The organism is Kluyvera sp. Awk 3, from assembly GCF_028069715.1.
GTDB lineage: Bacteria > Pseudomonadota > Gammaproteobacteria > Enterobacterales > Enterobacteriaceae > Kluyvera > Kluyvera georgiana_A.
On the sequence record NZ_JANEWH010000002.1, the window covers coordinates 1 to 94,166 of the forward strand.

The following is a 94,166-nucleotide window of genomic DNA, read 5'->3' on the forward strand; positions in this document are numbered from 1 at the left end:
GTTATTAAATTGCTGTTGTTTTACGCAACATGCTGAGTATATTGTAATCGATAGTTGATGAAAATTTGGTTTCGTAGAAAGGCCTTTTTCTGGGAGTAGTGCGGATGCTGTTGAATGGCCCGCATTCTGTAAGCAATTATATTGTAATTATTTACCTTGTGAATTAAGGTCGCCGCAACGGAGTAACAACTGGTATCTCCTGCGTTGGTTTATGCGGTCCACGACAGGTTGTTACCTGAAAGTCATTAACCATAATAAGGAGTTTAGGATGAAAGTCGCAGTCCTTGGTGCCGCCGGCGGTATTGGCCAGGCGCTTGCCCTACTACTAAAGACCCAACTGCCTTCAGGTTCAGAACTCTCTCTCTATGATATTGCCCCCGTCACGCCAGGTGTGGCGGTCGATCTCAGCCATATTCCGACGGATGTTAAAATCAAAGGCTTCTCCGGTGAAGACGCTACACCTGCGCTGGAAGGGGCTGATGTGGTCCTGATTTCTGCCGGCGTGGCGCGTAAGCCCGGTATGGATCGCTCCGATCTGTTTAACGTTAACGCCGGGATTGTCAAAAACCTGGTGCAACAAATCGCCAAAACCGCCCCGAAAGCCTGTATTGGTATTATCACCAACCCGGTGAATACCACAGTGGCCATTGCCGCTGAAGTGCTGAAAAAGGCGGGCGTGTATGACAAGAACAAACTGTTCGGCGTGACCACGCTGGATATCATCCGCTCCAACACTTTCGTGGCGGAGCTAAAAGGTAAAAGCGCCAGCGAAGTTGAAGTGCCGGTGATAGGCGGCCACTCTGGCGTGACCATTCTGCCTTTATTATCGCAAATCTCCGGCGTGAGCTTCTCCGATCAGGAAGTGAACGACCTGACCAAACGCATCCAGAACGCGGGCACCGAAGTGGTGGAAGCGAAGGCGGGTGGCGGCTCGGCTACGCTCTCCATGGGCCAGGCGGCGGCGCGTTTCGGCCTGTCTCTGGTTCGCGCCCTGCAGGGCGAGAAGGGCGTGGTTGAATGCGCCTATGTCGAAGGAGACGGCCAGTACGCGCGCTTCTTCTCGCAGCCGCTGCTGTTAGGTAAAAACGGGATTGAAGAACGTCAGTCGATTGGCAAACTGAGCGCTTACGAACAGCAGGCGCTGGAAGGTATGCTTGAGACGCTGAGAAAAGATATTCAGCTGGGTGAAGATTTCATCAATAAATAAGGCGTGACGCCTTAGACGTGACAAAGGGGCCAATGGCCCCTTTGCTTTTTCTGCTGCTTAGCCCGACGCCGGATATTCCTGAATGGTGACCTGCATGGTCAGTTTCTTATCATCACGCATCACGACCACCGGAATGACCGATCCCGGACGAATCTCGGCGACCTGGTCCATGGTTTCCAGCGCGGAAATCGCCGGTTTACCGTTGACCGAAATAATCACGTCGTTGTTCTGAATACCCGCCTGTGCCGCCGGGCCATCCGGGGCTATCTCATTGACGACAATCCCCTGAATTTGATCGATACCGCCGCCCTGTGAATGCAGCGGGGCAATTTCTCGTCCGCTGATGCCGATAAAGCCGCGAATCACGCGTCCGTCACGAATCAGCTTATCCATAATTTTGGTTGCCAGCTGGAACGGAATGGCGAAACTCAGCCCCTCCGGGGTTTCACCGTCGTTACTCTTATCGAAAGAGAGGGTGTTAATGCCCATCAGCTCACCCAGCGAGTTGACCAGCGCGCCGCCGGAGTTACCGTGGTTGATAGAGGCATCGGTCTGCAGAAAGTTCTGTCGACCACTTGGGTTGAGGCCGATACGACCGGTCGCGCTGATAATCCCCTGGGTAATGGTCTGCCCGAGGTTGTACGGGTTGCCGATGGCCAGCACTACGTCACCGATGTGCGGTGTGCGCTTCGGGTTAATGGGGATGACCGGCAGGCCGCCGGTGGCGTTGATCTTCAGCACCGCCAGATCGGTCAGGCTATCGGAGCCGACCAGCAGGGCTTCAAACACGCGACCATCCTGGAGGGCGACGATGATCTGATCGGCATCGTTGATCACATGTTTGTTGGTAATAATGTAGCCGCGCTCGTCCATGATCACCCCGGATCCGAGCGTTTTGATTTCCAGCTGATTATTGGTGTTGCTGTTCAGACTGCGGTTATAGACGTTCACCACCGCAGGGGCAGCGCGGCGCACCGCCGTGTTATAGCTGGCGGGGGCTTCATCTGTACTGCTAAAGCGCTCGGTGGATAACGGATTCCACTGACGCAACGAAGGGACGGTGACAATGAGTATGCCGCCAACCAGTAAACCAAGTGCAACCGAACGTAAGAGCTTTACAAGCATGATACAGGCATCGTTGATGAGGAAACTGGACGAAGCATACCACGAGAAAAACCGGACATACATTCCAGGCTATGCCCGGTTTTTCGTGGATTAGCGCAGAAGCAGGTAAATACTTTCATTACCGCGTATGACATTCAGCGCGATAACCGCCGGTTTCGCTTCCAGCACTTTGCGCAGTTCGGCAATCGACTGTGTCGGCTGGCGGTTGATACCGATGATGACGTCATCTTTATGCAGGCCGATTTGCGCGGCAGGGCTACCTTTTTCCACGCCAGAAATGACAACCCCTTTAGTGCCGCTTTTCGCCTGGCCATCGCTGAGCGATGCCCCTTCCAGCGCCGGGATAATCAGCTGTGCGCTGGCGGTTGATGAGGCGCTCTTATCCAGCGTCACCTCTACTTCCAGCGGTTTACCGTCGCGGAGCAGGCCCAATTTGACCTTCGAACCCGGTTCCGTGGTGGCGATGCGGGAACGCAACTCGGCGAAACTGTTCAGCGGCTTGCCGTTCAGGCTGGTAATCACGTCGCCGGATTTAATTCCCGCTTTTGCTGAACCGGAGCCAGGCAGCACTTCGCTAACGAATGCCCCGCGCTGCACATCGAGATTAAACGCTTTGGCGATGTCGGCGGTCATCTCCATACCGCGGATGCCGAGCAGGCCGCGTTTGATCTCACCGAACTGAATCAGCTGTTGAGCGAGGGTCTGTGCCATGTTGCTGGGGATAGCAAAGCCGATACCGACGCTGCCGCCACCGGGAGCCAGAATGGCGGTGTTAATACCGATCAGCTCGCCGTTCAGGTTCAGCAGCGCGCCGCCGGAGTTGCCGCGGTTGATAGCCGCATCGGTCTGAATGAAGTTCTCCAGCCCTTCCAGATTGAGGCCGCTACGGCCCAGCGCCGAGACGATACCGGATGTGACGGTCTGCCCCAGGCCGAACGGGTTCCCGACGGCCACGGCGAAGTCGCCCACGCGCAGTTTGTCGGAATCGGCGATGGCGATTTGCGTCAAATGGCTGGCTTTCTGGATTTGTAACAGCGCAATGTCGCTCTGGTCGTCGCTGCCGATAAGCTTCGCTTCAAACTCACGGCCATCGTTCAACTGAACGCTGATTTTCTGCGCGTCGCTGATGACGTGATTGTTGGTTAGCACGTAGCCTTTAATGGCATCAATAATGACGCCGGAGCCCAGACCTTCAAACTGCTGGGTGGGCTCATTGGCCGTGTTGCCGCCATCGTCGCCAAAGAACTTTTTGAGCTCGTCTGGCACCTGCTGATTCACGGGGGCCGTTCCTTCTACCTGAACGCTCACCACCGCAGGCAGCACTTTCTCCAGCATCGGCGCGAGGCTAGGCAGCGCGCCCTGGCCTGGAACCTGTGTCGGCAGCGACGCGAACGCCGGCGCTGGAGCGGCGAGGGATAACCCAACGCTTAACGCCAACGCACTTAACAGTAAAGTTGATTTATTCATTGATGCTGGCCCTCATGACCCTTGATGCAAGAACACGACTTCCCGAAAAGACTGATGTTATTGAAGTAAATATAGACGGCGTAGGCAGAAGAGGACGGGCGCATGCCATGCGCCCGTAAAATATTTGTGGAATGCAGATTAATCGCGTTTTGCACCGCTACGCAGCAGACCGGATGCGCCGTCGGAGTAGTCGCGCGGCATCTGTACCGGCGCCTGATCGTTTCCGGCTTCGGACTCGGCCAGACGGTTGCGGAACGGGTTGGCTTCCGCAGACATGCCCGGCAGCAGATTGCTGGAGCTTTTCGCCATGTGCTGGTAGATCTGGCGATAGTCATCGGCCATGTTATCGAGCAGCTCGGCGCTGCGGGCGAAATGGCTGACCAGCTCTTCGCGGTACTCTTCCAGCTCGGCTTTGTTTTTCTCCAGCTCGTACTGCAACGCCTGCTGCTGGCGTAATTTACGATTACCAAAACGCATGGCTACGGCACCGATGATGATACCGACAACTAACCCAATTAGCGCGTATTCCCAGGTCATGAACATCTCCCATTGTTTTGTTGTTCCGTAGGGTATTGGCGGCTTCGGCAACTCCATACCAGCGCCCGATAGTGCCACTATAACCGCTAATCCTGTAGAAGTGGAATCCTGACGCATCATCGCGTAGTGTAGAACGGACTTTTTTTAGTCAATCGTGAAGTAAGACATACCGGTTTTCAAAGGAATAACAATTAGATCATGCAAAGCCAGTCCCCCACATCGCGCTACCTTCAGGCCCTCGAGGAGGGCAGCCATCAACCTGACGATGTTCAGCGCGAGGCGGTAAACCGTCTCGATACCATTTACCAGGAACTCCAGCATAAAACGCCCGTCTCCGCCCCTGTCGGTGGCCTGCGCGCGCGTTTTGGCAAACTGCTCGGCAAGAAAGAGCCTGACGCGCCGAGCGCCGTACGTGGCCTGTATATGTGGGGCGGCGTGGGGCGAGGGAAAACCTGGCTGATGGATATGTTCTATCAAAGCCTACCGGGCGAGCGGAAGCAGCGCCTGCACTTCCACCGCTTTATGTTACGCGTGCATGAAGAACTGGCCGCGCTCCAGGGGCACACTGACCCGCTGGAAATTGTGGCCGAACGCTTTAAAGCCGAGACCGACGTGCTGTGTTTTGATGAATTTTTTGTTTCCGATATTACCGATGCCATGCTCCTTGGCGGCCTGATGAAGGCGCTGTTCGCGCGCGGTATTACGCTGGTCGCGACCTCCAACATTCCGCCGGATGAACTGTATCGTAATGGGCTACAGCGTGCGCGCTTCCTGCCGGCGATCGAGGCGATTAAAGAGCACTGCGATATCATGAATGTCGACGCGGGCATCGACTATCGTCTACGCACGCTGACGCAGGCGCACCTGTGGCTTTCGCCGCTCAACGCAGAGACCCGCCAGCAGATGAACAAACTGTGGCTGGCACTGGCGGGGACGCCGCAGATGAACCAGACCACGCTGGAGATTAATCATCGTCCGCTGCCGACTCTTGGCGTAGAAAACCAGACGCTGGCGGTCTCCTTTAATACCCTGTGTGTCGACGCACGCAGCCAGCACGACTACATTGCGCTGTCGCGTCTGTTCCACACCGTGATGTTGTTTGACGTGTCTGTGATGACGCCATTGCTTGAGAGCGAAGCGCGCCGTTTTATCGCGCTGGTGGACGAATTCTACGAACGCCATGTGAAGCTGGTGGTGAGCGCCGAAGTCGAGTTGTACAACATCTATCAGGGGGAGCGACTGAAATTTGAGTTCCAGCGCTGCCTGTCGCGTTTGCAGGAGATGCAGAGCGAAGAGTATCTGAAGCGTGCGCATATGCCTTAACGCTACCCTCTCCCCGTGGGAGAGGGGCTGGGGGTGAGGGCATCAGGCTGTGCATCCCCAAACCCTGAAAAACCCGCAGCAAATCACATAAAGGGGTCGACCTTTGACCCCGACTTCTCTATAATCTTGCGACCCCACGTTACAAGAGAGTTTTTTTCCCAAAACTTTCTCTGCGCCGGCATAGGCTATTCGAAGGGGTAGGTTTGCTGGACAATGTCGTGTGAACCTCAACTGACTAAACGTTTGGGTGTTCACCAACGTGTAACTTATTTATTTGGGTAAGCTTTTAATGAAAACTTTTACAGCTAAACCAGAAACCGTAAAACGCGACTGGTATGTTGTTGACGCGACCGGTAAAACTCTGGGCCGTCTGGCTTCCGAACTGGCTCTGCGCCTGCGCGGTAAGCACAAAGCGGAATACACTCCGCACGTAGATACCGGTGATTACATCATCGTTCTGAACGCTGACAAAGTTGCTGTAACCGGCAACAAGCGTACTGACAAAGTGTACTATCACCACACCGGCCACATCGGTGGTATCAAAGAAGCGACCTTTGAAGAGATGATTGCTCGCCGTCCTGAGCGTGTGATTGAAATCGCGGTTAAAGGCATGCTGCCAAAAGGCCCGCTGGGTCGTGCTATGTTCCGTAAACTGAAAGTTTACGCTGGCAACGAGCACAACCACGCGGCACAGCAACCGCAAGTTCTTGACATCTAATCGGGATTATAGGCAATGGCTGAAAATCAATACTACGGCACTGGTCGCCGCAAAAGTTCCGCAGCTCGCGTTTTCATCAAACCGGGCAACGGCAAAATCGTTATCAACCAACGTTCTCTGGAACAGTACTTCGGTCGTGAAACTGCTCGCATGGTAGTTCGTCAGCCGCTGGAACTGGTCGACATGGTTGAGAAACTGGATCTGTACATCACTGTTAAAGGTGGTGGTATCTCTGGTCAGGCTGGTGCGATCCGTCACGGTATCACCCGCGCTCTGATGGAGTACGACGAATCCCTGCGTGGCGAACTGCGTAAAGCTGGCTTCGTTACTCGTGATGCTCGTCAGGTTGAACGTAAGAAAGTCGGCCTGCGTAAAGCACGTCGTCGTCCGCAGTTCTCCAAACGTTAATTGCTTTCTGCTTCGGCAGACAACAATTTGCGAAAAAACCCGCTTCGGCGGGTTTTTTTATGCCTGCAAGACGGGGCTGCCGCGCTCTTTTTCCGCTTTTCAGGAATCCCCTCACCACAAGTCGTTCAAAATCTGGTAGACTATCTTCCAATTTTCTGCCCAAATGCGCGCGATTGTTCATTTTTTGTTTAGTTTGTGAACGAGAATGTCGTTTAGCGTGTAGCTGAGGCTTGTCATCTGGCTAGCCGCCGTTGTGGCTGGTAGCAGTAAAAATTCTGAATATACCTGGAGGTTTTCATGGCTGTCGCTGCCAACAAACGTTCGGTAATGACGCTGTTTTCTGGTCCTACTGACATCTATAGCCATCAGGTCCGCATTGTGCTGGCTGAGAAGGGTGTCAGCTTTGAGATAGAGCACGTGGAAAAGGACAATCCACCGCAGGATCTGATTGACCTCAACCCGAATCAAAGCGTTCCGACACTCGTAGATCGTGAGCTGACGCTGTGGGAATCACGCATCATTATGGAATACCTTGATGAGCGTTTCCCGCATCCGCCGCTGATGCCGGTTTACCCGGTTGCACGTGGTGAAAGCCGCCTGTACATGCACCGTATCGAGAAAGACTGGTACTCACTGATGAACACCGTGATGACCGGTTCCGCCGCGCAGGCTGACGCCGCGCGTAAACAGCTGCGTGAAGAGCTGCTGGCGATCGCGCCGGTCTTCACCCAGAAGCCGTTCTTCCTGAGCGATGAATTCAGCATTGTCGACTGCTACCTGGCGCCGCTGCTGTGGCGTCTGCCGGTAATGGGCATTGAGCTGAGCGGTGCTGGCGCGAAAGAGCTGAAAGGCTATATGACGCGCGTCTTCGAACGTGACTCTTTCCTCGCCTCCTTAACGGAAGCCGAGCGCGAAATGCGCCTTGGCCGGGGTTAATTGAATGGAAGTTTCGCAACTTTCTCCGCGCCGCCCGTACCTGCTGCGTGCATTCTATGAGTGGCTGCTGGACAACCAGCTGACGCCGCACCTGGTGGTAGATGTCATGCTGCCGGGCGTGAATGTGCCGATGGAATACGCGCGTGACGGGCAGATCGTGTTGAACATCGCGCCGCGTGCGGTGGGGAATCTTGAGCTGGCCAACGATGAAGTGCGCTTCAATGCGCGCTTTGGCGGCGTGCCGCGTCAGGTTTCCGTTCCGCTGGCTGCCGTGCTGGCGATCTACGCCCGTGAGAACGGTGCCGGAACCATGTTTGAGCCAGAAGCCGCATACGATGAAAATGTTGAAGGCTTCAACGACGGCGAAGACGTGGATAACGGCGCAAGCGAGACCGTGATGTCGGTGATTGATGGCAATAAGCCGGATAGCGACGACGGAGACGATCCCGACGATACGCCACCACCGCCTCGCGGCGGGCGTCCGGCGCTTCGCGTTGTGAAATAGAAAACAGGCCCATACGGGCCTGTTTTGTTATGGCTATCGTTTAAACGTCACTTTTTCTGGCATGTTGAGGTGAAGCGTCGTCTGGCTTGGCACCGTTTCGGCAATCACCCGACCATGGCGGATAGAGTAGCGGGCTGGCGTCTGGCGACGTACAGCATCAAAACCATTTTCCGCAGGGAGAATCACCAGATTGGCGCTATTACCGATCTCAAGGCCATAATCCTGCAGATGCAACGTTTTCGCGCTGTGGGTCGTTATCAGGTTCAGCCCATCATTAATCTGCCCGTATCCCATCAGCTGGCACACGTGTAATCCCATATGCAGCACCTGCAGCATATTCGCGGTACCCAGTGGATACCACGGATCGAAGACGTCGTCATGACCGAAGCAGACGTTGATATCCGCCTCCAGCATCTCTTTGACGCGCGTGACGCCGCGGCGTTTCGGATAGGTGTCAAAACGTCCTTGCAGGTGAATGTTCACCAGCGGATTGGCGACAAAGTTAATGCCGGACATCTTTAACAGGCGGAAAAGGCGGGAAGCGTACGCACCGTTATAGGAGTGCATTGCCGTCGTGTGGCTGGCAGTCACGCGAGCCCCCATCTCATCACGGTGCGCCAGCGCCGCGACGGTTTCAACGAAGCGTGATTGCTCATCGTCAATTTCATCGCAGTGTACGTCGATGAGTCTGTCGTATTTTTGCGCCAGGGCGAAAATTTTATGCAGCGATTCAACGCCATATTCACGGGTAAATTCAAAGTGGGGAATGGCGCCAATGACGTCGGCGCCCAAACGTACAGCTTCTTCTAACAGCACCTCACCGTTGGGATAAGAAAGAATGCCTTCTTGCGGGAACGCGACGATTTGCAGCTCTACCCACGGCGCGACTTCTTGCTTCACTTCCAGCATGGCTTTCAGCGCCGTCAACGTGGGGTCGGAGACGTCAACGTGAGTACGAACGTACTGGATACCGTTGGCCATCTGCCACTTCAGGGTTTGCATGGCCCGCGCTTTTACATCTTCGTGAGTGAGCATCGCCTTGCGTTCGGCCCAGCGTTCAATACCTTCAAACAGCGTGCCTGACTGGTTCCAGTTTGGTTCGCCAGCGGTTTGCGTGGTGTCCAGATGGATGTGCGGTTCAACAAACGGAGGGATTGCCAGACCACCTTCAATATCCAGCACATTGCCCTGTGGCGCCGACGCCGTTTCCTGAGGCTCAAAACGGCTAAAGCGCCCATTTTCAATGGTGATTTGCCACAATCCTTCACGCCCCTGCAAGCGGGCCTGACGAAGGGTAATATTATTATTCTGCATGGCTAACCTCCGAGGATTTAGCAAGGCTACGATTAAAGAGTGGATTCAGCAGGATATAGCTGAATACGCCGCCGAGGACGGCGTTGACCGGGACAATTCCGGGAATATAGTGACCCGCAGCGATACCCAGTGCAACGGACAGAATGGCCACCCAGTTCACGGTAATAAATTGCGCTTTGTTGAAGTCGGCATATTTGCGGTGGTTCAACAGATAGTCGGCGATGATCACGCCCCCAATGGGGGGAATCGCCGCCGACAGAAAGGTCAGCCAGCCGACAAAGTTATTGTAAAGCCACAGTGCGCACAGCGTCCCAATAATACCGTTCGCCACCGACAGCGTGCGGCTGGAAAGACCGGTAATGTTGGCAAAGCCCAGACCAGATGCGTACAGCGCATTGTCATTGGTGGTCCAGATATTCAGGCCGAGTACCACAATCGCCGGCAGCAGCAGGCCCTGGGCTATCATCACGTCAGAAATATCCGCTTGCCCGACAGCGGCAGCGCCCGCCGCCCCAAAGATAAACATCAATGAGTTACCGAGGAAAAACGCCACCATCGCAATCAGCACCGCCCCTTTGGCGTTGCGGCCAAAGCGAACGAAGTCGGCGGTTAAGGTACCGGCGCTGACAAACGAGCCGACAACCAGCGCGAGTGCGGTGGAGAAATTGAGCGGCGTCTGCGGCACAATCGTTTTTAAGTGGTCTAAACCGCCAACGTCGCTCACCGCCAGCCAGACCGAGTAGTTGCCCAGAATGACAATCGCAGGCACGGCGATAATCGAGAGAATAGTCAGTGCCGAGATACCGAAGAAGATGGTCAGGGTCATCAACAGCCCGGAAACCGCAATCAGGATATTGACGTCAATGCCCGTTGCTTTGCCCACCGGGATGGCAAACATAGCCACGCCGACGCCAAACCAGCCTACCTGCGTGCCGCCGAGCAGCATGGAAGGAAGCCATGAGCCTTTTACGCCAAAGGAGTAACGAGCAAGAAGGTGGGTAGAGAGTCCGGTTTTTGCGCCGATGAAACCAAGAAATGCGGTGTAGATACCGAGGAGGAGGTTACCGAAGAAAACTGCAAGGAAGAAATCATGATAGGAAAGACCGGTACCGAGTGTTCCTCCGGTCCACATACTGGCGGAAAAAAACGTTAACCCCAACATCACAAACGTGAGTGGAACTACGCCTTTCCGCGCCGCCAGAGGGACGGGCCCCTGGCTATAATTGTTGTCCTGCGACACAATGCCTCCATGAATTTTGCCCAAAAAATCCGCCGCATAATATACAGTTCTCAGAATAAAGCAAACGTTTCCGCGTGATTTTTTGTTGGTTATTATTCATGGGGGTGATGATTTCGCCGCTTTCCCTCGGTTTACAGTCAATCCACTCCTGTGGGTTGAGGTGCCAACATGGCTTGTGAACGAATGAGTTCGTCAGCAAGTAGTCGTTCGTCAGGCAACTGCACTTTGTACTCGCTCGCCATGATGGTATTCGGCAGGCCAGTCAGCGCGTAATGCGCTTCCCCCGCGCCTTTTCCCGCGCACAGAATCAACCCAACGGGCGGGTTTTCTCCCGGCATTGTCCAGTGCTCTTTGGCATAGTTCAGGTACATATTCATCTGCCCGGCATCCGCATAACCGAATTTGCCTACCTTCAGGTCAACGAGCAACAGGCAGCGCAAGCGGCGATGGAAGAACAGCAGATCGACGCGGAACCAGCTATCGTCTATGCGTAATCGGCGTTGGCGGCCAACAAAAGCAAAATCGTCACCGAGCTCCAGCATAAAGTCCATCAGGTGGCTGAGCAGGGCATCTTCGAGATCCGACTCTGAATACGCGTCCTTCAGGTTAAGAAACTCCAGAATGAACGGGTCGCGTATGGCTTGCTCCGGAAAAACGTTGGGTTCGGCGGGTGCTGGTTGCTGCAACATGGCGGATTTGTCGTGTGACAGCAGCGTTCGTTCGTAAAATTGAGTGGCGATTTGCCGATCGAGCTGCCGCACGGACCAGCCGTTACGTAGCGTCTCTTTCTCGTAAAAAGTGCGGGCATCGGAATTTTTTACCGAAAGTAAACGCACGTAAGCTGACCAGGGAAGTGGAAAAATTTTTGCAAGTTGTACCAGACGTGAAGATTCTGCAGACACTGTCTGCGGAATTTCAATACTCTGAAAACATAGATAAAATGTTCTCATTTGCCACAAATTCCGGGTGGAAAAACCACGCTTATAGCGCAGGCTTAAATCTGCGGATAACCGCTCAATAAGCTGAATACCATAAGCCGCCCGTGCTTCGCCGCCCTGTTCAAACTCGACAATTCTCCTGCCGATTTCCCAGTAGGTTGCCGTCATTAAAGCGTTAATGCTACGGACAGTCTCAGTGTGGGCTGTATCTACTAATTGAATAATACCGTCATGGATTTGCTGATAATCGTCAGCGTGTTGTGGTGGTGTAGGCGTAGTCATGTCATCCCTGGCGCGAGAGTTGCGAAATAAAAAGATATCGCTACCAATACGCTTCGGGCATAGCCCGGTCAATCCAGGAGAGGTGTATTACATTGCGTTGCAGCAGTAATTGCGAGCGGCTTTCGAAGAATGAATCTGCATGTATTTAGCAGAAAAATATTGGCTCCCCATCCATCAGCGTGAAGCTGGGGCAGGGGAGCCAGCAGGAATTACACTTCCAGGTAGTTCATGATCCCGTCAGCCGCTTTACGACCTTCGGCAATCGCCGTTACCACCAGATCCGAACCGCGCACGATGTCGCCACCGGCAAAGATTTTCGGGTTGCTGGTCTGGAAGGCGTTGTCGCTGCCTTCCGGGGCAATGATGCGGCCCTGAGAGTCCAGCTCGACGCTGTGCTTCGCCAGCCATTCCATGCTGTGCGGACGGAAACCGAACGCCATCACCACCGCGTCGGCAGGAACCACATGCTCGGAACCGGCGACGATTTCCGCGCGACGGCGGCCTTTGGCATCTGGCTGACCCATCTCGGTACGCGCCATTTTCACGCCGCAGACTTTGCCGTTGGCATTCACTTCTACGCCCAGCGGCTGCACGTTGAACTGGAATTCCACGCCTTCTTCGCGCGCGTTTTTCACTTCGCGTTTGGAACCCGGCATGTTCTCTTCATCACGACGGTAGGCACAGGTAACATGCGTTGCGCCCTGACGAATGGAGGTGCGTACGCAGTCCATCGCGGTGTCGCCGCCGCCCAGTACCACCACGCGTTTGCCTTCCATGCTGACGTACGGTTCTTCAGTCGTTTCGCCGAAGCCCATGATCTGCTTGGTGTTGGCAATCAGGAACGGCAGGGCGTCGAATACGCCGGAAGCGTCTTCGTTCTCCAGCCCGCCGCGCATTGACTGATAGGTGCCCACGCCGAGGAACACGGCATCGTAATCTTTCAGCAGGTCGTCGAGCTGTACGTCACGGCCCACTTCGACGTTGAGTTTGAATTCAATGCCCATGCCGGTGAAGATCTCACGGCGGCGGGTCATGACTTCTTTCTCCAGCTTGAAGGCCGGGATACCGAAGGTCAGCAGACCACCGATTTCCGGGTGACGGTCGAAGACCACCGCCTTCACGCCGTTGCGAGTCAGCACATCGGCGCACGCCAGGCCCGCCGGGCCCGCGCCGATGATGGCGACTTTCTTGCCGGTTTGCTTCACGCCGGTGAGGTCCGGACGCCAGCCCATCTCGAATGCTTTATCGTTGATATAGCGTTCAATGTTGCCGATGGTCACGGCGCCAAACTCATCGTTCAGCGTACAGGAGCCTTCACACAGGCGATCCTGCGGGCACACACGGCCACAGACTTCCGGCAGGGTGTTGGTCTGGTGTGAAAGTTCCGCCGCTTCGAAAATACGCCCCTCATTCGCCAGCTTCAGCCAGTTCGGGATGTAGTTATGTACCGGACATTTCCACTCGCAGTACGGGTTGCCGCAGGACAGGCAGCGATCTGCCTGCGCTTTGGCCTGGCCTTCGGAAAACGGCTCGTAGATCTCGATAAACTCGATCTTGCGGATCTTCAGCGGTTTCTTCGGCGGATCAACGCGCTGCAGGTCGATAAATTGATAAACGTTCTGACTCATGATGACCTCTTACTGCGCCTGCACGCGCAGCTCGGCTGCGCTACGACTACGGTGACCCAACAGCGCTTTCACATCGCTGGATTTCGGCTTAACCAGAGCAAACTTCGCGGAATAAGACGGCCAGTGCGCCAGAATCTCTTCACCGCGGGAGGAGCCGGTCAGCTGTACGTGTTCGGTGATCAATCCACGCAGATGTTCTTCGTGAATCGCCAGCGAGTCGACGTCCAGCACTTCTACCAGTTCCGGGTTCACACGCTTACGGAAATCACCGTCTTCATCCAGCACATAGGCGAAGCCGCCCGTCATACCGGCGCCGAAGTTCACGCCCGTTTTACCCAGCACGCAGACGATACCGCCGGTCATATATTCACAGCCGTTGTCGCCGATGCCTTCCACCACGGTAATCGCCCCGGAGTTACGCACGCCGAAACGTTCACCCGCGCGGCCCGCGGCGTACAGACGACCACCGGTCGCGCCGTACAGGCAGGTGTTGCCGATGATGCTGGCTTCATGGCTGCGGAAGGATGAACCCACCGGCGGACGAATCGCCAGCAGACCGCCCGCCATGCCTTTACCGACGTAGTCGTTGGCATCGCCGGTCAGGTACAGCTCAACGCCGCCGGCGTTCCACACGCCGAAGCTCTGGCCCGCGGTACCGTTGAAGTGCGCTTTGATCGGATCCGCCGCCAGCCCCTGGTCGCCGTGCGTCTGGGCAATGTAGCCAGACAGCGATGCGCCAACAGAACGGTCGGTGTTGCGGATATCAAACCAGAAGGTTTTGCTCTGGCGCTCATCAACAAACGGTTTTGCCTGCTGCAACAGCTGCGCGTTCAACACGCCGTTATCAAACGGTGGATTGTTCTCGGTGCAGTACAGCGCTTTGCCAGGATGCGGCTCCGCGGTTTCCAGCAGACGAGACAGCTCCAGCTTCTGCTGCTTGGCGGTGAAGCCATCCAGCTCTTTGAGCAGGTCGGTACGGCCAATCAGGTCAACGAGGCGGGTGACGCCCAGTTCAGCCATCAGCTCGCGGACTTCACGGGCAATAAATTCAAAGTAGTTAGTTACTTTGAACGGCAGGCCGTGATAGTGGTTCTTACGCAGTTTCTCATCCTGAGTCGCAACACCGGTTGCGCAGTTGTTCAGGTGGCAAATACGCAGGTATTTACAGCCCAGCGCGACCATTGGCCCGGTACCGAAGCCGAAGCTTTCCGCGCCGAGGATCGCCGCTTTAATGATGTCGACGCCCGTTTTCAGGCCGCCGTCCACCTGCAGACGAATCTTGTGACGCAGGCCGTTAGCGACCAGCGCCTGCTGCGTTTCGACCAGACCCAGCTCCCACGGACAGCCGGCGTATTTCACCGAAGACAGCGGGCTTGCGCCTGTGCCGCCGTCGTAGCCGGCGATGGTGATGAGGTCTGCATAGGCTTTTGCCACGCCGGTAGCGATGGTGCCGACGCCCGGTTCGGAAACCAGCTTCACGGAGATCATCGCTTTCGGGTTGACCTGTTTGAGGTCGAAAATCAGCTGCGCTAAGTCCTCGATAGAGTAAATATCGTGGTGCGGCGGCGGAGAAATCAGCGTCACGCCCGGTACGGAATAACGCAGTTTGGCAATGTACGGGGTGACTTTATCACCCGGCAATTGACCACCTTCGCCCGGTTTCGCGCCCTGAGCGACTTTAATCTGAATGACGTCGGCATTGACCAGGTACGCTGGGGTGACGCCAAAGCGACCGGAGGCCACCTGCTTGATGCGCGACACTTTGTTGGTGCCGTAACGCGCCGGGTCTTCGCCGCCTTCGCCGGAGTTCGAGTTGCCGCCGATGCTGTTCATCGCTTCGGCCAGCGCTTCGTGTGCTTCCGGGCTCAGTGCGCCGATAGACATCGCTGCGGTATCGAAACGTTTGAACAGGTCGCTCGCGGGCTCTACATCGGCCAGGTTGACGGTCTCGCCGTTTGGCGTGATGGCCAGCAGGTCGCGCAGCGTCGCGGCAGGGCGGTTGTTGACCAGCTCTGCATAGGCTTTGTAATCGCTGTATTCGCCGCTCTGTACTGCCTGTTGCAGGGTGCGTACCACGTCCGGGTTGTAGGCATGGTATTCGCCGCCGTGAACGTATTTCAGCAGGCCGCCCTGTTCCAGCGGTTTACGCGCCAGCCAGGCACGCTTCGACAGGTTCAGCAGATCCTGCTGGAAGTCGTCGAACGACGCGCCGCCGATGCGGCTAACCACGCCCTGGAAGCAGTTTTCGACCACGTCATCGTGCAGACCGACCGCTTCAAACAGCTTAGAGCAACGATAGGAAGCAACGGTCGAGATGCCCATTTTGGACATGATCTTATACAGACCTTTGTTGATGCCGTTACGGTAGTTCAGCATCACCGTGCGGTAGTCTTTCTCGATAGCATGGGTATCGATCAGACGACCCAGAGTTTCATAGGCCAGGTACGGATAGATTGCCGTGGCGCCAAAGCCGAGCAGTACCGCAAAGTGGTGCGGGTCGCGGGCGCTGGCGGTTTCCACGATGATGTTCGCGTCGCAGCGCAGGCTCTTATCCACCAGGCGAGCCTGGATTGCGCCCACCGCCATTGGCGCCGGTACCGGCAGACGATTTTTGGCGATGTTACGGTCGGACAGCACCAGCAGGACGGTACCGCTGCGCACCATCTCTTCGGCCTTGTCGCACAGGGCTTTCACCGTGGCTTCGAGGCTGGTTTCCGTCACATCGAAGGTGATGTCCAGCGTGTCGGCGCGGTAATGATCCTCTTTCATCGTGGTGAGCTGATTGAAATCGGAGTACAGCAGAATCGGCGATTTGAAGCTCAGACGGTGCGCCTGGCCTTCCGCTTCGCAGAAGACGTTCATCTCACGACCAATGCTGGTTGCCAGCGACATCACGTGCGCTTCACGCAGCGGATCGATTGGCGGGTTGGTTACCTGCGCAAACTGCTGGCGGAAGTAGTCGTAAATAATACGCGGCTGGCTGGAGAGCACGGCGAACGGGGTATCGTCACCCATCGAGCCGACGGCTTCCTGACCGTTTTCGCCGAGTACGCGAATCACGGAATCCAGCTCTTCAGCGCTGTAGTTAAACTGTTTCTGGTAGCTGGCAAGGGTATCGTCGTCCAGCTCACGGCTGCCCACCTGATCGTCGGCCAGATCTTCAAACGGCACCAGACGGCGAACGTTTTTCTCCATCCACTCTTTGTACGGATGGCGGCTTTTCAGATCGTTGTCGGTTTCGGCAGAGTGCAGAATGCGGCCGCTGCGGGTGTCGATAACCATCAGCTCGCCTGGACCGACGCGGCCTTTTTCCACCACTTCGTCAGGCTGGTAGTCCCAGATCCCGACTTCAGAGGCGCAGGTGATGAGTTTGTCTTTGGTAATGACGTAGCGCGCCGGGCGCAGGCCGTTACGGTCGAGGTTACAGGCGGCGTAGCGACCATCAGACATGACGATCCCTGCCGGGCCGTCCCACGGCTCCATGTGCATGGAGTTAAAGTCGAAGAACGAACGCAGGTCCGGATCCATATCCGGGTTGTTCTGCCAGGCCGGTGGTACCAGCAGACGCATGGCGCGGATGATGTCCATCCCGCCCGCCAGCAGCAGCTCAAGCATGTTATCCATGGAGCTGGAGTCGGAGCCGGTTTCGTTGACGAACGGCGCGGCGTCGTGCAGGTCAGGGATCAGCGGCGTCTGGAACTTATAGGTACGCGCGCGCGCCCACTGACGGTTACCGGTGATGGTGTTGATTTCGCCGTTGTGCGCCAGGTAGCGGAACGGCTGTGCCAGCGGCCAGCGCGGCACGGTGTTGGTGGAGAAGCGCTGGTGGAACAGGCAGATGGCCGATTCCAGACGCAGGTCCGCGAGGTCCAGGTAGAAGCGCGGCAGATCCGCCGGCATACACAGACCTTTATAAATGTTCACCAGATTGGACAGGCTACAAACGTAGAAGTCTTTATCTTGCAGGAGGCGCTTTTCGATGCGGCGGCGGGCGATAAACAGGCGGCGTTCCATATCGCGTGGGCGCCAGCCCGCAGGGGCGTTAACGAAAATTTGCTCTATACGAGGCAGAGAGGAGAGGGCGATTTCACCGAGTACACCTTCGTTGGTGGGCACATCGCGCCAGCCAACAATAGACAGGGTTTCACGCTGCAGTTCTTCTTCTACAACATGGCGGGCGGCAGCGGCCAGTTCAGGATCCTTATTCAGGAACAGCATCCCAACGGCATAGTTTTTGGCTAAGCGCCAGCCACGTTCTTCAGCAACGATGCGGAAGAAACGGTCAGGTTTTTGCAGCAGCAAGCCACAACCGTCGCCGGTTTTACCGTCGGCGAGGATCGCACCGCGGTGCTGCATACGGGCCAGTGCGTGTATCGCGGTACGCACTACCTTGTGGCTAGGTTCGCCTTCTATGTGGGCGATCAGGCCGAAACCACAGTTATCCCTCTCAAGGGATTTATCGTACAACATATCAGTGAACCTCCCCAGGCTCTACGGGACGCCCCCTTAATCGATTGCGCGCAAGGCACAGCAAGAGCATGGCGACGGGGTATGGCATTCTTTGCCTACCTCGCATTCGCCCTCTTTTATCCTTTTCGCGTAGGTCACACAAGTTTGAGGACTTGCTTAAGAGGGAATCTCAATTACTGCATAAATATGATGAGCAGGCTGCTCATCCAGAAAGCTTCCAGCGGATTCCCAACTTATCGGGAATCCGTACATAGGTCAAATGGCAATCTTATTTATCCAAAAATGTGCTATTTGACAATTAAGTTTATGAAATATAAGAAAAATACAACTATTTTTCGGGCGGCTGAACAACGGGGAAGGGCATTGTGAGTGTGATCTGTCTCACTATATGAAAGCGCTGTTTTAATCTACATAAGCTGTTTTAATGATGAAAACCAGCATTTAATTCTGGTGTTAAGGCTGTGGGTATAGGATCCCTCTGTTTTTCAACAGACGCTGGATTATTGCAAATAGCGGCGCTGACATAAGCAAAAATAATCACTCAGGTGGTGAATGAAATTGCAGTAATTTTGATTGATTATGCAATGAAGCAATAGGTCTACATGGCGATTGATCCAGGTCATCGCCGATCGAGACTAAAAGTGGCAGGCTTGGCCCCTTTCTTCAGGCCGGTCTATCAGATTATGCAGTTACAAAAATTAGTCAATATGTTTGGTGGGGATCTTACGCGTCGTTACGGCGAAAAGGTCCATAAACTGACGCTGCATGGTGGATTCAGCTGCCCAAACCGCGACGGCACTATCGGCCGCGGCGGCTGCACGTTCTGTAATGTCGCCTCGTTTGCCGATGAAGCGCAACAGCATAAGTCGATTGCCGACCAGCTGGCGCACCAGGCAAATCTGGTGAATCGCGCCAAACGCTATCTGGCCTATTTTCAGGCCTATACCAGCACCTTTGCCGAAGTGCAGGTGCTGCGCTCGATGTACCAGCAGGCGGTGAGTCAGGCCAATATCGTCGGTCTGTGCGTCGGCACGCGCCCGGACTGCGTGCCGGAGGCGGTGCTTGATTTGCTGAGCGAGTATAAAGATCAGGGCTATGAAGTGTGGCTGGAACTGGGGCTGCAAACCGCGCACGATAAAACGCTGCACCGAATTAACCGCGGCCACGACTTTGCCTGTTATCAAAATACCACGCGGCTGGCGCGCGAGCGCGGGTTGAAGGTGTGCAGTCACCTGATTGTCGGCCTGCCGGGGGAAGGGCAAAGCGAGTGTCTGGAGACGCTCGAGCGGGTTGTGGAGACTGGCGTCGACGGCATCAAGTTACACCCGCTGCATATCGTGACGGGCAGCATTATGGCAAAAGCCTGGGAAGCCGGTCGTCTGAACGGTATCGAGCTGGATGAGTACACGGTGACCGCTGGTGAGATGATCCGCCATACGCCGCCGGAGGTGATTTACCATCGTATCTCCGCCAGCGCCCGTCGCCCGACGCTTCTGGCGCCGTTATGGTGTGAAAATCGCTGGACCGGGATGGTTGAACTGGATAAATACCTCAACGAACACGGTGTACAGGGCTCGGCGTTGGGCGCACCGTGGGTGCAGCCATAGCGCATATCGCCACCTGGTCCTCTGTATACATTGCCGGATGGCGGCATCGCCTTATCCGGCCTACAACCGCAATGTAGCCCGGCCAAGCGAAGCGCCGCCGGGAATGGCTCCGTGACCCAATTAGCAGATAATCCCCGCATTTTTCGCACAACCTACCGCGCCGCGCTCAGAATTGGGTATTATTGAGCGATGATGTCGTTAAGGAACTCCTCATGAAGCAAATCCGTATGCTGGCGCAGTATTACGTCGACCTGATGATGAAGCTGGGTCTGGTACGTTTCTCCCTGCTGCTGGCACTCGCGCTGGTGGTGTTGGCGATTGTGGTACAGATGGCGGTCACCATGGTGCTGCACGGCCAGGTGGAAAGTATCGACGTGATTCGCTCGATCTTCTTCGGCCTGCTGATCACCCCCTGGGCGGTCTATTTTCTGTCTGTGGTGGTCGAACAGCTTGAGGAGTCGCGACAGCGCCTGTCCCGGCTGGTAGAAAAGCTGGAAGAGATGCGTGAGCGTGACCTCAAGCTCAACGTTCAGCTTAAAGACAACATTTCACAACTTAATCAGGAAATTAGCGATCGCGAAAAAGCCGAGGCCGAGCGCCTGGCGACGCTGGAGCAGTTGCGCGTTGAGGTGCAGGAGCGTGAGGAAACGCAGATTCGCCTTGAACAGCAGTCCTCCTTCCTGCGTTCTTTCCTCGATGCTTCGCCGGATCTGGTTTTCTATCGCAATGAAGATAAAGAGTTTTCCGGCTGTAACCGGGCGATGGAGCTGCTGACTGGCAAGAGTGAAAAGCAGCTGATTCACCTGCATCCGGAAGATGTCTATACCCCCGAAGCGGCAGCAAAGGTTATTGAAACCGATGAGAAAGTTTTCCGTCACAACGTCTCGCTGACCTACGAGCAGTGGCTCGATTATCCGGACGGGCGCAAAGCGTGCTTCGAAATCCGTAAAGTGCCTTACTACGATCGCGTGGGTAAACGCCATGGCCTGATGGGCTTTGGTCGCGATATTACCGAACGCAAGCGCTATCAGGATGCGCTGGAGCGCGCCAGCCGCGACAAAACCACCTTTATCTCGACTATCAGCCACGAACTGCGTACCCCGCTCAACGGCATTGTTGGCCTCAGCCGCATTCTGCTCGACACCAACCTGACGTCGGAGCAGGAAAAATATCTGAAAACGATCCACGTTTCGGCGGTAACGCTGGGCAATATCTTCAACGATATTATCGACATGGATAAAATGGAGCGCCGTAAAGTTCAGCTGGATAACCAGGAAGTCGATTTTACCGGCTTCCTTGCCGATCTCGAAAACCTGTCCGGTTTGCAGGCGCAGCAAAAAGGGCTGCGTTTTGTGATGGAGCCGACGCTGCCTTTGCCGCATAAAGTGATTACCGACGGTACCCGTCTGCGACAGATTCTGTGGAACCTGATCAGCAACGCCGTTAAATTCACTCAGGAGGGGAGCGTGGTCGTGCGCGTGCGCTACGATGCTGGCGATATGCTGCACTTTGAAGTGGAAGACTCCGGTATCGGTATCCCTCAGGAAGAGCAGGACAAAATCTTCGCCATGTATTATCAGGTGAAAGACAGTGAGGGCGGCAAGCCCGCCACCGGCACTGGCATTGGCCTTGCCGTGTCGAAACGTCTGGCGAAAAGTATGGGTGGCGATATTGAGGTTTCCAGTCAACCTGGACACGGTTCGACCTTCATCCTGACAGCACACGCCCCGGCGGTGGCTGAGGAAGTGGAAGACGCGTTTGACGAAGATGATATGCCGTTGCCGGCGCTGCACGTGCTGCTGGTGGAAGATATTGAGTTAAACGTGATCGTCGCGCGCTCGGTGCTGGAAAAACTGGGCAACAGCGTTGATGTCGCGATGACCGGTAAGGCCGCGCTCGAGATGTTCACCCCCGGCGAGTATGACCTGGTGCTGTTGGATATTCAGCTGCCGGATATGACCGGTCTGGACATCGCCCGCGAGCTAACGCGCAAATACCATGCCGATGATCTGCCGCCGCTGGTGGCGCTGACGGCGAACGTTCTGAAGGACAAAAAAGAGTATCTGGACGCCGGTATGGACGACGTACTGAGTAAACCGCTCTCGGTTCCGGCGTTGACGGCGATGATCAAGAAGTTCTGGGATACCACTGCAGACGAAGAGGAGAGTACCGTGAGCCAGAGTGATAACGACAAGTCGCAGCAGTTGCTCGATATTGCGATGCTGGAGCAGTACATCGAACTGGTTGGGCCGAAGCTGATCACCGATGGCCTGGCCGTATTCGAGAAGATGATGCCGGGCTATCTGGCGGTACTGGAATCGAACCTGACCGCTCGCGACCAAAAGGGCATTGTCGAAGAAGGCCATAAAATCAAAGGCGCTGCTGGTTCCGTCGGGCTACGTCATCTCCAACAGCTGGGGCAGCAGATTCAATCCCCGGATCTGCCGGCGTGGTGGGATAACGTTGGTGAATGGGTCGAAGAAATGAAATCTGAATGGCAGCACGACGTCGCGGTGCTGAAAGCGTGGGTTGCCAGTACAGGAAAAAAATGACCCCGGCTTGACCGGGGTGCGCGAATACTGCGCCAACACCAGGGAACTGGTGGTTGCGTCAGATGATTGACATGATTTTGATTTTTTTGACACAACCTGAAATACGATTGCACGCTCAATAAGATAGCAAAACTTAAAATGTTTGTTACGTGAATCAGTAAAATGTGTGAAGCGTAACGAATTAATCAGAAATATTAATCAGCGTCAGAGAGTTAGCGAGAACAAGATGGCTTTGAGGAGTATAGCCAGGCTTAAACGTCTGGCCTGGCGGCTGTTGCTGATGCTGGCGCTATTCTGGGGCGGCGGTATTGCAGTGTTCAGTATTTTGCCGGTGCCATTCTCCGCAGTGATGATTGAGCGCCAGGTGAGTGCCTGGTTAACGGGGGATTTCGGCTACGTAGCCCATTCTGACTGGGTCAACATGGATGAGATTTCACCGTGGATGGGGCTGGCGGTCATTGCCGCCGAAGATCAAAAATTCCCTGACCACTGGGGTTTTGATGTGTCGGCAATTGAAAAGGCGCTGGCGCACAACGAACGTAACGAAAACCGCATTCGCGGTGCCTCGACGCTGTCGCAGCAGACGGCGAAAAATCTGTTCCTGTGGGATGGGCGTAGCTGGGTGCGTAAGGGGCTGGAAGCAGGCCTGACTCTGGGTATGGAGACAGTGTGGAGTAAGAAACGTATTTTGACCGTCTACCTGAATATCGCTGAATTTGGCGACGGTATTTTCGGCGTGGAAGCCGCGTCGCAGCGCTATTTCCACAAGCCGGCCAGCAAGCTGACCATGGCGGAAGCCGCGCTGCTGGCCGCGGTGCTGCCTAACCCGATCCGCTTTAAAGCCAATGCCCCATCCGGGTATGTGCGTAGCCGTCAGGCGTGGATTTTACGTCAGATGCGCCAGCTCGGCGGGGAGGGGTTTATGCGGGATAATAAACTGTATTAACCGTTGGCCTGATAAGCATCGCGCCATCAGGCACAGCACCGTGGTATTGCCGGATGGCGGCGTAAACGTCTTATCCGGCCTACAGACTTTGCGTTTGTCGCCGGGCGCCGACTAGTCTTCGTCAAACCCGGCGTTAAACAGCGCAATCACCGCCGCGAGCGCCTCTTCTTCCTGCGGACCGGTGGCTTCCACTTCAATCTGACGGCCCTTGGCAGAGTCCAGCATCAGCAGTGCGATTACGCTATTGGCTTCCGCTTCGGTGCCTTCATCATTGCGCAGCAGCACTTCCGCATCGTAATGCTGCATCAGTTCAAACAGCTTCATCGCCGGGCGCGCATGCATGCCCAGCTTGTTGGTGATTTCCACGGTCTGCTTTACGGTCATGATTTGCGTTTTTCCAGCGTCCGATGACGAGATTGCACGTTCTTACCGCGCGAGCGGAAGTAGTCAGCCAGCTGTTCGGCAACATAGACCGAACGGTGCTTACCGCCGGTACAGCCAATCGCAACCGTCAGATAGCTACGGTTGTTGGTTTCCAGCATAGGTAACCATAGCTCAAGATAGCTGCGGGTCTGGTAAATAAAGTTGTGAACTTCCGTGTGCCTGTCGAGGAACGCGGCAACCGGTTTATCGAGGCCGGTCATTGGGCGCAGTTTCGGATCCCAGTGCGGGTTTGGCAGGAAGCGCACGTCAAAGACGTAATCGGCATCGATAGGAATACCGTGCTTGAAGCCGAAGGATTCGAACACCATCGTTAGCTCACGCTCGCGTTTGCCCAGCAGACGGGTGCGCAGCATTTCTGCCAGCTCGTGAACAGACATCTCGGAGGTGTCGACAATCAGGTCGGCGCGAGAGCGCAGCGGCTCCAGCAGGTTGCTCTCTTCATCAATCGCGCTTTCCAGCGACAGGTTCTTGCTGGAGAGCGGGTGCAGGCGGCGAGTGTCGCTGTAGCGGCGAATCAGCGTGTTGCGGTCGGCGTCGAGGAACAGCAGCTGCGGGGAAAAGTTCTCCGGCAGGTTTTCCATTGCCCGTTCGAAGATTTCCGGGGTTTCAGGCATGTTACGCACGTCGATGCTCACGGCCGCCGAGATTTCACGGTCGGCCAGCGTCTTTGCCAGCTCCGGTAGCAACACCACCGGCAGGTTATCAACGCAGTAGAAGCCCATATCTTCCAGCGCCCTCAGGGCCACTGATTTTCCCGAGCCAGAGCGGCCGCTGACGATCATCAGTACCATGTACCGTTTCTCCTCAGTACGATGTGATGTCCATTACGCATCATCGTGGGTTTCCGTATCGGTGATGATTTGATACAGCTCTTCGTCGCTCTGCGCGGCGCGCAAGCGGCGGCAAATGGTTTTATCTGCCAGACGTTTTGCCACCAGGGAAAGCGTATGCAGATGGGTTTTAGTCTGGTCAGCCGGCACCAGCAGCGCAAAGAGTAAATCGACTGGCTGGTTGTCGATAGCGTCGAAGGCGATTGGCGTTTCGAGTTGCACGAACACACCGACCGCACGCAGCGTATCTTCTTCGAGCTTGCCGTGAGGAATGGCGATGCCGTTGCCGATGCCGGTACTGCCCATTTTTTCACGGGTCAGAATGGCTTCGAACACCACCTGCGGCGGCAGGCTAAGCTGTTTCGCCGCCAGCTCGCTGATGATTTCCAGCGCACGTTTTTTACTCTGACAGTGCACAGCACTGCGGGTACATTCCTGGTTAAGGACATTGCTCAGTTGTAGAGCCGAATCGTTATTTGTCATAATTTCACCTAAGCATCGCCCGATATGCAGGCATATCGGGCGATCGCTCGGACAATCAATGTTGTTTTAGTTTATCTTTGTGCTTGGTTAACTGTCTCGCCAGTTTATCGATCAAACCGTCGATGGCGGCATACATATCCTGCCCTTCCGCGCTGGCATGAAGTTCGCCGCCGTTCACGTGCAATGTCGCATCCGAGATGTGCGTCAGTTTCTCCACCTTTAACACAATATGGACCTGATTGATCCTCTCGAAATACTGCTCCAGCTTGCTGAATTTCGTGGTCACGAATTCGCGCATCGGCTCGGTGATCTCGACGTTGTGTCCAGTGATGTTGAGCTGCATAGTGTCTTCCTTATCAGTTGTGTCAGACCAGTTGTTTACGCTGGTTAGACGGCGGAATGGATAAAGACTCTCGGTACTTTGCAACGGTGCGCCTTGCCACCATGATACCCTGTTCAGAGAGCATGGTGGTCAGCTTACTGTCGCTCAGTGGTTTCGCGGGATTCTCCGCGGCAATCAATTTCTTAACCAGCGCCCGAATGGCCGTGGACGAGGCTTCGCCGCCGCCCTCGGTGCTGACGTGGCTGGAGAAGAAATATTTAAGCTCGAAAATGCCCCGTGGGCTATGCAAATACTTCTGCGTGGTAACACGCGAAATGGTGGACTCGTGCATCTCGACGGTCTGGGCGATGTCAGCCAGCACCATCGGTTTCATGTACTCTTCGCCAAGGTCGAAAAAAGCCTGCTGTTGCTCGACGATGCAGCGGCTGACGCGCAGCAGCGTATCGTTGCGGCTCTCAAGACTCTTGATCAGCCATTTTGCCTCTTGCAGGTTGCTGCGAATAAACTGGCTGTCGGCGTCGTTGCGAGCGTTGTTGCACATGCCCGCGTAATGCTGGTTAATCTGCAGACGCGGAATGCTGTCGGCGTTCAGCTCGACCACCCAGCGATCGTTGACCTTGCGCACCAGTACGTCTGGAATCACATACTCCGGTTCACCGGTTTGGATCGATTGGCCCGGGCGCGGATCCAGCGATTGGATCAGATCGACCGCTTCTTTCAGTACGTCTTCTTTCAGGCGGGTGACCCGCATCAGCGAGCGGAAATCGTGGTTAGCGAGCAGATCGAGATGATCGCTGATAATCAGGCGCGCTTCATCCAGACGCGGCGTGTCTGCTGAAAATTGTGACAGCTGGATCAGCAGACAATCGCGGAGATCTTTGGCGGCTACGCCGACCGGATCGAAGCGCTGGATGCGTTTAAGTACCGCTTCCACTTCGTCCAGGCCAATTTCGTCGTCGCCGATGCTTTCGCGGATATCTTCGACGGTGACGGTGAGGTAGCCGGTGTCATCCACCGCGTCGACGATCGACGTGGCGATCGCCCGGTCGGTATCGGTAAACGGCGTTAACTCTACCTGCCACATCAGGTAATCCTGAAGTGACTGGGTGGTTTCACCCTGATAAACCGGCAGTTCGTCGTCCTGATAGTCCGCCCCGGTACCGGAAGGGGTTCCGGCGGTGTAGATTTCGTCCCAGCTGGCGTCAAGCGGCAGCTCTTCGGGCATGTCCGGCTTTTCCAGCGCGTCTACGCTGTCCAGCGTTTCGTTATCGACGGTTTCCTGAGTCTCTACTTCATCGTGAAGATCGGTTTGCTCGAGCAGGGGATTGCTCTCCAGCGCCTGCTGGAGTTCCTGCTGAAGTTCCAGCGTAGACAATTGCAACAGACGAATGGCCTGCTGTAACTGGGGCGTCATGGCAAGCTGTTGGCTGAGCCTTAATTGCAAACCTTGCTTCATGTTCAGAACGAATATCTCCCGCTAACGTCGATAACCACTACCCTATCAGAGTCTGAAGTCTTCCCCAAGATACACGCGTTTAACATGTTCGTCTTCCAGGATCTCCTGAGGTGTCCCATGGGCAATCAGATGCCCCTGGCTGACGATGTAAGCGCGTTCGCACACTGCCAGCGTTTCACGGACATTATGGTCGGTAATCAGTACGCCGAGGCCACTGTCGCGCAGGTGTTCGATGATGCGTTTGATGTCGATAACGGAGATCGGGTCAACGCCGGCAAACGGTTCATCCAGCAGGATAAACTTCGGGTTTGCCGCCAGCGCGCGGGCGATTTCAACGCGGCGGCGTTCACCACCGGAAAGCGCCTGGCCCAGACTGTCGCGCAGATGTTCGATGTGGAACTCTTCCATCAGCTCTTTGGCGCGGTCTTCTCGCTGCTCATTACTGAGATCGTCGCGGATCTGCAGCACCGCCATCAGGTTATCGTAGACGCTCAGACGACGGAAAATCGACGCTTCCTGCGGCAGATAGCCGATACCGCGGCGGGCACGAGCGTGCAGCGGCAGCAGGCTGATGTCTTCGTCATCAATGATGATATTGCCCGCATCGCGCGGCACGATGCCGACCACCATGTAGAAGGTGGTGGTTTTACCCGCGCCGTTCGGCCCAAGCAGGCCCACAATCTCACCGGAGTTGACGGTCAGACTGACATCTTCCACGACGCGGCGGCCTTTGTAGGCCTTCGCCAGATTTTTTGCAGTTAATGTCGCCATAACGAATTAGTTACTCTTCTTCTGTGCCGGAGCCTGGTCCTTGGATTTGTCCTGTAGCTGGGACGGAACCAGAACGGTGGTGACGCGTTTGCCTTTGTCGCTAAACGCCTGCATTTTCTGCTCTTTCACCAGGTAGGTGATTTTGTCGCCCTTGATGTTGCTGTCCAGCTGTTCAAGGTAAGCATTGCCGGTCAGCACCACGAAATCATTTGCCAGCTCATAGTGCATCTTCGACGCGCGACCTTTCACCGGCTTACCGTTGTCCTGCATCTGGTAGAACGTGGCCGGGTTGCCGTAGCCGTCGATCACTTCTTTACCCTGCTGGTTTGCCGGGCGGGTGACGACCACTTTGTCGGCGTTGATTTTGATGCTGCCCTGGGTCACGACGACGTTACCGGTGAAGGTCACGACGTTGCCCTGCATATCCAACGACTGCTGATCGGATTCAATATGAATCGGCTGATTGGTATCGCCGGTTAAGGCCATTGCCGGCAGGCTGGCGGCCAGCAGAGAAGCGACGAGCGCCAGCTTAAGGCTGAGTTTGTTTGTTCTGGATTTCATAAGAAGTTCTAACCTTTTCAATCAGCTCGGCGTTCTTGCTGCGTAAATTGCCGCGCATTTTCAGGCCGCTGGAATTAAATGTTGTTCCGTATAACGTCACCAGATCGTCAGAGGAAACGTCCTGAGTTATCAGGTTCACCTGGGCATTATCCGTCGTAATCTTACGCAGTTGTGCGTCTTCTGTCAGCGCGTTGATTTCAACGTGCCCATAGAGATACAGCATGCGGTCGCTGGTCAGCTTGGCTTTATCGGCTTTAATCGACCAGGTTGGCACCTTCGCGGCATCAAAAGTCGTCAATACGGGGTGAGTAAACCACGACAGACCCTGATCGGAAAAATACTCCACGTGCTCGGCGATTAACCGATAGCTGAGCGCGCCTTCCGGGCTGTACACCACCGTATCGGTATGTTCGCTTTTATAGGTTGGATCGCCAGTGTTTACCGCGATCGGGCCGCTGTCGTCTTTGTCGGCGAGATTCAGGCCGATGAGGACAAGTGCGACCAGCGATAGCAGAATGATAACCCAACGTCTGGTTTTACTCATATGGATTGCCCTTTGGCTTCGTCGAGCTTCCCTTGCGCCAGCAGCAGCAGGTCGCAGACTTCGCGTACCGCACCGCGTCCGCCCGCAATGCGCGTGACGTAATCGGCGCGCGGCAGCAGCAGCGGGTGCGCATCCGCCACCGCGACGCTCAGGCCGATCTCTGCCATCACCGGCCAGTCGATCAGGTCATCGCCCACGTAGGCGACTTCTTCCGGCTGTAGGCTCAGCTTCGCCAGCAGTTCACGATAGGCGATAAGTTTATCCGACTGTCCCTGGTAGAGATGCGTGATACCCAGCGTAGCGCAGCGATCTTCTAACAGTTTAGCTTTTCGCCCGGTAATAATCGCTACTTCGATACCAGAGGTGAGGGCGCAGCGCACGCCGTAGCCGTCGCGCACGTTAAAGGCCTTTAGCTCTTCACCGTTGTTGCCCATATAAATCAGGCCGTCGGACAGCACCCCGTCGACGTCGAGGATCAACAGGCGGATTTTCTCCGCCTTCGCGATAAATTGTGGACTCACCGGCCCGTAACAGGTGGCGACCGATGCGACAGCGTTACTCATTCTTTATATCCTTGATTACACTACGCCTGCGCGCAGTAGGTCGTGCATATGTATCACACCTAGCAGATGGTCGCCATCAGCAACCAGCACACAGGTGATATGGCGTGATTGCATCAGGTTCAGCGCGTCGACCGCCAGCGTGCCTGGACGAATGCGAATCCCGCCCGGCGTCATCACGTCGGCGATGCCGAGGCTACGCAGATCGGCGCCGTTGTCGAAGATGCGTCGTAGGTCACCGTCGGTGAAGATCCCTTTAATCTGCATATTGTCATCGCAGATGGCCGTCATCCCGAGATTTTTACGGGTAATTTCCAGCAGTGCGTCGCGCAGGGAGGCATCCTCGCTGACGTGCGGGATTTCATCGCCGGTATGCATAATATCGTTAACGCGCAGCAGAAGCTTGCGACCCAGTGCGCCACCGGGGTGCGACAGGGCAAAGTCTTCGGCGGTAAAGCCGCGGGCTTTCAGCAGCGCGACGGCCAGCGCATCGCCCATAACCAGCGCCGCGGTGGTGCTGGAGGTCGGCGCCAGCCCAAGCGGGCAGGCTTCGCGCGGGACTTTCACGCACAGATGAATATCCGCCGCGCGGCCCATGCTGCTGTCCGGGCGGCTGGTCATGCAGATCAGCGGCACGCGCAGGCGCTTGAGTACCGGGATCAGCGCCAGAATTTCGTTAGACTCGCCGGAGTTAGAGAGCGCGATGACTACATCCTGCGGTGTCACCATGCCTAAATCGCCGTGCGCCGCTTCGCCGGGATGGACGAAGAAGGAAGAGGTGCCGGTGCTGGCAAAGGTGGCCGCCATTTTACGTCCGATATGCCCGGATTTGCCCATCCCCATCACGACGACTTTGCCGCCGCAGTAGAAGATCTTCTCGCAGGCGTTGCTGAAATCCTGATTAATGTATTGATCGAGCTGCTCCAGCCCTTCCCGTTCAATCTCCAGAACTTCTCTTCCCGCCTGCTGGAAGTCGAAATTTGGCTGCAAATCTATTTGCGACATAGTGTTATCCCGATTCATTCGATGAAGAGCGGCGTTGCCCAATAGAGCAGCGCCAGCCACGCAACAAACCCGCCGATTAACAGTAAGCCAGCACCGCGGCCTATCTGGCGACGACGCCAGCACAGGAGGGCGAAGACCACGCTCACCAATACCATTACGCCATAGTCCCGGGTAAACGCGAGCGGGTTAAATGTACCCGGCGCGAGAAGGGCGGGAATACCCAGAACGATAGCGATATTAAAGAAATTCGAGCCGATGATGTTGCCGACCGCAATATCATTTTCGCCTTTACGCACGCCGGCGATGGCGGTCGCCAGCTCCGGCAGACTGGTGCCGAGCGCGATAATCGTCAGGCCGATGGTCAGCTCACTCATGGCGAAATAGTTCGCCAGCACCGTGGCGTTATCAATCACCATACGGGTCGCCATCGGCATAATAATCAGCGCCACGCCCAGCCATAAACAGGCGACAGGCAGCGAGCCATCGCGCGGCAGTTCGGCCAACTGCTCCTGGGTGAATTTATCGTTACCCTGGCGTTCGGCCAGACGCGCTATCTTAATGATAAACAGCAGCCACAAGGCTGCCAGGATAATCAGGAAGACGCCGTCCATGAACGAGAGCTCGCCATCATACAATACATACCCGGCCAGCAGGCTAACGACCAACATTAGCGGTATTTCGCGGCGCAGGATATCAGAATGCACGGTAAATGGGTGGAACAGTGCGGTCAGGCCGAGGATCAGCAATATATTGACGATGTTAGACCCGATGGCGGTGCCGACGGCGACGTCTACCTGACCATGAAGGGAGGCGGCGGCGGAGACGATAATTTCCGGCAGCGAGGTGCCGATGCTGACTACGGTCATGCCAATAATCAGCGGTGGAACTCCCAGGGCACGGCATAAAATAGAGGCGGAGTACACGAGGCGATCGGCGCTGTAGACCACCAGAAGTAAACCAATAATTAACAGAGCCGTGGCTAAGAGCATCTAAAGTCCTTTATTCGGGTATAATCGTCGGTCCGCACGTCTGGACGTAACGAATTCCTAATTTTGACTTTATGCGCAGGAAAAGTAAAACAAATGCCAGATTTCGTTAACTCGTGCGGTTAGGATTCTGTAAGAATGCGCAATTAAGCAGGAAATGATTCCTCTTAAGGACCTGGAAAGGTAAGCCTATGAGCCAAAAACTCGAGAATTTGGTCGATATGCACGACGTCACGTTTACCCGTGGCAGTCGGGTCATCTTCGACAAGATCTCGCTGTCGGTGCCGCGCGGGAAAATTACCGCGATTATGGGACCGTCGGGGATTGGCAAGACCACGCTGCTACGCCTGATTGGCGGGCAAATCCCCCCGGATAGCGGAGAGATCCTCTTTGATGGCGAGAACGTGCCGCAAATGTCGCGCTCTCGTCTGTATACCGTGCGTAAGCGGATGAGCATGCTGTTCCAGTCTGGCGCGCTGTTTACCGACATGAACGTGTTTGACAATGTGGCGTACCCGATTCGCGAGCATACCCGGCTTCCCGCGCCGTTGCTGAAAAGCACGGTGATGATGAAGCTGGAAGCCGTTGGCTTACGCGGCGCCGCTAAATTGATGCCGTCCGAGCTTTCTGGTGGGATGGCAAGACGCGCCGCGCTGGCGAGGGCGATTGCCCTTGAACCGGATCTGATCATGTTCGACGAACCCTTCGTCGGCCAGGATCCGATCACCATGGGCGTGCTGGTGAAGCTGATTTCCGAACTCAACAGCGCATTGGGTGTCACCTGTATTGTGGTTTCCCACGACGTACCGGAAGTGCTGAGCATTGCCGATTTCGCCTATATTATGGCGGACCGCAAAATCATCGCTCACGGTAGCGCAACGTCGTTGCAGGAAAACGACGATCCGCGAGTGCGTCAGTTCCTCGACGGTATTGCCGACGGCCCGGTGCCGTTCCGTTACCCTGCGGGCGATTATCGCCGCGACCTCATCGGCACAGGGAGATAATCGACTCATGTTGTTAAATGCACTGGCAGCGCTTGGACATCGCGGGATTAAGACCATCGCGACGTTTGGGCGAGCTGGGTTAATGTTATTCAATGCCGTTGTCGGCAAGCCGGAATTTCGTAAGCATGCGCCTTTACTGGTGCGTCAGCTCTACAACGTCGGCGTGCTCTCGATGGTTATCATCATTGTCTCGGGCGTGTTTATCGGTATGGTGCTGGGCCTGCAAGGTTACCTGGTACTGACCACCTATAGCGCTGAGACCAGTCTCGGTATGCTGGTGGCGCTGTCGCTGCTGCGCGAACTGGGGCCGGTGGTGGCCGCGCTGCTGTTTGCCGGGCGCGCCGGTTCGGCGCTGACGGCGGAAATTGGCCTGATGCGCGCGACTGAGCAGCTCTCCAGTCTGGAGATGATGGCGGTGGATCCGCTGCGCCGGGTCATTTCTCCGCGCTTCTGGGCCGGCGTCATCTCGTTGCCGTTGCTGACGATTATCTTCGTGGCGGTGGGCATCTGGGGCGGTTCGCTGGTCGGCGTAAGCTGGAAAGGCATTGATGCCGGGTTCTTCTGGTCGGCAATGCAAAATGCGGTGGACTGGCGTCTCGATCTGGTGAACTGCCTGATTAAGAGCCTGGTTTTCGCCATTACGGTGACATGGATTGCGTTATTTAACGGTTACGATGCAATCCCCACTTCTGCCGGAATCAGCCGGGCGACCACCCGTACCGTGGTGCACTCGTCGCTGGCGGTTCTTGGGCTGGACTTTGTGCTGACGGCACTGATGTTTGGGAATTGAGTGAATGCAAACGAAAAAGAGTGAAATCTGGGTCGGTATTTTCCTGCTGGTGGCCCTGCTGGCGGCACTGTTTGTCTGCCTGAAGGCAGCGGACGTTTCGTCGATGAAATCAGAGCCAACCTACCGCATTTACGCCACCTTCGATAACATCGGCGGCCTGAAGGCGCGCTCGCCGGTGCGCATTGGCGGCGTGGTGATTGGCCGCGTGGCGGACATTACCCTCGATCCAAAAACCTATTTACCTCGTGTGGCCCTCGACATTGAAGATCGCTACAACCACATTCCGGATACCAGTTCGCTGGCGATTCGCACTTCCGGTCTGCTGGGGGAACAGTATCTGGCGCTGAACGTCGGTTTTGAAGACCCTGAGCTGGGAACGTCTATTCTTAAAGACGGCGGCATCATTCAGGACACCAAATCGGCGATGGTGCTGGAAGATCTTATTGGCCAATTCCTTTATAACAGCAAAGGCAGCGACAATAAGACTTCAGGCGATGCGCAGGAATCCACAGATGGACATACTGATACGGCGACGCCTGCAACTGGCACGACGAATTAATCTCAGGAGATACTCGACATGTTTAAACGCTTACTGATGGTCGCCATGCTGGTGATTGCCCCGCTAACGGCCGCAACGGCAGCAGACCAATCTAACCCTTACAAGCTGATGAACGAAGCGGCGCAGAAAACGTTCGATCGTCTGAAGAATGAACAACCTAAGATTCGTTCTAACCCGAACTACCTGCGCGACGTGGTCGACCAGGAACTGCTGCCGTACGTGCAGGTGAAATACGCCGGTGCGCTGGTGCTGGGCCGTTACTACAAAGATGCGACTCCGGCACAGCGTGAAGCTTACTTCGCCGCTTTCCGTGAATACCTGAAGCAGGCTTACGGCCAGGCGCTGGCGATGTACCACGGCCAGACCTACCAGATTGCCCCGGAACAGCCGCTGGGCGACGCGACTATCGTGCCTATTCGCGTGACCATCATCGACCCGAACGGTCGTCCGCCGGTGCGCCTGGACTTCCAGTGGCGTAAAAATACCCAGACGGGTAACTGGCAGGCGTACGATATGATCGCTGAAGGGGTGAGCATGATCACCACCAAACAGAACGAGTGGAGCGACCTGCTGCGTACCAAAGGTATTGATGGCCTGACCGCACAGCTGAAATCCATCTCTGCGCAGCCGATCACCCTGGAACAGAAAAAATAATGGCTGAAGAGCTTAGCTGGACGCGCGATGGCGAACGCCTGACGCTGCTTGGCGAACTGGATCAGGACTTTCTGGTGCCCCTGTGGGACGCCAGAAATGAAGCCACGCAGGGTGTTTCGGTAATCGACCTCAATGGCCTTAGCCGCGTCGATACGGCAGGCCTGGCGCTGTTAGTGCACCTGGTTGACCTGATTCATTCCCAGGGCCGCAAGGTACGCCTGGAAGGCGTGAGTGAAAAAGTGGCGACGCTGAAACGGTTGTATAATCTGCCTGAAGATATGATCCCTTAAAAATTTCAGCACGTTATTGCTGCTAATGTTCCTAAAGCCCCATCAATCTTAACGATGGGGCTTTTTGCTTGTTTAAGACTGCGTCACTTTCCTCTAAGATGTGGGGCTGTTTTCACTCTCAAATGAAATGTGAACCTATGGAAAATAATGAAATTCAGACCGTGCTGATGAATGCACTCTCCCTTCAGGAAGTTCTCGTTTCTGGCGACGGTAGCCACTTCCAGGTGATTGCCGTGGGTGAGATGTTTGAGGGCATGAGCCGGGTTAAGAAGCAGCAGACTATCTATGGCCCGCTGATGGAGTATCTTGCGGACAACCGCATTCATGCCCTGTCGATCAAAGCGTATACCCCGCAAGAGTGGGCGCGCGATCGCAAACTCAACGGTTTTTGAGCCATGGGGAAAGCGGTAACGCTTTCCCGGTGGCGAACGTGAATAATTAACAGAGATTAGATTTGATGGATAAATTTCGTGTGCAGGGGCCAACCCGCCTTCAGGGCGAGGTCACCATTAGCGGCGCCAAAAATGCTGCCCTGCCGATTCTTTTTGCCGCTTTGCTGGCAGAAGACCCGGTAGAGATCCAGAACGTACCGAAGCTGAAAGATGTCGACACCTCCATGAAGCTGCTGACGCAGCTGGGTGCGAAGGTTGAGCGTAACGGTTCTGTATGGATTGATGCCGGCTCGGTCAACGTATTTTGCGCACCTTACGACCTGGTGAAAACCATGCGCGCCTCTATCTGGGCGCTGGGGCCGCTGGTGGCGCGTTTTGGCCAGGGTCAGGTTTCTCTGCCGGGTGGTTGCACTATCGGTGCGCGTCCGGTCGACCTGCACATCTCTGGTCTTGAGCAGTTAGGCGCAGAAATTAAGCTGGAAGAAGGCTACGTCAAGGCGTCCGTTAATGGTCGTCTGAAAGGCGCGCATATCGTTATGGATATGGTCAGCGTCGGCGCGACCGTCACCATTATGACAGCGGCAACGCTGGCGGAAGGGACCACTGTCATTGAAAACGCCGCGCGCGAGCCGGAAATCGTCGATACGGCGAACTTCCTGAACGCGATGGGCGCGAAAGTGACCGGGCAGGGTACCGATCGCATCACCATCGAAGGCGTGAAACGCCTGGGCGGCGGCGTGTATCGCGTCCTGCCTGACCGTATTGAAACCGGCACCTTCCTGGTGGCGGCGGCGATCTCCGGCGGCAAAATTGTCTGCCGCAACGCCCAGCCGGATACGCTGGATGCGGTGCTGGCCAAGCTGCGCGAAGCCGGTGCGGATATCGAAGTCGGCGAAGACTGGATTAGCCTTGATATGCACGGCAAACGTCCGAAAGCGGTGAACGTGCGTACTGCGCCGCATCCGGCGTTCCCGACCGACATGCAGGCGCAGTTCACCCTGCTGAACATGGTAGCGGAAGGAACCGGCGTGATCACGGAAACGGTCTTCGAAAACCGTTTCATGCACATTCCGGAACTGATCCGTATGGGCGCGCGTGCGGAAATCGAAAGCAACACCGCGATTTGCCACGGCGTTGAGCAGCTTTCTGGCGCGCAGGTGATGGCAACCGACCTGCGCGCATCCGCAAGCCTCGTGCTGGCGGGCTGTATTGCTCAGGGCACCACTATCGTTGACCGCATCTATCACATTGACCGCGGTTACGAACGCATTGAAGATAAGCTGCGCGCGCTCGGCGCCAATATCGAACGCGTAAAAGGCGAGTAATCGCTGCCGTTGTTAAACGCCCTCCGGGTCAGGGGGGCGTTCTCCCTCGCTATTGATCTTTCTTTGGCTGGCGCATCGCCTGCGTTCTATCGATAAACTCATGAGTGACCGGATCGTGATATCGTGACGGCCAGATGACCCATGGCTCCGTCTCCAGCACTTTTGCAATAATCACTTCGCCCTTAGGCCAGGGGCGTGAGAGTACATTGGCGAGTGTTGATGAACTCAGGCCATTCTTGCGTGATTCTGCGGCCATTGAAGTGCCTTTTTTGCGCAGCCCGGCAATGATATCCGCCGGGTGCCAGTCGATTAATTTATCCATACTTCCTCCCTGAGAGCGCAGTTTAAATCGTCATGTTGGATGAGGAATGTACTGTAACGTTCTTTCCAGGAAGATTCTAAAAAGTTCGTATAAGTTATGATAAATTAGGAAAACGTCAATTTACAGGCGCTTAATAACGTTATCTGGAGTTTTTGGGAGCTTTCCCGCGCATTGCGCGGGAGAGGGATTAGCGATCGCGTTGGACAGCCATATGAGCGAGGCCAATAAGCGCATCGCGCCATTGGGTATCAGGCAGCGGCGCCAGGGCGGCAATCGCTTTATCGGCTTCTTCTTCGGCTCGCTGGCGTGTCCATTCCAGCGAGCCGCAGGCGGCCATCGCTTCCAGCACCGGTTCCAGCAGATGTCGGCCATTACCTTGTTCGATAGCGCCACGAATCAGCTGCGCTTGCTCCGGCGTGCCGTTGCGCATGGCATGCAGCAGCGGCAGCGTTGGTTTGCCTTCGTTGAGGTCATCGCCAACGTTTTTACCCAGCGTTTCGCCATCGGCGCTGTAGTCGAGCAGGTCGTCGATCAGTTGGAAGGCGGTACCCAGGTAGCGGCCATAATCCTGTAAACCTTTTTCCTGCTCCGGCGTACAGCCAGCCAGCAGACCGGAACATTGGGCGGCGGCTTCGAACAGACGTGCGGTCTTGCTGTAGATCACACGCATGTAGTTCTCTTCGGTGATGTCCGGATCGTTGACGTTCATGAGCTGAAGGACTTCACCTTCTGCAATGACGTTGACCGCTTCAGACATAACTTCCAGCACCTTCAGCGAACCGAGGCTGGTCATCATCTGGAAGGCGCGGGTGTAGATAAAGTCGCCAACCAGCACGCTGGCCGCGTTGCCAAAGGCGGCGTTGGCTGTGGCCTTGCCGCGGCGCATGTCGGACTCATCAACGACGTCGTCATGCAGGAGCGTCGCGGTATGAATAAATTCGATTAACGCGGCAATCTTGACGTGGGCGTTCCCCTGATAGCCAACGGCACGGGCGGCCAGCACGGCGATCATAGGACGAATCCGTTTTCCGCCGCCGCTAACGATGTAATAGCCTAGCTGGTTGATCAACTGGACGTCCGAGTTGAGCTGCTCAAGAATCGTCGCATTGACTCCCGCCATATCCTGCGCGGTTAAATCATTGATTTTTTGTAAATTCATCGCAAAAGCCGGGCTTAATGTCCTGTTTACCACTTATCCATACGGGATAACGAAGGTTTTACGTTAGAGTTGTAGCTACGATTGTACTGAAAAAACGCGACAGATAAACGTTGCCGTGCGCGTTGTGTTTTTTTTCTGCATCTATTGATGGTAGCACTTGTCAAAGGCTCGCGTTTTGCGTAATATTCGCGCCCTATTGTGAATATTTATAGCGCACTCTGAATCACACGAAGATGTGCGCGGAAGCGGAGTTTATATGTACGCGGTTTTCCAAAGTGGTGGTAAACAACACCGAGTAAGCGAAGGTCAGACCGTTCGCCTGGAAAAGCTGGACATCGCAACTGGCGAATCTGTTGAATTCGCTGAAGTTCTGATGATCGCAAACGGTGAAGAAGTCAAAATCGGCGTTCCTTTCGTTGATGGCGGCGTTATCAAAGCTGAAGTTGTTGCTCACGGTCGTGGCGAGAAAGTTAAAATCGTTAAGTTTCGTCGTCGTAAACACTACCGTAAGCAGCAGGGCCATCGTCAGTGGTTCACTGATGTGAAAATCACTGGCATCAGCGCTTAAGTTAAGGGGAGCAGATTAAATGGCACATAAAAAGGCTGGCGGCTCGACTCGTAACGGTCGCGATTCAGAAGCTAAACGTCTGGGCGTAAAACGCTTCGGCGGTGAAACAGTTCTGGCTGGTAGCATCATCGTTCGTCAACGTGGTACCAAATTCCACGCTGGCTCCAACGTTGGTTGCGGCAAAGACCACACTCTGTTTGCTAAAGCAGACGGTAAAGTGAAATTTGAAGTTAAAGGTCCGAATAACCGTAAATATATCAGCATCGTTGCTGAATAAGTTATTCGCGTCCCGGTAACGGATAAAAGCCCCGCAACACGTTGCGGGGCTTTTTACATTCGACGCCAGGTAAATGATGGTCTGTAGCGCTGTTTCAGGGTAGGAAATCCGGTATGAAGCAACAGGCGGGCATAGGTATTGTGTTGGCGCTCACCACGGCGGTTTGTTGGGGAGCATTGCCAATTGCGATGAAGCAGGTTCTGGAAGTCATGGAACCGCCTACCGTCGTTTTCTACCGCTTTCTGATGGCGAGCTGTGGTCTGGGGCTCATCCTGACCTGGAAGCGCAAGCTGCCATCCCTGCGGCTCTTCCGTGACCCGCGTTGGCTGGTCCTGCTGCTGATCGCCACCGGCGGGCTGTTTGGCAACTTCGTGCTGTTTAGCTCATCGCTTCAGTATGTTAGCCCAACGGCGTCACAGGTGATTGGCCAGCTTTCTCCCGTTGGTATGATGGTAGCAAGCGTCTTTATCCTCAAAGAGAAGATGCGCGGTACGCAGATTATTGGCGCGACCATGCTGATTTGCGGGCTGGTGATGTTCTTTAACACCAGCCTGATCGAAATTTTTACCCGCCTGACCGATTACACCTGGGGCGTTATCTTTGGTGTCGGTGCGGCGATGGTCTGGGTGAGTTACGGCGTCGCGCAAAAGGTGTTATTGCGGCGGATGGCGTCACAGCAGATCCTCTTTTTATTGTACACTTTATGTACGATTGCACTGCTGCCGTTAGCGAAGCCTGAGGTTATCGGGCAACTGAACGACTGGCAGTTAGCCTGTCTGATCTTTTGTGGTCTGAACACACTGGTCGGCTATGGGGCGCTGGCGGAAGCCATGGCGCGCTGGCAGGCGGCACAGGTGAGCGCGTTAGTCACACTGACTCCGCTGTTCACTCTGTTATTTTCAGATTTATTATCAATGGCCTGGCCCGATTTCTTCGCCAGACCGATGTTGAACCTTTTAGGTTACCTCGGTGCGTTTGTCGTGGTTGCGGGCGCGATGTATTCCGCCATTGGTCATCGTCTATGGGGGCGGTGGCGTAAGCGTGAAGCGGTTGTTCCGTTACCCCGCGCAGGCGAATGATTTACGGAGAGTAAAATGAAGTTTGTTGATGAAGCAACGATCCTGGTCGTAGCAGGTGATGGCGGTAATGGTTGCGTGAGCTTCCGCCGTGAAAAATATATTCCGAAAGGCGGCCCGGACGGCGGTGACGGCGGTGACGGCGGCGACGTATGGATGGAAGCCGACGAGAACCTGAATACCCTGATCGACTACCGTTTTGAAAAATCCTTCCGCGCTGAGCGTGGTCAGAACGGCGCAAGCCGCGACTGCACCGGTAAACGCGGTAAAGACGTGACCATCAAGGTACCGGTCGGTACGCGTGTTATCGATCAGGGCACCGGTGAAACCATGGGCGACATGACCAAGCACGGTCAGCGTCTGATGGTGGCTAAGGGCGGCTGGCATGGTCTGGGCAACACCCGTTTTAAATCGTCCGTAAACCGTACCCCGCGTCAGAAAACCATGGGTACCCCGGGCGACAAGCGCGATCTGCAGCTGGAGCTGATGCTACTGGCGGACGTGGGGATGTTGGGGATGCCGAACGCCGGTAAATCGACCTTTATCCGCGCCGTCTCCGCAGCGAAGCCGAAAGTGGCGGACTATCCGTTTACCACGCTGGTGCCGAGCCTTGGCGTGGTCCGCGTCGATAACGAGAAGAGCTTCGTCATTGCCGATATCCCGGGGCTGATTGAAGGCGCATCCGAAGGCGCGGGCCTCGGTATTCGCTTCCTGAAGCACCTTGAGCGCTGCCGCGTGCTGCTGCACATCATCGATATCGATCCGATCGACGGCTCCGATCCGGCTGAGAACGCGAAAATCATCATTGGTGAGCTGGAGAAATACAGCGAGAAACTGGCGAATAAGCCACGCTGGCTGCTGTTCAACAAAATTGACACCATGGACAAAGCGGAAGCCGAAGCTAAAGCTAAAGCGATTGCGGAAGCGATGGGCTGGGAAGACAAGTACTACCTGATTTCCGCGGCAAGCCAGGTGGGTGTCAAAGACCTGTGCTGGGACGTGATGAACTTCATCATTGAGAACCCAATTGCTCAGGAGGAAGAAGCGAAACAGCCAGAGAAAGTTGAGTTCATGTGGGACGATTACCACCGTCAGCAGCTTGACGAAGTCGCCGCAGAAGCTGAAGACGAAGAGTGGGACGACGATTGGGATGAAGATGACGAAGAAGGCGTTGAGTTCATCTACAAGCGTTAATCCTCGTGCCGGATGGCGACGCTGACGCGTCTTATCCGGCCTGGAATATTCAACGGGCCGCAAATGCGGCCCGTTTTGTTTATATGGGACGTAGACCGGATAAGCGCAAGCGCCATCCGGCAGCATCACAATCAGTTGTTCTGATAGATGTCTTTGTACAACCGACTCTCAAATCGCACCAGCGGAATACGGCGGTTACGCTGATCGGCAGGCGGCACCGCGTAGCCCGACAGATACTGCACAAAGGCCATACGCTGCCCGCTGGCGGTGGTGATGAAGCCTGCCAGGTTATACACACCCTGCAGTGAGCCGGTTTTGGCCGAGACTTTGCCATCGACGCCCGCCTGATGCAGGCCCGCACGGTACTGGAGCGAACCATCATGGCCGGCAAGCGGCAGCATTGAGATAAAGTTCAGCTCGTTATCATGCTGGGCGATGTACTGTAGCGCTTGCATCATCGTGGCTGGCGAGATCAGATTGTGGCGCGACAGGCCGGAGCCGTCGGCGATAATCGTGTTGCCAAGATCGACGCCTGCCTGCTGGCGCAGGATCTGCCGCACCGCATCGGATCCCGCGCGCCAGGTGCCCGGCACGCCAAAGCGCGCATGGCCAATCATGCGGAACACGGTATCGGCAATCATGTTGTCCGATTTTTTCAGCATGATCTTCAACAGGTCGTGCAAAGGTGCCGACTGCTTACTGGCGATTACCGTACCCGGCTCGTTAACCAGCGTCTGGCGTAGCAGCGTACCGGTGTAGGTTATGCCTGCCTGCTTCAGCTCGTCTTTGATGATCGCCCCGGCATAGCTGGCGCCGTCCTGAATGGCAAATGCCAGCGGTAGCGGGTCAGCACGCTGCGGCAGACAGCCGGTGAGCGTGTAGCGGTTGAGATCGCCGGGGACGACGTCCAGCTCACAGTACTGCGCATCCGGCGAGCCTTTCGCCAGCGTTCGCACCTGGCTGAACATAACGACCGGGTAGTAGGAGGCGATACGAATAAACGCCAGATCGTTTGCCTTCTGCGCGCTGTAGAGCGAAATGGAGAAGCAGTTGCGGTCTACGATCGCCGCCGCCGGCGGTGCGCTAAAGCACTGGGTCATGTCGTTCCATGGCCAGCCCGGCGCTTTATCGTGGCTGGCAAAGATCGAGGTATCGATCAGGACGTTGCCGTCGATAGTTTGTACGCCGGATTTTTTCAGCGTCGCCACCATATTACGAATATCCTGGCGTTTTAGCGTCGGATCGCCGCCAAATCGCGCAATCAGGTCGCCTTTTAGCGTACCGTTATCGACGCTGCCTTTGGTCTCAAGCGTGGTGGTAAAACGGAAATCAGGGCCAAGTTGCAGCAGGGCCGCCAGCGCGGTGAGCACCTTCTGGGTACTGGCCGGTAGCGCCATCTGCTGGCCGTGGTAATCAATCAACGGCGCGGGTGCGCCCACTTTCTGCACCAAAAGCGCGAGGTTGGCCCCGGCGGGAAGCTGATTGATATACTCATCAACATTCGTGGCCTGAACGCTAAACGCTATACTGGTGGTCAATCCGATGATAAATCTGGAAAATCGCATAATCTCGCGCTAACAACCTGGAAACAAGCCGTCATACTACGGCCCAACGCCCTGTAAAGTAAACGATGACCCGTAGTGAACTTCGGGGTAAAATGCGTATCAAATTAAAAATTACTGCTGACCTGGGGCTTCGCACCCGGGTCGGTTTTCTTTTGCTTCTGGCCTGGTGTTGATAGCGACCCAGGCGGGCTTAGCGGCCGGAGCGGGGCGAACCGCTCCCTACAGGAATGTTTAAGAGGTATAACAATGCAAGCTATTCCGATGACCCTTCGTGGTGCAGAAAAACTGCGTGAAGAACTGGACTTTCTCAAGTCTGTACGTCGCCCAGAAATCATTGCGGCCATCGCCGAAGCACGCGAGCACGGCGACCTGAAAGAGAACGCGGAGTACCATGCTGCTCGCGAACAGCAGGGATTCTGCGAAGGCCGTATCAAAGATATCGAAGCGAAACTGTCTAATGCGCAGGTTATCGACATCACCAAGATCCCGAATAATGGCCGCGTTATCTTTGGTGCGACTGTGAAGGTGCTGAATCTGGATAACGATGAAGAACAGACCTACCGCATCGTGGGCGATGATGAAGCGGACTTCAAACAGAACCTGATTTCTGTGAACTCGCCGATCGCCCGTGGCCTTATCGGTAAGGAGCAGGACGACGTAGTCACCATCCGTACCCCGGGCGGTGAAGTTGAGTTCGAAATCATCGCAGTGGATTATCTGTAAATTTTGTTCAACACTGAAAATGTTGACTGAGTGTAAAGATAAGAAAAAGGCCGCATAGCGGCCTTTTATCAAGCATAAGAGCGTGGCATGTTGCTAGCCCTCGTAAAGAAAAACCCTCATTTAACACAATGTTGTGTCAGAAATTAGGATATTCTTAACGTGGCAGCGAGATTTTGCGTTCTTTACCAGGGCGATAAAGCACCAGCATTTTACCGATGACCTGTACGTTACAGGCGCCGGTTTCGCGCACGATAGCGTCCACGATCAAGGTTTTGGTCTCGCGATCTTCCGAGGCGATTTTCACCTTGATAAGTTCATGGTGCTCTAACGCTTGTTCAATCTCGGCCAGTACCCCTTCGGTCAAACCATTGTTGCCAAGCATAACTACCGGCTTGAGCGGATGTGCCAGACCTTTCAGGTGCTGTTTTTGTTTAGTACTCAGATTCATCGTATATTTTTGCTTACGTTGGGATTGAAAACGGGTCATTCTACCGCCATCTCCCATATATCGCCAAATGGCGCGTAGAAATTTACGCCAAAAGGCTACGATGAACTGTCCCGATGGGAATGTTAAATGACAGGTAAAAAGCGTTCTGCCAGCTCAAGCCGCTGGCTTCAGGAACACTTTAGCGATAAATATGTTCAAGAGGCACAGAAAAAGGGGTTACGTTCCCGTGCCTGGTTTAAACTTGATGAAATACAGCAAAGTGACAAACTTTTTAAGCCGGGGATGACGGTTGTCGACCTCGGTGCTGCACCGGGTGGCTGGTCACAGTACGTGGTCACGCAGATTGGTGGTAAAGGCCGTATTATTGCTTGCGATCTTTTACCTATGGATCCAATCGTTGGTGTGGACTTCCTTCAGGGCGATTTTCGTGATGAACTCGTCATGCAGGCATTACTGGAACGCGTAGGTGACAGTAAAGTACAGGTTGTCATGTCAGATATGGCACCAAACATGAGCGGAACGCCGGCGGTTGATATCCCCCGGGCCATGTATCTGGTGGAACTGGCGCTTGAAATGGCTCGTGATGTGCTAGCGCCAGGCGGAAGTTTTGTAGTGAAGGTGTTCCAGGGCGAAGGCTTCGATGAGTATCTAAGGGAAATTCGCTCCCTGTTTACGAAGGTTAAAGTTCGTAAGCCGGACTCTTCGCGTGCGCGTTCACGTGAAGTGTACATTGTAGCGACCGGGCGAAAATCATAGACGGTGGTTTTTCAAACGAAAGTTTGAAAGAAACTGGATATAGAGTATCCTGACGCTGTTTTTAACACAGTTGTAATAAGAGGTTAATCCCTTGAGTGACATGGCGAAAAACCTAATACTCTGGCTGGTCATTGCCGTTGTGCTGATGTCAGTATTCCAGAGCTTTGGGCCCAGCGAATCGAACAGCCATAAGGTGGATTATTCTACCTTCCTGCAAGAGGTCAATAACGACCAGGTTCGCGAAGCGCGTATCAACGGACGTGAGATCAACGTTACCAAGAAAGATAGTAACCGTTACACGACTTACATCCCGGTTAACGATCCGAAGCTGCTTGACAACCTGCTGACGAAAAACGTCAAAGTGGTTGGCGAGCCGCCAGAAGAGCCGAGCCTGCTGGCTTCGATCTTCATTTCCTGGTTCCCGATGCTGCTGCTTATCGGCGTCTGGATCTTCTTCATGCGCCAGATGCAGGGCGGCGGTGGCAAAGGTGCCATGTCGTTCGGCAAGAGCAAAGCGCGCATGCTGACGGAAGACCAGATTAAAACCACCTTTGCCGACGTTGCAGGCTGCGACGAAGCGAAAGAAGAGGTGGGTGAGCTGGTTGAGTATCTGCGCGAACCGAGCCGCTTCCAGAAGCTGGGCGGTAAAATCCCGAAAGGCGTCCTGATGGTCGGCCCTCCGGGTACCGGTAAAACGCTGCTGGCGAAAGCGATCGCTGGCGAAGCGAAGGTGCCGTTCTTTACGATTTCCGGTTCTGACTTCGTGGAAATGTTCGTCGGTGTCGGCGCATCTCGTGTGCGTGACATGTTCGAACAAGCTAAGAAAGCGGCACCGTGCATCATCTTCATCGATGAAATCGACGCCGTCGGCCGCCAGCGTGGCGCTGGTCTGGGCGGTGGTCACGATGAACGTGAGCAGACCCTGAACCAGATGCTGGTTGAGATGGACGGCTTCGAAGGTAACGAAGGTATCATCGTTATTGCGGCAACTAACCGTCCGGACGTACTTGACCCAGCGCTGCTGCGTCCTGGCCGTTTCGACCGTCAGGTTGTGGTTGGTCTGCCGGACGTTCGCGGTCGTGAACAGATCCTGAAAGTACACATGCGTCGCGTACCGCTGGCGCCGGATATCGACGCGGCAATCATTGCTCGTGGTACCCCTGGCTTCTCCGGTGCAGACCTGGCGAACCTGGTGAACGAAGCGGCGCTGTTTGCTGCTCGTGGTAACAAACGCGTTGTGTCGATGGTTGAGTTCGAAAAAGCGAAAGACAAAATCATGATGGGTGCGGAACGTCGCTCCATGGTGATGACGGAAGCGCAGAAAGAATCCACCGCGTACCACGAAGCGGGCCACGCGATTATCGGTCGCCTGGTGCCGGAACACGATCCGGTACATAAAGTGACCATCATTCCGCGCGGTCGTGCGCTGGGTGTGACCTTCTTCCTGCCTGAAGGCGACGCAATCAGCGCCAGCCGTCAGAAACTGGAAAGTCAGATCTCCACCCTGTACGGCGGTCGTCTGGCGGAAGAGATCATCTACGGTGCCGAACATGTTTCTACCGGGGCGTCGAACGATATTAAAGTCGCGACTAACCTGGCGCGTAACATGGTGACTCAGTGGGGCTTCTCCGACAAACTCGGTCCGCTGCTGTATGCGGAAGAAGAGGGCGAAGTATTCCTGGGCCGCTCTGTAGCCAAAGCGAAGCATATGTCCGATGAAACCGCGCGTATCATCGACCAGGAAGTGAAGGCGCTGATCGAACGTAACTATGGTCGTGCGCGTCAGTTGCTGAACGACAACATGGACATTCTGCACGCAATGAAAGATGCGCTCATGAAATATGAGACCATCGATGCGCCGCAGATTGACGACCTGATGGCTCGCCGCGACGTGCGTCCGCCAGCGGGTTGGGAAGAACCGGGCTCGTCCAACAGCAACAACTCTGGCAGCACTGGCAAGCCGAGTGCACCGCGTCCGGTTGATGAACCGCGCGCGCCGGACTCTGGCACCATGTCAGAGCAGCTGGGCGATAAATAAGTTCTCCCTCGTGGAAGACTGTGCATCATCTGAAACCCTGGGGCTTGCCCCGGGGTTTTTTATATTGAAGAAATAGATAACAAAAGGATTCGCTATGAAACTCACCGCCCAGGGCTCTATCCTGGATCTCTCTCATCCGCACGTGATGGGGATCCTCAACGTCACGCCGGACTCCTTTTCCGACGGCGGCACGCACAACACGCTGGTTGAGGCGGTGAAACATGCAAATCTGATGATTAACGCCGGGGCGACGATCGTCGACGTGGGTGGGGAGTCTACCCGTCCGGGCGCACTGGACGTCAGCGTTGAAGAAGAACTCGACCGTGTGATCCCGGTAGTGGAAGCCATCGCTCAGCGTTTTGAAGTGTGGATCTCCGTCGATACCTCTAAACCGGAAGTGATCCGAGAGTCCGCCCGCGCCGGCGCGCATATCATCAATGATATCCGTTCACTGAGTGAACCGGGCGCGCTGGAGGCGGCGGCCGAAACCGGACTTCCCGTTTCGCTGATGCACATGCAGGGCAATCCGAAAACCATGCAGGACGCGCCGAAATACGACGATGTCTTTGCTGAAGTGAACCGTTATTTCGTCGAACAAATTGCTCGCTGCGAGCGGGTGGGAATCTCAAAAGATAAATTGTTGCTCGACCCGGGGTTCGGTTTCGGTAAAAATATCTCCCATAACTATGCATTACTGGCGCGTTTGTCAGAATTCCATCATTTCGGCCTGCCGCTGTTCGTCGGTATGTCGCGCAAATCGATGATTGGTCAGCTGCTAAACGTGGGGCCGTCGGAGCGCCTTAGCGGCAGTCTGGCGTGCGCGGTGATTGCTGCCATGCAGGGCGCGCATATTGTTCGCGTCCACGACGTCAAAGAAACTGTTGAAGCGATGCGTGTGGTTGAGGCCACCCTGTCTGCGAAGGGAAATAAACGTTATGAGTAATCGCAAATATTTTGGTACCGATGGGATCCGTGGTCGCGTAGGCGATGCGCCGATCACCCCTGATTTCGTCCTGAAGCTGGGTTGGGCGGCAGGCAAGGTGCTGGCAAGCCACGGCTCACGCAAAATCATCATCGGTAAAGACACCCGTATCTCTGGCTATATGTTGGAATCCGCGCTGGAAGCGGGTCTGGCGGCGGCGGGGTTGTCAGCCTCGTTCACCGGCCCAATGCCTACGCCTGCGGTCGCTTATCTGACTCGCACCTTCCGCGCCGAAGCTGGCATCGTTATCTCAGCATCGCATAACCCGTTTTATGACAACGGCATCAAGTTCTTCTCTATCGACGGCACCAAGCTGCCGGACGAAGTTGAAGAAGCGATTGAAGCCGAAATGGAAAAAGAAATCACCTGCGTGGACTCCGCCGAGCTGGGCAAAGCCAGCCGTATCGTCGACGCAGCGGGTCGCTACATTGAGTTCTGCAAAGGCACCTTCCCGAACGAACTGAGCCTGAATGGCCTGAAAGTGGTGGTCGACTGCGCCAACGGCGCGACCTACCATATCGCGCCGAACGTGCTGCGTGAGCTGGGCGCGACCGTTATTGCCATTGGCTGCGAGCCGAACGGCGTGAACATTAACGAAGAAGTGGGCGCTACTGACGTACGCGCGTTACAGGCTCGCGTACTGGCAGAAAAAGCCGATGTTGGCATCGCGCTCGACGGCGACGGCGACCGTGTCATCATGGTTGACCACCAGGGTCACAAGGTTGATGGCGACCAGATCATGTATATCATCGCCCGTGAAGCCCTGCGCCAGGGCCAACTGCGCGGCGGCGTGGTCGGCACTCTGATGAGCAACATGGGGCTGGAAGTGGCGCTTAAGCAGCTGGGTGTTCCGTTTGCCCGGGCGAAAGTGGGCGATCGCTACGTGCTGGAAAAAATGCAGGAGAAAGGCTGGCGCATTGGCGCGGAAAACTCTGGCCACGTGATTCTGCTGGACAAAACCACCACCGGTGACGGCATTGTTGCCGGCCTGCAGGTGGTCGCCGCCATGGTGCGTAACCACATGAGCCTGCACGATCTGTGCAGCGGCATGAAAATGTTCCCGCAGGTGCTGGTCAACGTGCGCTACACCGATGGTAAATCCAACCCGCTGGAAAGCGATGCGGTGAAGACGGCGGCCCTTGAAGCGGAAGCCGCGATGGGTAACCGAGGCCGCGTGCTGCTGCGTAAATCCGGCACCGAGCCGCTGATTCGTGTGATGGTGGAAGGCGAAGACGAAGCGCAGGTCACCGAGCTTGCCCATCGTATTGCTGATGCGGTAAAAGCGGCTTAAGCCGTGACCTAAGTGACTAAAAAGGCGGCGCTTGCCGCCTTTTTATTGCAGACAATGCGTGGTTTTGCTGTTTTTTTCCGCAGTTGATACAATGTGTGGAAATTGCCCTTGCGAAGGTCATTCGCTTTGGTTAGTATTCACACCCGCTTCAGTGGGAAACTTAAATGTCCCGCTTAATTGGTCGAAGCACTTGGTACGCGGTGTCCCCGCAAGGAACAGGTTGATTATGTACGAAGCTCTTTTAGTTGTTTTCCTTATTGTAGCGATTGGCCTTGTGGTCCTCGTTATGCTGCAGCAAGGTAAAGGCGCTGATATGGGAGCCTCCTTTGGAGCAGGCGCTTCCGCTACACTGTTTGGTTCTAACGGTTCTGGTAACTTCATGACCCGTATGACTGCTGTGTTCGCGACGCTGTTCTTCATCATCAGTCTGGTTCTGGGCAACATCAACAGCAACAAGACCAATAAAGGAAGCGAGTGGGATAACCTGACTGCACCGAAGACTGAGCAAACCACTCAGCCAGCGGCTCCGGCTCAGCCGACCAGCGATATCCCGCACTAAGTATTCTGTACCGAGGTGGTGGAATTGGTAGACACGCTACCTTGAGGTGGTAGTGCCCTAACGGGCTTGTGGGTTCGAGTCCCATCCTCGGTACCAATATTCCGAAAGAAAGACGCTGAAAAGCGTCTTTTTTTTCGTCTGTAGAAAACGGGCCTAGTCGGCTTTCGGGAAATCAACGACCGTATCATTTACTCGGTTCACCATGTTGGTGAACAGAATCGCGCTGACGGCGCTGATAATCTCAATCACCTGCTGGTCGTTAAAACCGGCCTGCTTCAGCGCGGTGACGTCCGCTTCCGGCAGCGTACCGGTGGTACTCACCAACGTTTGTGCGAATTTCACCAGCGCAGCGAGATGTGCGTCTTCAGTATAATCTCCTCGGCGCAGCGCGTGGATCTGCTCACCGCTGAAGCCCGCTTTTTTCGCCATCATCGTGTGGGCCGCCAGGCAGTAATCACAGCCGGTGGCTTCACTGACGGAGAGGTTAATCGCCTCCAGTTCCCGGGCGCTCAGGCTGCCTTTATGCAGCATCGCATTGTGTGCCAGCGCCTGCTGTAACGCCGCCGGGGAGTGTCCGCCGATGGTCAGGTAGGCATTTGGCACTTTGCCCATCGCTTTTTTGATCCCACTAAAAATCTCAGCGGCTTTTCCGGTGGCGTCTTGTTCACGAATCTCTGCTAAACGGCTCATGGTCTACTCCTGTTGTTCGAGGGTTTGTTGTGGCATGGGGACATCTTAGGTCACGACGGCGTGGTAGACTGGCCCTCTTCGTCTCATCTTTTTGTCTTATCGTCTCAGGAGTCGTATGGACAGTCTTAGCCATCTCTTAACGTTGCTGATGCCGCGCTGCGAAGTGAATTTGCACTGCCGCTTTGGCGGTCGCTGGCAGGCGGGACACAATCAGATGCGGGCGGGCGTGGTTCCCTGGCACTTTGTGCTCAGCGGCGAAGGGCGGTTAACCGTCGGCAAAGAGACGCGGCAAATGCGTGCGGGCGATGTGATTATGCTGCCGCACGGCTCGCCGCATCTGATGGAAAGTCTGGTGGAGTGGGGGCAGGTATTGCCGGTCGCTCATCGCTTTAACGGCACGCTGACCGAGATGCGTACCGGCTCTGATGGCGATGCGCTGGAAATGCTGTGCGGTGAATTCTATTTCGGCCCCCACGTGAGCTGGCTGTTTACGGAGGAAACCGAACTGGTTCATCTGCATACCGATGAACGCGAGGATTGCCCGGAACTGGAAACGCTGTTGAACGTGTTAGTTCGTGAAAGCCTGGCAGAACATCCCGGTGGCAGCGCTATTGTCCGTAGCCTTGGGGATACGCTGTTGGTGCTGATGCTGCGCACGCTGCTGGGGGCGGAAGAACCGCCAGCCGGTTTACTGCGTCTGATGAGCGATGAGCGGCTGATGCCCGCGGTGCTCGCCGTGCTGGCGACGCCGGAGCAGCCGTGGACGCTGGAGAGTATGGCGGCCAGAGCGTTTTTATCCCGCGCGACTTTCGCCCGTCATTTTGCCCGCGCCTATCATTTGACGCCGCAGGCCTGGCTAACGCAGCTACGTATGGCGTTGGCAGCTCGATTACTGCATCAGGACCGCCAGGCTCGCCTGGAGGTGATTGCTGAGCGCTGTGGTTTCCAGTCGCTGGCCTCATTCTCGAAAAGTTTTAAAAAGCACTACGGCCTGACGCCGGGCGAATGGCGGCGCCGTTAATGGTCGCCAACTCAAGGCACAAAAAAGGCCGCTTACGCGGCCTTTTGCATCAACGATGCGGGCTTATTTGCCTTTGTTTTCCAGATTCTCAACCTGCGGCAGACCGGTCGCAGAAGAGGCGGTCAGTAGACCCGCTTTCGCGTAGCCGAACAGCTTCTCACGGGTATCGGTAATGTCCAGATTACGCATGGTCAATTGGCCAATACGATCGTCCGGTGAGAACACGGACTCGCCTTTCTCCATAGTCAGACGCTCAGCCTTATAGGTCAGGTTGTCAGACACGGTGTTCAGGATGGAGTAGTCGTTGCCGCGACGCAGTTCCAGCGTCACTTCACCGGTGATCTGGCTGGCGACCCAACGTTGCAGGCCGTCACGCAGCATCAGCGCCTGCGAGTCGAACCAGCGGCCCTGATACAGCAGTTTACCCAGCTGACGACCATGAGAATGATACTGTTCGATGGTGTCTTCGTTGTGAATACCGGTCAGCAGACGCTCGTAAGCGATGTGCAGCAGCGCCATCCCCGGGGCTTCATAGATGCCGCGGCTTTTCGCTTCAATGATACGGTTTTCGATCTGGTCGCTCATGCCCAGACCGTGACGGCCGCCGATGCGGTTCGCTTCCAGCATCATCTCAACATCATCGCTGAAGGTTTTACCGTTCAGGGCTACAGGGTGGCCCTGCTCGAAGCGGACGGTCACTTCTTCCGCCGGGATCTTCACGCTCTCGTCCCAGAACTTCACGCCCATAATCGGGTTGACGATCTTGACGCTGGAGTTCAGGAACTCGAGGTCTTTCGCTTCGTGCGTCGCGCCCAACATGTTGGAGTCGGTGGAGTAGGCTTTTTCGACGGACATTTTGTAGTCGAAGCCGCAGGCGATCATAAATTCAGACATCTCATGACGGCCGCCCAGCTCATCGATAAAGTCGGTATCGAGCCATGGTTTGTAAATCTGCAGCTCGGCGTTGGTCAGCAGGCCATAACGATAGAAACGTTCAATATCGTTGCCTTTATAGGTGCTGCCGTCGCCCCAGATGTTCACGCCGTCTTCTTTCATGGCGGCAACCAGCATGGTGCCAGTCACAGCGCGGCCCAACGGGGTGGTATTAAAATAGGTCAGGCCGCCGGTGGTGTTGTGGAAGGCGCCACACTGAATAGCCGCGATGCCTTCGGCAACCAGCTGTTTACGGCAGTCGATCAAACGAGCGTTCTCTGCGCCATATTCCATTGCACGACGAGGAATCGCATCATAATCATCTTCGTCTGGCTGGCCCAGGTTTGCAGTATATGCATAAGGGACCGCGCCTTTTTGTCGCATCCACAGCAGCGCTGCGCTGGTGTCGAGACCGCCAGAGAAGGCGATACCAATACGTTGACCTGCCGGAAGATGCTTGAGAATCGTCGTCATAAAGTAAAACCCTGCGTGATTGACTGAAGGAGAAATCGCGTTTCGCTGTCAGTGAATTTTTATGCAAAATAAATGAGTTTTCATTTAATCATGTTTTGTCATGGACCGGAAGGGATTCATGCATTTTTATTCAAAAAATCCGCGTCGGCAGCGAAGGTTACCAGCATTACCCTACCGCGATCTGCAGCGCATTTCTTCTGCATAGAATGTGAGGTTGACAAGCTGTGAGCCACATCACTATACTACAGGTCGATTTTACGTCCCGTCCTCGGTACCAAATCCCAGCATTATTTGCATTTTTTACTCAAAACGCGTAAAATTTGCCACGTTTCAGGCGCGGGGTGGAGCAGCCTGGTAGCTCGTCGGGCTCATAACCCGAAGGTCGTCGGTTCAAATCCGGCCCCCGCAACCACTTTCCCTTAGAGTTCATTTTCAAATATACTGTGAAGACTTAGGCCTTCGTAGCTGGATTTGAAAAAAAATTCTTTCGGAAGGTTCTCCAGGCCGCAGTTGCGGCTATAGGGTTCAGTTATCTAAAGCCCCGATTTATCGGGGTTTTTTGTTATCTGACTACAGAATAACTGGGCTTTAGGCCCTTTTTTTATGTCTTGGGGGTGGGTTTGTCCACATTAGAGCAAAAATTAACAGAGATGATTACAGCGCCGGTTGAAGCCCTGGGCTACGAACTGGTCGGCATCGAATTTATTCGCGGTCGCACATCCACACTGCGCATCTATATTGATAGTGAAGATGGCATCAATGTTGATGATTGTGCTGATGTGAGCCACCAGGTAAGCGCGGTGATGGACGTCGAAGATCCTATTACTGTGGCTTACAACCTGGAAGTTTCCTCTCCGGGCCTCGACCGTCCTATGTTCACCGCTGAACACTATGTGCGTTTCCTGGGTGAAGAGGTGACGCTGGTCCTGCGCATGGCGGTACAGAACCGTCGTAAGTGGCAGGGCATTATCAAAGCGGTAGACGGTGAGATGATCACTGTGACAGTCGAAGGCAAAGATGAAGTGTTCGCGCTGAGTAACATCCAGAAGGCGAACCTGGTTCCCCACTTTTAACAGTCTGGATTGAGGTGAAAGGCCCCGATGAACAAAGAAATTTTGGCTGTTGTTGAAGCCGTCTCCAACGAGAAAGCGCTGCCGCGTGAGAAGATTTTCGAAGCGCTGGAAAGTGCGCTGGCAACGGCGACAAAGAAAAAATACGAACAGGAAATCGACGTACGCGTTGAAATCGATCGTCGCAGCGGCGACTTCGATACTTTCCGTCGCTGGGTCATTGTTGAAGAAGTGACCCAGCCAACCAAAGAAATTACCCTTGAAGCGGCACGCTTCGAAGATGAAAGCCTGAACGTCGGCGACTACGTTGAAGACCAGATCGAATCTGTGACCTTCGACCGTATCACCACGCAGACCGCGAAACAGGTTATCGTTCAGAAAGTGCGTGAAGCTGAACGCGCGATGGTTGTCGATCAGTTCCGCGACCAGGAAGGCGAAATCGTAACTGGCGTGGTGAAGAAAGTGAACCGCGACAACATCTCTCTGGAAGTGAAATCCGAAGGGATGGCCGGTAACGCTGAAGCTGTGATCCTGCGTGAAGACATGCTGCCGCGTGAAAACTTCCGTCCGGGCGACCGTATCCGCGGCGTTCTGTACGCTGTACGTCCAGAAGCGCGCGGTGCGCAGCTGTTCGTCACCCGTTCCAAGCCGGAAATGCTGATCGAACTGTTCCGCATCGAAGTGCCGGAAATCGGTGAAGAAGTTATCGAAATTAAAGCCGCCGCTCGCGATCCTGGCTCTCGTGCCAAAATCGCGGTGAAAACCAACGACAAGCGTATCGACCCGGTCGGTGCTTGCGTCGGTATGCGTGGCGCGCGCGTGCAGGCGGTTTCGACCGAACTGGGCGGCGAGCGTATCGATATCGTGCTGTGGGACGACAACCCGGCGCAGTTCGTGATTAACGCGATGGCTCCGGCTGACGTGGCATCCATTGTGGTTGACGAAGACAAGCACACCATGGATATCGCGGTAGAAGCGGGTAACCTGGCGCAGGCGATTGGCCGTAACGGTCAGAACGTCCGTCTGGCTTCTCAGCTGAGTGGTTGGGAACTCAACGTGATGACCGTTGATGACCTGCAGGCGAAGCACCAGGCTGAAGCGCACGCGGCTATCGATACTTTCACCAAATATCTTGATATTGATGAAGAGTTCGCCACTGTGCTGGTAGAAGAAGGCTTCTCCACGCTTGAAGAACTGGCCTATGTGCCGATGAAAGAACTGCTGGAAATTGATGGTCTGGACGAAGCGACCGTTGAGGCGCTGCGTGAACGCGCGAAAAACGCCCTGACCACTCTGGCACTTGCCCAGGAAGAAAGCCTCGGTGACAACAAACCGGCTGACGATCTGCTGAACCTGGAAGGGTTAGATCGCGCACTGGCTTTCAAACTGGCCGCTCGTGGTGTTTGTACGCTGGAAGACCTCGCTGAACAAGGCGTTGACGACCTGTCTGATATCGAAGGGTTAACCGACGAGAAAGCGGGTGAGCTGATTATGGCTGCGCGTAACATTTGCTGGTTCGGCGACGAAGCGTAATAAACTGTAGCAGGAAGGAACAGCATGACAGATGTAACCGTAAAAAAGCTGGCCGCAGAGATTGAGACCTCGGTAGATCGCCTGGTACAGCAATTTGCTGACGCTGGCATCCCGAAGTCTGCTGACGACTCTGTGTCCGCACAAGAGAAACAAACCTTACTGGCGCACCTGAACCGTGAAAATGGTTCTGCGCCGGATAAGTTGACTTTGCAGCGCAAAACGCGCAGTACTCTCAACATTCCAGGTACCGGTGGGAAAAGCAAATCGGTACAAATCGAAGTCCGCAAGACACGCACCTTTGTGAAACGCGATCCGCAAGAGGCTGAACGCCTGGCCGCGGAAGAGCAGGCGCAGCGTGAAGCGGAAGAGCAAGCCCGTCGTGAAGCTGAAGAAGCAGCTAAACGCGAGGCGCAACAAAAAGCTGAACGTGAGGCCGCAGAAAAAGCTAATCGTGAAGCCGCTGATAAAGCGAAACGTGAAGCTGCGGAAAAAGACAAAGTGAGCAATCAACAGACCGACGATATGACCAAAACCGCCCAGGCTGAAAAAGCCCGCCGTGAAAATGAAGCTGCCGAGCTGAAGCGCAAAGCGGAAGAAGAAGCGCGTCGCAAGCTTGAAGAAGAAGCCCGTCGTGTTGCGGAAGAAGCGCGCCGCATGGCAGAAGAAAACGAGAAGAACGGTGTGGATGCCGCTGAGCCGACTGAGGACACCAGCGACTATCACGTCACCACTTCTCAGCATGCCCGTCAGGCAGAAGACGAAAACGACCGTGAAGTAGAAGGCGGCCGTGGCCGTGGCCGCAATGCGAAAGCTGCGCGTCCGGCGAAAAAAGGCAACAAACACGCCGAATCCAAAGCCGACCGTGAAGAAGCGCGCGCCGCTGTTCGCGGGGGTAAAGGCGGCAAGCAGCGTAAAGGTTCCGCACTGCAGCAGGGCTTCCAGAAGCCGGCTCAGGCCGTTAACCGTGACGTTGTGATTGGCGAAACCATCACCGTTGGCGAACTGGCTAACAAGATGGCGGTGAAAGGTTCTCAGGTCATCAAAGCGATGATGAAGCTGGGCGCCATGGCCACCATCAACCAGGTCATCGACCAGGAAACCGCACAGCTGGTTGCCGAAGAGATGGGCCACAAAGTTATCCTGCGTCGTGAAAACGAGCTGGAAGAAGCGGTAATGAGCGACCGTGATACCGGCGCTGCGGCTGAACCGCGCGCACCGGTTGTGACCATCATGGGTCACGTTGACCACGGTAAAACCTCTCTGCTGGATTACATTCGTTCCACGAAAGTGGCCTCTGGCGAAGCGGGCGGCATTACCCAGCACATCGGTGCATACCACGTTGAAACCGACAACGGTATGATCACCTTCCTGGACACCCCGGGTCACGCCGCGTTTACCTCAATGCGTGCTCGTGGTGCGCAGGCAACGGATATCGTTGTTCTGGTTGTCGCAGCAGACGATGGCGTGATGCCGCAGACTATCGAAGCAATCCAGCACGCGAAAGCGGCGGGTGTGCCGGTTGTGGTTGCAGTGAACAAAATCGATAAGCCAGAAGCGGATCCGGATCGCGTTAAAAACGAACTGTCCCAGTACGGCATCCTGCCGGAAGAGTGGGGCGGCGAGAGCCAGTTCGTTCACGTATCCGCCAAAGCGGGTACCGGTATTGACGAACTGCTGGACGCTATCCTGCTGCAGGCTGAAGTTCTTGAGCTGAAAGCGGTACGTAATGGTATGGCAAGCGGCGCGGTAATCGAATCCTTCCTGGATAAAGGTCGTGGTCCGGTTGCAACCGTTCTGGTTCGTGAAGGTACTCTGCACAAGGGCGACATCGTTCTGTGTGGCTTCGAATACGGTCGCGTTCGTGCGATGCGTAACGAACTGGGTCAGGAAGTGCTGGAAGCGGGTCCGTCCATTCCGGTGGAAATCCTCGGTCTGTCCGGTGTTCCGGCTGCCGGTGACGAAGTGACCGTCGTTCGTGACGAGAAGAAAGCGCGTGAAGTTGCTCTGTATCGTCAGGGTAAATTCCGTGAAGTTAAACTGGCTCGTCAGCAGAAATCTAAACTCGAGAACATGTTCGCCAACATGACCGAAGGCGAAGTTCACGAAGTGAACATCGTACTGAAGGCCGACGTACAGGGTTCTGTGGAAGCGATTTCCGACTCCTTGCTGAAACTGTCTACCGACGAAGTGAAAGTGAAGATCATCGGTTCTGGCGTAGGTGGTATCACCGAAACCGACGCGACCCTGGCTGCGGCATCCAACGCGATTCTGGTTGGCTTCAACGTTCGTGCTGACGCTTCTGCGCGTAAAGTTATCGAAGCAGAAAGCCTGGATCTGCGCTACTACTCCGTCATCTATAACCTGATCGACGAAGTGAAAGCGGCAATGAGCGGCATGCTGTCTCCGGAACTGAAACAGCAGATCATTGGTCTGGCTGAAGTACGTGACGTGTTCAAATCACCGAAATTCGGTGCGGTCGCTGGCTGTATGGTTACCGAAGGTACCATCAAGCGCCACAACCCGATCCGCGTTCTGCGTGACAACGTGGTTATCTACGAAGGCGAGCTGGAATCCCTGCGTCGCTTCAAAGATGACGTTAACGAAGTCCGTAACGGCATGGAATGTGGTATCGGCGTGAAGAACTACAACGACGTTCGCGTTGGCGATATGATCGAAGTGTTCGAAATCATCGAGATCCAACGTACCATCGCTTAATCTTCGTTTAGATTGCCGATTGTAGGCCGGGGAAGCGAAGCGCCACCCGGCAACTATTTCAAAAGGGGCTGATAAGCCCCTTTTTTGTCTGGAGAATTTATTATGGCGAAAGAATTTGGTCGCCCGCAGCGCGTGGCCCAGGAGATGCAAAAAGAGATCGCAATCATCCTGCAGCGCGAAATTAAAGATCCGCGTCTGGGCATGATGACCACCGTTTCCGGTGTTGAAATGTCCCGCGATCTGGCCTATGCCAAAGTGTTTGTGACCTTCCTGAACGACAAAGATGAAGCGGCCGTCAAAGCCGGCATCAAAGCGCTGCAGGAAGCCTCTGGTTTCATCCGCTCGCTGCTGGGTAAAGCCATGCGCCTGCGTATCGTGCCGGAACTAACCTTCTTCTACGATAATTCGCTGGTCGAAGGGATGCGCATGTCCAACCTGGTGACTAACGTGGTGAAGCATGACGAAGAACGTCGTGTGAACCCGGACGACAGCAAGGAGGACTGATGAGTCGTCCTCGTCGTCGCGGCCGTGATATTCACGGCGTGCTGTTGCTGGATAAGCCGCAGGGCGCATCCAGCAATGATGTACTGCAGAAAGTGAAGCGCATCTACAATGCCAATCGCGCCGGACATACCGGCGCGTTGGATCCGCTGGCGACCGGTATGCTGCCGATTTGCCTCGGTGAAGCGACCAAGTTTTCCCAGTATCTGCTGGACTCCGACAAACGCTATCGCGTGATTGCTCGCTTAGGTCAGCGTACCGATACGTCGGATGCCGACGGGCAGATCGTCGAAGAGCGTCCGGTGACTTTTAGCGATGCGCAGCTGGCAGAGGCGCTTGAGAGCTTCCGTGGCGACACCCAGCAGGTGCCGTCCATGTATTCCGCGCTGAAGTACCAGGGCAAAAAGCTTTACGAATATGCTCGTCAGGGCATTGAAGTGCCGCGTGAAGCGCGCCCGATTACCGTCTACGAACTGCTGTTTATTCGTCATGAAGGGAACGAGCTGGAGCTGGAAATTCACTGCTCCAAAGGCACCTATATTCGTACCATCATTGACGATCTGGGCGAGAAGCTCGGCTGTGGTGCGCACGTGATTTTCCTGCGTCGCCTGGCGGTCAGCAAATACCCGGTCGAGCGTATGGTCACGCTGGAGCATCTGCGCGAACTGGTTGAACAGGCCGAACAGCAGGGCATTCCGGCGGCGGAATTACTCGATCCGTTATTGATGCCGATGGACAGTCCCGCTTCGGACTATCCGGTGGTGAATATCCCTGTAACGTCAGCGGTTTACTTTAAAAATGGTAATCCGGTACGGACGTCAGGCGCGCCGCTGGAAGGCCTGGTGCGCGTGACGGAAGGTGACGAAGGTAAATTCCTCGGTATGGGTGAAATCGATGACGAAGGCCGCGTGGCTCCACGCCGTCTGGTGGTCGAGTACACTGAGTAAGCCAGGTTCTGTGGCTTGCGATAACCGAGCGCTGCGAGTAGAATATCGCGGCTTAACGTCTGCTTAATTGTTTAACAATTGGCAAGCGTTATCTCAGGGCTGCTGAATTAGAGATCGGCACCCTTTCTTTCTTTTAAATTTGGAGTTCAAAATGTCTCTAAGCGTTGAAGCTAAAGCACAAATCGTTTCTGAGTTCGGTCGTGGCGCGAACGACAGCGGTTCTACCGAAGTTCAGGTTGCACTGCTGACTGCACAGATCAACCACCTGCAGGGTCACTTTGCAGAGCACAAAAAAGATCACCACAGCCGTCGTGGTCTGCTGCGCATGGTTTCTCAGCGTCGTAAACTGCTCGACTACCTGAAACGTAAAGATGTTGCACGCTACACCGCGCTGATCGAGCGTCTGGGTCTGCGTCGCTAATTCTAGCGAGTTTCAGAAAGAGGGGCCTTTATGGCCCCTTTTTTCCACCGGACGACCGTCATTTATAAGAAAGTTTGCCCGTAAGACGCTGTCTGGCGTTCTGGTAATCCTGCTTGTCTGCATCTTGTTGAGACAAAATTGAGCTGAAATTACCAACACAGCAGTATTTTGAAAGATAACGGGTATAATGTATTGTTGTTGTACATATTCTTCGTTGCAGAGGTTCGCGCGGCTAATGAGAGGCTTTACCCGGCGTCGGGTTAGGGTTGTCATTAGTCGCGAGGATGCAAAGAAGATCGGTTTCATCGGTCGGCACGCCAAGGGGTGTGCCGCCACTCATTAAGAAAGGATAGAATTTTGCTTAATCCGATCGTTCGTAAGTTCCAGTACGGCCAACACACCGTAACGCTGGAAACCGGCATGATGGCGCGCCAGGCAACTGCCGCCGTGATGGTTAGCATGGATGACACCGCGGTATTCGTTACCGTTGTGGGTCAGAAAAAAGCGAAACCAGGCCAGGACTTCTTCCCGCTGACCGTTAACTATCAGGAGCGTACCTACGCTGCTGGCCGTATCCCGGGTAGCTTCTTCCGTCGTGAAGGCCGTCCAAGCGAAGGCGAAACCTTGATCGCGCGTCTGATTGACCGCCCGGTTCGTCCGCTGTTCCCGGAAGGCTTCGTTAACGAAGTTCAGGTTATCGCGACCGTTGTTTCCGTTAACCCGCAGGTTAACCCAGACATCGTTGCCATGATTGGCGCATCTGCTGCGCTGTCCCTGTCCGGTATTCCGTTCAACGGCCCAATCGGTGCTGCGCGCGTAGGTTACATCAATGACCAGTACGTGCTGAACCCGACTCAGGACGAGCTGAAAGAAAGCAAGCTGGATCTGGTGGTTGCCGGTACCGAAGCTGCCGTACTGATGGTTGAATCTGAAGCAGAACTGCTGAGCGAAGACACCATGCTGGGCGCTGTTGTATTCGGTCACGAACAGCAGCAGATCGTCATCAAAGAGATCAACGAGCTGGTTAAACAAGCGGGTAAACCGCGTTGGGATTGGCAGCCGGAAGCCGTTAACGAAGCGCTGAACGCGCGCGTGGCTGCGCTGGCAGAATCTCGCCTGAGCGACGCTTACCGCATCACCGACAAACAAGAGCGTTATGCTCAGGTTGACGTGATCAAATCTGAAACCATCGCGACTCTGGTGGCGGAAGACGAAACCCTGGACGCTAACGAGCTGGGCGAAATCCTGCACGCTATCGAGAAAAACGTTGTTCGTAGCCGCGTACTGGCAGGCGAGCCGCGTATCGATGGCCGCGAAAAAGACATGATCCGTGGTCTGGACGTACGCACCGGCGTTCTGCCGCGTACTCACGGTTCTGCGCTGTTCACCCGTGGTGAAACGCAGGCGCTGGTTACCGCGACCCTGGGTACCGCACGTGACGCGCAGGTTCTTGATGAACTGATGGGCGAGCGTACTGACAACTTCCTGTTCCACTACAACTTCCCTCCGTACTCCGTAGGCGAAACCGGCATGGTCGGTTCTCCGAAGCGTCGTGAAATTGGTCACGGTCGTCTGGCGAAGCGCGGCGTGCTGGCAGTGATGCCGGAAGGCGACAAGTTCCCGTACACCGTTCGTGTGGTTTCTGAAATCACCGAATCTAACGGTTCTTCCTCTATGGCTTCCGTATGTGGCGCTTCCCTGGCGCTGATGGACGCAGGCGTGCCAATCAAAGCAGCCGTTGCGGGCATCGCGATGGGTCTGGTGAAAGAAGGCGACAACTTTGTTGTTCTGTCTGACATCCTGGGCGACGAAGACCACCTGGGCGATATGGACTTCAAAGTGGCGGGTTCCCGCGACGGTATCTCTGCACTGCAGATGGATATCAAAATTGAAGGTATCACCAAAGAGATCATGCAGGTTGCGCTGAACCAGGCTAAAGGTGCCCGTCTGCACATCCTGGGCGTGATGGAACAGGCGATTAACGCGCCGCGCGGTGATATTTCTCAGTTCGCTCCGCGTATCCACACCATCAAGATCAATCCGGACAAGATCAAAGACGTTATCGGTAAAGGCGGTTCTGTTATCCGTGCCCTGACCGAAGAAACCGGCACCACCATTGAAATCGAAGATGACGGTACTGTGAAGATCGCAGCGACTGACGGCGAGAAAGCGAAACACGCTATCCGTCGTATCGAAGAGATCACCGCAGAAATCGAAGTGGGTCGTATCTACAATGGTAAAGTGACCCGTATCGTTGATTTCGGTGCCTTCGTGGCCATCGGCGGCGGTAAAGAAGGTCTGGTACACATCTCTCAGATCGCTGACAAGCGCGTTGAGAAAGTGACCGACTACCTGCAGATGAACCAGGAAGTACCGGTTAAGGTTCTGGAAGTTGACCGTCAGGGCCGTATCCGTCTGAGCATTAAAGAAGCAACCGAGCAGTCTCAGCCTGCCGCCGCACCGGAAGCTCCGGCAGCGGAACAAGGCGAGTAAGGTTTGCCTTTTGCCCTCCGCGTTTGCGGAGGGCACATTTCGCTGGCTGGATGCCTTGTTTGCATGCGGGGGACAGGACGTTCATCCAATTGTTGTCTTCGGGAGTGGGAAATGAAGCCTTTTTTGCGCTGGTGTTTCGTGGCGACAGCACTCACGCTGGCAGGATGTAGCAACTCTGCCTGGCGTAAAAGTGAAGTCCTCGCGGTGCCATTGCAACCGACGTTACAGCAGGAAGTAATCCTGGCACGCATGGAACAAATTCTTGCCAGTCGGGCTTTAACCGATGACGAACGCGCACAGCTTTTATATGAGCGCGGAGTGTTGTATGATAGTCTCGGTCTGAGGGCATTAGCGCGAAATGATTTTTCACAAGCGCTGGCTATCCGACCTGATATGCCTGAAGTATTCAATTACTTAGGCATTTATTTAACGCAGGCAGGCAATTTTGATGCTGCCTATGAAGCGTTTGATTCTGTACTTGAGCTTGATCCAACTTACAATTATGCGCACTTGAACCGCGGCATCGCGCTTTATTACGGTGGCCGTGCGAAGTTAGCGCAAGATGATCTGCTGGCGTTTTATCAAGACGATCCCAATGATCCTTTCCGCAGTCTGTGGCTTTATCTCGCTGAGCAGAAGCTCGATGAGAAGCAGGCGAAAGATGCGTTGAAGCAACGCTTCGACAAATCGGATAAAGAACAATGGGGATGGAACATTGTCGAGTTCTACTTAGGCAACATTGACGAAAAAACGTTAATGGAGCGCCTGAAGGCGGACGCAACGGATAACACCTCGCTCGCTGAGCATCTCAGTGAAACCAACTTCTATTTAGGTAAGTATTACCTAAGTCTTGGGGACAAGGACAGCGCTACGGCACTGTTCAAACTGGCGGTTGCCAACAACGTACATAACTACGTTGAGCACCGATACGCATTGTTGGAATTATCGCTCCTGGGCCAGGACCAAGATGACCTGGCAGAATCGGACCAGCAATAGCTGACGACTACATCAGCCCGTAATCTTTTTGATTGCCATCACCTTCGCGGGTGAGGGCGTTGTTGTTCGTTAATACACCTACTTTGAGCCGGTTCACACTTTTCAATGAAAATTGCAGATCAATTTCATGATGAGTTATGTAGACTGGCCGCCATTAATATCGAGGCACTTGTACTACATGGCTGAATTCGAAACCACTTTTGCAGATCTGGGCCTGAAGGCTCCTATCCTTGAAGCCCTTAACGATCTGGGTTACGAAAAACCATCTCCGATCCAGGCTGAGTGTATCCCACACCTGCTTTCTGGTCGTGACGTGCTGGGCATGGCCCAGACTGGTAGCGGTAAAACGGCGGCGTTCTCTCTGCCGCTGCTGAACAATCTTGATCCTGAGCTGAAAGCGCCACAGATTCTGGTGCTGGCACCGACCCGCGAACTGGCGGTTCAGGTAGCTGAAGCAATGACGGATTTCTCTAAACATATGCGCGGCGTAAACGTGGTTGCCCTGTACGGCGGCCAGCGTTATGACGTGCAGCTGCGCGCCCTGCGTCAAGGGCCGCAAATCGTTGTCGGTACCCCGGGTCGTCTGCTGGACCACCTGAAGCGCGGTACCCTGGACCTCTCTAAGCTGAGCGGCCTGGTGCTGGATGAAGCAGATGAAATGCTGCGCATGGGCTTTATCGAAGACGTTGAAACCATTATGGCGCAGATCCCGGAAGGTCATCAGACCGCGCTGTTCTCCGCCACCATGCCGGAAGCGATTCGTCGCATTACCCGCCGCTTTATGAAAGAGCCGCAGGAAGTACGCATTCAGTCCAGCGTCACCACTCGCCCGGACATCAGCCAGAGCTACTGGTCTGTGTACGGCATGCGTAAGAATGAAGCGCTGGTGCGTTTCCTGGAAGCGGAAGACTTTGATGCGGCGATTATCTTCGTACGCACCAAAAACGCGACCCTGGAAGTAGCAGAAGCGCTGGAGCGCAATGGCTACAACAGCGCTGCGCTGAACGGTGATATGAACCAGGCCCTGCGTGAGCAGACTCTGGAGCGTCTGAAAGACGGTCGTCTGGATATCCTGATTGCAACCGACGTGGCAGCACGTGGTCTGGACGTAGAACGTATCAGCCTGGTTGTGAACTATGACATCCCGATGGACTCCGAGTCTTACGTTCACCGTATCGGCCGTACCGGTCGTGCGGGCCGTGCGGGCCGTGCGCTGCTGTTCGTTGAGAACCGCGAGCGTCGCCTGCTGCGTAACATCGAACGCACCATGAAGCTGACCATTCCGGAAGTGGAACTGCCGAACGCAGAACTGCTGGGCAAACGCCGTCTGGAAAAATTCGCCGCCAAAGTACAGCAGCAGCTGGAAAGCAGCGATCTGGATCTGTACCGTGGCCTGCTGGCTAAAATTCAGCCGACCGCAGAAGGCGAAGAGCTGGATATGGAAACGCTGGCCGCTGCGCTGCTGAAAATGGCACAGGGCGAACGTTCTCTGATCGTTCCGCCAGATGCGCCGATGCGTCCGAAACGTGAGTTCCGTGACCGTGACGATCGCTTTGAGCGTCGTGGCGATCGCAACGATCGTGGTCCGCGTGACCGTGGCGACCGTGAAGATCGTCCGAAGCGCGAACGTCGTGACGTTGGCGATATGGAGCTGTACCGCATTGAAGTGGGCCGTGATGACGGCGTTGAAGTTCGTCATATCGTGGGCGCGATTGCTAACGAAGGCGATATCAGCAGCCGTTACATCGGTAACATCAAACTGTTCGGTACCCACTCCACCATCGAACTGCCGAAAGGCATGCCGGGCGAAGTACTGCAGCACTTTACTCGCACCCGCATCCTGAACAAGCCGATGAACATGCAGCTGATCGGTGATGCCCAGCCACGCCCAGAGCGTAGCGGTCGCAGCTTCGGCGGCGAACGTCGCGAAGGTGGTCGTAGCTTCGGCGGTGAGCGTCGTGAAGGCGGCCGTAGCTTCGGTGGCGAGCGTCGCGAAGGTGGTCGTGGTGATGGTCGTCGTTTCAGCGGCGAACGTCGTGAAGGCAGCCGTGGCCCGCGCCGTGATGATGCTGCGCCGCGTCGTGACGACTCCGCAGGTCGTCGCCGTTTCGGCGGTGACGCATAAGCCAGACGGCTTAAAAGCGTAAAGTAAAATATACAGCCCCGATCGTCATGATTGGGGCTTTTTTTATTTCCTTTGTACTCGTGTACTGGTACAGTGCAACATATTAAAATGCAGTAGCAAAATTATTCACTGGAGAAAAGGCTGTATGGCGACACTAACCACCACCCAAACGTCACCTTCGCTGCTTGGCGGCGTGGTGATCATCGGCGGCACCATCATTGGCGCAGGAATGTTCTCCCTGCCGGTGGTCATGTCCGGTGCGTGGTTCTTCTGGTCGATGGCGGCGCTGGTGTTTACCTGGTTCTGCATGCTGCACTCCGGGCTGATGATCCTTGAAGCGAACCTGAACTACCGTATTGGTTCCAGTTTTGACACCATCACCAAAGACCTGCTGGGCAAAGGCTGGAACGTGGTAAACGGCATCTCTATTGCCTTTGTGCTCTACATCCTGACCTACGCCTATATTTCGGCGAGCGGCTCGATTCTGCACCACACCTTTGCCGAGATGTCGCTGAACGTGCCGGCACGAGCAGCAGGCTTTGGCTTCGCGCTGCTGGTGGCGTTTGTTGTCTGGTTGAGTACTAAAGCGGTGAGCCGCATGACGGCCATCGTACTGGGTGCGAAGGTGATTACCTTCTTCCTGACCTTCGGTAGCCTGATGGGCCACGTAACGCCCGCCACGCTGTTTAACGTTGCCGAAAGCCACGCCAGCTATACGCCTTACCTGCTGATGACGTTGCCATTCTGCCTGGCGTCGTTCGGTTATCACGGTAACGTACCGAGCCTGATGAAGTATTACGGTAAAGATCCGCGCACCATCGTGAAGTGTCTGGTGTACGGAACGTTGCTGGCGCTGGTGCTCTATACCGTTTGGTTACTGGGCACGATGGGTAACATCCCGCGTCCAGAATTTATCGGCATTGCCCAGAAGGGCGGTAACATTGATGTGCTGGTGCAGGCGTTAAGCGGCGTACTGAACAGCCGTGGCCTGGATCTTCTGCTGGTGGTGTTTTCTAACTTTGCGGTGGCCAGCTCCTTCCTCGGCGTAACGCTCGGCCTGTTTGATTACCTGGCAGACCTGTTCGGCTTCGACGATTCCGCGCGGGGGCGTTTCAAGACCGCGCTACTGACCTTCCTGCCGCCGATTATCGGTGGCCTGCTGTGGCCGAACGGTTTCCTGTACGCCATTGGCTATGCGGGTCTGGCGGCAACCATCTGGGCGGCAATTGTGCCGGCGCTGCTGGCGCGTAAATCGCGTAAGCGCTTCGGTAGCCCGAAATTCCGCGTCTGGGGCGGCAAGCCGATGATTGCGCTGATTCTGGTGTTTGGCGTGGGTAACGCGCTGGTGCATGTGCTGTCGAGCTTTAACCTGCTGCCGGTTTATCAGTAAGGCGTTTGTCCCCTCACCCTAACCCTCTCCCCATGGGGGAGAGGGGACAGCTCGGTGCGGTTTTCCCCCTCGCCCCTTTGGGGAGAGGGCGGGGTGAGGGGAATAAACCGCACTACCCCAACAATTCCTGCTTCACATCCATCGCCAGGTCAAACGAATGCAGCCGCGCCTGATGATCGAAAATCTGCCCGTTGACCATAATCTCATCCGCCTGCGTTTCGCGCAGAATGGACTCTAGCCCGTGGCGCACCTTCGCCTTATCGCCCACCAGTGACATCCGTAACGCCTGGTCGACGCCGTATTTCTCAGACGGCGACCAGAAATGCTCCATCTGCTGAATCGGTGCTGGCAACTGTCCGGTCTCCCCGCGACGCAGCCTGGTGAATGCCTGCTGCATGGAGGTGAAGAGGAATTCCGCGTCGCGGTTACTGTCGGCGGCAATAATGTTGATGCACACCATTGCGTACGGTTTTTCCAGCCGTGCCGATGGCTTGAAGTTCGTGCGGTAGAGATGCAGCGCCTGGAACAGCATATCCGGCGCGAAGTGCGAGGCGAAGGCAAACGGCAGGCCGAGCTGTGCGGCGAGCTGCGCGCCATACAGGCTGGAGCCAAGCAGCCACACCGGAATTTTCTCGCCGTAGCCAGGAACCGGGCGCACCTGCGGGTTAGGGTCGACCGCGTCGAACCAGTCCACCAGTTCCGCCACATCGCGCGGGAAGTTATCGATATCGCCACTCATATGACGGCGCAGCGCTCGCATAGTGGGCTGATCGCTGCCCGGCGCGCGGCCAAGGCCGAGATCGATACGTCCGGGATACAGCGTATTGAGCGTGCCGAACTGCTCAGCGATCACCAGCGGCGAGTGGTTGGGCAGCATGACGCCGCCGGAACCGAGGTGCAGGGTGGTAGTGTTGGCGGCCAGATAGCCAATCAGCACCGAAGTCGCCGCGCTGGCGATGCCCACCATGTTGTGGTGTTCGGCCAGCCAATAGCGGTGGTAGCCGCGCTTTTCAGCGAGCTGGGCGAGGTCGAGCGAATGGGAGAAGGCTTCTCGCGCTGAGGAACCCTGGGGGATCGGCGCCAGATCGAGCACCGAGAAAGCAACGGTTTTGTCAGTCATAAAGGCTCACTTTGCTACAGCATAGTCATCAGATTGAAGGTCTTGTTCCAACCGGGCGCACCCGGCCAGAAAAGCTGCATCTTTAATAATGCATTAAAATCTGACCACTGTTGTTAACAAAGTGAGCGGTTTTATCAGGCCTGCAATTCCAGCCCGGCCAGACGCTTCCAGTAGCCGTTACAGTCGCTGTTGGCGGTTAACGGCAGCGGTGCGCCGCCGTTCTCGTTGGCGTGGAAGGCCTCGAGCATGGCAAACGTCTCGTTACCCATCGGCGACAAGCGCACCATATCCACCAGTCCGTGCATGGACGTTAGCTCGTTGCCAAGGTTGTAAACGTAGCCGCTCATGGTCTGAATGCCGTTGAGCACGAACACCTGCTGATTCTCCTGCGACAGCATGCTGCGCCCGTTCGGGTACTTGATGCAGCAGGTTTCGCACTCGTCTTTGGGTTTGTCTTCCGAGCGCGCGGTAAAGCAGCGGGCGGAGTAGGCGAGCGGCAGATGGCCGTAGCTTAGCACCTCAACTTCAAACTTATCGCGGATACCCAGCTCTTCACACTGGTTGAGCAGATTGACCAGCCAGTCGCGGGACAGTTCCACCGGCATACACCAGCGCATCATGCCCTGCTTTTGCAGCAGGCGCAGCGTCACGGCGTTATAGCAGTTCAGCGCATGGCCCGCCACGAACGGCAGCTTACGTTCGGCACACAGATTCACGACCCCAAGATCGCTGGCTTCCACCAGAAAATCACCGTTCTCAACGTAGCGCTTGAGTTCACCTAGCTCGGACGACGCCTGCACCAGCGCGAGGGTGGAGAGCACCACCTGCTTGCCGCTAGCGGCCAGCGTTTTCGCCATATCCAGCCAGTCGCCGACTTTGGTGGCGCGGCGCTTGCTGCACACCGCTTCGCCCAGATAAATGGTGTCGGCGCTGCTGGTGGCGGCCTGCTGGTAGAAATCTTCCAGCGTCTCTTTTGACCAGTAGTAAAGCACTGGCCCTAATGAATATTTCATGGGAATTCCTACTGCCATTTACGGTGATACGCGCCGAGGGTGGTTTGGGTGCCTTCGGACATCGAACCGAGAGTGTCCATCCACGCGGCCTGCGGGACGAAGTTTTGCGGGTCAGCCATGCAGCGGTCGATAGCCTGACGCCAGACTTTCGCGACCTGGCTGACGTATGCCGGGCTGCGCTGACGGCCTTCGATTTTCACGGAGGCGATGTTCGCCGCCAGCAGTTCCGGCAGCAGCTCCAGCGTATTGAGGCTGGTGGGTTCTTCCAGCGCGTGATAGCGCTCGCCGTCGACCATATAGCGGCCTTTGCACAGCGTCGGGTAGCCCGCGTTTTCACCGTCCTGATAGCGGTCGATCAGCACTTCGTTAAGGCGAGATTCCAGCCCCTGTGGCGTTTGCTGCCAGCGCACGTAGCGCGCCGGTGAGCAGGCACCCACGGTATTCGGCGACTCGCCGGTCAGGTAAGAAGAGAGATAGCAGCGACCTTCAGCCATAATGCACAGGCTACCAAAGGCGAACACTTCCAGCGGCACCGGGGTGACGCGGGCTAGCTGCTTCACCTGATGAATAGAAAGCACGCGCGGCAACACCACGCGGGCGACGTCAAAGTTGCGATGATAAAAATTAATCGCCTCTTCGTTGGTTGCGGATGCCTGAACGGAGACATGGCGCTCAATATGCGGATAACGTTCTGCGGCATACTCAAGCATAGCGAGGTCGGCGAGAATCAGCGCGTCGGCGCCCAGTTGCGCGGCCATGTCTACGGCGCGCTGCCAGCGTACGTAGCCATCCGGGTGAGCGAAGGTGTTAATCGCGATATGCAGTTTACGGCCATGCTGATGCACGAAGCTCACGGCTTCCTGCAGTTTCTTTTCGGTAAAGTTCAGGCCAGCGAAGTGGCGGGCGTTGGTATCGTCCTTCAGCCCGATATACACCGCATCGGCACCGTTTTCGATAGCCGCCTTAAGCGCCGGGAGGTTTCCGGCAGGGCAGAGCAACTCCATAATTCTTCCTGAGTTAGCGGCCCAGCAGGGCGCATTATTGTTAATGAATGGGAATTTTAGTTAACCTAACGCTAATCATTTTTGATTTGAGGCAGACAAAAGCGTATTGATTGCGCCAATAATCCCTCGGCCTCACGACATAATTGTTGATTTACGCCGCTATGTCGTTTATCTGATATGGCAAAATAACGGAACTATTGCATTCAGGGAGTAAAGCTTGTGTTGGATAAACTGCGTTCACGTCTGGTTCATGTTGCTCCGAGTTTAATGAGCGTTCCGGTAAAATTGACGCCGTTCGCCCTTAAACGCCAGGTGTTGCAGCAGGTATTAAGCTGGCAGTTCCGTCAGGCGCTGAATGACGGCGAACTGGATTTTCTGGAAGGCCGTTGGTTGAGTATTGAAGTGCGCGACATTGGCCTGAAGTGGTTCACTTCCGTTGAGAATGAACGGCTTATTGTGAGCGACGCGGCCCAGGCCGACGTGAGCTTCAGCGCGGATGCCAGCGACCTGCTGATGATCGCTGCGCGCAAACAGGACCCGGATACCCTCTTCTTCCAGCGTCGACTGGTGATTGAAGGGGATACGGAGCTGGGTCTCTATGTCAAAAATCTGATGGATGCCATCGAGCTTGAGCAGATGCCAAAAGCGCTGCGCGTGATGCTGATGCAGCTGGCTGATTTCGTTGAGGCTGGCCTAAAATCACCATCAGAAACCAAACATACATCGGTAGGTGAGCCATGCTGATTCGAGTAGAAATTGGAATTGATGCCCCGGGCATTGACGCGCTGCTGCGTCGGACCTTCAACCGTGATAGCGAAGCCAATCTGGTGCGCGAGCTGCGTGAAGACGGCCTGATTACGCTCGGGTTGGTGGCCACTGACGATGAAGGCCACGTTGTGGGCTATGTGGCATTTAGCCCGGTCAGCATCGAAGGCGAAGAGCTACAGTGGGTGGGGCTGGCGCCGCTGGCGGTTGACGAAGCCTACCGCGGTCAGGGATTGGCGCGTCAGATGGTCTACGAAGGTCTGGATTCGCTGAACGAGTTTGGCTATGCGGCGGTTGTGACGCTGGGCGAACCGGCGCTGTATGGCCGTTTCGGCTTTGAACCTGCGGCACAATACGATTTGCGCTGTCGCTGGCCGGGCACCGAAGAGGCGTTTATGGTCCATCGTCTGGCTGACGATGCGTTAAACGGCGTACACGGTCTGGTGGAGTATTCCGACCACTTTAATCGTGTTTAAGGCTGTCCCGTAACGTTTCAAATGAACCGTCACCTGCGACGAGGCGCTCTTTCTGGCGCTTCGTTAGCTGCTTGATGCGATACTCCAGGCGTAGCGCCAGCGAGTGCTCGCCCACTTCACCGGAAAACGCTAGCTGCAGCGCGCCTTTGCCGCGCAGCGCTTTCGCCCCTTTGCCGCTCTGATGCTGGTGAAATCGCCGTTCAACATCGGTGGTGATACCGGTGTACAATTTGTCGTCCTCAGTGCGGACGAGATAAAGAAACCAACGCACGTGTGCCAACCTGTCTGTGTAGGTGCACGCACCATAGCATAACGGAGAGAACAGATGGAAACCCTGGCAACCATTAGCCGCTGGCTGGCGAAACAACACGTTGTTGGCTGGTGCGTGGCGAGTGAAGGCGAGCTGTGGTGCGCCAACGCGTTCTACGTCTATGACCCGCAGCGCGTGGCGTTCTACCTGTTGAGCGAAGAGACCACGCGCCACGGGCAGATGACCGGCAAGCAGGCCCCGGTGGCGGGAACGGTAAACGGCCAGCCCAAAACGGTGGCGCTGATTCGCGGCGTGCAGTTCAAAGGCGAAATCCGTCTGTTGGAAGGTGAAGAGGCCGATGAAAAGCGCGCGCTGTATGTCCGCCGTTTCCCGGTAGCCCGCATGCTTCCCGCTCCGGTGTGGGAGATTCGTCTCGACGAGCTGAAGTTTACCGACAACACCCTGGGCTTCGGCAAGAAGCTGCACTGGCTCCGCGACTAAAGCCGCGGTAGCTCAATGATAAAGCGCGTGGCAACGGAGTCAGATGTCACGCTGATTTTCCCGCCATGCGCCCGCACGATCGACTTCACGATCGCCAGCCCGATCCCGCTGTTTTCACCTTTACGCTGCCGTGACGGATCGACCCGATAAAAACGATCGAACAAACGTGGCAGATGTTCCGCTGCGATCGGCGTACCGGGATTTTCAACGCGATACTCCACGCGTTCGTCAATCTCGCCAACCTGCACGGTGACCGACATCCCTCGCGGGGTATAGCGGATCGCGTTAGACAACAGGTTGTTGATCGCCCGACGAATCATCAGCGGATCGCCTGATATCAGCGACGACTGCCCGACGAAACAGAGCTTCACTTCGCGTTCTTCGGCCCATGCTTCAAAGAACTCAAACACTTTGAGCGTTTCGCTTTGCAGATCCAGCGGCACGCGCTCGGGGATCAGCAGGTTTTCATCCGCCTGCGCCAGAAACAGCATATCGCTGACCATTTTCGCCATCCGGTTGTACTCTTCCAGGCTGGAGTAGAGCACATCTTCCAGCTCCTTCACCGTACGCGGCTGGCTCAGCGCGATCTCGGTCTGGGTGACCAGGTTGGTGATCGGCGTGCGCATCTCATGGGCGATATCGGCGGAGAAATTGGCCTGGCGGCGGAACACGTCCTCGATCCGGCCGATCATCTGGTTAAACGAGATCACCAGCTGTTCCAGCTCGATCGGTACGCAGTTGGGATCCAACCGCACGTCGAGATTTTCCGAGGTGATGTTTTTGATCGCCATGCTGACGTCGCGCAGCGGCTGGTGGCCTTTACGCACGGCGATCAGCACGATCACAATAATCAGCAGGCTGATGACGGTCGCGATCATCATCAGATTGCGCTTGAGTTGATCGAGATAGTGAAGGTGAAAGTCGATCGACAGCGCGGTCAGCAGCGTGTAGGTCTGGTCGTGCGCGCGCACCGTGGACGCAATCACCCGATAAGTGGTGGCGTGGCTGGCGTCACCGCCGTGCTCTGCCATCTGACGCATACCGCTGCCGGTCCAGCGGAACATCTGTTCGCTCTTAAGCTCGTCGGCGAAATGCGCGCCGGAGAGGATCGGCGACAGATCCGGCCCTCCAGGGGAGCGGTAAAGCTGTGGGTTATCGCGCGTGCTCACCAGCACGGCGGTATTACGGTAGCCCGCCAGCACGCTGCCGATATTGGCCATTTTTTCCGCATCGGAGGTTTCCGGCGCGGTCAGCAGCGCGTTGAGCGTGGCGTTGACCTGCTTCAGGTCGCTGACGTCCTGCTCGGCGAAATGTTTTTCCACCGAGTGCAGCATAATGCCGGTAAAGGCGGCAAAAGCGACGATCGTCGCCAGGCTGATAAAAAAGGTCAGGCGGGTCGCCAGCGAGAACGGGCGGCGCAGGCTAGCCTTCATCGCGAACCTCAAGCACGTAGCCGACGCCGCGCACGGTATGAATCAGCTTAGGCGTAAAGTCGTTATCGATTCTGGCGCGCAGGCGTTTGACGGCGACGTCGATCACGTTGGTGTCGCTGTCGAAATTCATGTCCCACACCTGCGAAGCGATCAGCGAGCGCGGCAGCACTTCTCCCGGGTGGCGCAGGAAAAATTCCAGCAGGGTAAATTCCTTACTGGTCAAAGTGATGCGCGTATTGCCGCGGGTGACTTTACGCGAAACCAGATCGAGCGTGAGGTCGGCCATCTGAAACTGGCTCTCGACGATCGTTGCCGCGCCACGACGCAGCAGGGTACGCACACGCGCCAGCAGCTCGGCGAAAGCGAACGGTTTCACCAGATAATCGTCGGCGCCCAGCTCCAGCCCTTTCACCCGATGCTCAATGGTGCCCAGCGCGGTCAGCAACAGGATCGGCATACCTTTGCCAGCGGAGCGCAGCATGCGCACGATGTCCCAGCCGTTGACGTCCGGCAGCATGATATCCAGAACCAGCAGATCGTAATCGCCGGTCATCGCCAGGTGATAACCGTTGAGGCCGTTGTCGGCGCGATCCACCACAAAGCCCGCCTCCGTCAGCCCCTTACACAGGTACTCCCCGGTTTTGACCTCGTCTTCCACCACCAGAATTTTCACGCGCCCTCCGTCGCCGCTGTGTGATGGGGCCATTCTAATGAGGAGTGGGGGATGACGGAAGAACCACGAGCGAAATACGCCTTGTCGGGGTTACTCCGCCCACGCGTTTTGCCGCTTCAGCTCCGCGTTAACCTTGCCGTTGATCTCTTTGAGCATCGCTGGAATATCACCGTCGCAGCTGGCGTAAATTTTGTTAAAGCCATCGGCGGTAATTTGCCGTACCGGGATCCAGTTGGGGATCTGCGGCATGTAACGACCGTTCTTCGCGTAGGTGTCGGCGAACACTTCCCAACGTGGATCGTCATGATAATCTTTGATATTCAGCGTTTTGTTTACCGGCAAGCGGACGATCGGCATTGAGGTGCTGTCGGTTGCCATACCGATCTTCTGGCCTTCCGGCGAGATCAGAAACTCAAGGAATTTTTTCGCCGCCGCTTTGCGCTGGCTGGTTTTCATCAGGAACGCGGTGGTCCCTTCCGCCATGGAGATCGCGCCGCCAGGGCCTGCCGGTGGCGGCACCACGGTGTAGGTCTCTTTACCCGGATCTTTATCAAACAGCGCAATATGGTACGGGCCGGAGGAGTACATACCGGTTTGCCCGGAACGGAAGGCGGTGTTGGCATCGGCGGTGGTGTGGTTGATCGCGCCCGGCTGCGCCAGCCCCTCGCACACCATGCCGCGCATAAATTCCATGGCGGTGACCATCTCTTTGCTATCGAGCGCGGCTTTAAATTTCCCCGGTTGAGTGGCGACTAAGTAGTTCGCGCCCGCCTGCCAGAGATATGAGGAGGAAAACGAGCTGGCATAGCCACGGGTGGTGGCCAGCGGCATGGTGAAACCGTAGGTATCGTTTTTACCGTTGCCGTCCGGGTCGTCATGAGTAAAGGCCTGGGCCACTTTTTTCAGTTCATCCCAGTTGCCGGGCGCTTTCAGGTTAAGCTTGTTGAGCCAGTCCTGGCGAATAAACAGCGCGTAAGTGTGTGCTGAGGTGGGGACGCCGTAGTATTTACCGTCCGGTTGCTGAGCCGATTTCCAGGCCGCGTCGTAAATATCGCCACCGCCTTTCAACTCGCTCGGTTTAATTTCATCGACAATCCCCAGTTGCACCATCTGACCCACGATAATCGCGTCGTTGAAGACTACGTCCGGCAGCGCGTTGCCGGTTGCCGCGCGCGCCAGACGCTGGTCAAAGTCGGTCACGGCGTTGAAGTACTTGATGGAAATCCCGGTCTCTTTCTGGAACTGGTCGGCGAGCTTTTGATAAATCACTTTTGAATCATTGCTGGCACGTATCCAGACGTCGAGCTGTTCGCTGAAGGCATTTTGTGAAAGGGCACATAACAAGGCTAAACCAAGCGCTTTTGTTCTGAATTTCATAGAGAGACTCCGGTTTTGCGATAGGTATTATTTTCATCCCTGAACAGAGGTAAGGATTGGTGAAAAGGAAAACGAAACGATGATAGGAGTGCTATTTGTATGAAACAACGTTCTATTATGGCTAACCGGTCAATATCGCGTGGTTATGCGGGGCATCTCACAGGGAAAATAAACGAAAATATTCGCGGGAAAATATAACCCAGTGAAAATGTTGATATTGCTGTTTTTCGGAAAATAGCGCTTAGCCTTAACCCGGCCATTAATTTGTGAGCGTTCTGGCATATTATGGATTAAATGTGATCACGGTTAATTTCTCCCCGCCGATATTTGCTTTTTTAACGTTCGTAAAAACCGATGCAGCTTTTCCGCGCGGATTTTCGCCGGGCGGATCACGTTATTCCCTGCCTTAAATGACAACTTTGTCATTATCCTGTCAGGTTACCAACAGAGTCACTCCCGTAAGGTAGTCACCAGGCCAGCCCTTCTGATTCGGCCAAACAGGACGTGACATGTTGAAAGTAAAACCTTTGACGCTGCTGATGGCGTTTATGCTGGCCGGATGTACCTCGCTGGCGCCGGATTACCAGCAGCCTGAAAATATCGTTCCCCAACAATTTTCGCTGTCTGCGGGCACGCTGGTGGCGACCGGCGGCAGCTGGCAGGAGACCGGCTGGCAAACCTTTTTTGTCGACCCGCAGGCAAAGCGGTTAATCGACGTAGCGCTCCGTAACAACCGCGATCTGCGTATGGCGATGCTCAACGTTGAAGCCGCGCGCGCGCAGTACAACGTGACCGATGCCGGGCGCTATCCTCAGTTGGATAGCGCCTCCAGCGCGAGCTATAAAGGCGACCTGCAGGGCCGCGACGCCACGGATAAAAGCTATGACGTAGGGCTGAACCTGAGCTACGAGCTGGACTTTTTCGGCAAGCTGAAAAACATGAGCGAAGCCGACAGGCAGAACGTATTCGCCAGCCAGGCGGCCCAGCGCGCCGCGCAGATTGTGGTGGTGACCAACGTTTCGCAGGCCTATTTTAATCAGCGCCGCCTGGCCGAGCAGTTGGCCATTGCCAAAGAGACGCTGCGAAATTATCAGCAGTCCTACGGCTTCGTCGAGCAACAGCTGGTGACCGGCAGTACCAACGTGCTGGCTCTTGAACAGGCGCGCGGCGTGATTGAAAGCACCCGCGCCGATATCGCTAAACGGGAAGGCGAACTGGCGCAGGCTAACCATTTATTGCAGCAACTGCTGGGTACCTACAGCACGCCGCTGAGCGACAGCGTGCAGAGTGACGCGCTGAACCCGCTACCGCTGCCGGCCAATCTACCGTCGACCATTCTGCTACAGCGCCCGGATATTATGGAGGCCGAGCACCAACTGCGCGCCGCCGACGCCAATATCGGCGTCGCCCGCGCGGCGTTCTTCCCCTCCATCACTCTGACCAGCGGCGTCTCGACCAGCAGCTCGGCGCTTTCCAGCCTGTTTAACGCGGCGAGCGGCATGTGGAGCTTTGTGCCAAAGGTCGACCTGCCGATTTTCAACGCCGGGCGTAATGAAGCCAATCTGGCGCTGGCAAACGTGAAGCAGCGCCAGGCGGTGGTGACCTACGAGCAGAAAATTCAGGCGGCCTTTAAAGAGGTGGCGGATGCGCTCTCGCTGCGCGACAGCCTTCAGGGGCAATTCGTGGCCCAGCAGCGTTATTTAGCTTCGCTGCAAATTACCTTACAACGCGCGCGCGCGTTATATGCCAGCGGTGCGGTGAGCTATATCGAAGTGCTCGATGCCGAGCGTTCAATATTCGCCACGCAGCAGGCCATTCTCGATTTGATTTATTCCCAACAGGTCAACGAAATAAATTTATTCACCGCCCTTGGTGGCGGCTGGAAAGCTTAACCCTTATTCAGGAGTCTTCAATTATGCGTCAATTCACTACTCTGCTCGGCGGTATTTTTATGGTCATGGCGATGAACGTTCAGGCGGCGGAAATGCAGCATGACGGGCATGGACAAATGATGGACATGAGCGCGAAACCGGCGGTGATTAAAGGCACCGGCATCGTGAAGTTGATTGATACCCAGGCGAAGAAAATCACCATTGAACATGAGGCGATCGCGGAAGTTAACTGGCCTGCGATGACCATGCGTTTTACCTACAGCGAACCGACGCCAGCGATTGAGCAGCTCAAAGAGGGCAGCCGCGTGGATTTCAGCTTCATCCAGCAGGGGAATATCTCCCTTCTTCAGGACATTAAAACGCGCTGATGGCCATGACAAAAGCTCAATTAAAATATACCGCGGCGATCGTCTGTAGCCTGGTGATTGGTGGGCTGGCAACGGCGGCGATAAGCCGCCTGACGGCCCCTGACGCACAGGTTAAAGCCGAGCCAGCCGAGCGTAAAGTGCTCTACTGGTACGATCCGATGAAGCCAGATGTGCGTTTCGATAAACCGGGAAAATCGCCGTTTATGGATATGGATCTGGTGGCCAAGTACGCCGATGAAGGAGGCGAGACCTCCACGAGTGGCGTACGTATCGATCCCACTCAGGTGCACAATCTGGGCATGCGTACCGCGACGGTGACGAAAGGGCGGCTGACCTACAGCCAGACGCTGCCGGCGAACGTCAGCTATAACGAATACCAGTTCGTGATTGTACAAGCGCGCGCCGAAGGCTTTATCGAGAAGGTGTATCCGCTTACGGTCGGTGACAAGGTACGCAAAGGCGCACCGCTGGTGGAAGTGACGATTCCGTCGTGGGTAGAGGCGCAGAGTGAGTATCTGCTGCTGGCCAGCTCCGGCGGCACGGCAACGCAGCTGGAGGGCGTGCTGGAACGGCTGCGTCTGGCGGGGATGCCGGAGACGGACATCCAGCGGATGCGCACGACCCGTCGGGTACAGACGCGCTTTACTCTCAACGCGCCGATTGACGGTGTGCTCACCGCCTTTAGTCTGAAAAGCGGAATGAACATCGCCAAAGATAACGTCGTGGCGCAGATACAGGGTATGGATCCGGTGTGGATCAGCGCCGCAGTACCGGAATCCACGGCCTGGCTGCTGAAGGATTCGACGCAGTTCAGGGTGGCGATCCCGGCCTATCCCGATAAAACCTTCCCGATCCAGAAATGGTCCATTTTGCCCAGCGTCGATCCAACCACCCGTACCGTGCAGGTGCGTTTGCAGGTTAACAACCGGGACGAACTGCTGAAGCCTGGGATGAACGCTTACCTGAAGCTGAACACGCAAAGTGACGAAATGCTGTTGATTCCATCGCAGGCGGTAATTGATACCGGCGATGAACAGCGGGTGATTACCGTGGCCAGCAACGGTGAATTTGTACCGAAGAAAATTCAGGTGCTGCATGCGTCACAGCAGCAGACGGGCGTGGCCAGCGGCCTGGCGGAAGGAGAGTCGGTGGTGCTGAACGGCCTGTTCCTGATTGACTCCGAAGCCAATATCAGCGGCGCGTTGGATCGTATGCGCCATACCGCTGACCCTCATGCCGGGCATTAAGGAGACGGTGATGATTGAATGGATTATCCGGCGTTCGGTCGCCAACCGTTTTCTGGTGATGATGGGGGTACTGTTTCTCAGCGCCTGGGGCGGCTGGACGATCGTCAATACGCCGGTGGATGCGCTGCCGGATCTCTCTGACGTGCAGGTGATTGTCAAAACCAGCTATCCGGGGCAGGCGCCGCAGATTGTGGAAAATCAGGTCACTTACCCGCTTACTACCACCATGCTGTCCGTGCCGGGGGCGAAGACCGTGCGCGGCTTCTCGCAGTTCGGCGACTCCTACGTGTACGTCATTTTTGAAGACGGCACCGATCTGTACTGGGCGCGCTCGCGCGTGCTGGAGTACCTCAATCAGGTGCAGGGCAAACTGCCGCAGGGCGTCAGTTCGGAGATTGGCCCGGATGCCACCGGCGTCGGCTGGATCTTTGAGTACGCGCTGGTGGACAAAAGCGGCAAGCACGATCTCGCCGAGCTGCGTTCGTTGCAGGACTGGTTCCTGAAATACGAGCTGAAAACCATTCCTAACGTTGCCGAAGTGGCGTCGGTGGGCGGCGTGGTGAAGCAGTATCAGGTGCAGGTCGACCCGATGAAGCTCGCCCAATACGGCATCAGTCTTGGAGAGGTTAAGCAGGCGCTCAGCACCTCGAATCAGGAAGCGGGCGGTTCATCGGTTGAAATCGCCGAAGCGGAATATATGGTGCGCGCCACCGGCTATCTCAAAAGCCTGGATGACTTTAATCATATCGTCCTGAAAGCGGGGGAGAATGGCGTACCGGTCTACCTGAAGGACGTGGCGCGGGTGCAGATTGGCCCGGAAATGCGCCGTGGCATCGCCGAACTGAACGGCGAGGGGGAAGTGGCGGGCGGCGTGGTACTGCTGCGTTCTGGTAAGAATGCCCGTGAAGTGATTACGGCGGTGAAAGAGAAGCTCGCCACGCTGCAAAAAAGCCTGCCGGAAGGCGTTGAGGTCGTCACGACTTACGACCGTAGCCAGTTGATTGACCGTGCGATCGATAACCTGCGTTCAAAGCTGATTGAAGAATTTATCGTGGTGGCGGTGGTTTGCGCGCTGTTTCTCTGGCACGTGCGCTCGGCGCTGGTGGCGATTGTCTCGCTGCCGCTGGGGCTGTGCATTGCCTTTATCGTCATGCACTTCCAGGGGCTGAACGCCAACATTATGTCGCTTGGCGGCATCGCCATCGCAGTCGGGGCGATGGTGGACGCGGCGATCGTCATGATTGAAAACGCCCACAAGCGGCTGGAACACTGGCAGGAAGCGCATCCCGATGAACAAATGGACAACGCCACGCGCTGGAAAGAGATTACCGATGCGGCCGTGGAGGTGGGGCCAGCGCTGTTTATCAGCCTGCTGATTATCACCCTGTCGTTTATTCCCATCTTTACGCTGGAAGGCCAGGAAGGGCGACTGTTTGGCCCGCTGGCGTTTACCAAAACCTACGCCATGGCCGGGGCGGCGGCGCTGGCGATTGTGGTGATTCCAATCCTGATGGGGTTCTGGATTAAGGGGAAAATTCCGGCAGAATCGCGCAACCCGTTAAACCGTTTTCTGATTGCCCTTTATCACCCGCTGCTGCTGAAGGTGCTGAAGTGGCCGAAGCTGACGCTGCTGGTCGCCGTGCTGTCGATGTTTACCGTTATCTGGCCGCTGAGCAAGGTGGGCGGCGAGTTTCTGCCGAAGATCAACGAAGGCGATCTGCTGTATATGCCCTCGACGCTGCCGGGTATCTCGCCGGGGCAGGCGGCGGTGTTGCTACAGCAAACCGACAAGTTGATTAAAACGGTGCCGGAGGTGGCGTCGGTGTTTGGCAAAGCCGGGAAAGCGGAAACCGCGACCGACTCCGCGCCGCTGGAGATGATTGAAACCACCATCCAGCTCAAGCCGCAGGACCAGTGGCGGCCAGGGATGACGCTCGACAAAATCATCGATGAGCTGGATGCCACCGTGCGTCTGCCGGGGCTGGCGAACCTGTGGGTGCCGCCGATTCGTAACCGCATTGATATGCTCTCGACCGGTATTAAAAGCCCGATTGGCATTAAAGTTTCGGGCACTTCGCTGGCGGATATCGACGACGCGGCGCAGCGCATTGAAACTGTGGCGAAAACGGTGCCTGGCGTCGTTTCCGCGCTGGCGGAGCGGCTGGAAGGTGGACGCTATATCGATGTCGATATTGACCGGCAGAAAGCCGCACGTTACGGCATGACCGTGGGCGATGTGCAGCTTTTCGTTTCGTCGGCGATCGGCGGAGCGATGGTGGGGGAAACCGTTGAGGGAGTCGCGCGTTACCCGATCAACATTCGCTATCCGCAAGGTTTCCGCGACAGCCCGACGGCCCTACGCCAGTTGCCGATTCTGACGCCCACAAAGCAACAGATTACGCTGGGCGACGTGGCGAAAGTGCAGGTGGTATCCGGGCCGACGATGCTGAAAACGGAAAACGCCCGCCCGGCGAGCTGGATTTACATCGACGCGCGCGACCGCGATATGGTTTCGGTGGTGCATGATCTGCAAACGGCCATTAGCCAGAATGTGACCCTGAAGCCGGGCACCAGCGTGGCGTTCTCCGGGCAGTTTGAACTGCTGGAGCACGCCAATAAGAAGCTCAAGTTGATGGTGCCAATGACGGTCATGATTATCTTCATTCTGCTCTATCTGGCTTTCCGTCGGGTGGAAGAAGCGGTGTTGATTCTGATGAGTCTGCCGTTTGCGCTGGTGGGCGGGATCTGGTTCCTCTACTGGCAGGCGTTCCATATGTCGGTGGCGACCGGCACCGGGTTTATCGCTCTGGCCGGGGTCGCAGCGGAGTTTGGCGTGGTAATGCTGATGTATTTGCGCCACGCAGTGGAAGCCGATCCTAAGCTCCAGCGCGCGGAAACCTTCACCGAGCAAGGCCTGGACGACGCGCTTTACCACGGCGCGGTGCTGCGCGTACGGCCAAAAGCAATGACCGTCGCCGTGATTATTGCCGGGTTATTGCCCATACTGTGGGGGACGGGCGCAGGTTCAGAAGTGATGAGCCGTATTGCCGCGCCGATGATTGGCGGGATGATTACCGCGCCGCTGCTGTCGTTGTTTATCATTCCGGCTGCCTATAAATTGATATGGTTATATCGCCACAAACGTAGCCAATAAAGTGTGCGATTGACGCGCGTAGGCCCGATAAGCGCAGCGCTATCCGGCAGTCACGGAGTACATTGCCGGATGGCGGCGTAAACGCCTTATCCGGCCTACGAGCGGTGAACCATTCGATACCAGGGAATAGGGAGACCCTTATGCATCACGTCCTCATTACCGGTGCCACTGGCCTTGTTGGTGGGCACTTACTTAACCTGCTGCGCCGCGAGGCGCAGGTGGAATCGATTATTGCACCTACGCGCCATCCGCTGGAGCACGCCTTCGGCATAGAGAACCCGCATGACCCGGATCTCAGCGCCGCGCTCGCGCAGGTCACCTCACCCATCGATACCGTATTTTGCTGCCTTGGCACCACGATACGCGATGCGGGCTCAAAGGCCGCGTTCACCCATGTTGACTACGACCTGGTGCTGGAAACGGCACAGACTGGTTTACGCCTTGGCGCGCAGCAGCTGCTGGTGGTGAGCGCGATGGGGGCAAACGCGAATTCGCCGTTTTTCTACAACCGCGTGAAAGGTCAGATGGAATCGGCGCTGATTGAACAAGATTGGCCGCGGCTCACTCTGGCTCGCCCCTCGATGCTGCTGGGTGAACGCAGCACGCCGCGCTTAAACGAGCGTCTGCTGGCGCCGCTGTTTAGTTTGCTGCCGGGAAACTGGAAGTCGATTGCTGCGCAGGATGTGGCGAAAGCCATGCTGAGAATGGCGAAGAATCCGGGGGCGTCCCCGGTGACGATTTTGTCGTCGCGTCAGCTAAGAGAAATGGCCCGGCAGTGAATTAGCCGGGCCATCGTGCGGGTTACTGAATGTAGGTAAACGCGGTGGTGACGCGCTTCACGCCGCTCACGCGGCTGGCGATATCGGCCGCGGCTTTGCCTTCACGGTCGGTCACCAGGCCCATCAGGAACACTTCACCGTTCTCGGTAGTGGCCTTCACGTTCGAGGATTTCACCTGATCGCTGGTTAACAGCTGCGAGCGTACTTTGGTGGTTATCCAGGTGTCTGACGAAGAGGTGCCCAGGCTAATCGGCTGGCCCTGACGCACTTCATTAAACACTTCGGTAGCCCCATCAACGCCAACGGCAATCTGCTTCGCGCGGGTGGCGAGGCTGAGGTCCGGCGCCTGACCGGTCAGCAGCACTTTGCCCTGATATGCGGTCACGTTGATACGCGCTTCTTTCTTAATTTGTGCATCTTTTGACAGTGCGCTGTTCACGCGAACTTCCAGCGTGCTGTCGTCCACCTGAGTTCCCACCGTGCGCGGGTCAGTTGCGGCTTTGGTCCCCACTGCCGCGGTGCCAACAACGGCGGCGGCAATGCATCCCTGGAGCAGCAGTGCGGAAATAAGGACCGCGAGGGTCGAAATTACCTTCATGTGTTCTCCTTAGTCGTCCTGGTGTGGGAAAAGGGTGTTATCAATTAAATCGCACAGACAGTTCACCGTGAGCATGTGCATTTCCTGAATGCGCGCGCTGCGGTGCGACGGGATGCGAATTTCCACATCCTGCTGGCCCAGTAAACCGGCCAGCTCGCCGCCGTCATAGCCCGTCAGGGCCACGATGGTCATGTCGCGGGTCACGGCGGCTTCAACCGCTTTCACGATATCGCGGCTGTTGCCGCGCGTGGAGATGGCCAGCAGCACATCGCCAGCATGACCCAACGCGCGCACCTGCTTGGCATAGATTTCATCATGCAGGCGATCGTTGGCGATTGCCGTTAAGACCACGTTATCAGTATTAAGTGCAATCGCAGGTAAACCGGGACGCTCAGTTTCATAACGGTTAATCATGCAGGCCGCAAAATGCTGTGCGTTGGCCGCGGATGAACCGTTACCACAACAGAGAATTTTGTTGCCGTTCAGCAGCGACTGTACCAGGGTCATCGCGGCTCGGGAGATAGCGTCCGGGAGCGCTTCCGCCGCGGCAATTTGGGTCTGGATGCTTTCGGTGAAGCACACTTTGATTCTTTCGAGCACGATATCCCTTTACATTCTATAAGCTAAAAGCGTTTTGAAGCCATTCGATCTCATTGCCCGTGAAGGCTATCACATCGAAACGGCAATCCACAGTGTCAAAACTCCCATTGTGGCGGGCGAGCCACAAACGGGCAGTTTGTAACAGTTTGTTCTGTTTGCTTCGGGTCACGCTGGCGGCCGCGCCGCCAAACGCGTTGGATGCGCGGTAACGCACTTCAACAAATACCGTTACCGCGCCATCATGCATAATCAGATCGATCTCGCCGCCGCGCTCATGCACGTTGGCGGCGATAAAGCTTAGTCCCTGACGCTCCAGCCAGCGACGGGCGCGCAGTTCCGCGGCGTCACCGGTCTGTTTCGTGGTTAGCTTGCCGGGACGATTTGCCCCTGCTGGTATTTGAGCCATGATAACTTCCTGTTAATCACGCAGTCCTGGTTGGCGCTCAGATCGCCGGTGTTGCCGTTCAGCTCAAAGCCGGGCACGCCGCGCATCTGAGAGAAATGATTGGCCAGCGCCCAGGCATCAACGCCCATCGCGTACAGGCGAGCCAGCGAGTAGTCGTTGTTGACCGCACGCAGCGCCTGCTGCATCAGCGCCGGGTTGCTGCCAGCCAGCATTGGGATCTCGCTGTACTGTAAACCTTCCATCTCCAGACGGAAATCCGGGCCAGCGGTGCCCTGCGCGCTGCGCGAGCTGGCGTACAGCATCGCACCGCTCTGGCTACCGTTACGCATTGCGATCATCGGCTTGATAAACGCAATCTCTTCCGGTGTCGCCAGGATATAGGCGGCATCGACTTTGCTGCTGCCGGTGATTTGCGCATCGGTTGGCGCGGCTGGAATAGTCAGCCCGCCGATGGTGACGCTCTGCGGCTGCGGCTGGGTTGAGGCCACCGGCGTACCCGACAGCGAGATGCCGGAGCCGCCGTTGACGCCGCCGCGCAGTTCAGAGAGCGAACCAAATTTCTGTTGCAGTACGGTACCGCCGCCCAGTTTACGCCATTCATCGGCAAAGGCCTGAGTGACGCGTTCACCGAGCGCGTTACGTGGCATCAGCAGCAGCGGCGACTGTTTTCCCTGGTCGTGAATGTGGCGCGCGGCGTCGCGGGCTTCATCTTCCGGCGACAGGGCGAAGTAGCAGATGTTGGCGCGGCTCGTCACCGACTCGGGCTGATTCAGCGCCAGCACGTTGAGTGTCGTGTTGCTTTTCAGCATCTCGTCGACGTTATTTTTCAGCAGCGGGCCGACCACCAGGCTGACGCCATCCTGCTGCGCCTGCGCCAGAATCTGGTTTAACGGCTGAGAAGAGGTATCGTAGATTTTCAGCTCTGCTGAGGGATTCGCGGCCACGCTGGCAACGGCCTGCGGCTGTGCAGCAGGCGCTGGCGCTGCCGTTGGTGCAGCAGTGGCCGGTACAGCGGTCGTTTCCGGCTGTGCTGCGGCCTGCACCGGCGCAGCGGTGGCCGGAGCCTGTACCGGCGCCTGAGTTTGCGGGCTGGTCAGATCGCTGATTTCAGCCTGTGACGGGCTAACGACGGGCGTGGAGGCCGCCTGGGCTACCTGCTCGGGAACGGCGCTGCCGTTAACCGGCGTGGCACCGTTTTTCGCGGCTTCAAACCCTTGCTGAATGGTGCGGCCAAAGACCGATGCCTGGCCGCTTAACGGCAGCAGCAGGGCGATTTTATTGACCGACGCGGGTTTAAAGTTCTGCACGTTGGCCAGTTGCGACGGCAGGACCTTCGCCCCCGGGTTCTGCGGATAGCGTGTCTGCCAGTCTTTGATGCCTGCCTTCAGCATGTCCGGATCGTTGCGGTTATCAAACCACATGCGTTGCAGATCCAGCCAGCCTTGCAGATCGTTTTCATCGGCGTTGATCACCAGCGCGTTGGCTTGTTGCTGGGTCATGGCGGAGAGCGCTTGCCAGGTGGCGTCGCTGTTCTGTTGCTTTTCCTGCTGGGTAGTTAACAGCGGCGCCTGGGCAATCAGGGCGCGCAGCAGCGTCAGAGAGGGCTTACCCTGCTCGGCGGTGATGGTATCCTGCCAGAAGCGGGCCTGGCGAACGCTGTCGAAATCATCGGCCTTCAGCGGCTGCAGCAGCGCCTGAGCGCCGGCGTAATCTTTCTGCGCAAGCTTGATTTCAACGGCCAGCAGAGACTGTTCCTGGCGCTGAACGGCATTCAGTTCTTTCGGCAGCTGGTTATACAGTTCCAGCGCCTGCTGGCTTTTACCTTCTTTCAGCAGTGCACGAATGGCGAGTAATTGCCAGTTGGTCTTGCTATCATTCGAGCTTTGCTGCATCTGCTGCAGGTAAAAGCCGGAATCAGCCTGCGTCGCGCCCTGAAGCTGGGCGGCACTCTGATCGGCAGGTTGCTGGATTCCGCAGCCTGCGAAAATCAGCGCGGCCAGGATAACCGGCAGACAACGCGCGGCTTTCATACGAGAAAATGTTGAGGGTACCATTCTGTATCCAGTGATATTTTTTACGCAATGCTCAATATTAAATCGGCAATACGGACGAAACAATGAAACAACACGAATCGGCGGATAATTCTCAAGGCCAACTCTTTATTGTACCTACTCCTATCGGAAATTTGGCTGATATTACCCAACGAGCGCTCGAAGTATTGCAAGCTGTTGATTTAATTGCGGCTGAAGACACGCGGCACACCGGTTTATTGCTGCAACACTTCGCGATTAACGCCCGTTTGTTTGCTTTACACGATCACAATGAGCAACAAAAAGCTGAGACGCTGGTGGCGAAGCTGAAAGAGGGCCAGAACATCGCGCTGGTTTCTGACGCGGGCACGCCGCTGATCAACGATCCTGGCTATCACCTGGTGCGTACCTGCCGTGAAGCGGGGATTCGCGTCGTGCCGCTTCCTGGCCCGTGCGCCGCGATTGCCGCGCTTAGCGCCGCCGGTCTGCCGTCCGATCGTTTTTGCTATGAAGGTTTCTTACCGGCGAAATCCAAAGGCCGTCGTGACGCGCTGAAGGCGATTGAAGCCGAGCCGCGCACGCTAATTTTCTACGAATCCACCCACCGTCTGCTCGACAGCCTTGAAGATATGGTGGCCGTATGGGGGGAAGCCCGCTACGTGGTGCTGGCGCGCGAGCTGACCAAAACCTGGGAAACCATCCACGGCGCGCCGGTCGGCGAACTGCTGGCGTGGGTCAAAGAAGATGAAAACCGTCGCAAAGGCGAGATGGTGCTGATTGTTGAAGGCCATAAAGCTCAGGACGACGAACTGCCCGCCGATGCGCTGCGTACGCTGGCGCTGTTGCAGGCGGAGCTGCCGTTGAAGAAAGCGGCGGCGCTGGCGGCGGAGATCCACGGCGTGAAGAAGAATGCGCTGTATAAGTATGCGCTGGAGCAGCAGGGGGAGTAAGCCCCTGCTGCCGGTTTTGCCGGGTGGAGCTTGCGCTTTACCCGGCGACTCATTGGTACAGGCCTTTAGTTAACGGGCAGTGCCTCAAACACCAGCGTTTCCAGCGGTTGCAAGGTAATCACCGTCGCGTTTTTATACTCAACGGGCACGGTTTTGTTACTGCCGTATACCGCTTTCAGACTAAACTGCGCCGCGTCTCCTGCCGGTATTTCGAAATCTTTCGCTAAATCCAGATAGTAGGTTTGTGGCTTATCCGACGGGTTGCGCAAACCGAGAATGGCTTTGTCTTTGCTCCAGGAGGCCCAGCCGTACACCGCAAGCGCCGTCGGGTCGCCGCCAATCCAGTGGGTATCAACCAGCACGCTGGCGTTTTCCTTCGACCATTTTGCTGCCTTCGCCAGCGTGTCCCACTTCACCTTGTTCAGCATCGACGGGGTAATATACAGCTCCTGCAGCTGGGTGCCGGTCGCGAAGTAGCTCCAGACCTGATCGGCAAAATCGCTGTCCGTTTGCACCTTCTCTAGCCCGTAATAGGCATTCGCGGCGCTGACTATCCCGTGGTACATCAGCGAGTTCAGCGGGAACAGCGGGCCTTTACGGACAATGGAACGGTACGTCTCGGCATCGCGGTAGGTCATCCACTGCTGTACCGGCGTGCCAGGACCATACAGGTTGATGTCATCTCCCTGACGCCAGATTGAATCGGCGTAGAACAGCCAGGACGGGCTGGCGTCGGTGCCGGTGGTCAGGTTGATAAACAGATTCGGGTTTGCGCTACGCATATTGTGCAGCAGGGCGATTGACGCATCGAAATCTGAGGCGAACGAGCTGCCTTTGATATGTGAACTGGCGTTACCCATCCCGTCGAGCTTAAACGAGGTGATGTGCTCGTTTTTGATAAGCTTGATGATCTGCTCATTGAAGTTTTTAAAGTAGTTCGCTCCCGACAGCGCCAGCTTGCCGTCCACGGTTTCGAACCCATACTCTTTTGCATGCGAAACGCGAACGTCGCGCGGTTTGTTGTAGCCGCCCCACGGAGAAAGCCATAGCCCAACGGAGCTGTGCAGGCTGTCGGCTTTCTCTCGGACTTTGCTAAAACCGTTGCTGAATGCCGGGCCAAATAGCCAACGTCCGGTCAGATCGTCCCAGCCATCGTCCAGCAGGAAAGCGTCTAAGGTCACACCGCGGCCCGTAATGAGCTCCTTGTTCCATTCGTCCATACGCCCCAGCACATCCTGTTCGGTGTAGGGAGTGAAAAAGCCGATATCCATCCAGCTGTTGTAGTGCAGATAAGGCTTGTAGGGCCGTGGACGTACGTCATTAATAAACTGGTTCACGCTGCGGCGCAGCTGGCTGGTCTCCGGGAACGTGCCGAACCAGGTGGTAAAACTGACCGGGGCCTCTGGTTGAATCGGTGTTTTCAGTTCTACGTTGAGATTGGTTGTAGCTTCATAGGCGTAGGTATTGACGATCGGTTTATCCGGCAGGATAAAGAACGAGTCGGCAACGATCGGTGAGCTATTGATTGCGCCATCTACGTAAGGAGCCTGGGACTGCTTTTTGGTTGGGAAGAAGGTGATTTTAGCCACGTCGCGCGGCTGCCCAACGGCGGCAATGGTGTAGCCGATGTTGGCGTATTTTCCCTTCACCAGGTTCAGCTTCACCGTGACGTTAAAATCCGGGTGCGTAAAGTCGATGACAATCGCGTTGTCCTGCTTTTCAACGTGCTTGATTTTGAAATCGGCGGTGTGGATTTTGCTCTCATCCGGTAGCGTCAGAAAGAACAACTCCTGCGGCGTGAGCGGATGGTTAGCCCTGTTGTCCTTCACCACGACCGTTGAGTTGGTATCATCGAATGAGAGAGCAATATTGTCGTTATTGAGGGCGTAGTTTGCTGCCACTGCGCCATGAGAAACACAAAGAGCCAGCAGTGAGAGAGTGAGCGCTTTCTTCATTGGGGTAAGGTCCTTATTTGTTATTTTTCAGCATTCGGTTAATGGACTGCTCCAGCCAGTAGCGCTGGGTGCCAAAATTAATCCGCAGGTAGTTTTCGCCGTTTTGTACATAGTGGCTGCCGTCTTCTATGACCACGCCCGCCTGTTGTGCGAAATGTTGGGTTAGCTGCGTTGCGCTACGGTCATCCGCGCTCACGTCTATCCACGCCAGATACGACGATTCCGGATTCATCATCTTCCACGCCGGGAAGTGGGTCTGGATGGCATCCGCCAGATAGCGGGCGTTGCCTTGCAGATAACCGTTCAGCGCGTCGAGCCATGGCAGACCGTGTTGATAGGCCAGAATAATTCCCCATACCCCGAACATATTGGGCGAGGTAATCGAGTTCTTCTCAAGCTGCTGGCGGAAGCGCTGGCGCAACAAGTCGTTGGGAATCATGGAGTAGGAGGTTTTCAGGCCACCCAGATTGAACGCCTTGTTGGGTGACGTGAGCACGATCAGGTTGTCCTGTGCGGCACAGCCAGAAGTGAGGCAACTGACGAATTTGCCATCCAGAATGTGCTCGGCGTGAACCTCATCGACCACCAGAATTGTGCCGTAGCGTTGACAGAGATCGGACACCTGACGTATCTCTTCCGCGCGCCAGATCCTGCCGGACGGGTTATGCGGCGAGCAGAAGAACCACAGCGTTGGACGGTGGGTTTTGAGCTGTTCTTCTATCAGATTAAAATCAAGCTGATAGCGGTTGTCCTCCACGCGTAGCGGGTTAGCAAGTACTTGCACGCCTTGGCGCTGTGCCGCCATCGCAAAAGGATCGTAGACCGGCGTGTTCATCATCACGCTGTCACCCGGTTTGCAGAACGCCTGAACCGTGTAGTGCAGCGTGGAGACGGTGCCGTAGGTTAGCGTGATCCACGACTTTTCTACCTCAACCTGATGACGTTTGCGCTGGAAGCCGATAACCGCGTCGTAGAATTCGTCAAAGCACCAGGTATAGCCAAAGGTGCCGTGCTCCACGATGCGCCGGAAGCCGTCAATCACCGCAGGCGGCGAGGTGAAATCCATATCGGCTATCCACAGGGGGATAAAGGACTGCGGGACGTCACCGAAACGCGAGCACACAAAGGCATGGTCCCATTTACGGCACTTATCACTTTGGCGCTCGATGATTTTGTCGAAATCAAACATCACTCCCCCTGTTAAATTAAGGCTTCAATGCCGGTTTTGACGCTCTGTACCTGCGGGCCGATGATCACCTGTACGCTGTGAGCATCAAGCACCACCACCGACAACGCGCCGGCCGCTTTCAGCGCCTGCTGATCGATGAGGCCCATATCTTTCACCACCAGACGCAAGCGGGTAATACAGTTATCAAGCGACTCAATGTTCTCTTTACCGCCGAGTGCACGCAGGATAAGCCCATGATCGTATTTTGATTTTCCACGCGCGCGGGTGTTAGCCTCGACGGCTTGCTGCGCCCCCTGAGCATCCACCTCGCGGCCCGGCGTTTTGATGTCGTGTTTGAGGATGTACCAGCGGAAGACAAAGAAGTAGATGGCAAACCAGGCAATACCGACCGGGAACAGCAGATACCATTTGGTCGACATTCCCTGCATCACGCCGAAGATCAGCAGATCCAGAATGCCGCCATCGGTATTGCCAATGGTCACCCCCAACAGGGCCATCACCATCAGCGCCAGGCCAGACATGACGATATGGAAGGCGTAAAGCGCGGGGGCGATAAACAGGAACAGGAACTCAATCGGCTCTGAAATACCGGTGACGACGGAAACCAGCACGCCGGAAAGCAGCAACCCCTTAATGACCGGCCGATTTTCCGGACGCGCGGTGCGGTAGATGGCGTAAGCCACGGCGGGTAAACCGAAGATAAAGGTCGGCATAAACCCTTGTGACAGAAACGCGGTGACGTGCGGGCTAAACGGCAGGCCGGCTTTAAGCTCTGCGTAGAAGATATTCAGCGCCCCGGCGACCTCATGGCCATTCACCATTTCAATGCCGCCTGCGGGGGTAAAACGCACCATCGCCAGCAAGATGTGGTGCAGACCAAAAGGTTTCAGCAGCAGCACACCCACGCCGTAGAGGAAGGGGCCGAAAACGCTGGTGCTCTGGATGATATGACCAATACCCGCGATACCCAGCGCGACGTATTCCCACAGAAGAGGAATGAACAGACCCACCAGCGACAGGGTAAGAGCGGTCATAATCGGCACAAAACGAATGCCGCTAAAGAACGCGAAGGCGTCGTGCAGAACCGTGTCCTGAAAACGCTCGTGCAGAAAATAGGTGATAACCCCAACCACAATGCCGCCCAGTACACCCATCTCCAGGGTTTGAATGCCCAGCACGATCGATTGTCCCACCTGTTTCATGGTGGCGGGGTCGGCAAGCTGGTGGGTGGCCGTCAGGTAATAGTTAATGCTCATATTCATCAGCATGTAGCCAACGAACCCGGCAAAGGCGGCGACCGCCTTGTTGCGCTTGGCAAGCCCCATGGGGATCGCCATGGCAAACATCAGCGGCAGATAGGTAAATGCAAAGCCACCGACCATGGCGATGAAGCCAAAGGTCAACTGCGTAAATTCGCCGCCCAGAAAGGGAAAACTCGTAATGGTGGAAGGGCTGGTCACTGAACTACCGATACCCAGCAGCAATCCCATAAAGGCAAGAAGTGAAACCGGGAACATAAAGGTTTTTCCCAGACTTTGGAAAAACTCCCATGATTTTGACTTAAAAGATTTTTTTTGTGTCATGTAGGGACCCTCGGATTTTTAGGATAATGGAAGGCGCTACCCGGTTTAAGGACGCGCCTTCATATTTGCGAGGCTTATAGTTATTTTGAGATATTGCTGTAATACGCTGTCGGATCAGGCCTCCGCCGGTAGCCGTAACCGATTCGCTGAGCCGCAGACGGCGATTTTGCTTCTGACCACTTCTTTCATGGCGTCCATGCCAACCCGCATGTAAAAGCGCGGGTCATTGCCCTGCGGATTTTCAGCAAACCAGGCTTTGACGGCGTCAGAGAAGGCGATCTTCAACTCGGTTGCGACGTTGACTTTGCAGATGCCCAACTCGATGGTGCGGCGAACATATTCATCCGGCACATCGCTTGCGCCATGCAGCACCAGCGGCACCGTCACCACTTCCCGGATTTCCGCCAGCCGCTGGAAGTCGATTTTTGGCCGTTTGGTATAGAGACCATGTGCCGTGCCGATAGCCACGGCAAGGCTGTCAACACCGGTCAACTCAACAAAGCGTTTCGCCTCCTGCGGGTCGGTGAGAAAGGCGCTTTCCGCGTCGACGCTCATGTCGTCTTCTACCCCGCCCAGGCGGCCCAGTTCGGCCTCAACGCTGCAATCGTTGAGGTGGCAGAAATCGACCACCGATTTCACCAGCTTCACGTTTTGTTCAAACGGATAGTGGCTGCCATCGATCATCGCGCTGCGTACGCCGGCGTGAACCTTACGGCGAATGTCATCCAACGATTCGTGATGATCGAGATGCAGCGCCAGCGGCATGTCGTAAGTGAGCGAATACGCGCTGCACAGGGCGTAGATCTCTTCCAGGGCAATGTGTTTAAACGTGCCGGGAGTCCCCGCGAGGATCACCGGCGAGCGCATTTCGCTGCACACCTCGAGGATCGCCTGGATCGTTTCGGCGTTGTGGATGTTAAACGCCGGTACGGCGTAGCCGTTGGCCTGCGCATCCTGCAGAAGGTATTTCGTTGAGATAATGCTCATAAGAAGATCCTCTTAAGCCTGCCACGGATGAATAATCACGCCTTGCACAACACGATTGACCGTGCCGCTGGCAGAGGGGGTATCTGGGGTATTGCCAACACGAATCGACTGAGTCAGCGCAAAGACCTGGGCGTACATCAGGAAACAGAACGCCTGTTCCATGTCGATAAACGAACGGGAAGGGGGCAGCAGAATATGCGGGCCTGCTTCGATGATGGCATCCGTTTCCGCGGCAATCGCGACCACGCGCATTGCCTGACGATCGCGGCGCAGTTCCGCCAGCAGATCCAGGTCGTACTGGCGCGTGTAAGAGTGGCTGGAGATGAACACCACGATAAGCGTTTCGTTATCGACCAGTGATTTTGGTCCGTGGCGGAAACCGGTTGGCGAGTCGTAGAAGGCCGCCAGTTTGCCGGCGGTTAGCTCCAGCACCTTCAGCGCAGACTCACGCGCGATACCTTGTAATCCGCCGCTGCCCAGATAGACGACGCGTTTCCAGGCGCCGTCGCCAAAGACACCCTGGCTAAAATCGCCGAGTGAGTCGAGGATCGCCTGGCTGCGATCGGCCACGTCCCGGAAGGTCTGGCTGTTGATGATCTCCGGCGCGAATACCGCCAGGCAGCTTGCCATCATGGTGGTAATGCTGCTGGTCATGGCAAAGCCGCGATCGTGCGTTTCGGCCGGCATCAGCAGGGCGAAAGCGTTATCGCTGTCGACCAGATTTTGGTACAGGCTGCCCGCTTCGTTACAGGTAATTGACAGGTGGTAGCACTCAGGAACGAACTGGTTGGCCAGCTCAACGGCAGCCACGCTCTCCGGGCTGTTGCCCGAGCGGGCAAATGAAACCAGCAGCAGCGGGTGTGCCGGGTTCAGATAGTCCATTGGATTGGTGACGAGGTCGGTGGTGGGTACGGCGCTGATATTTTTCCCCGTGTGGCGGGAAAGCCATGGGGCGATGGTTTCGCCAATAAATGCCGACGTTCCGGCCCCGGTCAGTACGATGCGCAGATCGGTTTTGCGTAACAGCGGTGTCAGAAAAGCATCAATGGTCGATCGGATCGCATCAATATTTTTCAGTGAACGGATCCAACTCGCAGGCTGCTGGCGGATCTCTTCCTCTGTCCAGGTACCGGTTGTCGAGGCGGCGGAGATATAGGTTTCTGGCATAACGTAAGTCCTTAGTCTTGTAAATTCCACATCAGACGCTGGCAATAGGTCGCTATCTTTCGTTTCGTTTCACTTGTTCACTTTATCGGTTAATTAAAATCTATAGAAAAGAAATCGAAAGTTCAATGATCGAATGGGAAATAAAACGAAAATTATGATCTTAAGAGGGGTGTTTTATTTAT

The 94,166-nt window shown here is 55.7% G+C and carries 88 protein-coding genes and 2 tRNA genes; 49 read left to right on the plus strand and 41 right to left on the minus strand.

Features of this window, described 5'->3' with window-relative positions:
• Window positions 1-268: 268 nt before the first annotated feature.
• The gene (gene mdh, locus NNN71_RS00825) at window positions 269-1,207 is read left to right on the plus strand and encodes a malate dehydrogenase (protein WP_163447761.1); all 939 of its coding nucleotides are present in this window, start codon (window positions 269-271) and stop codon (window positions 1,205-1,207) included.
• A 57-nt stretch (window positions 1,208-1,264) separates the two neighbouring features.
• Here the strand turns inward: mdh and degS are convergent, their stop codons facing one another.
• From degS to zapG, 3 genes are all read right to left on the minus strand, one after another.
• The gene (gene degS / locus NNN71_RS00830) at window positions 1,265-2,332 is read right to left on the minus strand and encodes an outer membrane-stress sensor serine endopeptidase DegS (protein ID WP_163447762.1); all 1,068 of its coding nucleotides are present in this window, start codon (window positions 2,330-2,332) and stop codon (window positions 1,265-1,267) included.
• Between the two features lie 90 nt (window positions 2,333-2,422).
• Window positions 2,423-3,799, minus strand: a complete 1,377-nt coding sequence (degQ, locus tag NNN71_RS00835; protein WP_249022684.1) for a serine endoprotease DegQ — start codon at window positions 3,797-3,799, stop codon at window positions 2,423-2,425.
• A gap of 138 nt (window positions 3,800-3,937) precedes the next feature.
• Window positions 3,938-4,336 (minus strand): Z-ring associated protein ZapG, encoded by a 399-nt coding sequence (zapG, locus tag NNN71_RS00840; protein WP_064541800.1) that lies wholly within the window; start codon window positions 4,334-4,336, stop codon window positions 3,938-3,940.
• A 198-nt stretch (window positions 4,337-4,534) separates the two neighbouring features.
• Here zapG and zapE point away from each other — a divergent pair, with 198 nt between their 5' ends.
• From zapE to sspB, 5 genes are all read left to right on the plus strand, one after another.
• Window positions 4,535-5,659, plus strand: a complete 1,125-nt coding sequence (gene zapE, locus NNN71_RS00845) for a cell division protein ZapE (RefSeq protein WP_163447764.1) — start codon at window positions 4,535-4,537, stop codon at window positions 5,657-5,659.
• Between the two features lie 289 nt (window positions 5,660-5,948).
• Window positions 5,949-6,377, plus strand: coding sequence for a 50S ribosomal protein L13 (gene rplM / locus NNN71_RS00850; RefSeq protein ID WP_064541805.1), 429 nt, complete (start codon window positions 5,949-5,951; stop codon window positions 6,375-6,377).
• A 15-nt stretch (window positions 6,378-6,392) separates the two neighbouring features.
• Window positions 6,393-6,785, plus strand: a complete 393-nt coding sequence (gene rpsI, locus NNN71_RS00855) for a 30S ribosomal protein S9 (protein WP_000829815.1) — start codon at window positions 6,393-6,395, stop codon at window positions 6,783-6,785.
• Window positions 6,786-7,082: 297 nt separating this feature from the next.
• On the plus strand, window positions 7,083-7,721 hold the full coding sequence (gene sspA / locus NNN71_RS00860; protein WP_064541808.1) for a stringent starvation protein SspA: 639 nt from the start codon (window positions 7,083-7,085) through the stop codon (window positions 7,719-7,721).
• 4 nt (window positions 7,722-7,725) lie between these two features.
• Complete coding sequence (gene sspB, locus NNN71_RS00865; RefSeq protein ID WP_163447765.1) at window positions 7,726-8,226, plus strand: ClpXP protease specificity-enhancing factor; 501 nt, start codon at window positions 7,726-7,728, stop codon at window positions 8,224-8,226.
• A 33-nt stretch (window positions 8,227-8,259) separates the two neighbouring features.
• On the opposite strand, the gene NNN71_RS00870 is transcribed toward sspB, so the two are convergent.
• The 5 genes from NNN71_RS00870 to gltB all read right to left on the minus strand — a co-directional run bounded on the left by NNN71_RS00870 (window position 8,260) and on the right by gltB (window position 18,098).
• On the minus strand, window positions 8,260-9,540 hold the full coding sequence (locus tag NNN71_RS00870; RefSeq protein ID WP_271457677.1) for a cytosine deaminase: 1,281 nt from the start codon (window positions 9,538-9,540) through the stop codon (window positions 8,260-8,262).
• On the minus strand, window positions 9,530-10,780 hold the full coding sequence (codB, locus tag NNN71_RS00875) for a cytosine permease (protein WP_271457678.1): 1,251 nt from the start codon (window positions 10,778-10,780) through the stop codon (window positions 9,530-9,532). Before codB ends, NNN71_RS00870 begins: the two co-directional genes overlap by 11 nt.
• Window positions 10,781-10,917: 137 nt before the next feature.
• On the minus strand, window positions 10,918-12,000 hold the full coding sequence (locus NNN71_RS00880) for a PDDEXK nuclease domain-containing protein (protein ID WP_271457679.1): 1,083 nt from the start codon (window positions 11,998-12,000) through the stop codon (window positions 10,918-10,920).
• Between the two features lie 209 nt (window positions 12,001-12,209).
• Window positions 12,210-13,628, minus strand: coding sequence for a glutamate synthase subunit GltD (gltD, locus tag NNN71_RS00885; protein ID WP_064541823.1), 1,419 nt, complete (start codon window positions 13,626-13,628; stop codon window positions 12,210-12,212).
• A gap of 9 nt (window positions 13,629-13,637) precedes the next feature.
• Window positions 13,638-18,098, minus strand: coding sequence for a glutamate synthase large subunit (gene gltB, locus NNN71_RS00890; protein WP_167574946.1), 4,461 nt, complete (start codon window positions 18,096-18,098; stop codon window positions 13,638-13,640).
• A gap of 683 nt (window positions 18,099-18,781) precedes the next feature.
• Between gltB and NNN71_RS00895 the strand changes: the two genes are divergently transcribed.
• The 3 genes from NNN71_RS00895 to mtgA all read left to right on the plus strand — a co-directional run bounded on the left by NNN71_RS00895 (window position 18,782) and on the right by mtgA (window position 23,203).
• On the plus strand, window positions 18,782-19,705 hold the full coding sequence (locus NNN71_RS00895; protein WP_163447769.1) for a TIGR01212 family radical SAM protein: 924 nt from the start codon (window positions 18,782-18,784) through the stop codon (window positions 19,703-19,705).
• Window positions 19,706-19,917: 212 nt separating this feature from the next.
• On the plus strand, window positions 19,918-22,257 hold the full coding sequence (gene arcB, locus NNN71_RS00900; RefSeq protein WP_271457680.1) for an aerobic respiration two-component sensor histidine kinase ArcB: 2,340 nt from the start codon (window positions 19,918-19,920) through the stop codon (window positions 22,255-22,257).
• Between the two features lie 226 nt (window positions 22,258-22,483).
• Window positions 22,484-23,203 carry a monofunctional biosynthetic peptidoglycan transglycosylase gene (gene mtgA / locus NNN71_RS00905; protein WP_271457681.1) on the plus strand — a complete coding sequence of 240 codons (720 nt, stop codon included), beginning with the start codon at window positions 22,484-22,486 and terminating at the stop codon, window positions 23,201-23,203.
• A 111-nt stretch (window positions 23,204-23,314) separates the two neighbouring features.
• On the opposite strand, the gene npr is transcribed toward mtgA, so the two are convergent.
• Genes npr through NNN71_RS00960 form a run of 11 tightly spaced genes read right to left on the minus strand, consistent with a single transcriptional unit; the run spans window position 23,315 to window position 31,189 of the window.
• On the minus strand, window positions 23,315-23,587 hold the full coding sequence (npr, locus tag NNN71_RS00910; protein ID WP_064541834.1) for a PTS phosphocarrier protein NPr: 273 nt from the start codon (window positions 23,585-23,587) through the stop codon (window positions 23,315-23,317).
• Window positions 23,584-24,438 carry an RNase adapter RapZ gene (gene rapZ, locus NNN71_RS00915; RefSeq protein WP_064541836.1) on the minus strand — a complete coding sequence of 285 codons (855 nt, stop codon included), beginning with the start codon at window positions 24,436-24,438 and terminating at the stop codon, window positions 23,584-23,586. The genes npr and rapZ overlap by 4 nt, the downstream gene beginning before the upstream one ends.
• 33 nt (window positions 24,439-24,471) lie before the next feature.
• On the minus strand, window positions 24,472-24,960 hold the full coding sequence (gene ptsN, locus NNN71_RS00920) for a PTS IIA-like nitrogen regulatory protein PtsN (protein ID WP_035891171.1): 489 nt from the start codon (window positions 24,958-24,960) through the stop codon (window positions 24,472-24,474).
• 55 nt (window positions 24,961-25,015) lie between these two features.
• Window positions 25,016-25,303 carry a ribosome hibernation promoting factor gene (gene hpf, locus NNN71_RS00925; protein ID WP_064541841.1) on the minus strand — a complete coding sequence of 96 codons (288 nt, stop codon included), beginning with the start codon at window positions 25,301-25,303 and terminating at the stop codon, window positions 25,016-25,018.
• Between the two features lie 22 nt (window positions 25,304-25,325).
• Window positions 25,326-26,759, minus strand: coding sequence for an RNA polymerase factor sigma-54 (rpoN, locus tag NNN71_RS00930; protein ID WP_223803788.1), 1,434 nt, complete (start codon window positions 26,757-26,759; stop codon window positions 25,326-25,328).
• 45 nt (window positions 26,760-26,804) lie between these two features.
• Window positions 26,805-27,530, minus strand: coding sequence for an LPS export ABC transporter ATP-binding protein (gene lptB / locus NNN71_RS00935; protein ID WP_064541846.1), 726 nt, complete (start codon window positions 27,528-27,530; stop codon window positions 26,805-26,807).
• Window positions 27,531-27,536: 6 nt separating this feature from the next.
• The gene (gene lptA, locus NNN71_RS00940; protein ID WP_064541847.1) at window positions 27,537-28,091 is read right to left on the minus strand and encodes a lipopolysaccharide ABC transporter substrate-binding protein LptA; all 555 of its coding nucleotides are present in this window, start codon (window positions 28,089-28,091) and stop codon (window positions 27,537-27,539) included.
• The gene (lptC, locus tag NNN71_RS00945; RefSeq protein WP_163447773.1) at window positions 28,060-28,635 is read right to left on the minus strand and encodes an LPS export ABC transporter periplasmic protein LptC; all 576 of its coding nucleotides are present in this window, start codon (window positions 28,633-28,635) and stop codon (window positions 28,060-28,062) included. The genes lptA and lptC overlap by 32 nt, the downstream gene beginning before the upstream one ends.
• Window positions 28,632-29,198: a 3-deoxy-manno-octulosonate-8-phosphatase KdsC gene (gene kdsC / locus NNN71_RS00950; protein ID WP_271457682.1), complete on the minus strand. Its 567-nt coding sequence runs from the start codon at window positions 29,196-29,198 to the stop codon at window positions 28,632-28,634. The genes lptC and kdsC overlap by 4 nt, the downstream gene beginning before the upstream one ends.
• A 15-nt stretch (window positions 29,199-29,213) precedes the next feature.
• Window positions 29,214-30,200, minus strand: coding sequence for an arabinose-5-phosphate isomerase KdsD (gene kdsD, locus NNN71_RS00955; RefSeq protein WP_163447775.1), 987 nt, complete (start codon window positions 30,198-30,200; stop codon window positions 29,214-29,216).
• Between the two features lie 14 nt (window positions 30,201-30,214).
• Entirely contained in the window at window positions 30,215-31,189 is a 975-nt protein-coding gene (locus tag NNN71_RS00960; RefSeq protein WP_167574951.1) for a calcium/sodium antiporter, read from the minus strand.
• A gap of 188 nt (window positions 31,190-31,377) precedes the next feature.
• On the opposite strand from NNN71_RS00960, the gene mlaF reads away from it, so the two are divergent.
• The 7 genes from mlaF (at window position 31,378) to murA (ending at window position 36,200) form a co-directional block, all read left to right on the plus strand.
• Window positions 31,378-32,190 carry a phospholipid ABC transporter ATP-binding protein MlaF gene (gene mlaF, locus NNN71_RS00965; protein ID WP_163447777.1) on the plus strand — a complete coding sequence of 271 codons (813 nt, stop codon included), beginning with the start codon at window positions 31,378-31,380 and terminating at the stop codon, window positions 32,188-32,190.
• A 7-nt stretch (window positions 32,191-32,197) separates the two neighbouring features.
• Window positions 32,198-32,980 (plus strand): lipid asymmetry maintenance ABC transporter permease subunit MlaE, encoded by a 783-nt coding sequence (gene mlaE / locus NNN71_RS00970; protein ID WP_163447778.1) that lies wholly within the window; start codon window positions 32,198-32,200, stop codon window positions 32,978-32,980.
• A 4-nt stretch (window positions 32,981-32,984) separates the two neighbouring features.
• Entirely contained in the window at window positions 32,985-33,539 is a 555-nt protein-coding gene (gene mlaD, locus NNN71_RS00975) for an outer membrane lipid asymmetry maintenance protein MlaD (RefSeq protein ID WP_271457683.1), read from the plus strand.
• An 18-nt stretch (window positions 33,540-33,557) separates the two neighbouring features.
• Complete coding sequence (gene mlaC, locus NNN71_RS00980; RefSeq protein ID WP_163447780.1) at window positions 33,558-34,193, plus strand: phospholipid-binding protein MlaC; 636 nt, start codon at window positions 33,558-33,560, stop codon at window positions 34,191-34,193.
• Complete coding sequence (mlaB, locus tag NNN71_RS00985; RefSeq protein WP_249022692.1) at window positions 34,193-34,483, plus strand: lipid asymmetry maintenance protein MlaB; 291 nt, start codon at window positions 34,193-34,195, stop codon at window positions 34,481-34,483. The genes mlaC and mlaB overlap by 1 nt, the downstream gene beginning before the upstream one ends.
• 137 nt (window positions 34,484-34,620) lie before the next feature.
• Complete coding sequence (ibaG, locus tag NNN71_RS00990; RefSeq protein ID WP_064541877.1) at window positions 34,621-34,875, plus strand: BolA family iron metabolism protein IbaG; 255 nt, start codon at window positions 34,621-34,623, stop codon at window positions 34,873-34,875.
• A gap of 65 nt (window positions 34,876-34,940) precedes the next feature.
• Window positions 34,941-36,200, plus strand: a complete 1,260-nt coding sequence (gene murA, locus NNN71_RS00995) for a UDP-N-acetylglucosamine 1-carboxyvinyltransferase (RefSeq protein WP_163447782.1) — start codon at window positions 34,941-34,943, stop codon at window positions 36,198-36,200.
• A 49-nt stretch (window positions 36,201-36,249) separates the two neighbouring features.
• On the opposite strand, the gene sfsB is transcribed toward murA, so the two are convergent.
• Window positions 36,250-36,522, minus strand: a complete 273-nt coding sequence (sfsB, locus tag NNN71_RS01000; RefSeq protein WP_271457684.1) for a DNA-binding transcriptional regulator SfsB — start codon at window positions 36,520-36,522, stop codon at window positions 36,250-36,252.
• A 187-nt stretch (window positions 36,523-36,709) separates the two neighbouring features.
• Window positions 36,710-37,681 carry an octaprenyl diphosphate synthase gene (ispB, locus tag NNN71_RS01005; protein WP_271457685.1) on the minus strand — a complete coding sequence of 324 codons (972 nt, stop codon included), beginning with the start codon at window positions 37,679-37,681 and terminating at the stop codon, window positions 36,710-36,712.
• Between the two features lie 256 nt (window positions 37,682-37,937).
• Here ispB and rplU point away from each other — a divergent pair, with 256 nt between their 5' ends.
• The 4 genes from rplU (at window position 37,938) to cgtA (ending at window position 40,796) form a co-directional block, all read left to right on the plus strand.
• Window positions 37,938-38,249 carry a 50S ribosomal protein L21 gene (gene rplU / locus NNN71_RS01010; RefSeq protein ID WP_003025032.1) on the plus strand — a complete coding sequence of 104 codons (312 nt, stop codon included), beginning with the start codon at window positions 37,938-37,940 and terminating at the stop codon, window positions 38,247-38,249.
• Window positions 38,250-38,268: 19 nt separating this feature from the next.
• Window positions 38,269-38,526 (plus strand): 50S ribosomal protein L27, encoded by a 258-nt coding sequence (gene rpmA, locus NNN71_RS01015; RefSeq protein WP_064541895.1) that lies wholly within the window; start codon window positions 38,269-38,271, stop codon window positions 38,524-38,526.
• A 113-nt stretch (window positions 38,527-38,639) separates the two neighbouring features.
• Entirely contained in the window at window positions 38,640-39,605 is a 966-nt protein-coding gene (locus tag NNN71_RS01020; RefSeq protein ID WP_271457686.1) for a DMT family transporter, read from the plus strand.
• A 15-nt stretch (window positions 39,606-39,620) separates the two neighbouring features.
• Complete coding sequence (cgtA, locus tag NNN71_RS01025; protein ID WP_163447786.1) at window positions 39,621-40,796, plus strand: Obg family GTPase CgtA; 1,176 nt, start codon at window positions 39,621-39,623, stop codon at window positions 40,794-40,796.
• 131 nt (window positions 40,797-40,927) lie between these two features.
• Here the strand turns inward: cgtA and dacB are convergent, their stop codons facing one another.
• Complete coding sequence (gene dacB, locus NNN71_RS01030; protein ID WP_271457687.1) at window positions 40,928-42,361, minus strand: serine-type D-Ala-D-Ala carboxypeptidase; 1,434 nt, start codon at window positions 42,359-42,361, stop codon at window positions 40,928-40,930.
• Between the two features lie 246 nt (window positions 42,362-42,607).
• Here dacB and greA point away from each other — a divergent pair, with 246 nt between their 5' ends.
• Window positions 42,608-43,084 (plus strand): transcription elongation factor GreA, encoded by a 477-nt coding sequence (greA, locus tag NNN71_RS01035; RefSeq protein ID WP_064541914.1) that lies wholly within the window; start codon window positions 42,608-42,610, stop codon window positions 43,082-43,084.
• A 154-nt stretch (window positions 43,085-43,238) separates the two neighbouring features.
• On the opposite strand, the gene yhbY is transcribed toward greA, so the two are convergent.
• On the minus strand, window positions 43,239-43,532 hold the full coding sequence (gene yhbY / locus NNN71_RS01040) for a ribosome assembly RNA-binding protein YhbY (protein WP_024133059.1): 294 nt from the start codon (window positions 43,530-43,532) through the stop codon (window positions 43,239-43,241).
• Window positions 43,533-43,658: 126 nt separating this feature from the next.
• Here yhbY and rlmE point away from each other — a divergent pair, with 126 nt between their 5' ends.
• The 6 genes from rlmE (at window position 43,659) to NNN71_RS01070 (ending at window position 49,254) form a co-directional block, all read left to right on the plus strand.
• Window positions 43,659-44,288, plus strand: a complete 630-nt coding sequence (rlmE, locus tag NNN71_RS01045; RefSeq protein ID WP_064541917.1) for a 23S rRNA (uridine(2552)-2'-O)-methyltransferase RlmE — start codon at window positions 43,659-43,661, stop codon at window positions 44,286-44,288.
• Window positions 44,289-44,388: 100 nt separating this feature from the next.
• A complete protein-coding gene (gene ftsH / locus NNN71_RS01050) occupies window positions 44,389-46,326 on the plus strand; it encodes an ATP-dependent zinc metalloprotease FtsH (protein WP_163447788.1) in 1,938 nt (645 codons plus the stop codon).
• A gap of 94 nt (window positions 46,327-46,420) precedes the next feature.
• Entirely contained in the window at window positions 46,421-47,269 is an 849-nt protein-coding gene (gene folP / locus NNN71_RS01055) for a dihydropteroate synthase (RefSeq protein WP_271457688.1), read from the plus strand.
• The gene (glmM, locus tag NNN71_RS01060; protein ID WP_271457689.1) at window positions 47,262-48,599 is read left to right on the plus strand and encodes a phosphoglucosamine mutase; all 1,338 of its coding nucleotides are present in this window, start codon (window positions 47,262-47,264) and stop codon (window positions 48,597-48,599) included. Before folP ends, glmM begins: the two co-directional genes overlap by 8 nt.
• A gap of 226 nt (window positions 48,600-48,825) precedes the next feature.
• Window positions 48,826-49,158, plus strand: a complete 333-nt coding sequence (gene secG, locus NNN71_RS01065; RefSeq protein ID WP_064541957.1) for a preprotein translocase subunit SecG — start codon at window positions 48,826-48,828, stop codon at window positions 49,156-49,158.
• Window positions 49,159-49,167: 9 nt separating this feature from the next.
• Window positions 49,168-49,254: transfer RNA gene (locus NNN71_RS01070), tRNA-Leu, on the plus strand.
• Window positions 49,255-49,311: 57 nt separating this feature from the next.
• Here NNN71_RS01070 and NNN71_RS01075 read toward each other — a convergent pair.
• Window positions 49,312-49,848 carry a carboxymuconolactone decarboxylase family protein gene (locus NNN71_RS01075; RefSeq protein WP_163447791.1) on the minus strand — a complete coding sequence of 179 codons (537 nt, stop codon included), beginning with the start codon at window positions 49,846-49,848 and terminating at the stop codon, window positions 49,312-49,314.
• A 115-nt stretch (window positions 49,849-49,963) separates the two neighbouring features.
• Between NNN71_RS01075 and NNN71_RS01080 the strand changes: the two genes are divergently transcribed.
• Complete coding sequence (locus tag NNN71_RS01080; protein WP_271457690.1) at window positions 49,964-50,869, plus strand: cupin domain-containing protein; 906 nt, start codon at window positions 49,964-49,966, stop codon at window positions 50,867-50,869.
• Window positions 50,870-50,932: 63 nt separating this feature from the next.
• On the opposite strand, the gene argG is transcribed toward NNN71_RS01080, so the two are convergent.
• Window positions 50,933-52,276: an argininosuccinate synthase gene (gene argG, locus NNN71_RS01085; RefSeq protein ID WP_000207646.1), complete on the minus strand. Its 1,344-nt coding sequence runs from the start codon at window positions 52,274-52,276 to the stop codon at window positions 50,933-50,935.
• A gap of 335 nt (window positions 52,277-52,611) precedes the next feature.
• Here argG and NNN71_RS01090 point away from each other — a divergent pair.
• The 12 genes from NNN71_RS01090 to mtr all read left to right on the plus strand — a co-directional run bounded on the left by NNN71_RS01090 (window position 52,612) and on the right by mtr (window position 66,467).
• A tRNA-Met gene (locus tag NNN71_RS01090) sits at window positions 52,612-52,688 on the plus strand.
• Window positions 52,689-52,896: 208 nt separating this feature from the next.
• Complete coding sequence (gene rimP / locus NNN71_RS01095) at window positions 52,897-53,349, plus strand: ribosome maturation factor RimP (protein ID WP_064541967.1); 453 nt, start codon at window positions 52,897-52,899, stop codon at window positions 53,347-53,349.
• Window positions 53,350-53,376: 27 nt separating this feature from the next.
• A complete protein-coding gene (gene nusA / locus NNN71_RS01100; RefSeq protein ID WP_106927222.1) occupies window positions 53,377-54,879 on the plus strand; it encodes a transcription termination factor NusA in 1,503 nt (500 codons plus the stop codon).
• A 24-nt stretch (window positions 54,880-54,903) separates the two neighbouring features.
• Window positions 54,904-57,594, plus strand: a complete 2,691-nt coding sequence (gene infB / locus NNN71_RS01105; RefSeq protein WP_163447793.1) for a translation initiation factor IF-2 — start codon at window positions 54,904-54,906, stop codon at window positions 57,592-57,594.
• Window positions 57,595-57,696: 102 nt separating this feature from the next.
• Entirely contained in the window at window positions 57,697-58,098 is a 402-nt protein-coding gene (rbfA, locus tag NNN71_RS01110; RefSeq protein WP_049848849.1) for a 30S ribosome-binding factor RbfA, read from the plus strand.
• Window positions 58,098-59,042 (plus strand): tRNA pseudouridine(55) synthase TruB, encoded by a 945-nt coding sequence (gene truB / locus NNN71_RS01115; RefSeq protein WP_223803795.1) that lies wholly within the window; start codon window positions 58,098-58,100, stop codon window positions 59,040-59,042. The genes rbfA and truB overlap by 1 nt, the downstream gene beginning before the upstream one ends.
• A 151-nt stretch (window positions 59,043-59,193) precedes the next feature.
• Entirely contained in the window at window positions 59,194-59,463 is a 270-nt protein-coding gene (rpsO, locus tag NNN71_RS01120) for a 30S ribosomal protein S15 (protein WP_035891092.1), read from the plus strand.
• Window positions 59,464-59,820: 357 nt separating this feature from the next.
• On the plus strand, window positions 59,821-61,956 hold the full coding sequence (gene pnp, locus NNN71_RS01125; RefSeq protein WP_163447795.1) for a polyribonucleotide nucleotidyltransferase: 2,136 nt from the start codon (window positions 59,821-59,823) through the stop codon (window positions 61,954-61,956).
• A 111-nt stretch (window positions 61,957-62,067) separates the two neighbouring features.
• A complete protein-coding gene (gene nlpI, locus NNN71_RS01130) occupies window positions 62,068-62,952 on the plus strand; it encodes a lipoprotein NlpI (RefSeq protein ID WP_185667823.1) in 885 nt (294 codons plus the stop codon).
• Window positions 62,953-63,057: 105 nt separating this feature from the next.
• Window positions 63,058-63,138: a protein YrbN gene (gene yrbN / locus NNN71_RS01135; protein WP_100249910.1), complete on the plus strand. Its 81-nt coding sequence runs from the start codon at window positions 63,058-63,060 to the stop codon at window positions 63,136-63,138.
• Entirely contained in the window at window positions 63,131-65,077 is a 1,947-nt protein-coding gene (locus tag NNN71_RS01140; RefSeq protein WP_163447797.1) for a DEAD/DEAH family ATP-dependent RNA helicase, read from the plus strand. Before yrbN ends, NNN71_RS01140 begins: the two co-directional genes overlap by 8 nt.
• 145 nt (window positions 65,078-65,222) lie before the next feature.
• On the plus strand, window positions 65,223-66,467 hold the full coding sequence (gene mtr / locus NNN71_RS01145) for a tryptophan permease (RefSeq protein ID WP_271457691.1): 1,245 nt from the start codon (window positions 65,223-65,225) through the stop codon (window positions 66,465-66,467).
• Window positions 66,468-66,579: 112 nt separating this feature from the next.
• Here mtr and NNN71_RS01150 read toward each other — a convergent pair whose 3' ends face one another.
• The 3 genes from NNN71_RS01150 to ubiU all read right to left on the minus strand — a co-directional run bounded on the left by NNN71_RS01150 (window position 66,580) and on the right by ubiU (window position 69,604).
• The gene (locus tag NNN71_RS01150; protein ID WP_163447799.1) at window positions 66,580-67,587 is read right to left on the minus strand and encodes a luciferase-like monooxygenase; all 1,008 of its coding nucleotides are present in this window, start codon (window positions 67,585-67,587) and stop codon (window positions 66,580-66,582) included.
• 134 nt (window positions 67,588-67,721) lie between these two features.
• Window positions 67,722-68,600 carry a U32 family peptidase gene (locus NNN71_RS01155; protein ID WP_271457692.1) on the minus strand — a complete coding sequence of 293 codons (879 nt, stop codon included), beginning with the start codon at window positions 68,598-68,600 and terminating at the stop codon, window positions 67,722-67,724.
• Between the two features lie 8 nt (window positions 68,601-68,608).
• Window positions 68,609-69,604 carry a ubiquinone anaerobic biosynthesis protein UbiU gene (gene ubiU, locus NNN71_RS01160; RefSeq protein ID WP_065356142.1) on the minus strand — a complete coding sequence of 332 codons (996 nt, stop codon included), beginning with the start codon at window positions 69,602-69,604 and terminating at the stop codon, window positions 68,609-68,611.
• A gap of 219 nt (window positions 69,605-69,823) precedes the next feature.
• Between ubiU and ubiT the strand changes: the two genes are divergently transcribed.
• Both ubiT and NNN71_RS01170 read left to right on the plus strand, forming a co-directional pair.
• Window positions 69,824-70,348 carry a ubiquinone anaerobic biosynthesis accessory factor UbiT gene (ubiT, locus tag NNN71_RS01165; protein WP_064542003.1) on the plus strand — a complete coding sequence of 175 codons (525 nt, stop codon included), beginning with the start codon at window positions 69,824-69,826 and terminating at the stop codon, window positions 70,346-70,348.
• On the plus strand, window positions 70,342-70,845 hold the full coding sequence (locus NNN71_RS01170) for a GNAT family N-acetyltransferase (RefSeq protein ID WP_249022697.1): 504 nt from the start codon (window positions 70,342-70,344) through the stop codon (window positions 70,843-70,845). The genes ubiT and NNN71_RS01170 overlap by 7 nt, the downstream gene beginning before the upstream one ends.
• Here NNN71_RS01170 and NNN71_RS01175 read toward each other — a convergent pair.
• On the minus strand, window positions 70,832-71,116 hold the full coding sequence (locus NNN71_RS01175) for a GIY-YIG nuclease family protein (protein ID WP_064542008.1): 285 nt from the start codon (window positions 71,114-71,116) through the stop codon (window positions 70,832-70,834). The genes NNN71_RS01170 and NNN71_RS01175 overlap by 14 nt on opposite strands.
• Window positions 71,117-71,170: 54 nt before the next feature.
• Between NNN71_RS01175 and NNN71_RS01180 the strand changes: the two genes are divergently transcribed.
• The gene (locus NNN71_RS01180) at window positions 71,171-71,596 is read left to right on the plus strand and encodes a YhbP family protein (protein WP_163447808.1); all 426 of its coding nucleotides are present in this window, start codon (window positions 71,171-71,173) and stop codon (window positions 71,594-71,596) included.
• Here the strand turns inward: NNN71_RS01180 and NNN71_RS01185 are convergent.
• The 3 genes from NNN71_RS01185 to NNN71_RS01195 form a co-directional block, all read right to left on the minus strand.
• Entirely contained in the window at window positions 71,593-73,029 is a 1,437-nt protein-coding gene (locus NNN71_RS01185) for a Cu(+)/Ag(+) sensor histidine kinase (RefSeq protein WP_271457693.1), read from the minus strand. The two genes, NNN71_RS01180 and NNN71_RS01185, sit on opposite strands and share 4 nt — an antisense overlap.
• A complete protein-coding gene (locus NNN71_RS01190; protein ID WP_163447810.1) occupies window positions 73,019-73,702 on the minus strand; it encodes a copper/silver response regulator transcription factor in 684 nt (227 codons plus the stop codon). Before NNN71_RS01190 ends, NNN71_RS01185 begins: the two co-directional genes overlap by 11 nt.
• A gap of 90 nt (window positions 73,703-73,792) precedes the next feature.
• Window positions 73,793-75,079, minus strand: coding sequence for an ABC transporter substrate-binding protein (locus NNN71_RS01195; protein WP_271457694.1), 1,287 nt, complete (start codon window positions 75,077-75,079; stop codon window positions 73,793-73,795).
• Between the two features lie 509 nt (window positions 75,080-75,588).
• Here NNN71_RS01195 and NNN71_RS01200 point away from each other — a divergent pair.
• The 5 genes from NNN71_RS01200 to NNN71_RS01220 all read left to right on the plus strand — a co-directional run bounded on the left by NNN71_RS01200 (window position 75,589) and on the right by NNN71_RS01220 (window position 82,519).
• The gene (locus NNN71_RS01200) at window positions 75,589-76,971 is read left to right on the plus strand and encodes a Cu(I)/Ag(I) efflux RND transporter outer membrane protein (protein ID WP_271457695.1); all 1,383 of its coding nucleotides are present in this window, start codon (window positions 75,589-75,591) and stop codon (window positions 76,969-76,971) included.
• A gap of 20 nt (window positions 76,972-76,991) precedes the next feature.
• On the plus strand, window positions 76,992-77,339 hold the full coding sequence (locus NNN71_RS01205; RefSeq protein ID WP_419057156.1) for a copper-binding protein: 348 nt from the start codon (window positions 76,992-76,994) through the stop codon (window positions 77,337-77,339).
• Between the two features lie 5 nt (window positions 77,340-77,344).
• Window positions 77,345-78,586 (plus strand): efflux RND transporter periplasmic adaptor subunit, encoded by a 1,242-nt coding sequence (locus tag NNN71_RS01210; protein ID WP_271457696.1) that lies wholly within the window; start codon window positions 77,345-77,347, stop codon window positions 78,584-78,586.
• 10 nt (window positions 78,587-78,596) lie between these two features.
• Window positions 78,597-81,740 carry a CusA/CzcA family heavy metal efflux RND transporter gene (locus tag NNN71_RS01215; RefSeq protein WP_271457697.1) on the plus strand — a complete coding sequence of 1,048 codons (3,144 nt, stop codon included), beginning with the start codon at window positions 78,597-78,599 and terminating at the stop codon, window positions 81,738-81,740.
• Between the two features lie 140 nt (window positions 81,741-81,880).
• Window positions 81,881-82,519, plus strand: a complete 639-nt coding sequence (locus tag NNN71_RS01220; protein WP_271457698.1) for an NAD(P)H-binding protein — start codon at window positions 81,881-81,883, stop codon at window positions 82,517-82,519.
• A gap of 22 nt (window positions 82,520-82,541) precedes the next feature.
• Here NNN71_RS01220 and dolP read toward each other — a convergent pair whose 3' ends face one another.
• The 4 genes from dolP to NNN71_RS01240 are packed head-to-tail and all read right to left on the minus strand — an operon-like array spanning window position 82,542 to window position 86,177.
• Window positions 82,542-83,117 carry a division/outer membrane stress-associated lipid-binding lipoprotein gene (dolP, locus tag NNN71_RS01225; RefSeq protein ID WP_163447817.1) on the minus strand — a complete coding sequence of 192 codons (576 nt, stop codon included), beginning with the start codon at window positions 83,115-83,117 and terminating at the stop codon, window positions 82,542-82,544.
• Between the two features lie 9 nt (window positions 83,118-83,126).
• The gene (gene diaA, locus NNN71_RS01230) at window positions 83,127-83,717 is read right to left on the minus strand and encodes a DnaA initiator-associating protein DiaA (protein WP_064542037.1); all 591 of its coding nucleotides are present in this window, start codon (window positions 83,715-83,717) and stop codon (window positions 83,127-83,129) included.
• A 16-nt stretch (window positions 83,718-83,733) separates the two neighbouring features.
• Window positions 83,734-84,123: a YraN family protein gene (locus NNN71_RS01235; RefSeq protein WP_271457699.1), complete on the minus strand. Its 390-nt coding sequence runs from the start codon at window positions 84,121-84,123 to the stop codon at window positions 83,734-83,736.
• The gene (locus NNN71_RS01240) at window positions 84,081-86,177 is read right to left on the minus strand and encodes a penicillin-binding protein activator (RefSeq protein ID WP_271457700.1); all 2,097 of its coding nucleotides are present in this window, start codon (window positions 86,175-86,177) and stop codon (window positions 84,081-84,083) included. The genes NNN71_RS01235 and NNN71_RS01240 overlap by 43 nt, the downstream gene beginning before the upstream one ends.
• Before the next feature lie 62 nt (window positions 86,178-86,239).
• Here NNN71_RS01240 and rsmI point away from each other — a divergent pair, with 62 nt between their 5' ends.
• Complete coding sequence (gene rsmI, locus NNN71_RS01245; protein ID WP_163447820.1) at window positions 86,240-87,103, plus strand: 16S rRNA (cytidine(1402)-2'-O)-methyltransferase; 864 nt, start codon at window positions 86,240-86,242, stop codon at window positions 87,101-87,103.
• A gap of 65 nt (window positions 87,104-87,168) precedes the next feature.
• On the opposite strand, the gene NNN71_RS01250 is transcribed toward rsmI, so the two are convergent.
• The 5 genes from NNN71_RS01250 to NNN71_RS01270 all read right to left on the minus strand — a co-directional run bounded on the left by NNN71_RS01250 (window position 87,169) and on the right by NNN71_RS01270 (window position 93,984).
• On the minus strand, window positions 87,169-89,058 hold the full coding sequence (locus NNN71_RS01250) for an enterotoxin (protein ID WP_271457701.1): 1,890 nt from the start codon (window positions 89,056-89,058) through the stop codon (window positions 87,169-87,171).
• A 13-nt stretch (window positions 89,059-89,071) separates the two neighbouring features.
• Window positions 89,072-90,247: a MalY/PatB family protein gene (locus NNN71_RS01255; protein WP_271457702.1), complete on the minus strand. Its 1,176-nt coding sequence runs from the start codon at window positions 90,245-90,247 to the stop codon at window positions 89,072-89,074.
• An 11-nt stretch (window positions 90,248-90,258) separates the two neighbouring features.
• Window positions 90,259-91,830, minus strand: a complete 1,572-nt coding sequence (gene malX / locus NNN71_RS01260) for a maltose/glucose-specific PTS transporter subunit IIBC (RefSeq protein WP_249022707.1) — start codon at window positions 91,828-91,830, stop codon at window positions 90,259-90,261.
• Window positions 91,831-91,944: 114 nt separating this feature from the next.
• Window positions 91,945-92,817, minus strand: a complete 873-nt coding sequence (kbaY, locus tag NNN71_RS01265) for a tagatose-bisphosphate aldolase subunit KbaY (protein WP_106927162.1) — start codon at window positions 92,815-92,817, stop codon at window positions 91,945-91,947.
• Between the two features lie 12 nt (window positions 92,818-92,829).
• Complete coding sequence (locus NNN71_RS01270) at window positions 92,830-93,984, minus strand: AgaS family sugar isomerase (protein WP_167574972.1); 1,155 nt, start codon at window positions 93,982-93,984, stop codon at window positions 92,830-92,832.
• Window positions 93,985-94,166: the final 182 nt, after the last annotated feature.

What these genes read in the sequence shown, in the direction of transcription:
- ftsH (WP_163447788.1), top strand. Translation starts at nt 44,389, where the DNA reads ATGGCGAAAAACCTAATACTCTGGCTGGTCATTGCCGTTGTGCTGATG.
- rpoN (WP_223803788.1), bottom strand. Translation starts at nt 26,759, where the DNA reads ATGAAGCAAGGTTTGCAATTAAGGCTCAGCCAACAGCTTGCCATGACG.
- NNN71_RS00880 (WP_271457679.1), bottom strand. Translation starts at nt 12,000, where the DNA reads ATGACTACGCCTACACCACCACAACACGCTGACGATTATCAGCAAATC.
- rsmI (WP_163447820.1), top strand. Translation starts at nt 86,240, where the DNA reads ATGAAACAACACGAATCGGCGGATAATTCTCAAGGCCAACTCTTTATT.
- NNN71_RS01020 (WP_271457686.1), top strand. Translation starts at nt 38,640, where the DNA reads ATGAAGCAACAGGCGGGCATAGGTATTGTGTTGGCGCTCACCACGGCG.
- sspA (WP_064541808.1), top strand. Translation starts at nt 7,083, where the DNA reads ATGGCTGTCGCTGCCAACAAACGTTCGGTAATGACGCTGTTTTCTGGT.
- greA (WP_064541914.1), top strand. Translation starts at nt 42,608, where the DNA reads ATGCAAGCTATTCCGATGACCCTTCGTGGTGCAGAAAAACTGCGTGAA.
- lptA (WP_064541847.1), bottom strand. Translation starts at nt 28,091, where the DNA reads ATGAAATCCAGAACAAACAAACTCAGCCTTAAGCTGGCGCTCGTCGCT.
- ibaG (WP_064541877.1), top strand. Translation starts at nt 34,621, where the DNA reads ATGGAAAATAATGAAATTCAGACCGTGCTGATGAATGCACTCTCCCTT.
- npr (WP_064541834.1), bottom strand. Translation starts at nt 23,587, where the DNA reads ATGACCGTAAAGCAGACCGTGGAAATCACCAACAAGCTGGGCATGCAT.
- ispB (WP_271457685.1), bottom strand. Translation starts at nt 37,681, where the DNA reads ATGAATTTACAAAAAATCAATGATTTAACCGCGCAGGATATGGCGGGA.
- nlpI (WP_185667823.1), top strand. Translation starts at nt 62,068, where the DNA reads ATGAAGCCTTTTTTGCGCTGGTGTTTCGTGGCGACAGCACTCACGCTG.
- hpf (WP_064541841.1), bottom strand. Translation starts at nt 25,303, where the DNA reads ATGCAGCTCAACATCACTGGACACAACGTCGAGATCACCGAGCCGATG.
- folP (WP_271457688.1), top strand. Translation starts at nt 46,421, where the DNA reads ATGAAACTCACCGCCCAGGGCTCTATCCTGGATCTCTCTCATCCGCAC.
- mtgA (WP_271457681.1), top strand. Translation starts at nt 22,484, where the DNA reads ATGGCTTTGAGGAGTATAGCCAGGCTTAAACGTCTGGCCTGGCGGCTG.
- gltD (WP_064541823.1), bottom strand. Translation starts at nt 13,628, where the DNA reads ATGAGTCAGAACGTTTATCAATTTATCGACCTGCAGCGCGTTGATCCG.
- mlaD (WP_271457683.1), top strand. Translation starts at nt 32,985, where the DNA reads ATGCAAACGAAAAAGAGTGAAATCTGGGTCGGTATTTTCCTGCTGGTG.
- NNN71_RS00960 (WP_167574951.1), bottom strand. Translation starts at nt 31,189, where the DNA reads ATGCTCTTAGCCACGGCTCTGTTAATTATTGGTTTACTTCTGGTGGTC.
- mtr (WP_271457691.1), top strand. Translation starts at nt 65,223, where the DNA reads ATGGCGACACTAACCACCACCCAAACGTCACCTTCGCTGCTTGGCGGC.
- murA (WP_163447782.1), top strand. Translation starts at nt 34,941, where the DNA reads ATGGATAAATTTCGTGTGCAGGGGCCAACCCGCCTTCAGGGCGAGGTC.
- NNN71_RS01255 (WP_271457702.1), bottom strand. Translation starts at nt 90,247, where the DNA reads ATGTTTGATTTCGACAAAATCATCGAGCGCCAAAGTGATAAGTGCCGT.
- rpmA (WP_064541895.1), top strand. Translation starts at nt 38,269, where the DNA reads ATGGCACATAAAAAGGCTGGCGGCTCGACTCGTAACGGTCGCGATTCA.
- mlaB (WP_249022692.1), top strand. Translation starts at nt 34,193, where the DNA reads ATGGCTGAAGAGCTTAGCTGGACGCGCGATGGCGAACGCCTGACGCTG.
- rlmE (WP_064541917.1), top strand. Translation starts at nt 43,659, where the DNA reads ATGACAGGTAAAAAGCGTTCTGCCAGCTCAAGCCGCTGGCTTCAGGAA.
- mdh (WP_163447761.1), top strand. Translation starts at nt 269, where the DNA reads ATGAAAGTCGCAGTCCTTGGTGCCGCCGGCGGTATTGGCCAGGCGCTT.
- NNN71_RS01210 (WP_271457696.1), top strand. Translation starts at nt 77,345, where the DNA reads ATGACAAAAGCTCAATTAAAATATACCGCGGCGATCGTCTGTAGCCTG.
- malX (WP_249022707.1), bottom strand. Translation starts at nt 91,830, where the DNA reads ATGACACAAAAAAAATCTTTTAAGTCAAAATCATGGGAGTTTTTCCAA.
- glmM (WP_271457689.1), top strand. Translation starts at nt 47,262, where the DNA reads ATGAGTAATCGCAAATATTTTGGTACCGATGGGATCCGTGGTCGCGTA.
- dacB (WP_271457687.1), bottom strand. Translation starts at nt 42,361, where the DNA reads ATGCGATTTTCCAGATTTATCATCGGATTGACCACCAGTATAGCGTTT.
- secG (WP_064541957.1), top strand. Translation starts at nt 48,826, where the DNA reads ATGTACGAAGCTCTTTTAGTTGTTTTCCTTATTGTAGCGATTGGCCTT.
- NNN71_RS01220 (WP_271457698.1), top strand. Translation starts at nt 81,881, where the DNA reads ATGCATCACGTCCTCATTACCGGTGCCACTGGCCTTGTTGGTGGGCAC.
- nusA (WP_106927222.1), top strand. Translation starts at nt 53,377, where the DNA reads ATGAACAAAGAAATTTTGGCTGTTGTTGAAGCCGTCTCCAACGAGAAA.
- kbaY (WP_106927162.1), bottom strand. Translation starts at nt 92,817, where the DNA reads ATGAGCATTATCTCAACGAAATACCTTCTGCAGGATGCGCAGGCCAAC.
- NNN71_RS00895 (WP_163447769.1), top strand. Translation starts at nt 18,782, where the DNA reads ATGCAGTTACAAAAATTAGTCAATATGTTTGGTGGGGATCTTACGCGT.
- gltB (WP_167574946.1), bottom strand. Translation starts at nt 18,098, where the DNA reads ATGTTGTACGATAAATCCCTTGAGAGGGATAACTGTGGTTTCGGCCTG.
- NNN71_RS01180 (WP_163447808.1), top strand. Translation starts at nt 71,171, where the DNA reads ATGGAAACCCTGGCAACCATTAGCCGCTGGCTGGCGAAACAACACGTT.
- argG (WP_000207646.1), bottom strand. Translation starts at nt 52,276, where the DNA reads ATGACGACGATTCTCAAGCATCTTCCGGCAGGTCAACGTATTGGTATC.
- sfsB (WP_271457684.1), bottom strand. Translation starts at nt 36,522, where the DNA reads ATGGATAAATTAATCGACTGGCACCCGGCGGATATCATTGCCGGGCTG.
- rbfA (WP_049848849.1), top strand. Translation starts at nt 57,697, where the DNA reads ATGGCGAAAGAATTTGGTCGCCCGCAGCGCGTGGCCCAGGAGATGCAA.
- NNN71_RS01075 (WP_163447791.1), bottom strand. Translation starts at nt 49,848, where the DNA reads ATGAGCCGTTTAGCAGAGATTCGTGAACAAGACGCCACCGGAAAAGCC.
- zapG (WP_064541800.1), bottom strand. Translation starts at nt 4,336, where the DNA reads ATGACCTGGGAATACGCGCTAATTGGGTTAGTTGTCGGTATCATCATC.
- kdsC (WP_271457682.1), bottom strand. Translation starts at nt 29,198, where the DNA reads ATGAGTAACGCTGTCGCATCGGTCGCCACCTGTTACGGGCCGGTGAGT.
- dolP (WP_163447817.1), bottom strand. Translation starts at nt 83,117, where the DNA reads ATGAAGGTAATTTCGACCCTCGCGGTCCTTATTTCCGCACTGCTGCTC.
- rapZ (WP_064541836.1), bottom strand. Translation starts at nt 24,438, where the DNA reads ATGGTACTGATGATCGTCAGCGGCCGCTCTGGCTCGGGAAAATCAGTG.
- NNN71_RS01170 (WP_249022697.1), top strand. Translation starts at nt 70,342, where the DNA reads ATGCTGATTCGAGTAGAAATTGGAATTGATGCCCCGGGCATTGACGCG.
- NNN71_RS01150 (WP_163447799.1), bottom strand. Translation starts at nt 67,587, where the DNA reads ATGACTGACAAAACCGTTGCTTTCTCGGTGCTCGATCTGGCGCCGATC.
- NNN71_RS01215 (WP_271457697.1), top strand. Translation starts at nt 78,597, where the DNA reads ATGATTGAATGGATTATCCGGCGTTCGGTCGCCAACCGTTTTCTGGTG.
- rpsO (WP_035891092.1), top strand. Translation starts at nt 59,194, where the DNA reads ATGTCTCTAAGCGTTGAAGCTAAAGCACAAATCGTTTCTGAGTTCGGT.
- NNN71_RS01140 (WP_163447797.1), top strand. Translation starts at nt 63,131, where the DNA reads ATGGCTGAATTCGAAACCACTTTTGCAGATCTGGGCCTGAAGGCTCCT.
- rplM (WP_064541805.1), top strand. Translation starts at nt 5,949, where the DNA reads ATGAAAACTTTTACAGCTAAACCAGAAACCGTAAAACGCGACTGGTAT.
- rplU (WP_003025032.1), top strand. Translation starts at nt 37,938, where the DNA reads ATGTACGCGGTTTTCCAAAGTGGTGGTAAACAACACCGAGTAAGCGAA.
- yrbN (WP_100249910.1), top strand. Translation starts at nt 63,058, where the DNA reads ATGAAAATTGCAGATCAATTTCATGATGAGTTATGTAGACTGGCCGCC.
- truB (WP_223803795.1), top strand. Translation starts at nt 58,098, where the DNA reads ATGAGTCGTCCTCGTCGTCGCGGCCGTGATATTCACGGCGTGCTGTTG.
- cgtA (WP_163447786.1), top strand. Translation starts at nt 39,621, where the DNA reads ATGAAGTTTGTTGATGAAGCAACGATCCTGGTCGTAGCAGGTGATGGC.
- NNN71_RS01200 (WP_271457695.1), top strand. Translation starts at nt 75,589, where the DNA reads ATGTTGAAAGTAAAACCTTTGACGCTGCTGATGGCGTTTATGCTGGCC.
- mlaE (WP_163447778.1), top strand. Translation starts at nt 32,198, where the DNA reads ATGTTGTTAAATGCACTGGCAGCGCTTGGACATCGCGGGATTAAGACC.
- ubiU (WP_065356142.1), bottom strand. Translation starts at nt 69,604, where the DNA reads ATGGAGTTGCTCTGCCCTGCCGGAAACCTCCCGGCGCTTAAGGCGGCT.
- zapE (WP_163447764.1), top strand. Translation starts at nt 4,535, where the DNA reads ATGCAAAGCCAGTCCCCCACATCGCGCTACCTTCAGGCCCTCGAGGAG.
- infB (WP_163447793.1), top strand. Translation starts at nt 54,904, where the DNA reads ATGACAGATGTAACCGTAAAAAAGCTGGCCGCAGAGATTGAGACCTCG.
- NNN71_RS01155 (WP_271457692.1), bottom strand. Translation starts at nt 68,600, where the DNA reads ATGAAATATTCATTAGGGCCAGTGCTTTACTACTGGTCAAAAGAGACG.
- NNN71_RS01235 (WP_271457699.1), bottom strand. Translation starts at nt 84,123, where the DNA reads ATGGCTCAAATACCAGCAGGGGCAAATCGTCCCGGCAAGCTAACCACG.
- kdsD (WP_163447775.1), bottom strand. Translation starts at nt 30,200, where the DNA reads ATGTCGCAAATAGATTTGCAGCCAAATTTCGACTTCCAGCAGGCGGGA.
- NNN71_RS01185 (WP_271457693.1), bottom strand. Translation starts at nt 73,029, where the DNA reads ATGAAGGCTAGCCTGCGCCGCCCGTTCTCGCTGGCGACCCGCCTGACC.
- NNN71_RS01195 (WP_271457694.1), bottom strand. Translation starts at nt 75,079, where the DNA reads ATGAAATTCAGAACAAAAGCGCTTGGTTTAGCCTTGTTATGTGCCCTT.
- NNN71_RS01080 (WP_271457690.1), top strand. Translation starts at nt 49,964, where the DNA reads ATGGACAGTCTTAGCCATCTCTTAACGTTGCTGATGCCGCGCTGCGAA.
- lptC (WP_163447773.1), bottom strand. Translation starts at nt 28,635, where the DNA reads ATGAGTAAAACCAGACGTTGGGTTATCATTCTGCTATCGCTGGTCGCA.
- sspB (WP_163447765.1), top strand. Translation starts at nt 7,726, where the DNA reads ATGGAAGTTTCGCAACTTTCTCCGCGCCGCCCGTACCTGCTGCGTGCA.
- NNN71_RS01250 (WP_271457701.1), bottom strand. Translation starts at nt 89,058, where the DNA reads ATGAAGAAAGCGCTCACTCTCTCACTGCTGGCTCTTTGTGTTTCTCAT.
- yhbY (WP_024133059.1), bottom strand. Translation starts at nt 43,532, where the DNA reads ATGAATCTGAGTACTAAACAAAAACAGCACCTGAAAGGTCTGGCACAT.
- arcB (WP_271457680.1), top strand. Translation starts at nt 19,918, where the DNA reads ATGAAGCAAATCCGTATGCTGGCGCAGTATTACGTCGACCTGATGATG.
- NNN71_RS01240 (WP_271457700.1), bottom strand. Translation starts at nt 86,177, where the DNA reads ATGGTACCCTCAACATTTTCTCGTATGAAAGCCGCGCGTTGTCTGCCG.
- rpsI (WP_000829815.1), top strand. Translation starts at nt 6,393, where the DNA reads ATGGCTGAAAATCAATACTACGGCACTGGTCGCCGCAAAAGTTCCGCA.
- lptB (WP_064541846.1), bottom strand. Translation starts at nt 27,530, where the DNA reads ATGGCGACATTAACTGCAAAAAATCTGGCGAAGGCCTACAAAGGCCGC.
- NNN71_RS00870 (WP_271457677.1), bottom strand. Translation starts at nt 9,540, where the DNA reads ATGCAGAATAATAATATTACCCTTCGTCAGGCCCGCTTGCAGGGGCGT.
- degS (WP_163447762.1), bottom strand. Translation starts at nt 2,332, where the DNA reads ATGCTTGTAAAGCTCTTACGTTCGGTTGCACTTGGTTTACTGGTTGGC.
- NNN71_RS01270 (WP_167574972.1), bottom strand. Translation starts at nt 93,984, where the DNA reads ATGCCAGAAACCTATATCTCCGCCGCCTCGACAACCGGTACCTGGACA.
- ptsN (WP_035891171.1), bottom strand. Translation starts at nt 24,960, where the DNA reads ATGACAAATAACGATTCGGCTCTACAACTGAGCAATGTCCTTAACCAG.
- degQ (WP_249022684.1), bottom strand. Translation starts at nt 3,799, where the DNA reads ATGAATAAATCAACTTTACTGTTAAGTGCGTTGGCGTTAAGCGTTGGG.
- mlaC (WP_163447780.1), top strand. Translation starts at nt 33,558, where the DNA reads ATGTTTAAACGCTTACTGATGGTCGCCATGCTGGTGATTGCCCCGCTA.
- mlaF (WP_163447777.1), top strand. Translation starts at nt 31,378, where the DNA reads ATGAGCCAAAAACTCGAGAATTTGGTCGATATGCACGACGTCACGTTT.